Source organism: Myxococcales bacterium (assembly GCA_016706225.1).
Classification (GTDB): domain Bacteria; phylum Myxococcota_A; class Polyangia; order Polyangiales; family Polyangiaceae; genus JADJKB01.
Genome location: JADJKB010000021.1, coordinates 285,264 through 399,108, shown reverse-complemented (window position 1 = coordinate 399,108; position 113,845 = coordinate 285,264). Strand labels below are relative to the sequence as shown.

At 67.6% G+C, this 113,845-nt stretch carries 101 protein-coding genes, 1 other RNA gene and 3 pseudogenes (2 of these 105 only partly in view); 65 read left to right on the top strand and 40 right to left on the bottom strand.

All coding sequences use genetic code 11. The annotated features are described in order from the left end of the window. Positions 1 to 286, bottom strand: a transfer-messenger RNA (tmRNA) gene (gene ssrA / locus IPI67_26545) (it extends 61 nt beyond the left edge of the window). Between the two features lie 255 nt (positions 287 to 541). Here ssrA and IPI67_26540 point away from each other — a divergent pair. The 6 genes and pseudogenes from IPI67_26540 to IPI67_26515 all read left to right on the top strand — a co-directional run bounded on the left by IPI67_26540 (position 542) and on the right by IPI67_26515 (position 4,176). Continuing rightward, positions 542 to 1,051, top strand: a pseudogene (locus tag IPI67_26540) (thrombospondin type 3 repeat-containing protein). Between the two features lie 9 nt (positions 1,052 to 1,060). Beyond that, positions 1,061 to 2,044, top strand: a complete 984-nt coding sequence (locus IPI67_26535; GenBank protein MBK7583739.1) for a hypothetical protein — start codon at positions 1,061 to 1,063, stop codon at positions 2,042 to 2,044. Next, positions 2,041 to 2,400, top strand: coding sequence for a hypothetical protein (locus tag IPI67_26530; GenBank protein MBK7583738.1), 360 nt, complete (start codon positions 2,041 to 2,043; stop codon positions 2,398 to 2,400). The genes IPI67_26535 and IPI67_26530 overlap by 4 nt, the downstream gene beginning before the upstream one ends. Further along, entirely contained in the window at positions 2,397 to 3,002 is a 606-nt protein-coding gene (locus IPI67_26525; protein ID MBK7583737.1) for a hypothetical protein, read from the top strand. Before IPI67_26530 ends, IPI67_26525 begins: the two co-directional genes overlap by 4 nt. Positions 3,003 to 3,021: 19 nt before the next feature. Next, complete coding sequence (locus tag IPI67_26520; protein ID MBK7583736.1) at positions 3,022 to 3,585, top strand: TerB family tellurite resistance protein; 564 nt, start codon at positions 3,022 to 3,024, stop codon at positions 3,583 to 3,585. A 3-nt stretch (positions 3,586 to 3,588) separates the two neighbouring features. Next, a complete protein-coding gene (locus IPI67_26515; GenBank protein ID MBK7583735.1) occupies positions 3,589 to 4,176 on the top strand; it encodes a GTPase domain-containing protein in 588 nt (195 codons plus the stop codon). Positions 4,177 to 4,699: 523 nt separating this feature from the next. On the opposite strand, the gene IPI67_26510 is transcribed toward IPI67_26515, so the two are convergent. Continuing rightward, entirely contained in the window at positions 4,700 to 7,159 is a 2,460-nt protein-coding gene (locus IPI67_26510) for a VCBS repeat-containing protein (GenBank protein MBK7583734.1), read from the bottom strand. 61 nt (positions 7,160 to 7,220) lie between these two features. Beyond that, positions 7,221 to 7,973 (bottom strand): hypothetical protein, encoded by a 753-nt coding sequence (locus IPI67_26505; protein ID MBK7583733.1) that lies wholly within the window; start codon positions 7,971 to 7,973, stop codon positions 7,221 to 7,223. Between the two features lie 115 nt (positions 7,974 to 8,088). Here IPI67_26505 and IPI67_26500 point away from each other — a divergent pair, with 115 nt between their 5' ends. Next, positions 8,089 to 8,649, top strand: a complete 561-nt coding sequence (locus tag IPI67_26500; GenBank protein ID MBK7583732.1) for a hypothetical protein — start codon at positions 8,089 to 8,091, stop codon at positions 8,647 to 8,649. Here IPI67_26500 and IPI67_26495 read toward each other — a convergent pair whose 3' ends face one another. Genes IPI67_26495 through IPI67_26485 form a run of 3 tightly spaced genes read right to left on the bottom strand, consistent with a single transcriptional unit; the run spans position 8,650 to position 11,475 of the window. After that, positions 8,650 to 9,831 (bottom strand): FecR domain-containing protein, encoded by a 1,182-nt coding sequence (locus tag IPI67_26495; GenBank protein MBK7583731.1) that lies wholly within the window; start codon positions 9,829 to 9,831, stop codon positions 8,650 to 8,652. It lies immediately after the preceding gene. Continuing rightward, positions 9,828 to 10,478 (bottom strand): RNA polymerase sigma factor, encoded by a 651-nt coding sequence (locus tag IPI67_26490; GenBank protein ID MBK7583730.1) that lies wholly within the window; start codon positions 10,476 to 10,478, stop codon positions 9,828 to 9,830. Before IPI67_26490 ends, IPI67_26495 begins: the two co-directional genes overlap by 4 nt. 37 nt (positions 10,479 to 10,515) lie before the next feature. After that, the gene (locus IPI67_26485) at positions 10,516 to 11,475 is read right to left on the bottom strand and encodes a hypothetical protein (protein ID MBK7583729.1); all 960 of its coding nucleotides are present in this window, start codon (positions 11,473 to 11,475) and stop codon (positions 10,516 to 10,518) included. 66 nt (positions 11,476 to 11,541) lie between these two features. Here IPI67_26485 and IPI67_26480 point away from each other — a divergent pair, with 66 nt between their 5' ends. Beyond that, positions 11,542 to 12,648: a hypothetical protein gene (locus tag IPI67_26480; GenBank protein MBK7583728.1), complete on the top strand. Its 1,107-nt coding sequence runs from the start codon at positions 11,542 to 11,544 to the stop codon at positions 12,646 to 12,648. Between the two features lie 24 nt (positions 12,649 to 12,672). On the opposite strand, the gene IPI67_26475 is transcribed toward IPI67_26480, so the two are convergent. Further along, positions 12,673 to 13,620 (bottom strand): hypothetical protein, encoded by a 948-nt coding sequence (locus IPI67_26475; protein ID MBK7583727.1) that lies wholly within the window; start codon positions 13,618 to 13,620, stop codon positions 12,673 to 12,675. A gap of 240 nt (positions 13,621 to 13,860) precedes the next feature. Between IPI67_26475 and IPI67_26470 the strand changes: the two genes are divergently transcribed. Both IPI67_26470 and IPI67_26465 read left to right on the top strand, forming a co-directional pair. Continuing rightward, positions 13,861 to 14,757, top strand: coding sequence for an amidinotransferase (locus tag IPI67_26470; GenBank protein MBK7583726.1), 897 nt, complete (start codon positions 13,861 to 13,863; stop codon positions 14,755 to 14,757). Further along, positions 14,750 to 15,535 (top strand): hypothetical protein, encoded by a 786-nt coding sequence (locus IPI67_26465; GenBank protein MBK7583725.1) that lies wholly within the window; start codon positions 14,750 to 14,752, stop codon positions 15,533 to 15,535. Before IPI67_26470 ends, IPI67_26465 begins: the two co-directional genes overlap by 8 nt. Positions 15,536 to 15,542: 7 nt before the next feature. Here the strand turns inward: IPI67_26465 and IPI67_26460 are convergent, their stop codons facing one another. After that, positions 15,543 to 15,914, bottom strand: coding sequence for a hypothetical protein (locus IPI67_26460; protein ID MBK7583724.1), 372 nt, complete (start codon positions 15,912 to 15,914; stop codon positions 15,543 to 15,545). After that, a complete protein-coding gene (locus IPI67_26455; protein MBK7583723.1) occupies positions 15,911 to 16,537 on the bottom strand; it encodes a hypothetical protein in 627 nt (208 codons plus the stop codon). The genes IPI67_26460 and IPI67_26455 overlap by 4 nt, the downstream gene beginning before the upstream one ends. Here IPI67_26455 and IPI67_26450 point away from each other — a divergent pair. Next, a complete protein-coding gene (locus tag IPI67_26450; GenBank protein ID MBK7583722.1) occupies positions 16,536 to 17,540 on the top strand; it encodes a TIGR01777 family protein in 1,005 nt (334 codons plus the stop codon). The genes IPI67_26455 and IPI67_26450 overlap by 2 nt on opposite strands. Position 17,541: 1 nt before the next feature. Next, positions 17,542 to 18,573, top strand: a complete 1,032-nt coding sequence (locus IPI67_26445) for a potassium channel protein (GenBank protein ID MBK7583721.1) — start codon at positions 17,542 to 17,544, stop codon at positions 18,571 to 18,573. 134 nt (positions 18,574 to 18,707) lie between these two features. On the opposite strand, the gene IPI67_26440 is transcribed toward IPI67_26445, so the two are convergent. The 4 genes from IPI67_26440 to IPI67_26425 form a co-directional block, all read right to left on the bottom strand. After that, positions 18,708 to 20,576, bottom strand: a complete 1,869-nt coding sequence (locus tag IPI67_26440; GenBank protein ID MBK7583720.1) for a HEAT repeat domain-containing protein — start codon at positions 20,574 to 20,576, stop codon at positions 18,708 to 18,710. Next, positions 20,573 to 22,021 carry a hypothetical protein gene (locus IPI67_26435; GenBank protein MBK7583719.1) on the bottom strand — a complete coding sequence of 483 codons (1,449 nt, stop codon included), beginning with the start codon at positions 22,019 to 22,021 and terminating at the stop codon, positions 20,573 to 20,575. The genes IPI67_26440 and IPI67_26435 overlap by 4 nt, the downstream gene beginning before the upstream one ends. Before the next feature lie 15 nt (positions 22,022 to 22,036). Then, positions 22,037 to 23,410: an NAD(P)/FAD-dependent oxidoreductase gene (locus IPI67_26430; GenBank protein ID MBK7583718.1), complete on the bottom strand. Its 1,374-nt coding sequence runs from the start codon at positions 23,408 to 23,410 to the stop codon at positions 22,037 to 22,039. Between the two features lie 165 nt (positions 23,411 to 23,575). Further along, entirely contained in the window at positions 23,576 to 24,364 is a 789-nt protein-coding gene (locus tag IPI67_26425; protein MBK7583717.1) for a carbon-nitrogen hydrolase family protein, read from the bottom strand. 104 nt (positions 24,365 to 24,468) lie between these two features. Here IPI67_26425 and IPI67_26420 point away from each other — a divergent pair, with 104 nt between their 5' ends. Next, complete coding sequence (locus tag IPI67_26420) at positions 24,469 to 25,557, top strand: SGNH/GDSL hydrolase family protein (protein ID MBK7583716.1); 1,089 nt, start codon at positions 24,469 to 24,471, stop codon at positions 25,555 to 25,557. On the opposite strand, the gene IPI67_26415 is transcribed toward IPI67_26420, so the two are convergent. Further along, positions 25,547 to 26,029, bottom strand: a complete 483-nt coding sequence (locus IPI67_26415; GenBank protein ID MBK7583715.1) for a GNAT family N-acetyltransferase — start codon at positions 26,027 to 26,029, stop codon at positions 25,547 to 25,549. The two genes, IPI67_26420 and IPI67_26415, sit on opposite strands and share 11 nt — an antisense overlap. A gap of 393 nt (positions 26,030 to 26,422) precedes the next feature. On the opposite strand from IPI67_26415, the gene IPI67_26410 reads away from it, so the two are divergent. Both IPI67_26410 and IPI67_26405 read left to right on the top strand, forming a co-directional pair. Further along, a complete protein-coding gene (locus tag IPI67_26410) occupies positions 26,423 to 27,478 on the top strand; it encodes a 2-dehydropantoate 2-reductase (protein MBK7583714.1) in 1,056 nt (351 codons plus the stop codon). Next, complete coding sequence (locus tag IPI67_26405) at positions 27,475 to 28,056, top strand: SCO family protein (protein ID MBK7583713.1); 582 nt, start codon at positions 27,475 to 27,477, stop codon at positions 28,054 to 28,056. Before IPI67_26410 ends, IPI67_26405 begins: the two co-directional genes overlap by 4 nt. Before the next feature lie 16 nt (positions 28,057 to 28,072). Here IPI67_26405 and IPI67_26400 read toward each other — a convergent pair whose 3' ends face one another. The 3 genes from IPI67_26400 to purE form a co-directional block, all read right to left on the bottom strand. Then, positions 28,073 to 28,846: a hypothetical protein gene (locus IPI67_26400; protein ID MBK7583712.1), complete on the bottom strand. Its 774-nt coding sequence runs from the start codon at positions 28,844 to 28,846 to the stop codon at positions 28,073 to 28,075. Between the two features lie 120 nt (positions 28,847 to 28,966). Beyond that, on the bottom strand, positions 28,967 to 30,058 hold the full coding sequence (locus tag IPI67_26395; protein MBK7583711.1) for a 5-(carboxyamino)imidazole ribonucleotide synthase: 1,092 nt from the start codon (positions 30,056 to 30,058) through the stop codon (positions 28,967 to 28,969). 2 nt (positions 30,059 to 30,060) lie between these two features. Further along, a complete protein-coding gene (purE, locus tag IPI67_26390) occupies positions 30,061 to 30,531 on the bottom strand; it encodes a 5-(carboxyamino)imidazole ribonucleotide mutase (GenBank protein MBK7583710.1) in 471 nt (156 codons plus the stop codon). A 202-nt stretch (positions 30,532 to 30,733) separates the two neighbouring features. Here purE and IPI67_26385 point away from each other — a divergent pair, with 202 nt between their 5' ends. The 3 genes from IPI67_26385 to IPI67_26375 are packed head-to-tail and all read left to right on the top strand — an operon-like array spanning position 30,734 to position 33,824. Then, a complete protein-coding gene (locus IPI67_26385) occupies positions 30,734 to 31,783 on the top strand; it encodes a M20/M25/M40 family metallo-hydrolase (GenBank protein ID MBK7583709.1) in 1,050 nt (349 codons plus the stop codon). Positions 31,784 to 31,815: 32 nt separating this feature from the next. Continuing rightward, complete coding sequence (locus IPI67_26380; protein ID MBK7583708.1) at positions 31,816 to 32,319, top strand: hypothetical protein; 504 nt, start codon at positions 31,816 to 31,818, stop codon at positions 32,317 to 32,319. Next, positions 32,316 to 33,824: a GMC family oxidoreductase gene (locus tag IPI67_26375; protein ID MBK7583707.1), complete on the top strand. Its 1,509-nt coding sequence runs from the start codon at positions 32,316 to 32,318 to the stop codon at positions 33,822 to 33,824. The genes IPI67_26380 and IPI67_26375 overlap by 4 nt, the downstream gene beginning before the upstream one ends. Positions 33,825 to 34,260: 436 nt before the next feature. Here the strand turns inward: IPI67_26375 and IPI67_26370 are convergent, their stop codons facing one another. Both IPI67_26370 and IPI67_26365 read right to left on the bottom strand, forming a co-directional pair. Then, on the bottom strand, positions 34,261 to 35,478 hold the full coding sequence (locus IPI67_26370; GenBank protein ID MBK7583706.1) for an HNH endonuclease: 1,218 nt from the start codon (positions 35,476 to 35,478) through the stop codon (positions 34,261 to 34,263). Between the two features lie 505 nt (positions 35,479 to 35,983). After that, complete coding sequence (locus IPI67_26365) at positions 35,984 to 37,714, bottom strand: VCBS repeat-containing protein (protein ID MBK7583705.1); 1,731 nt, start codon at positions 37,712 to 37,714, stop codon at positions 35,984 to 35,986. Positions 37,715 to 37,820: 106 nt separating this feature from the next. On the opposite strand from IPI67_26365, the pseudogene IPI67_26360 reads away from it, so the two are divergent. Beyond that, a pseudogene (locus IPI67_26360) lies at positions 37,821 to 38,974 on the top strand (isocitrate/isopropylmalate dehydrogenase family protein). A 30-nt stretch (positions 38,975 to 39,004) separates the two neighbouring features. Here IPI67_26360 and IPI67_26355 read toward each other — a convergent pair. Both IPI67_26355 and IPI67_26350 read right to left on the bottom strand, forming a co-directional pair. Continuing rightward, a complete protein-coding gene (locus IPI67_26355; protein MBK7583704.1) occupies positions 39,005 to 39,559 on the bottom strand; it encodes a hypothetical protein in 555 nt (184 codons plus the stop codon). Positions 39,560 to 39,581: 22 nt separating this feature from the next. Further along, entirely contained in the window at positions 39,582 to 40,781 is a 1,200-nt protein-coding gene (locus IPI67_26350) for a serine hydrolase (protein MBK7583703.1), read from the bottom strand. Between the two features lie 551 nt (positions 40,782 to 41,332). Between IPI67_26350 and IPI67_26345 the strand changes: the two genes are divergently transcribed. Next, a complete protein-coding gene (locus tag IPI67_26345) occupies positions 41,333 to 41,923 on the top strand; it encodes a hypothetical protein (protein ID MBK7583702.1) in 591 nt (196 codons plus the stop codon). 194 nt (positions 41,924 to 42,117) lie between these two features. Here the strand turns inward: IPI67_26345 and IPI67_26340 are convergent, their stop codons facing one another. Together IPI67_26340 and IPI67_26335 are read right to left on the bottom strand one after the other, a co-directional pair. Continuing rightward, a complete protein-coding gene (locus IPI67_26340; GenBank protein ID MBK7583701.1) occupies positions 42,118 to 43,371 on the bottom strand; it encodes a protein kinase in 1,254 nt (417 codons plus the stop codon). Between the two features lie 83 nt (positions 43,372 to 43,454). Continuing rightward, positions 43,455 to 44,906: a phosphoenolpyruvate kinase gene (locus IPI67_26335; GenBank protein MBK7583700.1), complete on the bottom strand. Its 1,452-nt coding sequence runs from the start codon at positions 44,904 to 44,906 to the stop codon at positions 43,455 to 43,457. A gap of 209 nt (positions 44,907 to 45,115) precedes the next feature. Between IPI67_26335 and IPI67_26330 the strand changes: the two genes are divergently transcribed. The 7 genes from IPI67_26330 to IPI67_26300 all read left to right on the top strand — a co-directional run bounded on the left by IPI67_26330 (position 45,116) and on the right by IPI67_26300 (position 54,747). Then, positions 45,116 to 46,972 carry a carboxypeptidase regulatory-like domain-containing protein gene (locus tag IPI67_26330; GenBank protein MBK7583699.1) on the top strand — a complete coding sequence of 619 codons (1,857 nt, stop codon included), beginning with the start codon at positions 45,116 to 45,118 and terminating at the stop codon, positions 46,970 to 46,972. Between the two features lie 72 nt (positions 46,973 to 47,044). Further along, complete coding sequence (locus IPI67_26325) at positions 47,045 to 48,412, top strand: magnesium transporter (GenBank protein MBK7583698.1); 1,368 nt, start codon at positions 47,045 to 47,047, stop codon at positions 48,410 to 48,412. Between the two features lie 405 nt (positions 48,413 to 48,817). Further along, complete coding sequence (locus IPI67_26320; GenBank protein ID MBK7583697.1) at positions 48,818 to 50,998, top strand: hypothetical protein; 2,181 nt, start codon at positions 48,818 to 48,820, stop codon at positions 50,996 to 50,998. 1,073 nt (positions 50,999 to 52,071) lie between these two features. Then, positions 52,072 to 53,463 carry a hypothetical protein gene (locus tag IPI67_26315; protein ID MBK7583696.1) on the top strand — a complete coding sequence of 464 codons (1,392 nt, stop codon included), beginning with the start codon at positions 52,072 to 52,074 and terminating at the stop codon, positions 53,461 to 53,463. After that, on the top strand, positions 53,448 to 54,233 hold the full coding sequence (locus tag IPI67_26310; GenBank protein ID MBK7583695.1) for a hypothetical protein: 786 nt from the start codon (positions 53,448 to 53,450) through the stop codon (positions 54,231 to 54,233). Before IPI67_26315 ends, IPI67_26310 begins: the two co-directional genes overlap by 16 nt. After that, positions 54,224 to 54,448: a PD40 domain-containing protein gene (locus IPI67_26305; protein ID MBK7583694.1), complete on the top strand. Its 225-nt coding sequence runs from the start codon at positions 54,224 to 54,226 to the stop codon at positions 54,446 to 54,448. The genes IPI67_26310 and IPI67_26305 overlap by 10 nt, the downstream gene beginning before the upstream one ends. 29 nt (positions 54,449 to 54,477) lie before the next feature. Further along, positions 54,478 to 54,747 (top strand): hypothetical protein, encoded by a 270-nt coding sequence (locus IPI67_26300; GenBank protein MBK7583693.1) that lies wholly within the window; start codon positions 54,478 to 54,480, stop codon positions 54,745 to 54,747. A 445-nt stretch (positions 54,748 to 55,192) separates the two neighbouring features. On the opposite strand, the gene IPI67_26295 is transcribed toward IPI67_26300, so the two are convergent. Together IPI67_26295 and grxD are read right to left on the bottom strand one after the other, a co-directional pair. Then, complete coding sequence (locus IPI67_26295; protein MBK7583692.1) at positions 55,193 to 55,459, bottom strand: BolA family transcriptional regulator; 267 nt, start codon at positions 55,457 to 55,459, stop codon at positions 55,193 to 55,195. Between the two features lie 10 nt (positions 55,460 to 55,469). Then, positions 55,470 to 56,393: a Grx4 family monothiol glutaredoxin gene (grxD, locus tag IPI67_26290; GenBank protein ID MBK7583691.1), complete on the bottom strand. Its 924-nt coding sequence runs from the start codon at positions 56,391 to 56,393 to the stop codon at positions 55,470 to 55,472. Between the two features lie 151 nt (positions 56,394 to 56,544). Between grxD and IPI67_26285 the strand changes: the two genes are divergently transcribed. After that, positions 56,545 to 57,474, top strand: coding sequence for an exopolyphosphatase (locus IPI67_26285; protein MBK7583690.1), 930 nt, complete (start codon positions 56,545 to 56,547; stop codon positions 57,472 to 57,474). 100 nt (positions 57,475 to 57,574) lie between these two features. Beyond that, a complete protein-coding gene (locus IPI67_26280; protein ID MBK7583689.1) occupies positions 57,575 to 58,423 on the top strand; it encodes a hypothetical protein in 849 nt (282 codons plus the stop codon). A gap of 43 nt (positions 58,424 to 58,466) precedes the next feature. On the opposite strand, the gene IPI67_26275 is transcribed toward IPI67_26280, so the two are convergent. Beyond that, positions 58,467 to 58,919 (bottom strand): phosphatidylglycerophosphatase A, encoded by a 453-nt coding sequence (locus tag IPI67_26275; protein MBK7583688.1) that lies wholly within the window; start codon positions 58,917 to 58,919, stop codon positions 58,467 to 58,469. Positions 58,920 to 59,099: 180 nt separating this feature from the next. On the opposite strand from IPI67_26275, the gene IPI67_26270 reads away from it, so the two are divergent. Continuing rightward, on the top strand, positions 59,100 to 60,719 hold the full coding sequence (locus IPI67_26270) for a hypothetical protein (GenBank protein MBK7583687.1): 1,620 nt from the start codon (positions 59,100 to 59,102) through the stop codon (positions 60,717 to 60,719). Positions 60,720 to 60,738: 19 nt separating this feature from the next. Further along, positions 60,739 to 61,173 (top strand): CBS domain-containing protein, encoded by a 435-nt coding sequence (locus IPI67_26265; protein MBK7583686.1) that lies wholly within the window; start codon positions 60,739 to 60,741, stop codon positions 61,171 to 61,173. A 3-nt stretch (positions 61,174 to 61,176) separates the two neighbouring features. Here IPI67_26265 and IPI67_26260 read toward each other — a convergent pair whose 3' ends face one another. Then, positions 61,177 to 63,078, bottom strand: a complete 1,902-nt coding sequence (locus IPI67_26260; protein ID MBK7583685.1) for an ABC-F family ATP-binding cassette domain-containing protein — start codon at positions 63,076 to 63,078, stop codon at positions 61,177 to 61,179. 227 nt (positions 63,079 to 63,305) lie between these two features. Between IPI67_26260 and IPI67_26255 the strand changes: the two genes are divergently transcribed. The 6 genes from IPI67_26255 to cysK all read left to right on the top strand — a co-directional run bounded on the left by IPI67_26255 (position 63,306) and on the right by cysK (position 71,670). Beyond that, the gene (locus tag IPI67_26255; GenBank protein ID MBK7583684.1) at positions 63,306 to 63,728 is read left to right on the top strand and encodes a tetratricopeptide repeat protein; all 423 of its coding nucleotides are present in this window, start codon (positions 63,306 to 63,308) and stop codon (positions 63,726 to 63,728) included. Positions 63,729 to 63,896: 168 nt separating this feature from the next. Then, entirely contained in the window at positions 63,897 to 65,789 is a 1,893-nt protein-coding gene (locus tag IPI67_26250) for a hypothetical protein (protein ID MBK7583683.1), read from the top strand. After that, on the top strand, positions 65,786 to 66,730 hold the full coding sequence (locus tag IPI67_26245) for a HEAT repeat domain-containing protein (protein MBK7583682.1): 945 nt from the start codon (positions 65,786 to 65,788) through the stop codon (positions 66,728 to 66,730). Before IPI67_26250 ends, IPI67_26245 begins: the two co-directional genes overlap by 4 nt. 210 nt (positions 66,731 to 66,940) lie before the next feature. After that, the gene (locus IPI67_26240; protein MBK7583681.1) at positions 66,941 to 69,070 is read left to right on the top strand and encodes a hypothetical protein; all 2,130 of its coding nucleotides are present in this window, start codon (positions 66,941 to 66,943) and stop codon (positions 69,068 to 69,070) included. Then, a complete protein-coding gene (locus IPI67_26235; GenBank protein MBK7583680.1) occupies positions 69,070 to 70,635 on the top strand; it encodes a hypothetical protein in 1,566 nt (521 codons plus the stop codon). The genes IPI67_26240 and IPI67_26235 overlap by 1 nt, the downstream gene beginning before the upstream one ends. A gap of 42 nt (positions 70,636 to 70,677) precedes the next feature. Beyond that, a complete protein-coding gene (cysK, locus tag IPI67_26230) occupies positions 70,678 to 71,670 on the top strand; it encodes a cysteine synthase A (protein MBK7583679.1) in 993 nt (330 codons plus the stop codon). 26 nt (positions 71,671 to 71,696) lie between these two features. Here cysK and IPI67_26225 read toward each other — a convergent pair whose 3' ends face one another. After that, the gene (locus tag IPI67_26225; GenBank protein MBK7583678.1) at positions 71,697 to 72,647 is read right to left on the bottom strand and encodes a hypothetical protein; all 951 of its coding nucleotides are present in this window, start codon (positions 72,645 to 72,647) and stop codon (positions 71,697 to 71,699) included. A gap of 134 nt (positions 72,648 to 72,781) precedes the next feature. Beyond that, positions 72,782 to 73,390 (bottom strand): hypothetical protein, encoded by a 609-nt coding sequence (locus tag IPI67_26220; GenBank protein MBK7583677.1) that lies wholly within the window; start codon positions 73,388 to 73,390, stop codon positions 72,782 to 72,784. A 91-nt stretch (positions 73,391 to 73,481) separates the two neighbouring features. On the opposite strand from IPI67_26220, the gene IPI67_26215 reads away from it, so the two are divergent. Continuing rightward, positions 73,482 to 74,348, top strand: a complete 867-nt coding sequence (locus tag IPI67_26215) for a hypothetical protein (protein MBK7583676.1) — start codon at positions 73,482 to 73,484, stop codon at positions 74,346 to 74,348. Here IPI67_26215 and IPI67_26210 read toward each other — a convergent pair whose 3' ends face one another. Genes IPI67_26210 through IPI67_26200 form a run of 3 tightly spaced genes read right to left on the bottom strand, consistent with a single transcriptional unit; the run spans position 74,349 to position 76,791 of the window. Beyond that, positions 74,349 to 75,092 (bottom strand): amidohydrolase family protein, encoded by a 744-nt coding sequence (locus tag IPI67_26210; protein MBK7583675.1) that lies wholly within the window; start codon positions 75,090 to 75,092, stop codon positions 74,349 to 74,351. Then, positions 75,028 to 75,909 (bottom strand): amidohydrolase family protein, encoded by an 882-nt coding sequence (locus IPI67_26205; protein ID MBK7583674.1) that lies wholly within the window; start codon positions 75,907 to 75,909, stop codon positions 75,028 to 75,030. Before IPI67_26205 ends, IPI67_26210 begins: the two co-directional genes overlap by 65 nt. Before the next feature lie 45 nt (positions 75,910 to 75,954). Further along, the gene (locus IPI67_26200) at positions 75,955 to 76,791 is read right to left on the bottom strand and encodes an SGNH/GDSL hydrolase family protein (GenBank protein MBK7583673.1); all 837 of its coding nucleotides are present in this window, start codon (positions 76,789 to 76,791) and stop codon (positions 75,955 to 75,957) included. Positions 76,792 to 76,868: 77 nt separating this feature from the next. Here IPI67_26200 and IPI67_26195 point away from each other — a divergent pair, with 77 nt between their 5' ends. Next, a complete protein-coding gene (locus IPI67_26195) occupies positions 76,869 to 77,591 on the top strand; it encodes a CDP-alcohol phosphatidyltransferase family protein (protein ID MBK7583672.1) in 723 nt (240 codons plus the stop codon). Between the two features lie 24 nt (positions 77,592 to 77,615). On the opposite strand, the gene IPI67_26190 is transcribed toward IPI67_26195, so the two are convergent. Genes IPI67_26190 through IPI67_26180 form a run of 3 tightly spaced genes read right to left on the bottom strand, consistent with a single transcriptional unit; the run spans position 77,616 to position 81,641 of the window. Further along, on the bottom strand, positions 77,616 to 79,190 hold the full coding sequence (locus tag IPI67_26190) for a hypothetical protein (protein MBK7583671.1): 1,575 nt from the start codon (positions 79,188 to 79,190) through the stop codon (positions 77,616 to 77,618). Beyond that, positions 79,138 to 80,616, bottom strand: a complete 1,479-nt coding sequence (locus tag IPI67_26185) for a DUF4178 domain-containing protein (protein MBK7583670.1) — start codon at positions 80,614 to 80,616, stop codon at positions 79,138 to 79,140. The genes IPI67_26190 and IPI67_26185 overlap by 53 nt, the downstream gene beginning before the upstream one ends. A 53-nt stretch (positions 80,617 to 80,669) precedes the next feature. Beyond that, on the bottom strand, positions 80,670 to 81,641 hold the full coding sequence (locus tag IPI67_26180; GenBank protein MBK7583669.1) for a hypothetical protein: 972 nt from the start codon (positions 81,639 to 81,641) through the stop codon (positions 80,670 to 80,672). 200 nt (positions 81,642 to 81,841) lie between these two features. On the opposite strand from IPI67_26180, the gene IPI67_26175 reads away from it, so the two are divergent. The 3 genes from IPI67_26175 to IPI67_26165 all read left to right on the top strand — a co-directional run bounded on the left by IPI67_26175 (position 81,842) and on the right by IPI67_26165 (position 84,645). Then, complete coding sequence (locus IPI67_26175) at positions 81,842 to 82,705, top strand: fibro-slime domain-containing protein (GenBank protein ID MBK7583668.1); 864 nt, start codon at positions 81,842 to 81,844, stop codon at positions 82,703 to 82,705. A 207-nt stretch (positions 82,706 to 82,912) separates the two neighbouring features. Continuing rightward, complete coding sequence (locus IPI67_26170) at positions 82,913 to 83,053, top strand: hypothetical protein (GenBank protein ID MBK7583667.1); 141 nt, start codon at positions 82,913 to 82,915, stop codon at positions 83,051 to 83,053. 209 nt (positions 83,054 to 83,262) lie between these two features. Next, positions 83,263 to 84,645 carry a metallophosphoesterase family protein gene (locus tag IPI67_26165; protein MBK7583666.1) on the top strand — a complete coding sequence of 461 codons (1,383 nt, stop codon included), beginning with the start codon at positions 83,263 to 83,265 and terminating at the stop codon, positions 84,643 to 84,645. A 46-nt stretch (positions 84,646 to 84,691) separates the two neighbouring features. Here the strand turns inward: IPI67_26165 and IPI67_26160 are convergent, their stop codons facing one another. Further along, positions 84,692 to 85,306: a hypothetical protein gene (locus IPI67_26160; protein MBK7583665.1), complete on the bottom strand. Its 615-nt coding sequence runs from the start codon at positions 85,304 to 85,306 to the stop codon at positions 84,692 to 84,694. A gap of 35 nt (positions 85,307 to 85,341) precedes the next feature. On the opposite strand from IPI67_26160, the gene IPI67_26155 reads away from it, so the two are divergent. From IPI67_26155 to IPI67_26145, 3 genes and pseudogenes are all read left to right on the top strand, one after another. Next, positions 85,342 to 87,021: a glycerol-3-phosphate dehydrogenase/oxidase gene (locus IPI67_26155; GenBank protein MBK7583664.1), complete on the top strand. Its 1,680-nt coding sequence runs from the start codon at positions 85,342 to 85,344 to the stop codon at positions 87,019 to 87,021. After that, positions 87,018 to 87,116: pseudogene (locus IPI67_26150) on the top strand (FAD-dependent oxidoreductase). Before IPI67_26155 ends, IPI67_26150 begins: the two are co-directional and overlap by 4 nt. Positions 87,117 to 88,206: 1,090 nt before the next feature. Continuing rightward, positions 88,207 to 88,875, top strand: coding sequence for a hypothetical protein (locus tag IPI67_26145; protein MBK7583663.1), 669 nt, complete (start codon positions 88,207 to 88,209; stop codon positions 88,873 to 88,875). Between the two features lie 15 nt (positions 88,876 to 88,890). Here the strand turns inward: IPI67_26145 and IPI67_26140 are convergent, their stop codons facing one another. Then, positions 88,891 to 89,877: a hypothetical protein gene (locus IPI67_26140; protein ID MBK7583662.1), complete on the bottom strand. Its 987-nt coding sequence runs from the start codon at positions 89,875 to 89,877 to the stop codon at positions 88,891 to 88,893. A gap of 97 nt (positions 89,878 to 89,974) precedes the next feature. Between IPI67_26140 and IPI67_26135 the strand changes: the two genes are divergently transcribed. Then, positions 89,975 to 90,616 (top strand): sel1 repeat family protein, encoded by a 642-nt coding sequence (locus IPI67_26135; protein ID MBK7583661.1) that lies wholly within the window; start codon positions 89,975 to 89,977, stop codon positions 90,614 to 90,616. A gap of 57 nt (positions 90,617 to 90,673) precedes the next feature. On the opposite strand, the gene IPI67_26130 is transcribed toward IPI67_26135, so the two are convergent. Further along, positions 90,674 to 91,303 (bottom strand): hypothetical protein, encoded by a 630-nt coding sequence (locus tag IPI67_26130; protein ID MBK7583660.1) that lies wholly within the window; start codon positions 91,301 to 91,303, stop codon positions 90,674 to 90,676. Between the two features lie 107 nt (positions 91,304 to 91,410). Continuing rightward, a complete protein-coding gene (locus IPI67_26125; GenBank protein MBK7583659.1) occupies positions 91,411 to 92,955 on the bottom strand; it encodes a serine/threonine protein kinase in 1,545 nt (514 codons plus the stop codon). Between the two features lie 131 nt (positions 92,956 to 93,086). Here IPI67_26125 and IPI67_26120 point away from each other — a divergent pair, with 131 nt between their 5' ends. The 19 genes from IPI67_26120 (at position 93,087) to IPI67_26030 (ending at position 113,497) form a co-directional block, all read left to right on the top strand. After that, a complete protein-coding gene (locus IPI67_26120) occupies positions 93,087 to 94,115 on the top strand; it encodes a UbiA family prenyltransferase (GenBank protein MBK7583658.1) in 1,029 nt (342 codons plus the stop codon). 115 nt (positions 94,116 to 94,230) lie between these two features. After that, positions 94,231 to 94,773: a hypothetical protein gene (locus IPI67_26115; protein ID MBK7583657.1), complete on the top strand. Its 543-nt coding sequence runs from the start codon at positions 94,231 to 94,233 to the stop codon at positions 94,771 to 94,773. A 19-nt stretch (positions 94,774 to 94,792) separates the two neighbouring features. Further along, positions 94,793 to 95,776, top strand: a complete 984-nt coding sequence (gene aroF, locus IPI67_26110) for a 3-deoxy-7-phosphoheptulonate synthase (GenBank protein MBK7583656.1) — start codon at positions 94,793 to 94,795, stop codon at positions 95,774 to 95,776. Beyond that, a complete protein-coding gene (ubiE, locus tag IPI67_26105) occupies positions 95,773 to 96,486 on the top strand; it encodes a bifunctional demethylmenaquinone methyltransferase/2-methoxy-6-polyprenyl-1,4-benzoquinol methylase UbiE (protein ID MBK7583655.1) in 714 nt (237 codons plus the stop codon). The genes aroF and ubiE overlap by 4 nt, the downstream gene beginning before the upstream one ends. Continuing rightward, on the top strand, positions 96,483 to 97,814 hold the full coding sequence (locus IPI67_26100) for an isochorismate synthase (protein MBK7583654.1): 1,332 nt from the start codon (positions 96,483 to 96,485) through the stop codon (positions 97,812 to 97,814). The genes ubiE and IPI67_26100 overlap by 4 nt, the downstream gene beginning before the upstream one ends. Then, positions 97,811 to 99,550 carry a 2-succinyl-5-enolpyruvyl-6-hydroxy-3-cyclohexene-1-carboxylic-acid synthase gene (gene menD, locus IPI67_26095; GenBank protein ID MBK7583653.1) on the top strand — a complete coding sequence of 580 codons (1,740 nt, stop codon included), beginning with the start codon at positions 97,811 to 97,813 and terminating at the stop codon, positions 99,548 to 99,550. The genes IPI67_26100 and menD overlap by 4 nt, the downstream gene beginning before the upstream one ends. Then, a complete protein-coding gene (locus tag IPI67_26090) occupies positions 99,547 to 100,350 on the top strand; it encodes an alpha/beta fold hydrolase (protein ID MBK7583652.1) in 804 nt (267 codons plus the stop codon). The genes menD and IPI67_26090 overlap by 4 nt, the downstream gene beginning before the upstream one ends. After that, positions 100,347 to 101,168 (top strand): 1,4-dihydroxy-2-naphthoyl-CoA synthase, encoded by an 822-nt coding sequence (menB, locus tag IPI67_26085; GenBank protein ID MBK7583651.1) that lies wholly within the window; start codon positions 100,347 to 100,349, stop codon positions 101,166 to 101,168. Before IPI67_26090 ends, menB begins: the two co-directional genes overlap by 4 nt. A 5-nt stretch (positions 101,169 to 101,173) precedes the next feature. Further along, positions 101,174 to 102,094 carry a 1,4-dihydroxy-2-naphthoate polyprenyltransferase gene (locus tag IPI67_26080; protein MBK7583650.1) on the top strand — a complete coding sequence of 307 codons (921 nt, stop codon included), beginning with the start codon at positions 101,174 to 101,176 and terminating at the stop codon, positions 102,092 to 102,094. Further along, entirely contained in the window at positions 102,091 to 103,158 is a 1,068-nt protein-coding gene (locus tag IPI67_26075) for a hypothetical protein (protein MBK7583649.1), read from the top strand. Before IPI67_26080 ends, IPI67_26075 begins: the two co-directional genes overlap by 4 nt. After that, positions 103,140 to 104,537, top strand: a complete 1,398-nt coding sequence (locus IPI67_26070; GenBank protein ID MBK7583648.1) for an AMP-binding protein — start codon at positions 103,140 to 103,142, stop codon at positions 104,535 to 104,537. Before IPI67_26075 ends, IPI67_26070 begins: the two co-directional genes overlap by 19 nt. 295 nt (positions 104,538 to 104,832) lie before the next feature. After that, entirely contained in the window at positions 104,833 to 107,739 is a 2,907-nt protein-coding gene (locus IPI67_26065; protein ID MBK7583647.1) for an OmcA/MtrC family decaheme c-type cytochrome, read from the top strand. A 99-nt stretch (positions 107,740 to 107,838) separates the two neighbouring features. Continuing rightward, complete coding sequence (locus IPI67_26060) at positions 107,839 to 108,654, top strand: SDR family oxidoreductase (GenBank protein ID MBK7583646.1); 816 nt, start codon at positions 107,839 to 107,841, stop codon at positions 108,652 to 108,654. 38 nt (positions 108,655 to 108,692) lie between these two features. After that, entirely contained in the window at positions 108,693 to 109,253 is a 561-nt protein-coding gene (locus tag IPI67_26055) for a hypothetical protein (GenBank protein ID MBK7583645.1), read from the top strand. After that, complete coding sequence (locus tag IPI67_26050; protein MBK7583644.1) at positions 109,250 to 109,900, top strand: SRPBCC family protein; 651 nt, start codon at positions 109,250 to 109,252, stop codon at positions 109,898 to 109,900. Before IPI67_26055 ends, IPI67_26050 begins: the two co-directional genes overlap by 4 nt. A gap of 2 nt (positions 109,901 to 109,902) precedes the next feature. Then, the gene (locus IPI67_26045; GenBank protein ID MBK7583643.1) at positions 109,903 to 110,730 is read left to right on the top strand and encodes a TOMM precursor leader peptide-binding protein; all 828 of its coding nucleotides are present in this window, start codon (positions 109,903 to 109,905) and stop codon (positions 110,728 to 110,730) included. Continuing rightward, positions 110,727 to 111,971 carry a YcaO-like family protein gene (locus IPI67_26040; protein MBK7583642.1) on the top strand — a complete coding sequence of 415 codons (1,245 nt, stop codon included), beginning with the start codon at positions 110,727 to 110,729 and terminating at the stop codon, positions 111,969 to 111,971. Before IPI67_26045 ends, IPI67_26040 begins: the two co-directional genes overlap by 4 nt. Positions 111,972 to 111,973: 2 nt before the next feature. Beyond that, the gene (locus IPI67_26035; GenBank protein MBK7583641.1) at positions 111,974 to 112,690 is read left to right on the top strand and encodes a SagB/ThcOx family dehydrogenase; all 717 of its coding nucleotides are present in this window, start codon (positions 111,974 to 111,976) and stop codon (positions 112,688 to 112,690) included. A 156-nt stretch (positions 112,691 to 112,846) separates the two neighbouring features. Then, positions 112,847 to 113,497 carry a hypothetical protein gene (locus tag IPI67_26030; protein ID MBK7583640.1) on the top strand — a complete coding sequence of 217 codons (651 nt, stop codon included), beginning with the start codon at positions 112,847 to 112,849 and terminating at the stop codon, positions 113,495 to 113,497. A gap of 36 nt (positions 113,498 to 113,533) precedes the next feature. Here IPI67_26030 and IPI67_26025 read toward each other — a convergent pair whose 3' ends face one another. After that, positions 113,534 to 113,845, bottom strand: partial view of a 4Fe-4S dicluster domain-containing protein gene (locus IPI67_26025; protein MBK7583639.1) — the 3' portion only. It continues 651 nt past the right edge of the window; the window shows 312 of its 963 coding nt (coding positions 652-963); the start codon falls outside the window, past its right edge; the stop codon is at positions 113,534 to 113,536.

The window sequence follows — 113,845 nt, the reverse complement described above, 5'->3', positions numbered from 1 at the left end:
TGCGTAGTCCCAATTGACCCCGGGACCGGGTTTCGTGGGTTCGGCCACGACCTAGCCTTCACTTTTTCTCGGTCACTCTATCGAAGGCTTCCTCGAGTGACCCAGCCCTAGTGCTGACGCCCTTCCGCTAGCAGGACTATCTCACGGTTGGACGGCTTCACGGTTTTTCAGGCCGCGAGAGCGATTGCGTTGTCGTTCGCAATTAGTACGGCTCGGTTTTGAACTGGGCCGAGTGCCAGCACACGCAGATTAACCTTCAGTCCCCACGTCGAAACCGATCGCCCCCGAAAGGGTGTGGGTGCCCCGCAAACTAGCCCCCTTTCCCCAAAGGTCAAGCGCGCCACCTTCTCCAACCCCCCCTCCTCCGCCTAACATCCGAACCATGCGGCGCTCGCTCCTTCCCCTCCTCGCCCTCCTCGTAGCTTGCGGCCCCTCCGCAACTCCACCCGCCAACCCCACCCCCCCAGCGCCGACCTCCTCCTCTCCCAACACCATCGCCACCGACGACCCCACCGCACCCCCCAGCCAGCCGAGCGGCGCCTCCGCTGGCGATCTCGACGGCGACGGCCTCACCAACGATCTCGATAGATGCCCCAACGACCCGGAAGACTTCGACGGCTTCCAGGACGAGGACGGTTGCCCCGATCCGGACAACGATCGCGACGGCATCCTGGACCGCGACGACAAATGTCCGAACGTGCCCGAAGACAAAGACGGCGATCAGGACGAAGACGGCTGCCCCGAAGGCAGCGCTGGCGATCGGGACGGGGACGGCGTCGGTGACCCAGTCGACAAATGCCCCGACGATCCGGAAGACCGCGACGGCTTCCAAGATCAAGACGGCTGCCCCGATCCCGACAACGACAAGGACGGCATCCTCGACAAGAATGACATGTGCCCCAACGACGCCGAGGACAAAGACGGCTTCCAGGACGAGGACGGCTGCCCCGACCCCGACAACGATCGCGACGGCATCCCCGACGTCAACGACAGCTGCCCCAACGACCCAGAGAACTTCAACGGCCGCGCCGACCAAGACGGCTGCCCAGACTGAAATCGCATGGCCACCCGCAGCGGCCCCATCGCAACTCTGGCGAAGATCGGCTTCGCTTTGCCATTCGTCGGCGTCGGGGGCTGGGCCTTCGTCGCCGCACTCCGTGACGTCGCAGTCGGTCACAGCTCGGCCTGGGTGGGACTGCCGTTCGGCGGAGCATTCCTCTTCGCCGGCGGCATGATCATCCGCGGCGCGCTGCTCGATACCCAGTCGCCCGAGGCGCGAGCAGCAAAGAAGCGGCGCCCTCTGCCCAAGAGCGACGTGCTGCCACCCGCGGCGGAACGTGATGTCTACCGCCACGCCGCCGGCCTTTCGCGGAGCGCCCGGGAGCTCTACGCGGATGTGCTCGACACCGCACCCGTGCAGCGGCTCGAGACCCTGCCCGGTCGGGTGCTCGCCCGCACCATCTCGCTCCACTCTACCGCCAGCACCGCAGCCGAAGTGGTCTTCATGGTCGTCTGGAACGGCATCACCTGGCCGTTCTTTCTGGTCATGGTCGAGAGCCGCAACATCCTGGGCTCACTCTTCCTGCTGCTGTTCGTCAGCATCGGCTCTTACGTCACCTTCGCCTTCGTGCGGCGCCGCATCGGCCGGCGGCGCCTGCCCCGGGTCGAGATTTCCGCCGAGCCGACCTACCTGGGTGACGAGCTCTCGATTCACGTCGATCAGTCGGGCCCCGCCCGCGTCACCCGCTACCGCATCGGTGTCTCGTGCAAAGAAGTCGTCCGCTACAGCGTGGGCACCAGCACTCGCAGCGAAGAACACGTCGTGTTCGAGCGCACACTGTTCGACGAGCCGGGGCGCAGCGTCGCCCGGGGTGAACACTGGACTCACGATCTGGTGTTGACCCTGCCCGCCGACGCGCCGGCGTCTTTTGCCTCCGAGAACAACCAGCTGCTCTGGCTGGTCACCGTGCACGCCGAAATCGCCGGCTGGCCCGACTACGACGAGGGATTTTCCTTCCGTGCGCTGCCGAGGCCGGCCACATGAGCATCGAGATCGAGCTCGAGCGCGAGCTGTGTGAGCCCGGCGGTGTGCTGCGCGGACGAGTCGTTCTCACACCGCTCGCAGGTCAAGAAGAGCGCAAGGTCGAGCTGACGGTCATGTGGATGACCGACGGTAAAGGCAACACCGACCTCGAGGTCGCGCTCTTTCGCGTGCTCTCGGACGGTGCGGGCGACGCGGCAACCGGTAGCCACCGCTTCGAGGTGAACCTGCCGCTCTTGCCGGTGAGCTACACCGGGACTTTGCTCAAGTTGAGGTGGTTGGTCAGCGTGCGTCGCCAGGCGCCGCTCGGGGGTGATCAGATCGAGGAGAAGGACTTCCTCGTCGGGTGGCCGGCATGAGGTTTCACGGTGCGCCGCACAACCCGTTCGTCGCGGCGCGTTTTGCGCCGGGGCAGCTACCGTGGTTCGGCGACGAGCTCGAGTGGTTGTGCTCGCGGGCGCTCGTCCCCGGAGCGCGACATCAAATCGTCGGACCCCACGGCAGTGGCAAGAGCTCGCTCCTGGCGCTGCTCGAAGCTCGCGCGCTCTCAGCGAGCTTTCGGGTGACGCGGGTTCGCGGCTCCGAAGGGTTTGCTCCCGAGCGCTTCGCGACGCGCGGGCCGCGGGAGCTGTGGCTGGTCGACGAGTACGAGGAGCTGTCGGCCTGGGCGCGGCTCCGGCTCGCCGCGGCGCGCGCGCGCACCCGCCCGGCCTTCGTCGTCACCGCTCATCACGACATTGGCTACGCCAGCCTCCGCCTCGGCGCGGTCACTCCGGAAACCGCCGAGCTCGTGGTCCGGCAGCTCGTCTCCGGGCGCAATTGGCCGGTCCCCGAGCACCCCCGCCTCGCCGCCGCCCTCGCGCGCCATCGGGGCAATCTGCGCGAGGTTCTGTTCGAGCTTTACGACGAGGTCGAGCGGGTCCACCGGGATTGGTCCTCCGGCGTTGATGCTGCCGAGTAGCCGTGGCATTGGAGCATTGATGAGCCTTCCGACCGTGGACCTGACCGAGTTCGGCGTCGCTCGTGTGCGCGCCGCCATCCAGGCCGCCGTCGAGCACGCGTCCGTGGGGGCGCTGCCGACGACGGGCGTTCTGAAGCAGGAAGCCGACGCCGCGCAGCAGCGCGACGATGCGGTGACCGGCGCCTACTTCGTCTCGATCCTGGAGCTGGCGTATCTGGTGGCCTCCGCCGACGGCTTCGCCGAGGAAGAGCGCCATGCCCTGGCCGAGCTGCTCGAGCGCCTGACCGGCAAGTCGCTGGCGCAAGACGCCCTGGAGCTGCACTTCAAGGATCTCGACGCCGCCGTCGAGATGCTCGGTCGCCGCGAGCGGCTGCGCCGGGCGGCGGAGGACTTCGCGGAGCCGGAGCGGCAGACCGAGGCGCTCGGTTTTGCGACGGTGGTTGCGCTCGCAGATGGTGCGCTTGGCGGGCCAGAGGCCGACGCCCTGTCGGAGCTCGGGGGACACTTCGGGTTGACCAAGGAACAGACCGCGAAGGTGGTCGCAGGCGTCGTCGAGCGCGTTCGCGCGGAGCTCGGGAGCTAAAGCATGAGCTTCATCAATCACATGACCAAGGAGATCAACTGCAAGGTCGTGTATTACGGCCCGGGTCTCTGCGGCAAGACCGCGAACCTGCAGTACATCTTCGAGAAGACCAACCCGGCCAGCAAGGGCAAGATGATCTCGCTGGCGACGGAGACGGAGCGCACGCTCTTCTTCGACTTCATGCCGATCGATCTCGGCAGCGTGCGGGGTTTCAAGATCCGCTTTCACCTCTACACGGTGCCAGGTCAGGTGTTCTACGACGCCAGCCGCAAGCTGATCTTGAAGGGCGCCGACGGGGTGATCTTCGTCGCGGATTCCCAGACCGAGCGGCTCGAGGCAAACCAGGAGAGCCTCGACAATTTGCACCACAACCTGGCGGAATATGGCCTCCGCACGGACAACACCCCGTACATCGTGCAGTTCAACAAACGCGACCTGCCGAACGCCATGGACCTCGAAGAGCTGCGGGGGCTCTTGAACCCGACGAAGGTCCCAGACTTCGAGGCCTGCGCGCGGACCGGCATGGGTGTGTTCGAGACGCTGAAGGGGGTTTCCCGCGGGATCCTCGGCAAGCTCGCTGGGCAGACCTGACCGACCCGCAGCTGTCGTGTTAGCCTCCCGCCCCGGTGGTGCGACATGAATAGGAATCGAGCAATCCTTGCAGTGGCGGCGGTGACCTTCGGCGCGTGGCTCTCGCCCGCGTGCGGTGGTGACTCCGAGAGCGACAACAACAAGAAGACCGGCGGCACCGGTGGCACCGGCGGGACGGAGGCCGGCACCGGCGGTTCGTCGACGGGCGGCACTGCCGGCACGAGTGGCGGCACGGGCGGCACGACCGCGGAGGCCGGCAAGTGCGTCGCGGCGGATTGCCCCGGACTCGGTGGTATTGCGCCGGGTTGTTGTCTGCCCACCAACGAGTGTGGCTACGACGGCAGCGCCATCGGGCTCGGGTGTGTCTCGCAAGAAGACATCACCAAGCTGCTCGAGGGTGGCCTCGACGCGCAGGTTCCCCCGGACGCTGCGGATCCGAACTGTGACGGTTACACCGTCGGCGGCGTGAAGCTGCAGGGCTGTTGCCCGTCCACCGGCTTCTGCGGTGTGTTCGAGCCGTTCGTCACCAAGCAGTGTTACGACTGGGGGGCCCTGCCCGCCGGCGTGCCCAAGCCCGACAACATCGTGCCGAAGCCTTGCGGCGACGGCGCCGCGCCGAGTGACGCCGGCTCCGACGTCTCCAGCGACTGATCAGTGCGGCACCTGGCCGCACGCGACGCCCTTTGTAGATGGCGGCGTTGTTCTGCTCCCAGCACTCCTTGCTGAGTGATTTCGGGTCGACCTTCACGAACACGTCGAGGGTCTTTCCACCGAGATCTGCCTGACAGCTCACGACCATGCACTCGCCCACGCCGAGGGCGATGGGGATGGGCGCGCTGCACAGTTCTTTGCCGGTCTCGGAGCCTTCGAAGAACGCGACCTCCGTGCCGCCCACCATCGGCAGCGTGCCGCGGTTGCAGACCTTGGCCTCGACGGTGGCGAGGGTGCCGTTGCATTTCACCGCGCCGACGTCGCCGCCAGCGGTGAGATCCGGCTCGCCGAGGGCCTCGAGGCCGCCCTGCACGTTCTGGCGGAAGTTGTTGAGCTTCGGATCTTTCCAGTTGATGGCGACAGCGCTGGTCTTGGGTGACTCACCGTGGTCGCCGACGTGGGTGACGGCGTAGGCGTGCTGATTCCAGACCGGGCGAGAGGCTGCCCAGCGATCTTGTTCGTCACGCAGCACGACGATGCCGTGGTTGACCGCGAACTGGGCGCTCGGAAAGAGCGGATCCGTTGCGGGGCAGCCGAGGCTGCCGGCGTAGTCGTTCACCGCCGACACGATCTCGGTGCGGTAGTCTCCGTCCACGTCCACGATCACCGGGTTCTCGTAGGTGGTGCCGCTCGAGCGCGCCGCGCTGTAGAGCACCTTGCCCGTTGCGCCCTCGTATACGCGCAGGAAGCACTCGTCGGCGTAGACGGCCTCCGCCGAGCCGTTGGCGTCGAAGTCGAACACACTCGAACCCGTGACGTTCGAGCTGCCGTCCTGCGATGCCTGTTGCCACAGGATGCCGCTCGTCTTGCTCTGACCGCCGCAGCCCGCGGCGCTTCCGCCGGCGAGGCAATCGAAATCGAAGACGGCGTACTGGGTGCCGCCGGCGCTCGCGAACTCCCGTCGGCCGTCGCCGTCGAAGTCGGCGATCGTCGGCGGTCCGCCGGTGCCGCCACCGGGGATGGCCACGGGTCCGAAGATGATGTTCCCGTCGATGGTCTGGACTCGCACCTGACCCGCGGAGACCACCACGACCTCGGCGCGGTCCTGGTTGCTGAATGCCGCTAGCGGGAAGCTGCCGAGATCAGCCACCGCGACCTGACCCGCGGCCTTGCCGGCGGCGTTGAAGTAACTCTCGACCTTCCAGCTGTTGGTGGTCGAGTCCCACTCGTGGATGGCGTTGCCCTGGACCAGCTCCATCTTGCCGTCTTCGTCGACGTCGGCGATGACCGGCACGTAACCTTGGCTGTAGTTCGGGAACCCGAGGGCGCTCGACAAAACACAACCTTCGTTGTCGTAGACGGTCGCACCGTAGATGATCTCGGGTTTTCCGTCGTCGTTCAGGTCGTGAATGCTGGGCCCGCTCCACTTGGCGGGACCGGTGCTGTCGGGGCTGGTGGGCGGACCCTTGCCGCCGGCGCAGGTGCCCGAGCGCCACAGGCGCGAGAAGGTCTTGGCGGTGGGATCGAACTTGAACGCGAGCATGCCGCCGCCGTGGGCGGGCGCGATGATCTCTGCGCGTCCGTCACCATCGACATCGGCGACCGCCACGGACGACGGGGACATGACCTCGTCCCCGGCCTTGTCGAAGCTGTACTGCTGTGAGCAGTCCGACCCGCTGATCACCCGCAGGATGCCTGGGTTGCCGTAGCTGCCGCTCGTCGGGAACGTCGGGAAGATGATCGACGGCGCGAGCGTCTTCGGATCACTGTCGAAGTCGAAGTCGACGACCACCGGCGTGGCCATGACGTGAAAGTGGTTCGGATGGGCGTCGCCGGCGGGCGGCGCGGTCCAGCGGCACTGCACCGAGGGCACGATCTTGTCGATGCTGATGGCGAGCTTGCAGGTCTCGTCCTTGATCTTGTCCTTGGGCACGCCGTAGGGAACACACTGCCCGTTCAGGCAGTAGCTATCGAACCAGCAGTCGTCATTGCCGGTGCAGGGATCTTGTTCGATGGCGCACGCGGTGCCGAGCGCGCAGAACTGGCCGGCGCCGCAGCAGGTTGCGCCGCACTGTTTGGCTGCTGCGCAGGCCGGACCGTCGGTGTTGAGGCCGCCCGAACCGCCGGCTCCACTCGTGCCTCCGCTGCCGGTGCCGCCGACGCCCGAGTCTCCGGTGCTCGTGCACTTGCCGCTCTTGCACACCTGACCGGTGGGGCAGCCGCCGCCGCAGTCACCGCCGGCCGTGCCGCCTTCGCTGTCTCCGCCGCAAGCGAAGGCAACTCCGGCAGCCGCGGCCGCCAACACCAAGCCCGACCAGATCTGATGGCGCATGCGCCGGAGCTTAGCTCGTCTGTCCGGTGCCGTCAGGTCGAGAGAGAGAGGCTGGCGGTTGTCAGCCTCCCTTGCACTCCATGCCTTTCAGGTCGCAGGTCTGCCCTGGGTCGCAGAACTCGTTCGAGGTGCACTCGACGCAGCGGCCTTCTTGTTTGTCGCACGCCGGCTTGCCGCCACCGGCACAGTTCTGATCCGTCAGGCACTCGACGCACTGTTTGGCTTCGACGTCGCAGTACGGGCGCTCGCCGCCGCAACCCTCGTTGCTGGTGCAACCGGTCGAGATGCAGTGGCGCTCCTCGCACTTGGGGCGCGCGCTGGGGCAGTCGGCGTTGACCGCACACTCGCCGCACTCACCAGCCAGGATGTCGCAGACCGGGTTGGCGTTGCCGCAGTCGGCGCTGGTCTTGCATTCGACGCAGCGGTCGATGGTCGTGTTGCACAGCGGGTTGTCGCCGTTGCAGTCCGTGTTGGCCTGGCAGCGCACACACACACCACGTTTGTCGGAGCAGATTTGCGCGTTGCCATTGGTGCAGTCGGTGGCCGCGGTACACGTCCGCTTGCAATCGCCCGTCACGCTGTCACAGGTCGTCCCGGGATCTTTGCAGTCGCTGTTCGAGGAACAGGCGACGCAACGGCCGTCCTGACAGTACGGATCGCCGCCGTTGCAATCACTGTTGGATTTGCACTCGGCCTGGTTGCCGAGGCCACCGAGGCCCGCGTCGTCGCTGCTGCCGCAGGCGAAGGCGAACAGCAACGCCAAGGTGGCGGCACCGAGGCCGCGCACACCAAAGGAAGTATGGGGGGAAGGCATGGGGATTCTCCTGACAGCACTCCGGCTGACTTCCGTAGAGTAACCGCAGGGTGGTTCGGGCAGGCAGGGACAAAGCTGCGGGAAGAGCGCAGGGAAGTGCGCTATCTTTGCCCCAATGCGCGCCATCATGGCTGGCCTGCTCGTTTCGGCGTGCCTGGTGGCGTGCGGTGACGATCAGGAGCTCTCGCTCTTGTCGGGCGCCGGCGGGTCTGACGCCGGCGGTGCGAGCGGCACGGGCGGTGCGGGCGGCACGGGGGTGAGCGGTGGCGGCGGTTGCACGAACGCGAGCCAATGTTCCGGCGAGACCCAGTTCTGCAACCCGGCTCAGCGGCGCTGCGTGCGCTGTCTGGTCTCCGGGCACTGCGAGGCAGGAAGAGCGTGTGATCCGTCCGGGGAGTGCCGAGGTGCTTGCGCCGGCGAGCCCGATTGCCAGTCGGAGGGTCAACACTGCGATCTGGCCAGCGGCGCGTGCGTGGACTGTCGGACGAACGACGACTGCAAGAGCGGGGACGAGCCGCTGTGTGTGCTCGGGCGTTGTGGGCAGTGCCTCACCGACGCGGAGTGTGTCGGGGACAAACCCCACTGCGACATGCGCGAGTGTGTGGAGTGCCTGACCGACGGACACTGCACGGGCGGTAAGACGTGCGACCTCGCCGAGCATCAGTGCAAGGGCTGATCACTTGGGCTTGGAACTGCCGCCAGGGGTGAGCGCGACGCCGCGCGCTTCTTCTTCGGCTGCGCCACCACGGTGCTCGAGCAAATAACGCCGCGCCTCTTGCGCTGCCTCGGACTGTTTTCCGGAGCGAGCCAGTGCCCTGAAACGCTCGACGCGCGCTTCCGGTGCCAAGGGGCTGTTCGGATATCGTGACAGCAACTGATTCAGGTGGCCGAGCGCCGTGGCATCGTCGCCCTTGCGGCGCGCGGCAGCGGCAGCGCCGAACAACCGATTCTGCTCGGCCAGCGCCGAGGGGTCGTTGATGGCAGCCTTGGTCGGTGCAGTGACGGGCGACGCGGGCTTTACGGGCGCTGTCGTCTTGCCGGCCGCTTCGGCGCTGGGCGATGTGTCCGCGCTCGGCGGCGCTGCCTCCGCGGTCGGGCGCGGAGCAACGTCGTTCTTCGTCGACTTGGACTCGTCCGCGTCCGAGCGGAAGCTCTGACCCTTGGTCAGGAAGCGAGTGGCTCCCTGGCGCTCGACCGAGACCTTGCCCTCGGTCACCGTGACCTCGGTCAGTGTGCCCACTCCCTCGCTTCGCTTGGAGACCCGGACGACGAACGCGGTGCCGTGCACGACGACGCGCAGATCCGGTGTTTGCACCCGGAAGCTGCCATGTTCACCCAGATGTGGCACCTGCACGGCGATCTCGCCTGTGCTGAGCTCGAGCTGTTCGTCGCCGGCGGTGGCTGCGGACAGGGTTACCCGCGTGCTCGCGCTGATCTTCACCTCGGCGCCGCTCGCGAGGCGGAGCGCTGCGTGGGCATCGGCTACCGTGCTGACTCCATCGCCGCTCGCGAGGCTGAGCTCCGTGTTCACCTGCGCGACGCTCGACTCGGCGCCGTGGGTGACCAGGACGCCGGAGGAGCTCGCGCGCACACTGGCCACACTCTCGGTGTGGGGAGTGCCTGCTCCGCGCCAGAGTCCGCCGATGAAGAGGGCCAACAGCGCCGCGACCGCCAGCACGGACACGGCAATGCGTTGGCGCCGGGCGCGCTCCCGTGTGGCCTTCGACTCGCGGATCGAACGCGCGAGCTGACTGACGACGCGACCCCGACGAGCTTCGGTGACGTCGGGCTCCTCGACGGGGATCGGCGCACGCCCGAGCTCGGCGAGGACATCGGGGGTCGAAGGACGGTCGCTCACGGTGCACCCCCCTTCGTGGATTTCTTCCCGAGCCGCTGCATCAGGTCGTGGCGACCGCGCACGAGGCGCGACTGCGCGGCCGAGATGCTCACGCCGGTGAGCACGGCGATCTCCGCCAGGTCGTGCCCGAGCACATCGTGCAGCAGCAGGGCTTCGGCGCGGGTCGGGTGGAGCGAAGCCAACTTCTCGCGCAGGTCGTCGACGTCGCGACGCACTGACGTCTGCCGTTCGGGATCGTCTCGTGGGTGACTGGGCTCCGGCGGGTTCACCTCCGAACGATCGAACACCCCGCGTTCGCGCCGCCGCGAGCGAAGTGCGTTCAGCCCCACGTGTGTCGCAACACTCGACGCCCAGGTTCGCAGGCTGCACGCGCCGGCAAAGCGTCGCGTCGCCAGCGTCTTCACGATCTGCTCGAACGCGGACTGGACCAGATCCTCGTGATCCGCCTCACGTCGGCCGAGCACGCGGTACAGCGTCTGGTCTACGGTCTTCTGCAAGCGGTCGTAGAGCTCCCCGGCTACGGCACCGTTGCCACAGACCACGGCTTCGATGATGTCGGCGTCGCTCCGCGCGGGTTCCGGTGCGGTCTCCGGCGGCGCTGTGGGCACTGACCGGAGCCACGGCTTTTCGCGCCGAACGGGGCTCATCGTCTTGATCGTACCCGCCGCGGGGGCCGGCAGGCACTCAGAACACACGGAGACGTGCGCCGACAGTGAAGGCCCAGGTGAGCGGAGGTGCGCGGCCGACTGCGCGGTCCTCCAGCGTGATCACGGTTCCGCGGCTGACGCCCGTGACCTCAGTCTGGGCCATGATCGCCACGAAACTACCGATTCGGGCGCCGGCACCGAGCGCCAGCCGCAGGCCCGGGTACCAGCGGCCGTCGCTGTCTCGGCGTGTTCCTCCCACCGAGGCTTCGATACGTTCGAGCAGTGCTTCCGTGCGCGCTTCGAGGCGCAGGGCCGGCAGCGGTTCGTGATGAAGTCCCGCTCCCATCGAGATCCCGAACCACCGCACGTCTACCTGTTGGTCGTCGGATGGGCGGGTCAGGTAGCGCAGCGTCGAGGAAAACAGCGCGGGAGTGCGTGGCAGGTCGTAGACACCGAGCAGCCCGGCTCCGAAGCGCCAGCTGCCGTCATCGAGCGCAGGCCCCAGCACAGCGTCGATGCCGAGCCAGAGCTCGGACGAAGAATCACTCGGGGCGGGAGCGGTGAGGTCGCCGCGGTGCGGCGGACTGGATTGGCGCCCGGGCGTCGGCGCCGAGGGTGCGGACGTGGGTGCGGAGCGTGGTGCATCCGATGCCGGATCGTCCTGCTCCAGCGCGCGCTCCCGCTCGCCGACCAACGTCCCGATCACTAGCCCCACGGCACGCCAGCGCTCGGCCTCCGGATCCGCTGCTTTGAAGCTGAGCTGGCGAGAGACCCAGCGGTTCTTGCCATCTCTGCTGACCCCGATCTCGATTCGAGCCTGATCGTGCCCTTCGTTCCACGACACGATCACGACCGCGCGCGCGCCCGTCTCTTCCGTCGATCCAACCCTGCACTGTCCGTCGGTCACGGCTTCGGTGCAGCTTCGGACCAGCGCCGCCGCGTGCACGGATACCGCATCCGCGGTGCTCAGCTCGATGATGACGGGAGGGAGCGGCATGGGTGCCTGTAGAAACCGCGCGTGGGTACCAACTGTTCTGGGTGAGACTCTAACAAAGGGCAATTCATGACTTTGCGCATCGTTCGAGACGTGGCTTTTGCTTCATTGGTGGGGTTTTCCCTGGTGGCCGCCTGCGGCGGCAACGACGAAGGGTCGTCCAAGAGCGGCACGGGAGGGGCGTCAACCGGGGGTTCTGGCACCGGCGCCTCGGCGGGTGACGCCGCGACCACGGGGGGTGCGGCTGGCATTGGCGGCGCTGCGGGTACGGGTGGAGTTGCTGGCGCGGGAGGAAGCGCGACCGGTGGCACGGGGACCGGCGGCACGGGGACCGGCGGCACGGGGACCGGCGGTGCGACGGGCAACTGCGGGTTGTGTCCCGGCGGAGCACCGGTCTGTGACCCGGCGACCAATTTGTGCGTCGACTGCGTGTCGGACGCCGACTGCTCGGGGAACGGGGTCTGCAACCCAGCGACCAAGCAGTGCGTCGAGTGCAATGCCGACAAGGACTGCCCGACGGGACAGAAGTGCTCGCCCGCACACCAGTGCAACAACAGCTGCGGCGCAGGCGGCGGAAACTGCGGCGGCGGCAACCCGGTGTGTGACAACGGCGTGTGCGTGGGTTGCACGTCCGACACGAACTGCACCAACACAGGTCAGCCCTTCTGCGGTGCAACCAAGACCTGCGTCGCGTGCAAGACGAGCACCGACTGCAAACAGGCGGGCAATCCGGCCTGCACTCCGACCGGTCAGTGTGTGCAGTGCACGAGCGACGCGAACTGCACCAACGGTCAGAAGTGCAACACGGCCACCCACGACTGCGTCCAGTGTCTGTCGAGCGCCAACTGCCCGACCGGACAGTCGTGCAGTCCTGGCGGCGAGTGCAACCCGAGCTGCAAGTCCAACACGGACTGCCAGAACGGTGGACGACCGGTGTGCAATCTCACCGCGGGCATTTGTGTGGAGTGTGTCGCCAGCACGGACTGCAAGGACCCGCAGAATCCAGTCTGCATTGCGTCGACCGGTCGCTGTGAGGAGTGTCTCGCTGACACGGACTGCAAAGATGCCCAGAAACCCCACTGCCTGCCGGGCTCGTTCCAGTGTGACGAGTGCAGCTCGAATGCCCACTGCCCCACGGGTCAGGTGTGTTTCGACGGGGAGTGCCAGGGCGGCTGAGGCCGTCCCGGGGAATGGTGCGGGTTACTGCTTCTTTTTGACGTAGAAGAAGTCCCGCACCGCAACCTCGCCCACGTAGCTCCGTTTGGTGTGCACGAGCTTGGGCACGAGGGTGCCCTTGACCTCGAGCTGACCGTTGTCGTTCTTGGCGTAGAAGTTGAAACGGGTGAAGCTCCAGTTGATGTCGAGCTGCGCGGCCGTGACGGCGCCGGCAGTGCGCATGCCAAGCTCGATGTGTTTCGGCTCCACCCACTCGCCGAGCCCGAAGAAGAGCGTGCGTCCCGAGGCGTCGAGCCCCAGCGCGGTGCGCCGGATCTCGAACTTGCCCTCGGCCGACAGTCCCCATTTCTTGTGGTCGTGTCCCACCGACGGATGAGGTTGACCCTGGTGCAAGAGACACGGTGGCGTCTGTCGGTACGCGCTGAAGTCGCCGACGCTGCCCGTGAGCTCTTCCCACGGCGCGATGCGCACGCCGCCGCTCTTGGTGAGCGCGACGGTGCAGGCTCCGTCGCGGGGCGGCAAGAACTCGTGACCGTCGATCATCGCGCCGAAGCGGCCGTGCTTCGTCATGAATCCGCCGTTGAACGCGGCGACGAGGCGCGGCTGGTCCGCTGCAGGCACGATGCCCTTGCGTTTGCTGTCGGGGACGGCCTTGGTCTCGGGCTCCTTCTGACCAGGCATCCAGGTGAGCTCACTGCGCGTTAGATCGAAGGCGATCACGAAGACTTCCACGTCTTTTCGGATCGGATGGGGGTGCAGGGTGGTTCGAAGCGCGAGCGGCTCGCCATCGACGTCTCCGACCTCCGGCACGGGTTTCCATTCACCATCGCCGGGCTGCGCGCTGCGCGCGTACGGAGGAGTGACGCTCGCGAGCTGGAACGGTGTGCGCGGGGGCGGCTCAGTCGGTGTCGCCGCCGTGGGTTGGGGCCGGGGCGGAGCAGCCGCCTTCGCGGCGCTCGTTTCAGTCGGCACGGGTGGCGCCGGTGCTCGCTCGGGCGGAGTGTTCGCGCTCGGGCCCGCTCCTCCGCAGCTCGCGCACACGAGGGCCAACCAAGGGAACGAGCATCGAGCCGGGATCCTCATGCGCTCCACGGAACGGTACGGCGGGTTCCACCCGGCGGCCAAGTTGACGCGGCTGGGCGCCGCGATCTTTACGCAGGCTGACGGTCATCGGAGACTGTCCGCGCCGTGACGAACGCCGATGTCTACCTGATGTCACCCCCTGGGCGGACCTGGTCGCTGCGGGGGCGCGCGAACTTTCGCAGTCGAGAGGCCGCCGCGGTCTCGCCGCTTCGTGCGCGCAAAGAGTGGCTCGCCCTCGCCGAGGCCATCGAACGCGCCGGCGCGACGGTGGTGGCGCTGCCCCCGGCGGACGAACGACTCAGCGGGCTGCCGTACGCCGCCGAGGCCGGACACCCGCTCCCGCCGCGGGCTCCCGGGCACAAACCGCGTTTCCTCCTGCCGCGGATGTTCGCCGAGCACCGTCTCGACGAACGAAACGCCTGGCAGCCGCTGGCAACGACCCTCGGCTTCGAGGTGATCGATCCGGGCGCTGGAGTCTGGGAGGGGCAGGGCGATGTCGCGCGTTTCGACGGAACCTGGCTCTTGTTTCATGGCGGACGCACCGACCGCGCGGGCTTGAGCGCGGCGCTCGCCCACTTCGACGGTGAGGTGCTGGTGATCGAGCTCAGGCAACCCGCCTTTCACGGCAACATGGCGCTCTTGCCACTGCCTGCCGTCGACAAGCTGCTGGTCTGCCCCAACGTGATCGTGGGGGACGGCTTCGAGCGCCTGGCCGACCGCTTCGGCGGAGACCGGATCGAACCGGTGACGGAGGAGGAGATCCGCTCCTACGCCACCAATGGACTCCCCGTCGGCAAGACCTGGCTCGCGCCGAGTGTGGTGCCGGAGCGAGTGAAGGCGCGCGTGGCTCAGCTGGGCATGAAGGTCGAGACGCTCGAGATGGCGGAGCTGTGTGAAAAAGCGGGTGGAGCGTCGCGCTGCCTGGTGTGCCATGCGCCCGAAATGCATGCCGCCCTGCACATTCCCGAAGAAAACACGCTCGCCGCTCAGCGCCGATCGATCGACGAGGATCCGGTCGATGGATGAGCTGGCGCGGGACTTTTTTGGTCGCCACCCGGACGTGACCCTCGCCGCCCTCGGCGCTCGACACAACGCCGCCTCGCTCGATCTCGAACCCGCTAGTTGCCCGGTCAAATACTTCGCGGCAGAACAACACCCGAGCTTGGTCGAGCGGTACCGCGACGCCAATGCGCTGGCATTTCCCGGTGACCTCACCTTGCCCGGCTGGGTGCTCTCGGATTTGTACTTGTTGCCGAGCGCCATCGGGCTCTTGGTCTGCCCCGGCAGTTTTCTCGACGTGCCGACGCGCAAGCGGCTGAGCTTGGGCCCCGAAGACGTTGCCATCGCCGCCGCTTACTACGCGGCTCCGACCATCGAGCCCGGCACGTTCATCGGGGTGTCGCTCTTGAGCCTGGTGCCGAAGATCCTCGCGAGCGCTTGGGTGAAGGCGCTCACGCTCAAGATGGTGCGCGCGCGCCGCCTGCGCGGCGTCGCGCAGTGGGCCAGCCCTGCCGTGCGTGTGCACACGCGCATGGGGCCGCTCCGCGTCGTGTCATCGGTGCCGGGCACCCACGAGTTTCGCGCCAAGAGCTTCGTCTACGAGAGCAACCTGGAGGACTCGGACGCGTGGTCCGCCGCGATGGCGCGCAAACCCACGACTGCGGTGGCGGAGAAGATCCCTTCGTCGGATTTCGAGCGGCTGGCGGCAATGTGCGCCAGCGCCGAGGCTGGCGAGCAGATCTTCGTCGTGCCGCCGGGCCTCGACCCGAGCGGAAACGTGCTGATCCGCCGGGGTGCGCCGTGATCGTCGCTCAGCGGTAGGGCGAACCCTGCTCGTCGAGCTGCCAGCTCTTCCGAAGCGCATCGAGCAGGCCCTGCTCGCGACCTTGAATGCAGTCACTCTGAGCCACGCGCAAGATCAGTGAGTAGATGAGCTCCCGAGCGTCGGGGCTGTCGACCTTGTCGATGGCCGCGTGGATGGTCGCTTCGTCCGGGAGTTTGAGCCCCGCTTCGTCCATCAGCTGCCAGAACGATTTTTCACCGAACTCGCTGGCGAGATCTTCCAGGGCCTCTTGTTCCTCGCCTGAGAACTTCCCGTCGAGCCGCACCAGCAGGCGCAACAGCGCCGCGAGAACCAGCTGGTCGCCCTCGACGAGCTGGTGCGCCTCCCCGGCGCCGCTCACGAGCCCGGCGGCCAGAGGTTCTGAACCACGTCGGCGAGCTGCTGCACGGTCTTGGGTTTCATGCCCGTTGCGGGGTGCGGCCAGGCGAAGGTCTTGGCGGCGACCTGATTGCAGGAATACGAGATCAGCATGTCGTTCGACGGTCCACCCGAGGTGAACGAGAGACCCATCTCGGCGTACAGGCACGCGGCGTGGTTGTTGTCGAAGTTGCTCTCTTTGCCCAGGATCTTCCCGAGCTCTGCCTTGAGGTCCTCATCCATGACCTGAGTCTGGCTGAGGATACGAAAGCCGTGGAACCGCGGCGTGGTGTCCTGCACCGGCTGCGCGGCCATGGGCTGTTGCGGGTTCATCATGCCCGGGGGGAGGAGTCCGGGCGGCAGCAGCGCTTGCAGTCCTTGAGCGCCCTGCTGAACCCAGGCGCTGATCTCGGGCGGGAGCCCGGGGACCATGCCCTGCGGCTGGCCCGGTTGCGGTGCGGTCACCGGTTGTTCGAAGTTCTGCAGGCGGAAGGCGGTCAGGTTTGCGGTCTTCAGCGTGTCGAACGGAGGAGCAGGTTTGCCCGCGCACCCCAGGGTCGTCGACGCGGCGAGGGCCGCAAAAGTGAGCAGCGAAGCCTTGTTCATGGGCGATTTCGTAGACTCAATTCGTTGCGCCGTCCAGCCACGCTCCAATCCGACGCCAAAAAGAAGTACAAATCGACGCGCCTTGGCCGAAACTCGAGTTCTTGTCACGGGAGCGACCGGGTTCATCGGCCGGCGGCTCGTCGGCGCGCTCGCCGAGCGCGGGCACCGGGTAACGGCATTCGTTCGCTCCGAACGTCAGGTCCCGGAGTTTCCGAGTCCCCTGCGCGCGGTGGTCTGGAACGCAGCGGCGCCTGGCACGTGGTGCGACGTGCTCTCCGAAGTGGACGCGGTCGTCCACCTGACCGGCGAGCAAGCCGTGGGGGTGCGCTGGACGGTCGAAGCGAAGCGGCGCATCGAGTCGAGTCGAGTCGACACGACCCGCGCGCTGGTCGCGGCCATCGCCGCCGCCTCCCCGGTGCCGCGGGTCTTGGTCTCGGCGTCGGCAGTCGGATACTACGGAGCGCGCGAAGGCGCATCGAGTGTCGACGAGTCCGCAACTCCTGGGAGCGATTTCCTGGCCCGGCTGTGTGTCGCCTGGGAGGGTGAGGCGCTCGAGGCGGCGTCCTCCGGTGTGCGGGTCGTCCTTGCGCGCTTGGGCATCGTGCTGGGCAAGGGCGGAGGTGCGCTCGACGAGATGGCCAAGCCGTTCCGCCTGTTCGCGGGCGGCCCGATCGGCAGCGGTGAGCAGGTGATCTCGTGGGTTCACGTGGACGACGTGATCGGGATGTTGATGCGGTCCGTGGAAGACGACGGCATCACCGGTCCGGTCAACGTCGTCGCGCCGGGCGCGGTGACTCAGGCGGAGCTGGCTCGTGCAATCGGCAAAGCCCTCGGGCGGCCGTCGTGGCTGCGGGTGCCGGGTGCGGCGCTGCGCTTGCGATTTGGCGAGGGCGCCGAGCCGTTGCTGACGGGTCAGCGCGCGGTGCCAGGAAAGATGAAGGCTGCGGGTTACGTGTGGCAGCATGCAAGCGTGGAGAGCGCCCTTGGGGCAGCGCTGAGCTGACATGGCGAACTTCATCGACCCGTCCGTCCGGCGTGTGCTCACCGCCATGCTGCTGCTCAACCTCGTGATAGTGGTCGGCGCGGGCGGCATATGGCTGATCGGGGGCGGCGACTGGAGCTTCTGGGACGCCGTCTATTTTGCGGTCTACACCGTGTCGACGGTGGGTTTTTCGGAGCTCCCCGGCGCGTACGGCCACCAGGGAGTGCGGCTGGTCACGGGATTTCTGATCATGGGCGGCCTGGCCGCGATCGCGTTCTTCCAGTCGACCCTCACGGCGCTCTTGATCGAGGGGGTCATTGGACGCGCGTTTCGGAGACGACGCATGCAGAAGAGAATCGAAGCGCTCAAGAATCATTTCGTGGTGGCCGGCTGCGGTCGCACTGGAAAATACGTGGTCGAAGAGCTGGCCAACGGGCGGCGCGACTTCGTTGCCATCGATCGCGACGAGGCTCTGCTCGAGCGACTCAGCGACGAGGTCAAGGGCGGTCTTCTCTACATCGTGGGGGACGCCACCGAGGATCACACGTTGATCGAGGCCGGAGTGACCCGGGCGGCGGGGGTCGTGTCTGCGCTGGCGGATGATCGCGACAACCTGTTCATCACCCTCTCTGCGCGCACGCTCAACCCCGACGCGCGCATCATCTCGAAGGCCGTCGAGATCGAGAACGAGAGCAAGCTCAAGCGTGCTGGCGCCGACTCGACGGTGAGCCCGAATCGGGTGGGTGCGCATCGGCTGGTCAGCGAGCTGGTGCGACCGAAGGTCACCGCTTTGCTCGACCATCTGCGGGTCGACAAGGACATGATCTTCGACTTCGTCGAAATGCCGGCGAGCAGCAAGTGGGCTGGGCGCACGCTGCGCACGATTCCGATCCGTGACCGCACCAATCTGCTGGTGGTCGCGCTGCACGAGCCGGACGGCCAGTACGTCTACAACCCGTTGCCCGACCAGGTCGTCAAGGCCGGCAGCCACTTCATCGTGATTGGTGAACACGCGAACGTGGACAAGCTGCGGGCGCTGCTGGCGGGGGAGTGACGACTGGGCGGCGAGGAAGAAGATTTCACAGGAAGGCGGAAGGGGGAGGATTTGGGATTGGGCGGAATCGGAGAAGCAGAGATTTCACAGGAAGGCGGAAGGGGGAGGAATTGGATTGAGCGGAGCTGGTGGGCTCATAGCAGCATGCCGCGGGAGCGGAGTACGTCGGTCAGCGTGGCTTTGAGTTGTTTCGACGCGTCGGGGAAGGCGGCTCGTGCGACCTCGACGAACCGATTGCCGCGCCCCGCCTTGATCGCGCTGCTGACCGCCTCCCGCTCTTCGGGACTGCCGTGCTCCAGCACACCGAGCACGAGCTCTGCGGCCTCCATGGCGTCGATGCGGGCGATGGAACGCAGGGCCGCGAGGCGAGCGTCGCTGCGGGTGGAGCTGCGGTAGATGCGCGCGAGCGGGTCGAAGGCGTGGTCGAAGCGCAGGCGCTCGAGCGCGGCCACTGCCTCTTTGACGACCTCGGGGCTCGGGTCGACCAGCGCTCGCTCGAGCGTGACGAACGTGCGTTTGTAGTAGTAGCGCGAGAGCGCCCGGACCGCGGATAGTCGCACGGACACGTTGTCATTCCCGAACAGGGACTCGAGGGCCGCGAGCAGGCCGTACAAACCGATCGGTGCCAGGTGGTCTGCGACGAGACCGAGGGCTTTGGGCTGTTCCGCTGGTTTTGCTCCCTCTGCCGCCAGCGCCGCGAGGCGTGCGACCAGCGAAGTGCGCCGGGTGACGCGATCACTCTCCTCGGACGGATCGAGCAGCACGTCCGCACACGCCTCGGATGCACTCCCGCGCCCCTCCCACTCGAGCAGATCTACGTGCCACACGTCCGGTGGGCCGATGTGCTCGCCCAGGCGCTCGTCGCGCAAGCTCGGGTCGAGCGGCGTGTCTTTGGCGCCCAGGTAGCGTTTCGCAGCACGCGCGTAGTGCTGTCGTCGGGATGACTCGGAGTCGAGGTTCGACAGCTGTTCGTACAGCTTCCCGACCCGGGTGTATTGCCCGGCTTCGGCGCTGGAGATGAGGCTGGCCAGGAGTGCGTTCTCCACCAGGTGGGTCGGCCCCTGGCGCTCGGCCGTCTCCCTGGCGACGGTGGCCCACAGCTCTGCTTGCTCGAGCGTGCCGCGCTCGGCGACCCGGAGCAGGCCCTGACGCCGTGCGTACTCGGTCATCTCGCGCGAGAGGGTGGCCGCCCCGGCGTGCTCGCCTGCGAAGCTGGCGAGCTTGATGGAGTGTTCGTACAAACGCAGCGCGTGATATCGCAGATGATCTTCGGTCAAGATCCGGATGGCGTTCACACAGCCTTCGAGCACGTGTTCGAAGGTGTCCGTGGCAGAGCCGATCTCGATCAGCACGTGGTAACAGTCGAAGGCGCGCTCGCGCTGGCCCATGCTCTCGAAGCGATCGGCGGCCTCTTCCAGCCGGTGAACCGCGGCGATGGTGGCTTCGCGTGCACCCCGCGCATCGCCGGCCGTGCGACACATTCGTGCCAGATTGAAGCGGCAGAGTCCGGCGGCGTAGCGATCGGACCGCTCGCTATCGATCAGCTCGCCCAGGCGTGCCCACAACGCGCGCGCGGCGCTGACGTCGTTGGCTTTTTCGTACGAGACGGCGGCGCGCACCAGGAGCCCCGCCCGTTCGAGCTCCCGCGCGGCCTGCACACAGAGCTTCGCCGGATCCCCGGCGCCGCTGTCCGCCCATTTCATCCAGGTTCGGGCGCGGTCCACCGGCAGAACGCGTTCGAGCAGTTGTGACTGCCGCCCGCGGTCGTTGGTGTACCAGGCCACGCTGAGCGCCGAGCGGTGTTCGCCGCTGCGCTCCAGCGCGTCCGTCAACAGTTGAGCCAGGGCGGTGTAACTCTGCTCTCGGGCGTGGCTGACCAAGAGCGCCCCGAGCGCCGTCTCGAGCGCGCTGCTGTAGTCCCCGCGCTCGGATTGCTGGCGCGCCTTCGAATAGGCGTCCTCCAGCGAGGCCGGCGCGGTGAGGCCGGCAAACAGGCGGATCACGACGCGACCTCTTGCACGGGTGTGGGCGTGCCGAGGATACGACGCGCCTCTTTGGCACGCCCGGCACGGCTGGCGAGTGCGGCGTGGCTCACGACCCAGTGAGCGTCGAGCAGGTCGAGGTAGTCGAGATCGAGCTCACCGCCCGACGGCAGCATGAACAACGCCGAGACCTTGGCGCGGCGCTTGATGCTCGCCATCACCTCTCGCGGCACGTAGAGCGCACCGTGGGTGAAGATGTGCACGACGGGCTCGCGGGGGTCGCGCGTCGAGGCGAGCGCGAGGACACGCTCGACCTCCGCGAAGACGCGCGCGGGGTTGCGCCCGTGTTCGCCGCGAAATGACAGCAGGTAACCAATCGGCAGCTGGCCGGCGCGCGCCGGGTGGGATTCGTACAGGCGCGAGTCGAAGAAGCGGAACACGATGTCCTCGCCCGCCAGGAGCAGCTTTTTCGCCGATGCGATGGCCATGCCGCGGGCGAACGTCGCCCGCTCGCCGCGCATGCTGGCCGAAGCGTCGACCAAGAAATGGTGGACCCGTCGCGCTTCGTCCTGGGCCTGCTCCCGCGCGTAATACAGCACCTCGTCGTCGGCCATGCGCCGCATGAGCTCCTGTTCGTCCCAGGCGAGCTCCGTCAACACCAGGCCGTCGATGCTGCCCTTGCGCGCGAGGCCCGAGTACCCGAACGCCGCGTGGGTGCTGGCCCCGGGGCGCGCTTTGGATTCGAGCACACTCGGCAAGATCTCGAGCGAGAAGTCGACCACGTCGTTGGCCTCGGGCGCGCCGAGCACACCCAAGAGATCGACCTGTGCCAGGGCGCCAGCCCCAGCGTCACCCCCCAGCATGCCGAAGAGCTGGAGTGTGTCGAGGTCGATGGCATCGACCAAGGTGAGCACGTACAGGCGTGACTCGGTGAGACGGGTCAGGGCGTCCACCTCGAAGCCGCGACGGATCGCTGCAAACAGCGTCTTCAGCTGGGCATCGATGCCGTCGACCAAGGCGGCGTCGAGCGGTACTCCCGTGGGGTATGGCGGAGCAATCTGTATCCGCCGAGCGATGCTCCCGAGCAGCTTGGCCAAGAGCACGGCGATCACGTCGTCGGTGAGACGCAGTGAACCCGAGCGGCGGGCGGTCTCACTCTCGGCGACCTCTTCGATCATGTGTCGATAACCGGCGAACAGCGCGGGCGCTGCGCCGGTCACGGCCACGAGCTCGTTGGTCTCGACTCGCTGCACCAGCTCGAGCTGCTCGTTGGGGCACGCGAGGAGCAAACCGAGGTCATGCGCCACAGCCAGCGGCATACGCACGCCCAGGCGCTCGAGATCGCGATGCCACTTGAGGGCGCGCAGCGCCAAGGTGGAGGTGTGCGGTCGGATCACACTGAGGGCCAGCGAGCCGAGCGGTCCCACCACGGCGGGGTCTTGCGTGAGCTCCGGCGGGACCGTCATCGATCTCGGAACTTATCAGCTCTCGGCGGCCGGGGCGTGCTCGACGGCAGGGCTTGCTTCTGGCTCTGGGGTGGGTGGGTGCCCGGCGATCACCGGCAGCAAATCCCACGAGCGTTCGCCGGTGATCAAGCGCGCCCCGCGCCGGTAGGTGACGTAGTTCCACAGCCAGTTGGCCAGCACGCTGACCCGGTTGCGAAAGCCGATCAGGAACCAGATGTGGATGAAGAGCCAGGCGCACCAGGCCACGAACCCGCTCAGCTTGAGTGAACCGCTCATGGCCTGCGCGACCGCGCGGGAGCGGCCGATGGTCGCCATCACGCCCTTGTCCACGTAGTGAAACGGCTTCGGGTTCTGCGCTGCCTCGGCGATCAGCCGGCCGACGTAGCGGCCTTGTTGCAGCGCTACCGGCGCGAGGCCCGGCAGCGGCTCGGTGTCTCCCGCCTGCACCATGTGGGCGATGTCACCGATGGCGAATGCGTGCGTCTGGCCGGGGATGCGGCAGTCGGGTCCGACGATGACTCGTCCCGTTCGATCGAGCTCGCTGCCCAACGTGCGCGCGACGCCGCGGGCCTTGATGCCGGCGGTCCAGAGCACCGTGGCGGCGTCGATGCGTTCTCCTCCGTTCACGCTCACGCCTCGCGGGTCGACACGCTCGACGGTCGTCGAAAGCCGCACCTCCACTCCGAGCTCGACCAGCTGCCGGAGTGCCTTCTTGCTGAGCTTGGGGTGAAACCCGCCAGCGAGCAGGCGGTCGCCCCGTTCGACGATCACGATCCGCGCGATGCTCGGATCGATGGTGCGAAAGTCGTCGGCGAGCACGGTGCGCGCGAGATCACTCAGGGCGCCGGCCACCTCGACCCCGGTCGGGCCGCCCCCGATGATCACGAAGGTGAGCAAACGCTGGCGCGCGACACTGTCCTTTTCTCGCTCCGCCGCCTCGAAGGCGAGCAGGACACGCCGGCGGATCGCGAGCGCCTCGTCGAGATCTTTCAGCCCCAGCGCGTGCGCCTTCCATTCGGCTTCTTTGTCGAAGTAGTTGGTGCGGGCACCGGCGGCGACGACCAGATAGTCGAATGGCAGGTGGCTGCCGTCGTCGAGCACGCAGTGTTTTGCTGCCAGATCGATGCCGGTCACTTCCGCCAAGAGCACCCGGGCGTTGTCCTGGTGACGCAGCACGGTGCGGATGGGGTAGGCGATGTCCGCCGGTGACAGTCCGGCGGTTGCGACCTGATACAGCAGCGGCTGAAACAGATGGTGGTTCGAACGATCGACCAGCGTGAGGCGGGTGTGAGCTCCGCTGAGAGCGCGGGCGGTGGCCAGACCTCCGAAGCCGCCGCCGATGATCACGACGTGGGGGACGTCGTCAGTCTTCGTGCTCGGGCTCGCCATGCGCGGTCTTGGTCTCGTACCCCAGGCAGTGGAGCACGGGAAGCGGGGGGTACTTGGGGAAAGCCGGCTCGGAGCGGGAGCGCTCACACAAACAAAACGTGCTGCCGCGGGCACTCTGCACCGCTCGGCAGTGCCGGCACGTCGAACACAGGCCGGGTTCCGCCATCAGGTCGTCTCGTCGGCTGCCGACGGTTTCCAGAAGAAACCCCGCTCTCGGCGATCGGAGCGGAACGCCTCGAGACGCGCGAAGTCCAGCTCGAACGCCCGAGCGCCGCTCTCCCCGATGGGCGTGAAGAACTCCGACGGGTCCAGCGCCGTCGGATCGGCGAGCCCCCCGACGCCGCTCGCTCCGAGCATCGGTAGCTCGGAGGGATGTCCCCAGTCGCTGACGCCGACGAAGGTCCCCATCTCGTAGGCCCGAGCGATGGCCAGGTGTCGCCACAGGGCGCGCGAGTAGTCGGGCTCGGGTTTGCGGCTCACCGACAGCGCCGGGACGAGCACCACGTCTGGTAGGTGCTCGGCCTGATGGAACAGGTCGGAGAACCAGAAGTCAGCGCAGATCAGCACCATGAATCGCCGCCCGCCGATCGACAGCTCGCCCGGGCGCTGCCCCCCGCGCACCCACTGGCGCTCGGTGGCGTAGGGCCTGACCTTCTCGTAGCTGCCGAGGATTTCGCCCGTGGCGGACACGGCGGTGCCGGTGTTGACGCGCTCTTCACCGCGCTCTTCATGGTGTGAACCACCTACAACCGCACACCCGAGCTTCGACGCGAGCTCGGTGAGGGCGCTCAGGTAATCGTCCCGAGATCCCGTGCTCGTGACGCGTTCCGGCAAGAGCAAGAGATCCGAGGATAGCGGGGCGATCTGGGAGCGCGCGAGGCTCTCCTGCACTCTGCCGAGGTTGTCGGCGGTGTCACTGTGTCGGAGCTGAGGCTGCACCAGGATGAGCCGCATTGCTTGGCTCCATACCCTCTAGGCACGTTCGCGGGAAGCCGCGGCGGTGGCGCGACTTCGCGCGTTGGTCTAACCTCTCCGCATCACCGCGGGAGGGAGCCAACATGCTTCCATCGGTAAAGTCTATGCTTGGTAATTTCAGTTGGGGCGCCGCGTGCGCCGGTCTCGTGCTGGTCGTCGGCTGCGGAGGTTCGAGCTCTGATGACGCGAGCAGCACCGGAGGTTCTTCGTCGGGTGGTGCTGCTGGTGCGTCGGGCGCCGGAGGTTCGGGTGCAGTCAGCGGCGGTGGCGGTTCGGGCAACACGGGCAACACGGGTGGCGCAAGCGGCGGAGCGGCCGGCTCGAGCGGCGGTGGCGGCACCGGCGCGGCCGGCTGCTACTCCGACGTCTACGACGGGCTCGTCTACGTGGACTACGACCAGTTCGGCGCGAAGCTGAACAGCAGCTGCTCGGGCACCAACATCCAGGACATTCAGGATCCGGAGAAGCTCGTCTTCCTCGGGGACTCGATCACCGTCGGGACTTTCCCGACGCCAGCCAACAAGGTGTACCGACAGCTGGTCACCGACCTGGCCAAAGCGAAGTGGCCCAACATCGAGGTGGCGAGCTGCGCGGTGAACGGCGCACAGACCAAGGACTTCTTCGCGGGTGACAACCAGATCCCCAAGTGTTTCCCGGCGGCGGAGCCGAAGAAGACCTTGGTGGTCATCACCATGGGCGGCAACGACCTGGTGTCGATGGCAAAGGACAAGTTGTCGGCGGCCGAAGCGGGCGTGAAAGCGGACGTGACGCTCGCGAACATGAAGAAGGCGGTGGACTGGCTGAAGGATCCGACCAACTTCCCCAACGGCTCCTGGGTGGTGTTCTCGAACGTCTACGAGTTCACGGGCCTGACCGGCAATCTCGGCAGCTGTCCAACCGGCAATTTGATCGGGCTATCTGGCGAGTGGGTCGCCGGCACGGCGATGCTGGTCAAGGTTCGCGAGGGTTACATGAAGATCGCCGTCGACGCGAAGGCCGACATGATCTTCCTGGGTGAAGCCTTCTGTGGGCACGGCTTCAACTTCGCCGACACGAAGCAGCAGTGTTACATCCCGAACTCCAGCAACTGGTTCGATCTCACCTGCATTCACCCGACGCCGGAAGGGCATCAGCAGGTCGCCAACCTGTTCTGGAACACGATCACGGAGTGAGCTCTCTCCGGAAGTAGAACTCGACGGTGTAGCTCTTGTCGTGGAGCTCACGCGTCGTCGGGCCCCGCTTCCATCCGCGGCGCTCGTAGAAGGCATGCGCCGTCACGAAGCGAGTGTCACTCCAGAGGTCGATGAAACGGGCGCCTCGCTCGCGCGCGCGGGCCTCGACCCGCTCCACGAGCATTCCGCCAAGCCCAGATTTTCGTTCGCTCGCCTGCACGTAGAGCTTCTTCAGCTCGATCCCGGCTGGATCAGCAGCTGGTGAGTAGCCGATGCAGCCAACGACGAGCCCGTCGCGCTCGGCGACCCAGAACTCTCCGTCGTGGTCGCGGAAGTAGCTCGCAATTTGGAGGAGCTCGGGCAGCTCGCCGTCCGCGTCCATCACACAGCCCGGGTACTCCGCGAACACGTCCCCGATCAGCCGGATGAGCGCGTCGGCGTCGTCGTCACGGGCGTCGCGGAGGTGCAGCACCAGAGCCTCGTTCGCGAGTCGGCGGGGCGCGAGAGGGGGAGCGCCAAGCGGCCGGAGCTAAGAAAAGAGAGGAAGGAAGCGCCCGTAAGGGATAAGGGAGCGCACTCAGTCGAGTGCGAAAGTCAGTACAAGCGACTCAGGCCAGCGCCGGCATCGGCAGGCGGAGGCGAGCAAGGAGCTTGAGGAGGCGTCGCATTGGTCTTCTTCCCACAGGCCCGTTCAGGTGAGCCAATGTGTGCGGCCCTCGTACAAGAGGGCGCCGAGCTTTGCAAGTTTCCAGGTGGAAAAAAGCATGGTTTCTGAGGTTCCCGGGGGCTGGCGCGGCGCGTAAGTGCTCGAAACCTCGTCGATGTCTGAGGCCGCGCCGGCGAAATTGGGCTAGTCCCTGGAGGCATGGCTGAAGGGAATGGGCCTCGCGTCCTGGTGGTCGGCTGCGGCGCCATCGGCGGGGTGATCGCCGGGAACCTGCTCGCGCTCGGGCACGACGTCTCGGTCGTCACGACGAATCCGGAGATCGCGGGCGCGCTGCGCGAGCATGGAGTTCGCGTGACCGGCGAAGAGGCACCCGACGCGTCACGGCCCACCGCCATCCACGAGCGACTGCAGCCGGACGTCACGCCGTTCGATCTGATCCTGCTCGCGACGCAGCCGCCAGCGGTCGAGGCCGCGGCCGAGCACGCGGCGAGTTTTCTTGCAGAAGATGGCCGACTGGTCTGCTTTCAGAACGGCCTCTGCGAAGAGCGCGTCGCGCGCTTCGTTGGGCCCGAGCGGGTGATCGGTGCGGTGGTGGCGTGGGGCGCATCCATGGTCGAGCCGGGGGTGTACGATCGGACGAGCGCCGGCGGCTTCAGCATCGGTCGGCTCGACGGTGGAACCGATGCGCGCCTCGAGGAGCTCGGGCGGGTGCTCGAGGCCGTGGGTCCGGTGAGCATCAGCCAGAACCTGCGCGGCGCTCGCTGGAGCAAGCTCGCCATCAACTGCGCCATCTCCACGCTCGGCACGATCGGCGGGGAACGCCTCGGAGTGTTGATGCGGCATCGGCACGTGCGCCGGTTGGCCCTGGAGGTGATGACCGAGGTCGTGGCCGTGGCCCGCACCGAGAGTGTGAAACTGGAGAAGGTGAGCGGCACGCTCGATCTGGACTGGATCGCGCTGACCGAATCAGAACGGACTGCGGCGGGCAGCCCAGGTCTGCTCGCCAAGCACACGCTGCTGCTGGCGGTCGGGGCGCGTTATCGGCGGCTGCGCTCCAGCATGCTCGCGGCCATCGAGCGGGGCCGGCCACCCGCGGTGGATTTCCTGAACGGGGAGGTCATCGCTCGCAGCGAAAGACACGGCATCGAGACGCCGGTGAACACCGCGGCCCGGGACTGGGTCTGGAGCATCGCGCGCGGTGAACGGAAAGCCTCCCAAGCGACGCTGCGTGCGCTATACGACGGGACACGGTGAAGGTGCGCACGCTGCTTCTAGTGCTCGGGCTCTGCCTGGCTGTGACCAGTTGCAAGGGTACTGACGAGCCCAGGGTGCTCTACCCGGCGGGAGAGTTCTCTCTGACGGACCAGAGCGGAGCGCGCTTTGGCAGCGGCGAGCTCAAAGGCACACCCTGGATCCTCGCCTTCTTCTTCACTCGCTGTCCGACCGTCTGCCCGAAGATCACCAAACGCATGAAGGCGCTGCAGACCGAGGCCAAGGCGAAGCAGTTGAAGCTGCGCTTCGTCAGCATCAGCGTCGATCCCGAGAACGACACCCCGGCGGTGCTGGCCGAGTACGCGAAAAAGAACGACCTCGATACGACGTCGTGGTCGCTGCTCACGGGTGACTACGAGACCGTGAAGAAGACCAGCATCGAGGGCTTCAAACAAGCGCTCGACGGCAAGGCCGACGCCAACGCGCCGGACTTCGGCATCCTGCACGGGTCACACCTGGTGCTCGTGGACAAGAGCGGGCAGATCCGTGGTTATTACCGCTCGAGCAGTGACGAGGACATGGCCCTACTGCTCGAGCAGGCTGCGAAGCTCGCGCGCTGAGCGCGTGCGATCGGTCTCAGTAGTAACCGAGGATGCTGACGGAGAGACCGTAAGAGGTCGTCTTTGCGTCGACCTCGCTGCTGGGTCCGGTCGGCGGCTCGGTCTTGGCTTTGCCGCTGAGTCCCAGATCCAGGTACGGCCCGGCGAGGATCGCAAAGTGCTCGATCGGGGAAATCCCCACCATGGCCTCGATCGTGAGATCCAGTCCGTTCACCGTGTTCGTGGTGCTGCCACCGCCGCCCGTGCCGGGGGTCTCGGTCTTGGAAGTGAAGTAGGTGATGCCGCCGCGGGGCCAGAACGAGAACGTCTCGTCGAAGGCCATCGCGTAGCCGACGCGCGGTGCGATGCCGAACGTCGTGGTGGTATCGCCATCGGCGGTTCCCGCGTCCGTCTCGGTCTCGCCCGTGCGCGAGAAATAGATCAATGAGCCGCCGACGCTGATGCCCTCGGTGACGAAGAAGTCGAGGGCCAAGCGCGGGATCATCAGTGTCGGGGCTGCACCACCGCCGCCGGGGTTACCGAAGAGTGAGATCGACGTGCTCTTGAAGATGATGTCTCCGCCGCTGTCCGGCGTGACCGTGGTGCGGTCGAAGGAGAGACCCATCACGCGATCGACGCCGAACGTCAGCTGACCCTCTTCGCCGATGTTGTCGACGCTGCTGGAGCGCGATGGCGGCGCCGTGGGCTGGTAGCTGCCGGACCAGCCGCCTCCGTAGGGTTGCTGCGCCGCAGCAATGCCGCTGGCCAAGAAGATCCCCAAGCCCAACAGAGAAGTGATCGCCGTCTTCATGATTCTTCCTCCAAGAAGCTCCGAACGCGCGTCCGCTTATAGCCGCGGCTACCCGATCTGTCCCGGGAAAAACCGCTCGCCTCCGGGGCCACGGGCCGGTTTTTCTCGGATCCGCCGGCTTCAGCCCGAGTCGATCAGCGCCCGGGCGCGGGTGATTGCAGCTTCGAGGGTGGCGTCGGACTCGGCGCGCAAGGTCAAGTGGCCGACCTTGCGACCGTCCCGCGGTGTCTTGCCGTAGTCGTGCAGGTGAAGGTCCGGGATGGCGAGCAGCTGCGCGGCCGGGGGCACCCGCCCGATCAAGTTGAGCATCGCCGAGGGGCCGAGGGCCGACGCATCTCCCAGCGGCAGATCACACACCGCCCGCAGGTGGTTCTCGAACTGACTCGTGCGTGCGCCTTCAATCGTCCAGTGTCCGGAGTTGTGGACCCGCGGTGCGATCTCGTTGGCGTAGAGAGTGCCGTCGACGTCGAACAGCTCGAGCGCGAGCACTCCGACGTAGTCGAGTCGCTCGAGGAGGCGAAGCGCGTAGCCCTCTGCCATGACCTGCAGCCCGCGGTCGAGCCCCGGTGCCGGCGCCCGGGATAGGCGCAGGATCCCGGCTTCGTGCTCGTTCTCGACCAGCGGGTAAAATCGGGTCTCGCCGGAGCGGCTGCGCACCGCTATCGCGCTGAGCTCCCGGGTGAACGGCACCAGCGACTCGAGGATCAACGGCGTGCCGGAGAGCGCTGCCATCGCCTCCGCCACGTCGTCCGGGCCGCGGAGCACGCGCTGACCCTTGCCGTCATAGCCGAGGCGCCGTGTCTTCAGCACTGCTGGCAGGCCGATGGTCGCGAGCGCGCTCTCGAGGCCCGCCGCGTCATCCACCGCCATGAACTTCGCCGTCGGGATGCCGAGCTCCTGGAAGGTCGTCTTCTCGCGCAGACGATCCTGGGCCACCCCGAGCGCCAGCGCCGACGGGTGCACACGCACCTTCGTCGACAACGACTCGACGGTCTCGACCGGCACGTTCTCGAACTCGAACGTGACGACGTCACACTCGGCGAGTCGCGCGAGCGCTTCAGGATCGTTCCAGGGCGCAGCGAGCTGGGGTGCGAGCGCGCCCGCCGGTGAAGCGGGAGTCGGGTCCAGGAAGCAGAACTCGAGGCCCAGCGGGTACCCCGCCAGCGCCAGCATTCTCCCGAGCTGTCCGGCCCCGAGCACGCCCACGCGCACGGTCAGCTCCCCTTGCGCGGATCGGGGCTGTCCAAGACCTTCTTCGTCTGTGCGTCGCGGAAGCGGCGGTAAGCGTCTCGGATTGCACTGTGCTGTGCGCCGAGGATGGCTGCGGCCAGGAGCGCCGCGTTCACCGCTCCAGCGCGCCCGATCGCCAGCGTGGCCACCGGGATCCCGGCTGGCATCTGCACGATCGACAGGAGTGAGTCGATGCCCTTCAAGGTCTTGCTCTCGACCGGCACGCCGAGCACCGGCAAGGTCGTCTTGCTGGCCGTCATGCCTGGAAGGTGCGCCGCGCCACCGGCGCCGGCGATCAACACCTCGAGCCCACGCGCCTCCGCCCCGGACGCGTACTCGAACAAGAGATCCGGCGTGCGATGGGCGCTCACGACGCGCACCTCGTGCGGCACACCCAGGTCTTCGAGGGTCTCGACGGCGTGGCGCATCGTCTCCCAGTCACTCCGGGAGCCCATGATCACACCGACGAGGGGAGCGACTTTCTTGGTCAAAGGGGAGGGCGAATCTAGCCTCGACCTCCGGCGCTTGTCCCGCAGGAAATCAGCTGGGTTGCCCGCGAGGCAGAGCGTGGTGCGCGGACGCTCAGTGCGGGCGGCTGCTTCTTCGTACGCCGCGGTGTGGCGAGACGCGCGGCTCCTGCGCGAGTAGAAGCTCCCCATGCGCGAGGTTCTGCTGCTGGCTTTGGGCGTTTTCGCCGGCTGTGCGCCGCATCACGCGGCGCAGACCTCTCCCAAGACGCCCGCGCCCGGGGTGATCGCGAAGCCGAGCGGTGTCGTCCCGCTGACGGGTCGGGAGCAGGCCACCGCGGAAGAGCTTCGCCGCGACGTCACCGAGCTTGCGACCAAGCTCGGCGAGCGCAACACGGAGAAGAAGTGGGAGCTGGCTGGGGCTGCCGACTGGTTGGTCGAGTCGCTCGAAGCGGCGGGTTACGCCGTTGCGCGTGACGGTCACGAGATCGACGGCGTCGCGGTGCAAAACCTCGCGGTCGAGGTGCGAGGAGGACAAGCTGCCAACGAGATCGTGCTCGTTGGTGCGCACTACGACACGGCCCAAGGAAGCCCAGGCGCGAACGACAACGCCTCGGGGGTGGCGGCCGTGCTCGCGCTCGCGCGCCGCTACAAAGGCGCGACCCCCGATCGCACTCTGCGCTTCGTGTTCTTCGCCAACGAAGAGCCCCCGTATTTTCAGACCGCGAACATGGGCAGTGTGCTCTACGCCAAGGGCATCACCACGCGGGGTGAGAAGATCGCGGCGATGCTGAGCATCGAGAGCATCGGGGTGTACAGCGACGTCGCGGGTAGCCAGCGTTTCCCGGCGGGGCTCTCGGGGCGCTACCCGAAGACGGGGAACTTCGTGGCCGTCGTGGGTAACCCGGCCTCGAAGACCTTGGTGGAGCTGGTCGCGGACGGGCTCAACGCTCGCGCAACCCTGCCCGCCGTGGGGGCCGCGCTGCCGGACAGCCTGCCGGAAGCTGGCTGGTCGGATCACTGGGCCTTCTGGCAGATCGGTGTGCCAGCGGTGATGATCACCGACACCGCTGGCTTTCGTGACGACCACTATCACAAGCCGACCGACACACCCGAGCGCCTCGACTACGCACGCGCGGCGCGCTTGGTCGTGGGGCTCGAGAGTGTGATCGCCGAGCTCACGGGTGACACGCAGGCGCTGCTGCCCGACAAGAAGAGCAAGCCTCCGCCTTTGCCTTGATCACATCCTGCGCCGATGCGACGCTCTGCCGCGTGCGGGCCGATCGACGCAACTTCCTCGGCTGGTTTTCTGCTGCCGGCGTCGCCATCGGCGGTGGAATCGCCTTGGTGCGAGGCGGCAACTACTCGATCCCGAGCGACGTCGGCCCGAGGCTCGTCACGCTTCGCCCGTGGCAGTGGGCGGTGTTTCAGGCGTTGGGCGCCCGCGTGCTCGCGCCCGAGAGCGCGGACGTGGGGCTGTTCGCCGACGTGTATCTGGCCGGGCTAGCCCAGCGGGATCGCGACGACCTCTTGGGTCTGCTGGGTTACGTCGAGCACATCGCGCCGCTCCTTGCCGGCTGCGGCCCGCGCTTCACCCAGCTCGTGGCGTCCGATCAAGACCGCGTGCTCGAGCGCCTGGAACAACACCCGGTGGGGCTCTTGCGTGGGGGCTTTCAGGCATTGAAGGCCATATCCATGCTGGCCCATTACCGGAAGGACTCAGCGTTTGCGGCCCTCGGTTACAGCGGTCCCGCAGTGAAGTGGAGCCCACGGTGATCGAGTCGGGTCGCCGGCTCACCGGTGCGTCGCGCTGGCAAGCGGACGTCGTGATCGTCGGCACCGGTGCTGGCGGGGGCATGGCGGCGAGTGAGCTCGCGCGGCGTGGTGCGAAGGTGATTGCCCTCGAGGAAGGGCCGGCGCTCTCGGCGCGCGACATGACTCAGCGCGAGGACGAGATGATGCCGCTGCTGTACCAGGAGCGAGGCGGACGCTCGACGGCAGATCTGGCCATCCGTGTGATCGGTGGCCGGGGTGTCGGCGGGAGCACCGTGCACAACATCAACTTGTGCAAGCGGCTGCCGCCGGAGATATTGGAGCTGTGGGGGCGGGAGCATGCGGTCAGCGGTTTGTCCGAGGCGGAGCTCCGGCCCGTGTTCGAGAGCGTCGAGCGGGACCTCTCGGTGAGTGAGATCGAACCCGAGCGGCGCAACAACAACAATCGGGTGCTCGAGCGTGGTGTGGCGGCGCTCGGCTGGAAGGGCGGCCCGCTGAAACACAACCGACAGGGCTGCCAGGGCTCCGGTTTCTGCGAGATCGGCTGCCCCTACGACGCCAAGCAGAACGCCGCGAAGATCCTGCTGCCCGATGCGATGGATCACGGCGCGCGGGTGGTCTCGGACGTGCGGGTGACGCGCATTCTCCACGACGGGCGGCGCGCGCGAGGGGTCGTCGGCGTGGCGCTTGGCGTGGACGGACGCCAGAGCGTGGAGGTGCGCGTGGACGCGAATGTGGTCGTGCTCGCCGGCAGCGCCATCGGCAGCCCGGCGCTCGGTGTGGCCAGCAGCCTGCCGGATCCCCATGCGCGTCTGGGGCGAGGGCTGCGCATGCATCCCGGGGTTGCGGTTGCGGGGCTGTTCGACGAACGCATCGAGGGTTGGCGCGGCATCCCCCAGAGCTACGAGTGCACGGAGCTTCTGGAGCTTTCGCCCGGCAGTGACAAGCGGGTTTGGATCACCACCGCGTTTGCGCATCCCATCGGGGCCGCCATCATGTTGCCGGGTTTCGGGGAGCGGCACCGGGCGTGGATGCTGCGTTATCCCAACATCGCGGTCCTGACTGCGATGCTGCACGATGATAGTGAGGGGCGCGTCTCACTGGGAAGGGATGGGCGTCCGCGCATCGACTACGTGCTCTCGCAGTCTGACTCGGAGCAACTGGCCCGAGGTGTCCGAGCTTGCGCGCGGCTGTTGTTCGCGGCGGGTGCAACCAAGGTGCTCGTGCCGAGTGTGCCGCCCATCGAGCTGTCGCGCCCCGACGAGGTCGAGTCCATCCCGGGCTCCGTCGCCCGGCCTCACGGCATGCTGATGGCGGCCGTGCATCCGATGGGCACGATGTGCCTCGGCGACGACCCACGGCGGGCGGTGGTCAAGAGCACGGGAGAGCATCACCAGGTGGCGGGCTTGTTCGTGCTCGACGGCTCACTGTTTCCGACCAGCATCGGCGGGCCGCCGCAGATCGGGATCTACACGTTGGCGCGGTATTTGAGCCGGCATGTGGGGTGAGCGGCACCCCTGATCGATTCTCGCCGGGCCGGGCGTGAACGTCCTCCATCAGCTCGGGGTGGCGGCCCGAGCCGAGGCGGCGGAAGCGCTTGCCGGCCGCACAGGGCGCACGCGCCAGCGAGTCACGGCGGGGGCGGTGGGCGGAAGGCGATCGGGCAGGGCGGGGGTTGTCAAAGAGCAGGTCGGCGCGGGGCCCTGGGCAACAACTACGCAGGCGCTGGCGGGAGGCGGTGCCTGCGCAAGCTTCGAAGCTGGTCCGCAGTCCTCGCCTCGCCGACGCGTTTCTGCAGCATGCCGATGAGCCTCTGCCGGGCGCGTCCCCTTCGAGTCATGATGCGCTCCTCTCTCTCGCTCGCGTTCGTGCCCACGACGCTGCCGCTGCCGAGACCACGAGCACCTGCCGGCACACCCTTTGTGGGGGTGTGCCCGGACCGTCTCAGGGTGTGAGCACGGCGATCGCGGCGCGAAGCAGGGGTTCGACCCGAGGCTCGATCCCGCGCAGTCGCACGTGCTCGACAGCGTGCCGTGCCTGGGCCCGCTTGAACCCCGCGAGCACCAGCGCCGAGCGCACCTTCTCGAACACTTCGAGCTCGGGCGCGACGGCAGGTGCCGGCGCTGGCGCGAGTGCCGGATCCGCAGGCGTGCTGTTCTCCTTGCGGCGAGCGCGAGCCCCCGCGATCTCGTTCTGGATGTGCTCGTCGCCGAACACCTGTCGCGCTCGGTATGAGTTGTGAGCCGAGCAGAGCAGGCAGCAGTTGTCCACGGTGGTCGGCCCGCCCTTCGCGAAGGGAACGATGTGCTCGATGGTCAGGAAACGGGTCTCTGAACATCGACGCCCCTCAGCATCGCGGAAGGTGCACCGGTCACCATCCCGCTCCCGCACCTCCCGCTGGACATCGACGGGCACGTGTCGTGAGCCCGGCTTCGTCTCGCGACGCTTGCGCGGCTTGCCCGCGCCCGAGCGACGTTGGATCGCGGCCGCGATCAGCAGGTCTAGGCCGAGCTCGAGGAGCGTCGCCAGGTCGCCGCTGGGGACTTCGTGGCTGAGCAGGTTCCGGGCTTGCTCGAGCTTGTCGCGGAACGCGGTCCGAGCGGTGAGCTCCAGTCGCACGCTCTCCGGCGACAGGGGCTGGAGACGAGCACGAGGCATCGAGGGCCGAGGCGGTGGCGCAGAGTTACCTGCCCCGGACACTGTTGATAACTCCGTCTGCGCGGGCTCGGGCGCCATCGTGGTCAAGGTGGTCGGCACGTCCGGCTGCGGAGACCAGCGGGCGATGAGCTCTTCGAGCTGACGCTTCGACTTCCCTCGAGCCTCGGCGAGGAGCTGCTCGACGTTATCCTCCGTGAGGTGCCTGGAGAGGAGGAACAGCCCGGTCAGGTGCACCTCACCGGACGCGAGCTCGTCGAGGATCTGAGGAAAGCGCTGTGCCAGGCGGGCAACGCGCACGCGCTTGTTGGCGCCGTCCTCGGAGTACCCCAGGCGCTCCACGCAGTACGCGAAGAGCGACGAGCAGGCATCCTCAAGATAGAGCTTACGGCGGTCGAGCTCCGCCAGGTGAAAGACGACGTCCGTCGATGCAGCGCGCTCGGTGCTGACGGCAGCCGAGAGGCGTTCGCGGAGCTCGAGATCGGAGACCGAAGAGAGGAGAGGCATGCTTTCTGGCATACCACGCGATTTTTCGCCCTCACCGCTGCCACCAGGCGCGACGCTCACGACGTGGAACGCTTCGAATGTCACCGCGATGCGCGAAGCGCGCACAGCGCGCATCCTCGTGGCAGCGCGTGATGGTATCCGCGTGACTCGTCGCAAGCGCGCGCTGCGTGCCCGGAAACCGTCAAGAAAAATGTGAATCGAATCGTCGCGCAGCCGGCTCTTTTCACGCACGCGCTTCAGCGGAGCGCAGAGCTCGGAACCACGCTTCTCGCACACCTCGAACAAAGAGGGGTGCACGGATTGCCCTCGGTGGTCTTGGCAGCGGCAGCGTCCTCGAGCTTGCTAGCTCGCAGGGCAGCGAACCGCTTCGGTGCCCGAGGGGGAGCGCACGGTGCGCGCTGGGTGTGAATCGCTGGCGGTTCCACGCATGCGACGGCAGTGCGCGACGCACACGTGGAGGAACGCCCTGCGTTCCGAGCTCGTAGCCAGCCGCGCCACCCCCGATTCAGGGCACGTAGCCCTGCCGCGTCAGGCCTCCACGCCCCGTACCCCAGAGCACGCAATTCGTGCTCGAGCCGGGCAGGTCCCAGATCTGCACGCCGCCCTTGCCCGCGCCCAAGCTGTCCTTCAGCGAGATCACCAGCTCGAGCTGGCCGTCTCCGTCGAGATCGGCGACGGCCGGTGCGCTCATGGAGCCGCGCCCGTACAGCTCCACCTTCTGTAGCTCGTTGCCGCCAGCGTCGAGCACGATCAGATGGGCGGGCGTCTCGGGTTTGCTTGGCGCGCCGGAGCTGTAGGTCGAGAACAAGATCTCCGGTGAGCCGTCACCATTCAGATCGACGATCAACGCCTCGCCGGCGCCGGTGTAGGGGCTGGCGGAGACGCCGAAGGTGTAGGTCCACAGCACGCTGCCGTTCGACGCAAAGGCGTAGAGTTTGCCGTCGTAGGCGGGGACCACGATTTCATCGCCGGGTTTGCCGTCGAGATCCGCGACGCTCGGGCTCGGCTGCGTCGGCACGATGTTTTGCCCCAGGTTCTTCGCCGCGATGGGCAAGCCGGAGTCCTTGGGGGGATCCCATCCCGCAGGCCGGGTCATGTCGTGATTGAGGACCCAGACGGTGATGCCTTTGTTGGTCGTGTCGCTCGAATGCTCGTGATCTCCGGCGAGCACGATCTCGTGGTCGCCGTCGCCGTCGATGTCGGCGATGACCGGCGGTGAATAGGTGAACTCGGAGCGATCGCCGGTGCCCCAGCCTTGCTGGGAGAGTTTCAGATCGTGGTACGCCTCGACGGAGGTGACGACCTTGTCCGCGAAGCTCGCGTGGGTCGGAAACGGCGTACCGTCGCCCTTGAAGATCCCGAAGACGATGGCGTCGTAGCTGGACACGACATCGTCCACCCCATCGCCGTCGAGATCGCCTGCGGCGATGTTCTGATTGTAGCCGCCGAAGTCCCAGCACTCTTCGGCGGGAGCAGGCGGATTGCAGCTCGGGCTGACCTGCGGAAAGCCCGGGTGCATCTTGCCGTCGAGCTCGTAGACCGCGGTGGCGGGACCCTTGTTGGTCTTGTTCACCAGCACCTCGAGCTTGCCGTCTCCGTCGACGTCGGCGGCCGCGATGGCCCGAACCTCGTCGCTGGCCCCGAAGTGTACCGGCCAACCGGGCAAGAGCTCGCCCTTGTGGTCGTACACCGCGACGTTGACACCGGAGCTCGAGTCCGCGTCACTGCCGACCGCGATCTCGACGTCGCCATCAGCATCGAAATCAGCGACGACCGCTGACGCCCACATGCGGCTCTGGCCGTGCTCGGGAGAATTCGATGCGGAGCTCGCCCAGGCGGTCTGCCAGAGCTTCGTGCCATCGCCGTGCCACACGTAGAGCACCGAGTGGCGCGCCGCGACGATATCGAGCTTCTTGTCGCCATCGACGTCGACGAGCGCGGGCGACGCCAACCAGTTTTCGTCCCAGCTCCCGGGCAACGTGGCCCGGAGTGTGGGCGTTGCAACGGCGCCCTTCGACCCGCTCGCGGAAGGACTGCACGACGGGGGGGGAGGCGTGACCGGCCCGCCGCCGGAGTTGCCGCTGCCGCCGCTGCCGCTGGAGTTGCCGCTGCCGCCGCTGCCGCCGGAGTTGCCGCCGCCGCCATTGCCGCCGGTGCCCGCGGCGCTGGAATCGTCGCCGCCGCAGCCCAGCATGATGAGCCCGAGGGTGACCACCCAACGTCGCTTCGTGATCATGAGCCAAGCGGACCTTCGTACAGCAGGTCTGTCAAGCGAGGCGGTGCCTGCGCCCGCCATGCACGACCGCTTGACCTCCAAGAGCCCCGCGGGCATTGCCACTGACATGGCGAAACAGAGCTACGAGGTCGTGCTGCTCCCGGGCGACGGCATTGGGCGCGAGATCGCGGTGCAGGCGCGGCGCGTGCTCGAGCGGGTGGAGAGCCGAGTCGGTGTGCGGTTTGCCATCGAAGAGATCCCCTGCGGTGGCCAGTATTTCCTCGAGCACGGTCGCGACTGGCCCGAAGGGTCCGAGGAGCGATGCAGCAGCGCCGACGTCGTCTTGCTCGGCGCGGTCGGCTGGCCGTCACCGAGCGGCAAGGGCCCCGTGATGATGCCGAACGGACACATGGCGGGTTACTCGGCGGTGCTCGGCAACCGCTCGCGCCTCGATCTCTACGCGAACATTCGCCCCGTGCGGCTGTACGAAGGGGTTCAGCATCGCATCTCGGGGCGCCATCAACAGGTCTGGAAGCCGAGCGACGTCAACATGGTGTTCGTGCGCGAGAACAGCGAGGGCCTCTACTCCGGCATGGGCGGCACTCTCAGCCCCGGTGGACGCGCGACCGTCGCGACGGACGTTCGGGTCATCACCCGGGTTGCTTCGGAGCGAGTGATCCGTTTGGCGTTCGAGCTGTCCAAGAAACGCAACGGCGCACCGAAGGACGGCAAGCGCCGGGTCACGGTGCTAGTGAAGAACAACGTGCTCGCGGGCTGTCGGTTGTTCGCCGAGGTCTTCTCCGAGATTGGCCGCGACTACCCCGGATCGAGCAGGACGTGGCGATCGTTGACGCGTTCATGCAGTGGCTGATCGGCCAGTCCGAGTACTACGACGTGGTCGTGACGACCAACATGTTCGGCGACATCATCACCGACCTGGCCTCCGTGCTCCAAGGCGGCATGGGCCTCGCGGTGGGCTGTAACGTCGGCGACCGCCACGCCATGTTCGAGCCCATCCACGGCTCGGCGCCGAAACACGCGGGGCAGGACAAAGTCAACCCGATGGCGATGATCTTGGCCAGCGGCGAGGCCCTGCGCTGGCTGGGTGACAAACAACAGGACACGGCCCTGGTGCGGGGCGGCGACGCCATCGAAGCTGCGGTGCGCGCGGTCCTCGCGGCCGGCGCCCCGCTCACCTACGATCTGGTCGGAACGGAGCGCGCAGCGAAGATGTCGGAGACCACCGCCGCCATTCTCACCGAGCTCGACGCGCGGCTGTGAGCGCTGCGGCGGCTCCTCGAGAGCCCAGGCTCATTCACTGCAGCCCGCGGTCGCGTTGACCTCGCACCAACCCTTGCGGCAGACAGCCCCGAAGCGGCAGCCGGAGGGCAGCGGCGTACAACGCGGCATGCTGCAATCCATGTCGATGACCGCACACATTCGATTGAGCCGAGCCGCCGATTTGCGGTTCGCGGCGGCGCTGATGGCGCTGACCGGGCTCGAGGGGCAACCGCCGCAGCAGTCGTAGACGGTCTCGATCGCGCACTCGGCGTCGCGCTGACAGCGGGCCGCCCGCTTCGACGAGATTTCTGGAGGCTTGGGGCTCCCCGGCGTGGGCAGCGGGGGAGAGCCGTCGGCCTCTGCTGCCGCGTCGAGGGGTGTTGGGTCGTCCGGCGCCGAGGCGTCCGCGCCCTCTTTTTCGCCCAGCCCGGCGTCTCGTGCGACGGGCGCGGCGGATGCTTGGCCTTGGGTTTCCACTGCGCGCGGTGGTGGCTCCGACGTGTGCCCACAGGCGAAGCCCACCAGTGCCACCCACGGCCAGCGCGAGCGTCCACGCGAGGTCCGTGTCCCGCTCGGCTTGGTCATCACGCGCAGGCTAGCGCGCGGCTCACTTCACCGCGACGTTCTTGCCTTCGCACGGCCATTTGAGCTCCCGACACAGCCCCCGGACCACGAACCCCGAGATCCCGCCGTTCGCCGACACACCGTTGTCCATCGCCACGATCGCGCGTCCGTCGTCGAAGAACACCATCTGGGACAGGAAACCCTCGTTGACGCCCGAGTGCTCGTACAAATGGCCCGCGCTCTCGTCGACTCCGTTGGCCGGGCGGTGAAAGAGCCCGACTCCCATCACCTGGGGATAGTTGCCGTTGTTGAAGTCCACCCACAGCGCCTTCGACTGAACCACCTTCAGCACGTCGGGCCGCTCCTTGGTGACGTATTTCGTCATGCACGCGAGCTCGGCTGGCGTCGTCCAGAGACCGGCCGCGGTCCGCTCGGCGTACACCTTCCGGCAGATCTTGTTGGTGTCGAGATAGGGGGAGCGCCCGCAGGCCGCGTCGTGGTCGACGGCCGCCGTCATCGGTTGTGTGAAGCTCGAGCGTTTTGCGCCTGCGGCCAGGAACAGGTTGTCGCGCACGAAGTCGCCGAGCGGCTGCTTGGTGACGCGCTCGAGCCACAGTTGCCAGAGCATGTATCCGCCGCCCGAATACGAAAAGATCCCCTTCTTGCTGGCGTCGAAGCTCACTGCCGCGGAGGAAGCCGGGCTCTTGCCGAGCACGATCTGTTCCGTCGTCGGAAGCGGATCCCCTTCCAGATAGCCGGCGGCAAAACCATGCGGTGCGGTGCCACCGCTGTGGGACAGGAGCTGGGTTGGCGTGAGCGCGTAGGGAGGAATGGCGAGGTCGACCAACGTCGGAGTGATGTCGACGTCCTTGGTGGTCGCGGCGACGCCGCTCAGCAGGTAAGCCAGCGCCGATACGGCCTTGCCCATGGACGCGGCCTGAAACAGCGTCGATGCGCTGAGCGCCGGGGCCTTCGAGTCGTAGGTTTGGTTGTTCGCGTTGCCGAATACCGCCGTGTAGATGACTCCGTCGACATCTCGGATGGCTATGCTGACCCCCGGCACCTTGCTGTTGGCCATCGAGACGGCCAGGGGCTGGCCGCCGCCAAGGTTGGCGGCCACGGCCGCGATCGCGGTGTGTCCAGAGCCGTCGACGAAGTCGCAGGTCGGCCGCGTACAGTCGTTGTGACAAGCGTCGTTGTCGACCTTGTTTGCGTCGTCGCACTGTTCGGTGCCGGCGACCACGCCGTCCCCGCAGGTTGCCCCGCTCGAGCCGAGCCGCCAGAACCCGACGCACCACCGGAGCCCCCCGCGCCGGACGCGCCACCCGTTCCCGCCGCGCCGCCTGCACCCGCAGCGCCGCCGGTTCCCGCAGCGCCTCCCATGCCCGCCGTTCCGCCTGCGCCGCCGCCGCTGTTCGCACTCCCAACGCCGCCCGCGCCCGCCGTGCCACCTGTCGCGCCGCCGTTCCCTCCCGTCCCCTGTCCCGAGTCACTGTCCCCCGAACAACCAAGCGTCAGGAACGGCACCGACAAAACCAAGGACAAAAGCCCAGCGCGGCGCGCGCAATTGGATTTGAGCACCCTCCCCCTAGAGCAGTTTCCGTGCCTTGGTTTTGGACGCCTCGGATCAGCCGGCAATGTGCTCGTTTCGTCGATGACGCCGCCTGCGCCGAAGCGCACCGGGCATGGGATTGGCTCGCAGTCGCTGGCGAGGTTCTGAAAAACTTGCGGAGCGCGACGTTGCTCCGGGCCGCGCGCCGGCCGGTGTCGATCGATGGATGGTAAATCTGAGGCGTGCCGACCGAGCGCGAGGTCAAAGCGGCGCTGTCACGCTCCCTGGACAAGACTGCGCAGCGAGCGTTTCTGCTGCTTGCGCTGCTCTTCGCCGTCAGTGCGCTGAGCCGCCTGCTCTGGTTCGCGCGCACGGCGGGCGAGATCGGTACCGAAGGCGCGCTCGCCGGCGGAGGTGGCGGTTCGGTCTTGATGGTCGTACTCCAGGCGGCATTTGCCACCGTCGTAGCTCGTTTCACGCTGCGACCTGCGCTGAACGTGGTCTACCGGCGCCTGCTGGACGGCGGGTGTTTGGTCAGCGGGCGAATCTCCGCGGAGCCCGAGGCGCTCAGTCGGCGGCTGGGCGGCGCGTTCAGGGGGTTGGGCGTCATCGAGCGAGTGATCGCTGCCTTCGTTCCGACCCAGATCTCGACGTTCGAGTTCGAGCTGGACGGACGCAAGCACACACGAGCCACGGCGCTCACCTTTCACGATGAGGCTCCGTATCGGGGCGCTAGCGGTGACGTGATGATCTTGGTCGACGCGACGGCTCCGACCCGCCACCGCTGGCTCTACCGCATCGCGCTCAGGGAGCGTCGTCCTTCCGCCAGCTAGAGCGCCGAACAGGTTGAACGTCGTTTGTTTTCCGGGACTTGCAAGGTGTTCGGCGCTCGCGCGCGGAGCGCGCACGGCCGAAGGCCGGGGGTTTGGGGCGCAGCCCCAACGTAAAGGTCCTAGAACACGAGCAGCGCAAGCTGATCGGTGTTCTAGAGCGCGTTCCCTCCGTGCCCGCGCCCGCTGGCCCTGCGCTACCCCGCCCCCATCCCCACTGCGCACGCCCCACACCACGTGAGGGTCCACATCATGATCAAGAAGAGCAGCACGCCGAGCACGATCCACACCCACGAGTAGCTGCGGGTCGCTGGGTGCGGGGCTGGGGGCGGCGCCATCTGGGCGTAGGGTGACGGTAGGGTCGGCGCCGGCGTCGCGAGCGGCGCGCCGAAGTGCGCGGGTCCGGGGGCGTAGGGTCCGGCCGGCGTTGCCACGTACGCGTGGGGAGTCGCGTAGCTCGGGTGGCTCGGCAGGTTGGCATGGGGCGAGCGCGGGGTCTCTCCGAGGGGCACGAAGCTCTCGGGCGGCAGGTAGGGCAGACACTGCTCGATGGCGAGCTTGAAGTCCTGCGCCGACTGGTAGCGATACGCCGGATCCTTCTGCAGCGCGTGCAGCAGCACCGTCTCGAGGGGCGGCGGGGTGTCGGGACGGAGCAAGCTGGGGGCCGGCGGCATTTCCTCGACGTGCGCCTTCAGGAGCTCATACAGGGTCTGGGCCGGAAACGGGCGCTGCCCGGTTGCACCCTCGAACAAGATCACACCCGCCGCGTACAGATCGGCACGGTGGTCGACGTGCATGCCCTGAGCCTGCTCGGGCGACATGTATTGAGGAGTGCCGAGCAGTGAACCGGTGCGCGTCGCGTCGCTGATGCCGCCCTGCTCGGGGCGCAGCTTGGCGATGCCAAAGTCCAAGATCTTCACCCGACCGGTCGGCGAGATGAAGACGTTGTCGGGTTTCAGATCGCGGTGAACGATGCCCTTGGCGTGTGCCGCCCCGAGGCCATCGAGCAGCTCGATGAGGGTACGACAAAGCGTGCCGAGCGGCAGGCCGCGAGACCGCTCCATGTACGACGAGAGCGGCGCGCCATCGAGGAGCTCCATCACGATGTACGGCCGCTTGTCCGCCATCGTGCTCAGATCCGAGACCGTCACGATGTTGTCGTGATGGATCAGGTTCACCGCCTTGGCTTCGGCGAAAAAGCGCTCCACGAGCGCCGGGTGCTGGCTGCACTCTTGGGACAGGAACTTGATCGCGGCACGGCTGCCGATGGTCGGGTGCACGCCCTTGTAGACCGCGCCCATGCCACCTTTTCCGATCTGCTTGCAGATGCGGAAGCTGCCGACCATCTGCCCGAGCAACGGATCGTCGCCACCGTCGGCGAGCGTTCCGCCGTCTTCGGTGCAAAACCCCGCCTGCTGGAACGAGCGGCCGCACTCCTGACACACGAACATGAGCCGGACCGAGCATTACAGAGCGGAGACAGCTCGTCCACCCACGCTCGGGCAGCGAGCGCGCACGCGCGGCCAGAGCGCGCTCAGGCGTGCTTCCGGCGGCCGTTCAGGATCTTGGCGAACGAGCGCGAGGCGAGCTCTTCCGCCGAGAGCCCACTCAGCGTCCGCGCCTCGTCTTCCGTGATGGCGCCGCAGTTTTTTGCGCGCAAGAAATAGTTCAAGAGCCCTTGGCCCGTTGCGGCATCGTCGAACAGATCTCCAACCAGCGTGGCCTGGGCTGCGCGGTCGATGAAGTTCCGCAGGCGCTCACTGGCTGCATCGAGGCTGCCCAGGAAGAACGCGTAGACTGCCGCGTAGCGCGTCACGAGCTGCGCCGGGTGCAGGTCCCAGCCTTGATAGAAGCCGCCAACCAGCGAGTGAGTGGCCTGGTCGAAGTGGAGCTTCCACGATCGGTGCACACTCTCGAGGTTCTCCGCGACCTGCCGGGCGCTGAGCGGCGGGCCGTCTTTTGCCTGTGTGTGGGGCGAGATGGGCATGACGGTGGTCGCGCCATCACTCATCCAGATCCCCGTGCCGGCGAGGGAGACCTGCATCACGTGTTTGGCAAAATCGCAGGCCAAGTGCGTCATGCTCTGGTGCGCGGCCGTGATGCTGCAGCTGGCGGTGTAGTCGTAGGTGCCGAAGTGCGCCGAGACGACTCGACCCTGACCGGCGTCGATGAGGCTCGGTAGGCTTGCGCGTCCGTCGCCGCCGATGATGGCCTGCGTCTGTTCGATCATCAGCTCCATCTTCAGCGAGCCGGGCGCGAGCGCGGTCTTCTTCTCCAGGGCGGCGAACAGGCCGCCGAGCGCCACGACCTGCTCCGGCATCATCACCTTGGGCAGCGTGACCACGAAGTTGTCGGGAAGCTTGCCGCCCGTCAGCTCCGCAAGGCGCGTCACGTACAGATCGAGCGTCCGGATGCTGCGGGTTCGGAGCTCCGTCGAGAGCGGTTTCACTCGGATGCCGATGAAGGGCGGCAGTACTTTTTCCGCCATGCCCTTGGCGGTCTCTTCCGCTGTCTGAACGGCGTGGCCGTCTTCTTCCGCGTCCGGGCGATTGCCGTAGCCGTCCTCGAAGTCGATCCGGAAATCTTCGACGGGCTCACGCGCGAGCTTTTCCTTCACCCGATCGTAGACCACCACCGCGTGGGCGGCGTGACGATGAGTGCGCCGGCCGAGCTCGGGGTTCTCGCGCAGCGTACGCGCCAAGCTCTCCGCCTCGGCGACGCCGCCCGGCATCGAGTCCGCGCCGGGGAAACCCAGGGCACGCGCGAGTGTGAAGGGGTCGGGCGCGTAAGCTGTGAGAGAGCGCAGGCCCAGGTCCCCGAGCTTCTTGGCAGTGCCCGACTTGAACAGGTGGGCCCCGCCGTAGACGGTGTGCACCGGCTGTCGGGCGCCGGATTCGCCCGGGAAGTGCTGGACGAAGCGCTGCTCCGCGTCGCTGAGGGGGGAGACGAGGGCTGCGATGTCCGTGGCGCCGAGGGAGGTCTTCATGGCCGCCATGGCTTAAGGCGGTTTTCGCTCCGATGGAACTGCTCCCGTGCGGAAAGTCCGACCGAGCGCGCTGGGGTCGCCCGGCCGCGTGAAGGTGCGGTCGTTGGCACCCCGGTGCGCCACGCGAGCGCCAAAAGAGCGCTGCGAAACCCGGATTTGCATGACACTCGTCAGTGCGGAGGACTCACCCGATCGCTCAGAATCCGGACGTGCCTGGAAAAAAATGCGCGCGCGCCGCGGGCGTAGCGCTGCCGGTCGCTCTGGTCCTGTTGTTCGGCGTGCACTCCGCCTCCGCGCAAGTCTCCGGTGTCGTGCGTGACGCCGCGAACCAACCGCTGGCCGACGCGATCGTCACGCTGCAGGCGAGCACCACGGAGACCAAGACCGACGCGACCGGCGCCTACTCGCTCCCAAGCGTGACCGGGACCGAGCTGAACATCGTCGCGGCCAAACGCGGCTTCTTCTACGGCTACGTGACCGTGACCGCTCCGAAGACTGCGGCGGACATCGTGCTCCAGGCCATCCCCACCAGCACCGATCCCGCGTATCAACCCAAGGCGCCCGAGAGCTGCGGAACGTGTCACGATCAGCAGTTCACGGCCTGGAAAGACTCGCCGATGGGCAAGGCCGGCTCGAACACCTGGGTGTACGACGTGTACGACGGCAGTGCGACTCCCGGCGGCATGGGCGGATTCGTCTACACACGCGACAGCGTGCTCGCCAAGAAGAACCCGGCAAGTGAGTGTGCGTCCTGCCACGAGCCCGAGACCTGGTGGAGCAAACCCTACTCGCCGCTCGACCCGTACGGCGCCAAGACCCCGGCGGTGACCCACGGCGTCTCGTGTGAGGTCTGCCACAAGATCGCCGACATCGACGCGACCAAGCCGAACTTTCCAGGTCTCTGGCCCGGGGTCGTCACCCTCGCAAAACCTGGCGGCACTGCCCCCGAGCAGATCCTGTTCGGGGTCTTGGGCGACGTGACATTCGAAGCGGCGAACACGATGAAGGCTGCCTATCAACCGCAGCTGAAGGCGCAGGTGTGCGCTGCCTGTCACCAGGACAAAAACGATCCCGATGAGGACGGAGACTTCGAGGAGCCCAACGGTGTCGTCAGTGAGCCGACGTATCAGGAGTGGCTCGACTCACCTTACGCCGATCCGAGCCACGCAAAACACGCGACCTGCGTCGACTGCCACATGCAGCCGACCAACGCGAACCAGGCCTGCTCCATCCAGTTCCCGCAGCTGAAACGCCCGCCGGGAGACGTGCGCTCCCACGCCTTCCCGGGCACGACGCCGGAGTTCCTGGAGAACGCGGTGACGATGACGATGCAGGCGTCGAAGTCGGACACGAGCATCGATGTCGACGTCACGATCGACAACGACAAGACCGGCCACCACGTGCCGACCGGAGTGACGATCCGCAACATGATCTTGCTCGTCGAGGCCTGGCGCGCCGATGACGGCAAGAAGCTCGAGTACACCGGCAGCGAGGTGATCCACGACCTCGGCGGCGTGGGCGATCCCGCGCAGGGCTACTTCGCCGGACTGCCGGGCAAGCTGTACGCGAAGGTCAACGGTGATGCGGCGGGCAAGGGACCGACCTTCTTCACCGACGCCACCAGCATCCTCTCGGACAACCGCATCCCGCCCCTGGGCAAGGACACGACCCACCTGAGCTTCGCCGTGCCACAGGATGGTGGTGAGCTGCACGTGCGTGCGCGCTTGATCTATCGACGTTCCTGGCGCGCGCTGGTCGATGCCAAACAGTGGACGCAGGATGGCCACGGCAAGCCGCTTGCAGACGTCGCGGCGCCGTATTTCGGCCACCTCATGGAGGAGGCCGAGGAGACGTTCGGGCTACCGGCGCCTTGCGACGCGGGCGCCTGTACCGACGCGGGCTCGACCGGCGGCTCGGGCGGGGGAAACACAGGCGGTTCGGACGACGACGGCGGGTGTGGCTGCAGGGTCGGCGGTTCGTCGGCCCCCGCGCTCTGGTTCCTCGGCGTGGGGGTCGGTCTGCTGCCGCTGCTCAGGCGCCGGGCCCGGCGGCGACCGCGGTCCTGAATTCGACCCGGGGAGCGAGTGCTCCCGCCACGCACTTTCCCGCCGGCGCGGCGGCGTGCGATTGGTGCGTCGATGGAAGATCAGACGCCGGACGAGCGCAGCCTCGAGGAGCGCATCGACAGCGGTGACGTTGCAGCGATCCAGTCCCTCCTCGAGGGGCTGCCCCCCGAAGACGTCAGCTACGAGCTTGGGCGCATCGGGGCGGATGACCTGGCGCGTTTGATGGAGCTGCTCTCGTCATCGGATCCGGAGCTCGCCGCCACGCTGATGGAGCGCCTGCTCGACACCCAGGCGGCGACCCTGATCAGCGTGATGCCGCCGGCGGCGGCGGCGGCCATCGTCGAGGCGATGGACTCGGATGATCGCGCGGACATCCTGTCCGGGATCGACGACGACCGGCACACGCAGGAGATCCTCGCGCTGCTCGACCCAAGTGAGGCCGCGGATCTTCGCCGCTTGGTGCAGTACCCCCCGGACACCGCGGGTGGGCTCATGATCACCGAGTACCTGGCGCACCCGTCGACTCGCACCGTCGCTGAGGTGCTCGACGATCTGCGCACCAACGCCGAGCGGTATGCCGAGTTCGACGTGCAGTATCTGTACGTCACGCAGGGAAGCGGGGAGCTGGTGGGGGTGCTGCGCCTGCGCGACCTCGTTCTCACCCCCGGTGACCGGGACATTGCGTCGATCATGATCGAAGACCCGGCTCGGGTTCAGGTGACGGACAGACCCCAACAGCTGGACGCGTTCTTCGACGACCACGCGTTCTTCGCCGCGCCGGTGGTGGACGCCGCCGGTGGCCTGGTGGGGGTGGTGCGCCGCGCGGCGGTCGAGGCCGCGCGAGCCGAGAAGGCAGACCGTACCCTGCTCGCCTTCGGCGGTATCATCGGCGGCGAAGAGCTGAGAGCGATGCCGTTTGGCCCGCGTGTGCTGAGAAGGCTCGCGTTCTTGTGCCCGAACATCGCCCTGAATCTGATCGCCGCGAGTGTGGTGGCCATCTACGAGCCGACCATCGCGGCGGTGACCGCGCTGGCCATCTTCCTACCAATGCTCAGCGACATGAGCGGCTGCGCCGGCAATCAGTCGGTCGCCGTGAGCATCCGTGAGCTCTCGCTCGGTGTGCTCAAACCCACGGACGTGCTGCGGACCCTGGGCAAGGAGCTGGGCGTGGGCGTCGTCAACGGGCTCGTGCTCGGCGCGTTGCTCGGGGCCATCGCCTGGGTCATGCGCGGCGGGCAATGGCCGCTGATCGGTGTGGTGATCGGCGGAGCGATGGCGATCAACAGCGTGGTTGCCGTGTCAATCGGCGGGACCGTCCCGCTCGTGCTGCGGCGCTTCGGCATCGACCCGGCGCTGGCAGCGAGCCCGATCCTGACGACTTTCACCGACCTGTGCGGGTTCTTCCTCACGTTGCGGCTGGCCACGGCGATCTTGCTCTGAGAAGCAAGTTCAGAAATTTCACAGGAAGTCGGAAGGGCAGAGGGATTGGATTTGAGCGTGGCTTGGCAAAATCGGCGGCGATTTCGCGGGCTGGGTTTTCGAACACTACGGGGTTGCGGCTCGTGCTCGGATTGGCAGCCCGAGGTGCGCAACCCTGCGCGTCGCTCTCACATCTTTCTCGGTGACCGGCGAGTGCTCGTCGCACACCGCCACCATCGCTGATAGGCTTGCGCGTGCGGGGTGCGTCGGTCATCTCCGCGGGGAGCGGCGTCATGAGGCGGTTACACGTGGCTCGAGTCAAGCCGTCGAGAGCGGTTTTACAGGGAAATTTCGGGGGGGGGCAGCACTTCCGGACGCGCGTTCACACGCTGGCTCATCGCGGCAACGCTCATTTTCGCCAGCGTCATGACCAGCGCTCGCGCTGACGCCGGCAAGACCACCGGCGGAAGCCGGGTCTGGGAGCTACCGCGCTCACCGTTCGTTCCGCATCGAGCGACGCCGTCGGCCCTCGAGTGCGAGATCGACGAAGACGATGACGGGCTCGACGACGAGATCGAGGGACTGCTTGCCGAGCGCTTCGTGCCAGTCCTTCGGTTTGCGTCGGGCGAGCCGGCACGCCTGTCCGGTGCGCAGTTCCCCGGAGGGCAGGAGCCCTTCGTCGCGTTCAACGCCTCGCCCCGCCGGGAGAGCGGCACGCTCGTCGTCGAGATCACCTACGCGACGCTCTATGCACGCGATGGGGGCTACTACGATCACTTCCCGTTCGGCCAGGGGACGAACGCGCATCCGGGTGACAGCACGAGCCTGACCGTTGTGGTCGAGCTCACCGAGAAGCCCGACGGGCGCTGGGTGGCCGAGCTCGTCTTCGTGAGCGCAGGCGGGATACAAGTGTGGTGGCGCGACTTCGCCGGATCCGACGACCCGGTGCCGAAATGCGTCTTGGATGAAGACTCCGACTACATCGTGTACCGCAAGTACGTGTGCGCGCCGGCCTTCCAAGTCGAGACCCTCGCGCTCGATCCGGACGGCCATCCGATCGTGCTTTCGTCGTGGGGCAAGCATCACTACTACCTCAACGTCATCCCGTATTTCGTCGAGCGCTACTGGGAAGACTGCAGCGGGAGCCTGGTGTTTGGCTGCTGGACTCCGATCAAGATGTGGGACCAAGTCGACGGGACAGGCGCTTCGGTCCCTCCCGTGCTCAAGATGCACTACCCGCTCACCACTTCGCCGCTCGTGTTCAGCAACGTGGGAGACCTTCGCGGCCCCGGCAACGCCGTAGGCGAAGACTGGGTCAGCGCCTGCGCGTCTGCGAAGTTGGTCCACGACCTCGCGTGCAACTGCGCTCCCGCCGCTGGGACGACCTGCCCGCCGAAGCCTCCTGCCGATGCTTGCCTGGCTCTCGCCGAGCGGGTGGGGCTCTGTGCGTTTCCTCCTTCCGGCATCGACACGGCACCGTACGGTCCCCCAGGGAACTGCCGAGACCGCAAGAACCCCGCGGGCGCGCCTCACTCCTCGAAATTCATCGGAAACATCAGCTCGATCTATTTTGGATCGTCTTTTCTGAGCGGTAACCTCTTCTGCGGCGGCTTGTTCGAGAACGGCTGCGAGTCCACCCCACTTCCCCAGATCGTCGGTCGCAAAGGCGCCAAGAACCTCGACACTGACGACGACGGCTCCTTCAACTTCGAGGACCTCTGCCCGACGCAGCCCTCGGCGACGTTCGATCACTCCGATCCGGACGGGGACGGCGTCGGCAAGGCGTGTGACCCGAACCCCAACTACCGGGACACGTGGATCGGGAAGGGCTACGCGACCCACAACCTGCGCGCCTACGCGCCAGCGCCGGGGCTGCTCGAAGATCCGAAGCGCCGCGGGTGGCTCGACACGGACCAGGACACGGTCACGAACGGAGCCGACTTCTGCCCAGCCACCCCGGGCGGCTCCGCCGACCAGCTCCCAAACTGGAACCTCTGGGCCGAAAAATCAGTGTTCGTGAGCGACACCGGCAACGCGAGCTACGGCGCCTACGACGACGACGGGAAGGACCTCTCGCCTTACCGGCCGCGCCCGAACGACACCGGATTCATCGAGCGCGGCTCGCTCTGCGATCCATACGAGAACGCCAAGATCTGGCAAGAGCCGGCCTACGCCGGTCTGGTGACGGGCGACGTCTGCCAGCAATTCACGCAGTTCGGGGAGTCGAAGATCCGGGTCGACGCGGTCCCCCTCCGCGGCGTGAGCTCGAACGATCTCGCCTTCAGCGGTAAGACCTACGCGCAGCGCCTGGAGGAGGCAAAGAAGCACGGCGCGGCCGTGCGCGTGGACCCGCGCCGCTGCGCGTGCAGCGCGTTCGACAAGAGCCCGGCGGTCAGGGAGGTGGTGTGCTTCAATGAGCAGACGGGCGAGTGCCCGCGGGCGTCGCCGCTACCGCAGCAACTGAACACCAATCGGAGCTGGTTCCCTCAGGAGTATCCCAATTGCGCGCGGAAGACCGACATCGTCAGCGGGGTCGCAGTGGACCACTGCATTCCGTTTACGACCACCGCGCCCGTCGCCGCCTCCGCCTTCTGCCCGCCCGGCTAGACCTGCCCCAAGGTCCCCGGGGACCTGACCCCCAAAGTCTACCACCTGGGCTGGGAGTGGATCACCGAGCGCACGAATTACCCCGGGCACTTCCGTCCCGAGTGGTTCGAGCTCGGGCAGGGCGCGTTCGGCGGCAGCTACGCGAAGTCGACGGTGGGGTTCACCTTCGCGACGCGCACCTTCCTGGACGGCGTCATCCCTGGCACGAGCTTCCCCCAGGACAGCGACGTCTTCGCGCCGAAGGCAAAGACCTTCAACCGCCCCGTGGGCCAGCACGCCGACGTGGATCCTTGGATCCGCTCCAACGATCCGACGAAATCCGAGAGCAAACTCTCGGCTCAGGACAAGCTCCGCCGCACGGGCAGCCTCCGCACGCACTTCAGCGAATCGTTCGCGCAGCCGTCCGAACCCCACCTCGGCCTCAACAAGAACATCCCGAGCGAGTGCAACCACATCTACGGGACACCTCAGGACCAGTCGGTCTGGCTCATCCCGTACAGCAAGTGCATCCCCATCGAGAAGTGCTTCGACCCGCTCGGCGCGGCGTTGCGCGCGGTGGTGAAGAGCACCGTCGACCCGGCCGCGGTGAAGGTCGTCGAGCTCGCCTCGGGGCTGACCCAGGCCGTGCAGGTCGTGCAGCCGGACGGTGGGCTCGCTTCCCTCGACTGCCTCATCAGCAACTGCGGACCGCCCGAGGTCAGTGCGGGCTGGCAGATCACCGCGCTCCCTGCCGGCCCTGACGATGCGGGTTTCCCGCGGCTCGTGGCCGCTGCCAGCGCTCGCCTGCGCTCCGACGGCTTCTCCGACGCGCTCGGCGATCGGATTTGGATCCTGGCCCCAGTCGGTGTCGATGAGAGCGTCGTCGTCTACTCGGTGGTTGGATCGGCGAGCGCGCCCGCGGGCACTTCCCGCGCGGACTTCTTCCTTGGCTCCGAGGACGGCGGCACGTCGTGGCGTTCGGGGAGGAGCGGGCGGGAGCGCCTGCGTGGCTTCGCTCCTTCGATGTCGACGCGGCATCGTGGACGGAGATCGCACTCCCCGCCGCTCTTCCGGCGCGCGCCAATGCGGCCTACGTGCTGCGCGAGCACGGCCTCTATCGCGCAGGCGGCGAATCGAGCGCCGCGCTCGCGAGCGACGTCATCGCCATCGACTGGCGCAGCGGGCACTTCGAGACCGTCGTCCCCTCCGGGCAGCTCCCGGCACGCGCTCGCCCTGTTCTGAGCTGGGACGTTCAGGGCGAGGGCCTGATCTACGGCGGCGGTGTCGGCGCGGACGGCGCTGCCCACGCCGATCTGTGGTCGCTGCGAGCGGGGCATGGCGTGGCCGAGCGCCTCGTGGCAGATAAAACGCCGGTGGCGCAGGCGCTCGATCCGAGCGGGCTCGTTCTCGCCAGCGGCTTCACCGGCGAGGCGATCTGGTGGAGCGCACCGGGCTACGTCGCGGGTACGGGCGTCGTGCACTCCGTGCGACGCTCGGAGTTCGGGGGCTGGGTCGAGGCCGACATGGCGACCAAAGAGGCGCGCGCTCGCACTTGCGCCGACGGCTCGATCGCCCGTCGCTGCGCGAGCGGCGGCGACTGGTGGCGAACGCCTGGTGCCGCCTGCGCCGCTGGCACCTGCGAGCTCGGTCGCACCGAGCAGGCCGCCGCTTCGCTCGTGCTCCCCGGTGCCGCGGCGCGCGACATCGCGCTCGAGCACTCGACGCTCTGGATCGCTCGCGGCCAGAAGCTCGAGCGCTGGTCGCTCCTCGAGCAGGGTGGCGCCGCGCTCGTGGCCAGCGTCGACCTGAGCGCACCGATCACCGCGATTGCGGTGCGCGACAACGTCGTCCTCGCGGCCACCGCAAAGCAAGTGGCCAGAGTCGCCATGGTGGACGGAGCCCTTCAGGTGCTCCAGAGCGGGATTGCGATCTGCCGGACCGAGAGCATCGCCAGCGTCGGGCTCCGCGGCTGGCTCGTCGCCACCTCGGACGGCGCTGCGCTACTCCAGCCCAACGACACTGGCGCGCTCGGGGTTGCGAGCGAGATCGAGCTCGCGATGGTCAAGGGAAAGTGGAGCGCGACTGCGCCGAAGAAGAGCGGAAAGCAGTGCACGCTTCCGCCGGCCGCGGGGGGCGCGGGTGAAGACCTCCCGTCGCGCGTGACCTTCGACGGGAAGCACGTCGAGCTCGCGCACGGCAACGACGTCTTCCGGCTGACCTGGGATGCGTCCGGACAACTCTCGCTCTTGGACGTCACCAGCGTGACCGGCAAGGTCCTGGACCTTCGCGCCACTTCGGATCGCGTGTACGTGGTCGGGAAGCACCCGCACCAGAAGACGGATCTCGGGGTCCTCCTCCTCGGCGCCGCGATGACGCTCGATGGACAACACGACGTCGCCGACTGGGTCGAGAGCGAGCAGAGCGGCCCCTACCGCGCGCGCGTCACGCCTAGCGGCGGCGTGGAGGTGGCGTGGCTGGCACAGTAGCCATCGCGCGCTTGCTTGGCGTCGCGCTTGGGGGCGCGGCCGTTCTGACATTGGCGCGCAGCTTCGGCAGCTGCTCGAGTCCGGCAGAGAGCACGTCGCCAAAGCCGGACGCAGCACCCGACGTCGATGCCGCGAGCGAGACGGGAAAGCCGGATGTGGAGCTCGACTCGCCTCCCGATCACCCGACGCCACCCTGGGATCCGGTGTGGCACGACACGAAACCGGCGTCGTTCGAGGTCGTGCCGCCCGGGCCTCGGCGTGCAAAGGGCTGTGGTGCGGGCTGCAAGGTGATTGCGGAAACGGAGCCCGAGGGCACTGGCCAGCGCCGCCCGCGTGCCGATGACGAGTGGGCGGTCTTTCAGGTCGTTCCGGGCGGGCGAGTGCATGCGGTGCACTTGAAGACGGAGACGGAGTACGTGGTCGACGATGGGAAGGGGTGGCCGGAGGGGGTCGCGGCAGGGGGCGGTCCGTCGGTCTCGAAGGACATGATCTTCTATACGGTGAGGACGTGGTGGGGGAGCCTGCGGATCGTCCGGTCGCTCACCACGGGCGAAGCCAAGATCGTCTCATCGAGCGACGGTTCTGCCGGAACCATCACGACGTCCTTCGCGCATCCATTCGCCTACTGGGAGATTGGCCCACCGGACGCCATCTACCGGTTCGACTTGCGTGATGGATCGCTCAAGTGGCTTCCCGGTGGCGGTGTATCATCATCGAGGGCGCGAGCAACGGCCTGGCGACGTGTGCCGGCGAAGGCTTCGTGGATCTGATCGACTTCGACAAGGGCACGACCATCAAGCTCGGCAGCAGCAAGTTCGAGGATATCGCCGGGAGCATTTCGCCGGATGGCAAGACCGCAGCCTGGATCGATACGCGCGATCCGGGCCAAAATGGAGCGGTTACGACGTATCTCGACCCCAGCGGTGGAGAGGTTTACATAAGAGACCTCGTGTCGGGGAACGACACGCGTCACGTGGGACTCTAACGAACCCCATCATTAAGTCGTTTCCTCGCTTGGTTGACGGCAGACTGGCTTGGCAGTCCTGGGCAGGCATCCCGACTCAGTTACCTGCGGATCACTTCATCTGGGAGCTCCCCGCGCCGGTATGGTTCAGCACCAACGGCACGAAGCCCGCCGCCTTGACGGACCCGTTGCGCCCGGTGGCGTTTCCACAACCCATCTCGTCTGGTGTCGTCGGAACCCTGTCACTGGCCAACGACGCTGGCTTCCTGGACACGTACCTCGTCCACATCGCGTGGCCGGCCGCAGCCGACGGAGGCTAGGTCGTGTCGGGCGGGACACGCAGGCGTGTAGATGCCATGTTGGCGAGCGTGTCGGCCCCGCGCTTGCCCGTACTGTACCAAAACTGGTCCGCGAAGAATCAAGCCGCATCCCGGTAGTAGTAGCGGAGCGTTCCACCGAGCCGCTCCCGACATCGAATCGTCCGCCCGCCGTTCGAGTTTGCGGGCGGCGCTTCGATCATCGAATTGGCATCGCCAACAGTCGTCTCGTTGAGCTGAAGGCGAAATCGAAGAGGCAGAAATTGCACAGGAAGTCGGAAGGGCAGAGGGATTGGATTTGAACGGAGCATGCCCCGGTCGTTCTGCCGTTCGCTGAGTCCCGCTAAATCTCGGTCCTTCCGTCTTCTTCCTGTGAATCCTCTGCGAAGCGAGAGGCCACCGGTCTCGCGCGGGGGGGCGGGCGGACCGCGCGGGGGAGCGCGACGGCTCACTTCGTCGGGGGCGTGCGGGTCTTCAGTGTGTCGATGGCATGCACTGGCGCCATGTCGCCCTTCATCAGGTGTGTGATGGCGGCGTAGACCATGCGCTGGGATTCGAGCAGCCCCTTGCCGGCAAAGGCGGGGGAGACCACCTCGAGCGTGTAGTGGCCGCCGCCTCCGCTGACCTCGGCCTTCGAGTCCGGGATATCCCGCTCGATGGCCTCGCGCAGCGCGTCGGTGACGGAGCCCTGAAAATCAGTGGGATGGGACGACATGGTTCGGCCTTCAGTAGCGCGGCAGTTTGGGATCGACGGTCTGGGACCAGGCGTCGACGCCTCCCGCCAGGTTGAGCACATTCGAGAATCCGGCAGCGAGCAACTGCTCCGCGACCGCCCGGCTGCGGATGCCGTGGTGACAGTAGAAAGCGACGGCTGCGCTCTTGTCGAGCTGCATCAGGAAAGCCTGCCCCTCGTCGTCGAGCGCTCGGTCCCCTGGAATGCTCGCGAGGGCGCGTTCACGCTCCGGCCTCACGTCGAACAGCAGCACCTTCTTCTCCGCCAGCAGGGCTGCGAGCGCTTGCGGTTCGATCTGCTTCACCCCCGCTGGCGCGTTGGGGTTCTCCAGCTTGAACCCCCCGCCGGTTGTTTGTTCGATGAAGTCGATCTGGAGTCCGTCGGCTCGTCGCGCAGTCGCGCGGTCGAGGTGGAGTGTGAGCCCCCGTGAGACCACCTCGATGTCGCCGGGCTCGCGCGGTCCGAAAAAGAGGTCGTTGCGAAAGTCGGCGCTGATCTTCAGCCTCAGGACGTCGTCGCCGGCGTCGCCGAGAACGCCGCGAAACGCACGCTCGGCGCCCTCACTCAGCGTGATGCTCGGCTGGGGCGGCGCGCTGTCGTCGACGCCGAGCAGCTTCGGCAGCTCACCCGCCGCGTGTAGCTCGCGCACGATGTCGCACCCGCCCACCAGCTCACCCGCCACGAACAGCTGAGGAATGGTCGGCCATTGGGAATACTCCTTGATGCCCTCTCGGAGCTCCGGCGACTCGAGCACGTTCACGGTCTCGTAGCTGGGCACGAGGTCGTCGAGCATCTGCACGACCTGGGCTGAGAACCCACACTGGGGAGCGCCGCGCGTTCCCTTCATGAATAACAGGACGTGGTGGGTGCTCACCAAGTCGGAGATCTGCTGGCGTGTGGTTTCGCTGAGGGCCATGGGGTCTGGCTGCGTAGCACGCTTTCGACGGGGAGCCCCCAGGGCCGGTGCTGGCCCAGCTCGCCGGGGAGAACGCGCAACTTGGCGGCGGTCCCTGGGCGGCCGCGCTTCCCCATTTTCGCCGGGGTCCCGGCGTGCCAGAAGCTCTCTCATGAGCACCGAGAAGTACCGTCTGGTCACCCGCAGCGATTTCGACGGCCTGGTCTGCGCCGTCTTGCTGAAGGAGCTCGACATGATCGACGACATCCTGTTCGTCCACCCGAAGGACATGCAGGACGGCAAGGTCGAGGTCAGCGCTCGGGACATCTCGACCAACCTGCCGTACGTCGAGGGAGTGCACCTCGTCTTCGACCACCACCACAGCGAGATCCTGCGGGTGGGCAAGCGCGACAATCACATCTGCGACCCGAAGGCGGCGTCGGCGGCGCGTGTGGTCTACGACTACTTCGGGGGCAAGGCGAAGCTGCCGAATGTCGGCGACGACATCATGGCGGCGGTCGACCAGGGCGACTCGGCTCAGTACAGCGAAGCGGAGATCTTGCACCCGGAGGGCTGGGCGCTCTTGAACTTCCTGATGGATGCCCGGACGGGACTCGGCCGCTTTCGAGACTTTCGCATCTCGAACTACCAGCTGATGATGGCGCTGATCGACGCCTGCCGGACCCAGACCATCGAGCAGATCCTCGAGCTGCCCGACGTCAAGGAGCGCATCGACCTCTACCGGGAGCACGAGGAGAAGTTCAAGGCGCAGCTCCAGCGTTGCTCGACCGTGCATGACAACCTGGTCGTGCTCGATCTGCGGGATGAAGATCCCATCTACGCCGGTAACCGCTTCATGATCTATGCGCTCTACCCCAAGACCAACATCTCGATTCACGTGCTCTGGGGTAAACAGAAGCAGAACACGGTATTCGCGGTCGGAAAGTCGATCCTCGATCGCGGCTCGCGTACCGACATTGGCGAGCTGATGCTGACGTTCGGCGGCGGCGGGCACGTTGCCGCGGGCACCTGCCAGGTCGAGAACGACAAGGCGGCGGCCGTGCTGGACGAGCTCATCGAGCTGATCAACCAGGACGGTTGAGTCTCCTGGCGCGCGCCGCGCGTCGCGCCGCCGCCGCTCGCACCGCCGCTCCTGAGCTCGCGTTGATGCGTGCCCCCGCCGAGCGCGTCATGCTTCAGGTATGCAGCCCGTACTTCGCCGCCTCGCAGGGGTCACCCTCGGCGCCGCGCTCGGGTGCACCCCCGCCGAGCTTCCGCCCCTCGCGCTCGCGGCACGGGCTCCGCCGCGCACGACCCCCTCGCCTCCCCAGCCTACGCCGGTCGCGCCCACCCCCGTCGCATCGGCAGCCCCGCCCAACGCACCCTCCGATCCGCCACCTCAGCCCGCGCCCGCACCAAGCTACGAGCCCGGCGTCTTCGTGAGCGTGCAGGTCGCCGGTGACGCGGAGCTTGCCGTGGCGCACGGCCACCCGAGCGCGCGCCGCGCCATCGTGTATCTGCACGGCGCCTGCGGGGATCCCCGCGCTCCGCGCGCATGGTCGAGCGTGGCAGCCGAGCTCGGCACGTTGATCGCGCTCCAAGGCGATCGCTCTTGCGGCAAGAACGGGCGCCACTACTGGGGGCCCGACACCCGTCGCCTGGAAGCGCGCGTGCGCGCCGCGCTGGCGAGGGCAGGCGAGATCCGCGGGGACGCCTTCGATGCCAGCGACGTGGTGCTGATGGGATACTCACAAGGTGCGACGCGGGCACAAGAGCTTCACGCTGCCCAACGCGAGCGTTATCCCCGAGTCATCCTGGCGGGGATCCCGGTGGCGCCGTCGGCGCGGCACCTCGCCGGCGCGCACGCCGTCGCCATCCTCGGCGGACAGCTCGAGCTCACGACCCACATGCGCACCGGCTTATGGGCGCTCGAAGCCCACCACATTCCGGTTCGCTTCGATCTATTTCCGAGCGCAGCCCACGGCGAATTCGGGCCCGAGGCCGAGCGCGTGATGCGCGAAGCGTTCGCGTGGTTGCTCGCGCAGCCCTGACTTGCGTCGAGCACGCGCTCTCTCGCCCGACCTCTCTGTCACGTCAGCGCGCGACCCAGCGCGCCACGACGCCCGCCAGAGCTCCGGCCAGGATGTCGTCGGCCATGATGCCCACTCCCTTCGGCTCGAGGTGCTGGATCGCGTCGATGGGCCCTGGCTTCCAGATGTCGAACAAACGAAACAAAGCAACGGCGAGCAGCTCGGCTTTGACGCCCGCTCCCCGCGCGATGAGCAGCCCGAGGAGCACGCCGGCCACCTCGTCGACCACGACACTCTGAGGATCTTCCTCGCCGAGGCGCTCGGCCTCGCGGTTGGCGGCCCAGGTGCCCAGCGCGGTGATCAAGACCACGGTCGTTGCGTAAGGGATGGGCCCGAGCAGGCGCAACGCGAGGTGCAGAGGCAGCGCGCCCAGCGTCCCCACGGTGCCCGGTGCGACCGGCGAGCGCCCGCAGCCGAACCAGGTGGCAACCACACGGGCAATCAGAGCCGAATCCATGCGTGCCGCCGACGATACGCTCAGAGGTCGCCACGCAGAAGCCGAATCCTCGTTGGATCGACCACTTCGGCCGGGGCGCGAGCTTCCCGGTTGTCGCGGAGGCGCCGCTCACCCTACGCTCCGGCGACTCGAACAGGGGCCGCCCCCGCGCCGACGCGCCGGAGCGCGCAAGCACACCGCATGAACCGAACGACCTTCCGCTTCATCGCACCGCTCATCCCACTCGCGGCCTTGGGCGCCGTTGCCTGCAACAAAGACAAGAACGCCGGCGGCAGCGCCGAGACGCCGAGCACGGCGACGCCTGCTGCTTCGGGCGCACCCGCCGCGGCGGCGAGTCAGGATTTGCGCCCCGAAGATCCCGGAGCGCTGTGCAGCGCTGGCGAACGCAAGGTGTGGGCGAAGTGGGCGAACCGTCGCACGGGCATCACGCCGGTTCAGATGGGCGACAAACTCGCGCTCGGCGTGGCGGTGGGCAACAAACCCCGGGTGCTCGTGCTCGACAAACAGGGCAAGGGCGAGCTCATCAACGTCGCGATTGCCGACGGCTCGGATCTCGCCAAGGACATCCCAAAGAACGAAGGCAAACGCGACTTGCAGCGGGTGACCCCCTTCAAGGGCGCCGACGGCAAGGTCAGCGCGTACGCCGACTATCGCGACAAGTACGAGAACAAACGTCGGCGTATTGCCTGTGAGCTGGTGCAGAACAAGCAGGTCGTGCTCGCTTACGACGCCAAGCCGCTGATCGACTCGGACGCGAAGAAGAGCGACAAGAAAGAGCCGGCGAAGGAGGCAGCCAAGCCGGCAGAGTCTGCCGCTCCGGTCGCCGTCGCGCCGCCGTCGACCTCGACGGACCCAACGCGGCTCTCGGCTGGCAAGGCTCTGCGCGCATTGAGTCGGCTGAAACAACCCGGCTTGCGTGGCGATCCGACGGCGGCCGGCGGCGTTGCGAAGGCCGAGCCGGACAAACCCGCAGGCGCTCCTGCGCCGGAGGCCGGCAAGGCCGAGGCGGACAAAGGCGAAAAGAAGCCGGCTCTGCGCGAGATCCGCGATTGCCGCACCTTCGTCGACAAAGACGGCGACGTGTGGGGACTCGGCAGCGAGCTGCACGGCGAGCCCGAGAGCGACGATACGGTGAAGTGGAGCATGCGCCTCTTCGTTCAACCGAACGCCAGCGGCGGGTATTACATGCTCGACAAGGTGCCGCTGCCCAAGGAGCCGAAAGACCTCCACACCTGGGAGGCCCCGACCGCGGCCGAGCGCTCGGACGGCTCGATCTTGCTGGCGGCGCGCTATCGCGGCACGCTGGTCAGCTTCATCCTGAGCAGCGAGCACAAACCCACGGGCAAGGTGAAGAGTTACCGCGGTGGATGGCCGGGCATGGTCGAGCTCGCTCCGGATGGCTCGAACCTGCTGCTCCTGACCTCGTTCAAGGTGAGCGGCGACACCTACGAGCTGCGCATCGGCAAGATCGGGGACGGCCTGCCGACCAACCTCGACAAAGCCGTCTTCGACGGCATGGATGCGTCCTTGTCCGAGCCGAGCTTTGCGCTTGCAGGCAGCCAGCGCTGGCTGTCGGTGCACTCAGGCAAGCGTCGTGACGCACGTCTGATGGTGCTCCCGGTCGATGCCAACATGAAGGCAGTCGGCAAACCGTTCGAGGTGACGACCGGGTCGGGTGGAGTGGTCGAGTCCAGCCTGTTTGCCATCGATGGCGGCAAGCTCATGGCGGTCTACATCCAGGGCACCAAAGACGGCGACGAGCTCGTGAGCCAGGAGCTCACGTGCAACGTCAAGAGCTGAGGCCCGCTTGCCAAGCCCCATGTCGCAGCGACGCATCCCGGCGCTGAAGGACGTCATGACGCCCTTCCCGCATTTCATCGAGGTCGGCGAGGACACGCGCGCCGCGCGTGAGCTGATGCAAAAACATGGCATCCGGCACCTCCCCATCAAGAAGGACAGTGAGCTCGTGGGGGTCGTCACCGAGCGAGATCTGAAGATCGCCGCCGTCGTTTCCACGGCCGCCGGCGTCGAACAGGAGATCGCACTCCGCGAGCTGTGTGACACCGAGCCCTACGTCGTCGAGCTGCACGTGAGGATGGACGAGGTCGTGCGGGAGATGGCGCGCCGTCGCGTGGACTCCGCCATGGTAGTGCGGGACGGCCGCCTGGCGGGCATCGTGACCGCCACCGACGTGTGTCGTGCGTACGCTGAGCTGCTCTTGGCGCTCGATCCCCCGGCGGACGAACCGGCCTGATTTTCAACCGCCGGCGCGGGTCTCGAGCTCTTCCCAGCGTCCGAGCAGGTTGCCCTCGTCGCGCTTCGCCGCCTCCAGCTCTGCCAAGGTGTCTTTCACCTGCGCGGTCTCGGTGCGGAAGAACGCCGGGTCCGACACCTTGGCCTCGAGCTCTTTGACGAGAACCCCGGCCGCCTCGATGCGCTCGGGGAGCTTCTCCAGCTCGAGCCGTTCGGCGTAGCTCAGTCCCTTTTGTTTTGCGGGAGGCACGCTCGGGCTCGTTGCGGCCTTGGGTTTGTCGGGTGTGACCGCCGCCGCTGGCTCGGCGAGCTTGGTCTGGGCTCGCAGCCGGCGGTAGGTCTCGTAGTTGCCGGGGTGACGGACGACGCGGCCATCGCCTTCGAACACAAGGAGCGACGTCGCCACACGATCGAGAAACCAGCGGTCGTGGGTCACCACCAGCGCCGCGCCGTCGAAGGCCAGCAGCATTTCTTCCAGGGCGCTCAGGGTCGCCACGTCCAGGTCGTTGGTCGGCTCGTCCAGCAGGACCAGGTTGGTGGCAGTGCGCAGCACCTTGGCCAGCGCCACCCGCGCGCGCTCGCCGCCCGAGAGGGCGCCGACCTTTTTCCGCTGCTCGTGGGAGTCGAACAAGAACCGCTCCAGATAGCCGCGCGTGTCGAGCACCTGCCCGTCAATCTCGAAGCGCCCTTGATCGCCGATGTTGTCGAAGATGCTCTTGTCCAGTTCGAGCCCCGAGCGATCCTGATCGAAGTACGAAATCCGGGTGTTCTGGCCGACCGTGAGGCGTCCTGCGCTCGGTTCGAGCTCACCTGCGATGGCGCGCAGCAGCGTGGTCTTGCCGCTGCCGTTGACGCCGATGATGCCGACGCGCTCACCCTGCGGCAGATACAGCGTGAGATCGGAGATCAGCTTTCGACCGGCGACCTGCAGGTCCAGGTGCTCGAGCTCCAGCACGGTCTTGCCCGAGCGCGCCGCTTCGATGGTCAACAGAACGGTCTCGTCCGCGACCGGCGCCTTCACCGCCTTGGCGGCCTCGGCCCGGTCGATGCGCGCCTTTTGTTTGGTCGAGCGCGCCTTGGGCTGTCGGGCCAACCATTCGAGCTCCTTGCGCAGGAAATTCTGGCGGTTCTGGTGGGTGCGCTCCTCGTGAGCCATGCGGGTGGCTTTGGCCTCGAGGTAGGCCTCGTAGCCGCCGTCGTAGCTCGAGAGTGTGCCGCGATCGAGCTCGAGGGTCCGCGTGCACACACGATCGAGGAGGTAACGGTCATGAGTCACCAGCAGCACCGCACCCGGATACTCGTCGAGCAAGTACCGCTCGAGCCAGTCGATGGTCTCGACGTCCAGATGGTTGGTCGGTTCGTCGAGGATGGCGAGCGATGGGCGCGCGATCAGGATTTGCGCCAGAGCGACGCGGCGTTTTTCCCCGCCGCTCATGCTGCCGATGCTGCCGTCTTTGCGTACGATGCCGACGTGCCCGAGCATCGCCTCCACCTCGTGGTCGCGCTGCCAGCCTCCGCCGTGCTCGATCTCGTGTGCGAGCTCGGCGTGCTCCTCCAGGAGCTCCGGGCGCGGGTCGCTGGCGATCAGCTCGCCAAGCGCGTCGTAGCGGGTCTTGGCGCGCGCCCAGGCGGCCAGGCCTTCGGTCACGAGCTGACGCGCCGTGGCCTCGGCATCGAAAGTGGGAGTCTGAGCGAGATACCGAACCTCCGCGCCGCGACGCAGGGAGATCTCGCCCGAATCCACGGGCTCGAGCCCCGCGAGGACCCGGGCGAGGGTGCTCTTGCCGGTGCCGTTTCGACCCACGAGGCCCACTCGCTCCCCAGACGTGATGGTCAGGGTCGCTTCTTGAAACAAGGCGCGCTCCCCGAAGGACTTCGCGAGGCGTTGGGCGTTCAGAACGGGCACGGCGCGGCAGCGTAGCAGCGAATGCGCTCGTTCATGCGCTGGCCCCACACGCTCGCACTCTTCGGCGCTTCGAGCCCCGGTTCGGGGCGCTGGGCGAGGTCGCTCGGCGTTCTGGACGCTCGGCCATCGACGCTGGGCTCGCGGGGCGCTATTACCGAGGCGTCGTGGCGGAACGTGATCTCGAGGAGCGGGCCCTGCTGCTCTGGTTGGAAGGGCAGGAGCACCACATGCGCGGTGACTTCGCCCGAGCCGTCGAGCTCTACACGGAATCGCTGGCGCTCTGCCCGACCGCCGAGGCGTACACGTTCCGCGGCTGGGCCTATGCATTCCAAGATCGCCTCGACGAGGCCATCGAGGAGTGCAAACGCGCGATCGCCGTCGACCCGACGTTTGGCAATCCGTACAACGACATCGGGTCGTACCTGTCGCGCCTCGGTCAGCTCGACGAAGCCATCGAGTGGCTGGAGAAAGCCAAACAGGCGCCGCGCTACGAGCCCCGACATTTCCCGTACATGAATCTGGGCCGCATCTACGCGCAGAAGGGCATGCTGAGGCAGGCCATCACCGAGATCGAGGCCGCGCTCGAGTTGCAGCCGGGTGAACCCACTTGCGAAGCGTTGCTCAGTCAGTTTCGCGGTGCGTTAAACTGAGCGCGGCTGCGCCCCGCGGTGCGGCGTGCGGCGGCGGCGTCCGCGGGCTCTCGCCGTCGGAGGCCCTTCGCCCGCGTTCGCTGCTAGAAAATCGACTTCCGGTTGCCCACCTTCCAATCCCGAGGCAGGCTCCACGCGGTTAGTGCATTGGGGGGTCAGGAGACGTCGATGTTTCGATACCGTTGGCTCACTTCCGTAACACTGACGCTGGGGGCTGTCGCATGCGGCAGTGACAGCGGTGGCGGCGGCTCCGCAGCGCCACCTGTGGTCATCGACCTGGTCGCGGATTCGAATCGTGACGGCGTGGTCGACGCCTTGACGGATCAAGAGGGCGAGGACCAGTGGGATGCCAAGGTCGGCGCCTCGTTCATCGCCAACCTCGATGACGACGACCTGGACGGCAAGCGCGACTGTGATGATGACATCATCAACGGCGAGGCCGACAAACTCGACCTGGCGACGTTCAAGGTCAGCGGCTGGCCAGACGCACCGCCGGACGCCGAGGGTGTCGTTCGCATCGAGCCGGAAGCGGCCGAGAGCGTGCGCATCTTCAAGCAGAACCTGGACGGCTCGACCCCGCTGGTCATGGGCAGCATGGGAGCCTGCAGCACTGCCGGCGACTGCAGCTACGTGCTCGAGGCCAAGCTGACGAACGCCGAGGTGCTCGCGGGGGCGACCTTCCTGATCGAGGGCCGCCGCTTCAAGGGCATGGACATGCGGACGCTGAACCCCGCGAGCGACGAGAAGCGTAATGCGTGGACCGGGCTCGTCGACCTCAGCTACGAGGTGGACAAGGCCGGAACTGGCGAGCGGTACGCCTCGAAGGACGTGCCGGACGGCTACGATCACGTCAAGCTACGGGTGGCACCCTGGGTGCTCTTCGGTAGCCTCGGTCCGCACGACACGATGTATTCGTCCGAGGCCTCGCCGGAGTTCGTGCAAGGAAACACCGACGCAGCTCAGGCCTCGGGTGTGAAATACACACCGTACCCGTACAGCTGGAACCAGGACGGCGGCTGGTCGGACATCTGGACGGAGGACTTCTTCCAGACCGGCTGGACCGGATTCCCCGGACCCAACGGGACCGTGCAGGGCATGCGCATCTTCAACTCGCGGCCTTGGGGTCGGCCGCCGCAGAACGCCAGCAAGGACGTGGTCGAGGACTACCACCCGATCCGGTGGATCATGGGTAATCCGGAGCGAGGCCGTCCCGCGGCAGCGTTCGGACCCGACCTCGGTGCGGCCGAGCTCTACAGCTTCGCGCAGCGCTGGACCGGAAACACTCAGGACTCACACGGCAACCACGACCTGGTGCCGCCCTTCGACGGTTACCCGATGGGCCGGATCATCCACGGCAACAAGATCCTGACGAGCACGGCTCTGTTCTACAACACCCAGGGTGTGCAGGGGCCGGCCATCGTGCTCGACACCACCTGGCTCGCGGTGGAGCACGTCGACGAGTTCTTCCACTGGGTGCCGGCCAACACACCGCGGGGCTGGAAGCTCCTGGTGGCGTCGCCCGTGCTCATGACCAAGATGCTCGAGGATCTGGCGGCCAAGGGCCAGGGCTCCGGCACGCTGCACCAGGGCAAGGGTGGCAGCTTCGAGACCAGCGTCTCGGGCGCCCTCGCCAACACTCAGCTGATGAAGTGGAGTCAGGTCGCCGAGGCCAAGATCCAGGGCCACATCGACATCATGAAGGCCGAGACGGGCATCACCGACGCCGACATCATCGAGATCCCGACCTGGTTCGAGGACCTCGGTAACGAAGAGAAGGTGGCGTGGAACCCCGGCATGGTGAACATGCGCATGCTGGGCAACGTCGCTGACATCGCCAAACCCTACGGACCCGACGTCGGAGGTGGCGACCCGTTCGAGGCGGACATCGTGGCTCGGCTCGGTTCGCCGGCGAGCCAGCTTGGCGCCGACGGTCAGGGGCTGAAGATTCACTTCACGGACGACTGGTTTTATCACGAGGCACTGGGGGAGGTGCACTGCGGTACGAACGAGAGCGCGCCGGCGCCGTTCGCCAAGAACTTCTGGTGGGAGAGTGGAAAATGAGCGCCTTTCGTAACGTGTTGGTCTCGCTGATGGTTGGAGGCGCGCTGCTCGTGGCGCCGAACGCATTGGCCGATGGGATCTCCATCGCTCCGTCCGTGCTGCCGAACGACGCGCGTTCCAAGCTCGAGAACGACATCGCCGCGGCGAAGGTCGCTCAACCCAAGGCGTTCGAGGCAGTGAAGAACGTCAAGGGCCACCGCCCGGAGAGTTATCGCAAGAACCGCAATCCCTTCCCGACGGTCTCGCGTGAGCTCCGCGGTCTCGGTGCGCCGGCGCTCCTGCCCATGCTCGAGGCGCTGGCGTTCAAGGCGCCCGCGCGCGGCAGCCTGACGGCCGCCGAGTGGGATGCCCTCGCGTCCGGCATGCTGGAGGCGGTCGGCATTCTGCGGGATCCGCGCGGCGGTGTGGTTGCTGCGGCCATCTTCGAGTCATCGGTTCCGAGCGCTCAGGTGCGCATGGCTGCGGCGCGCGCCCTCGGTCGGGTCGGCGGGGACGCCGAGCTCAAGCTGCTCACGAGCCACGCCAAGACTGGCGATCCGCTGCTGCTCTCGGCGGTCCACGGCCTGGGTGAGATGATGCGCATCGAGAGCGCGAAACACCTCGCGGCCCTGCTCGAGAGCACGAAGGACGCGAACGTGGCGGAAGCTGCCATCAGCGCTCTCGGCACGGTGGGCTCGAGCTGGGCCTGGAAGTCACTGGGTCCGAAGGCCGCGGCCACCGGGCTCGAGGTCCGCAAGCTGTGTGCCGACGCCGTGGTGCCGCGCTTCGCGCGCGACAAGGGCAGCCTGCGCACCGCGGCGAGGGAGGCGATCTTGATCGTCGACCATCCCGAGACCGTCAGCCTGCTCGCGAGCGCGCGCAGCATCAGCGGCGCCGACGTGAAGGCCGTCGACAGCATGATCCAGAAGGTCGAGCGCCAGCAGAGCCGGCAGAAGCGCTGAGCATCAGCTGAACGGGGTGGGTTCGAGCGAGCCCGCCCGCGCAGGCTCCAATTTCGGAAGGGCGAGCTGGGCAGCTTGGTCGCTCGGGCCATGCCCGTGTGAGTGCGGCTTTTTTGACAGATTGTGCCGCGTCGCTTAATGCCCTCGAGGTTGGGTAAGACTCTCGAGCTGGACCGATTGCTCCCAGGGTGCGGAGCGGGGGACGCGTAGGTGGTCCCGTTCCTCGGGGCGTTCCCGCTGATCGCGCTGGCGCTGGCGTTCACCTACGCAAGCATCGTTGCCATCGCTTCGGCGCTCTCGTTCGGGCTGTCGAACGCTTTCGGTGGTGGCAACGTCACGGGCGCGCTGGGTACGGTGCTCCTGTCCGTTCTCGGGATCCTCGGTGTCGAGCTGCTGCTCCGAGCTCGCGATGCTCGTCGGGATCCGCGCTGGGCCGGCGACCTTCGAACCCTGTCGCTGAGCCGCACGGTCTCGCCGGATCGGATCGGCATGGAGGCGCAGACCCTCTCGCGGGTGGTCGCGCTGGGAGTGTCAGTGCCCGAGACCCTCGTTTTGACCTCGGAGCTCACCGAGGCCTGGCTCAAGGAGAGCCGCGCCGCGCGGCGTGACGCTGACCCGCAGAGCTCGCTCCCCGCCGGTGCGCTCGGCTCGATCCAGGCGTTCTTGCACAGCTCCGCCGGTGGGCGGCTCCAGGTGCGGCCGTCGTTCCGCGGGGTCGATCCCGCTGCGACGTATCCCGGCGTGTTCATCACCGAGTCCGACGTCGATCCGAGTGACACTCGCAAGCTCCTCTCAGCGATACAGCGGGTCGCCGAGTCCGGTGACGGCCCGGCGGCCCTGGACTACCGGCGACGCATGCGTCAGGTCGCGACCTTGGCGCGGTCGGTGGTGCTGCAACGTCAGATCGATGCTGACGTCTCGGGTGTCGTGCAGTCGCGCGGCATCGATGGGCGAGCGGACTCGGTCTTGATCGATTTCGCTAAACGTCGCGCGCCGACCATGACCGTCAGCTTCGATCTGATCGACGGGACCGTGCTGGCCATCGCCCCTCACACTGCCCTCGACAGCACCCCCAGCTGGATGAATCGACTCGCCGCGCTGGCCGTGGCTCTCGATCGCGAGCTCGGGGGTACGGTGCTGGTCCACTTCGCGGTCGAGCGCGGGCAACTCTGGGTGCAGTCTGTGCGGCGTGTGCAGACCGAGACACCCAAGACCTGGGTGAGCAGCGGCGGCCCGCTCGAGGCGCTGTTCCCCCGCTTGCCGCGCTTCGTGTGCGAGACCTTCGGTGATGCGAGCGTGCTCACCGAGGGCGCCAACGAGGCTCTCGGTGGTCTCACGACCGTCGCGCCGGACGAGGTGCGTTTCGAAGAGGGTGTGCGTTACCTGGACATGGAGGTGCTGCGCCGAGCGCTCGGCAGGCTCGCCGTCGAGGTCCTGTTTTCCGAGCCCATCTGGCGCCTGTTCGCCCTCGCTCGGCCCGTGCCACGCCGCCCTTTCGCCAAACCACCCGAGGTGGGGCAGGAGGTTGGGACGAGTTTTCGCCGGCTCGAGGCGTGGCGCGCGCGCGTGCTCTTGCCGCTGTCGAAGGAGCACGTCGCGCTGGGGCTGCGTCGTTGGTTGATCGAGTCGGTGGTGGGAATGTTGTCGGACGGTGCAACGGGGGAGCCGGTGCCCGGTGTCCACAAACGGCTCAAACCGCTGCTCGGCCGCCGCGCCGCGAGTTGCTCCGGCGAGTCGGAACGCGCGCGCCGACACCTGGAAGAGAGCGAGAAGAGCGTGCGCGACTTCGTTGCGCAGGTCGTGGCTCGCGGTGCGACGGACTGGAGTGGTGTCTTCGTTGGTGACCGACATCTCTATGCCGGGCGCGACGAGATGAAACTCTGGATCAGCTCACCGGCCGAGCGCGAGGCCTTTGCTGCCGCCTGGGACGAGGAGAAGCTCGGGTTCGAGGCGCGCCACTTGATGGAGACCCCGGAGCGCATCGTCGAGCCGGCGCCGCCCGATTCGATGCTGTCCATGGCGGACTCGGCGCTGGCCGTGGTCGGCCTCACCCCCGGAGTCGCTCGTGGGCAGGCAGCCGCGCCGGCAGACGCTCGTCAACAGATCCCGCCCGGGTCCATCGTGGTCTTGCCCGACGGACGGCCGGAGTTCGCCTGGCACGTGCTGTCCGCGAGCGGTGTAATCCTCACCGGCGGTGGCGCACTCTCCCCCATGGCGCAGCTGGCACGTGAGCTTGGCATACCCAGCGTCATCACCGTGCAGCGCTTGCCGGTCACGAGCCTCCCCCTCGGGCAGTCGGTGCAACTCGACGGCACGCAGGGCTCGGTGGAGGTGCGCTGATGTCGGGCTGGCTCGTTGCCATAGCGGTCGTCGTCGCGTCCCTGGGGACGGTGGTGGCGCTGGCTCTCGTTCGCAAGATCGCCGACCGCTTTGGCAGCGACGACCCCTCGTTGGTACGCGCGGTGCTCTGGTTCCTGGCCGCGGTTGCGGGTGTGATCGGTATTTCGTTTCTGGGCAACGTCTGGCTGGCGGGGGCCGTTGTCGTCGTTCTCAGTGTGTGGTCCTTGGTGGGCGCTGCTCTGGACGCCCGCGGAGCGCCAGCGCGGCAGCGCGCCGCCATGCTGCAGCTCTACGCCGTCCTGTTCGGCGCCTCCTATGCGCACGCGAGCTCCCGCGGCATGCTCACCGGACTCGGCGCGTCGACGTCGTTGAGCTTTGCGCTCCACGACCAGCTCGGGCAGTTCGCGCTGCCCCTGGCGGAGAAGTTGACCGTGTTCTCGACGCGAGCCGATCCAACGTTTGCGATCGCGCTCGTCGCCCAGGGTCTGGGGCGGCACTTCGTGTTGGTGCTGGCGCTCTCGACCTTTGCTTTTGCTTCCTACGCCGCGGCTTACTTTTCGACGCGTCCACTGGCTCTCCCGGGCGTCGAGCTGCTGCCCTTTCCCCGAGTCGCGACGCTGGTGTTCGTTGGGGTCGTCGGTGTGCACGCATTTCTACCGCCGACGCGAATGCCGGGCCTCGTGCTGGGGCTCGTGACCATCAGCCTCACGCCCTTGTTCGTCGCTGACGGAGGCGCCCTCATTCACCGTTGGTTGTCGCGCTTCCGTACGCGAGGGCTGATCCTGGTGTTCTGCCTGGGTGCCAGTCTGCTCTTGCCGGCGCTGCTGGTGCTGTTTGCGGTGTTCGGCGTGCTAGCGCAGCTGCTGGGCCTGCGCGAGCTGTTACCCTTCGCCGCGCTCGATGAAATGCCGCTGAAGCGTCCGCGGCTCTCGTCACTGCTCGTGAGCCTGACTGTTGCGGCGCTGATCATGGGCGCGACGACGCTCTTGGCCCAGCGGTCGCTCTCGCGAGCTTCGCCTCGGCTTGGAGTTGGTACCCATGTGTGTGGGGCGACGGAGGCCGTCGTCGACTGGAAAGCGCGGAGTGTGTCCTTCGAGGTGGCGGGCGCTCGCTTCAGCATGGATCTGGACGAGACGCCGCTCTCGAGAGCACCCCGGCGTGCGACGGATCCCGCGCAGGTGTGCGAAGTGAGCGGCAAACGTCTGTGCACGTCGGACGAGTGGTACCTGGCGTGTGCCTGCACCTATCCGCTGGAGGTCGAGACGGGCACAAAACGCTCGACCCTCTACGCTCTCGTTGCGCGGGCCGAGCGAGAACGCTTGGCGCCGGCCCTCGGACGCGAGGAGCCAAGTGTGGCCGCGGACAAACGCAGCGAGCTTCGTTCGCTGATCACCGGCAGGAGCGAAATTGTTGCAGGCGGCAACAGCTCGTCAATCCTCCTGGCCGGCCCCAACGACCTGACGCGCGACCCCTGGACGGTCGATTGCCGGTACCGCGCGCGGGTTACGCCCCAAGCGCTCGAGCAACCCATGACGGATGTCGCTGCCGTGCGCTGCTGCCGCTGAGCGGAGCTGCCGGCGCGGGCTGCGTCTGGTACCGTTCGCTGCATGGCGCGTCATCCTGGGGTCTTTGCCGACAACTCGCAGAGCATTGGTCGCACGCCGCTGGTGCGCGTTGGTCGCATCACCGCCGGCGCAAAGGCGATCGTGCTCGCCAAGATCGAGGGACGAAATCCCGCCTACTCGGTCAAGTGTCGCATCGGCGCGGCGATGGTGTGGGACGCGGAGAAGAAAGGCCTCCTCGTTCCGGGTAAGGCCATCATCGAGGCAACCAGCGGCAACACCGGAATTGCGCTGGCGTTCGCAGCGGCCTCGCGCGGCATCGAGTGTGTGCTCACCATGCCGGAGACGATGAGCATGGAGCGGCGGAAGGTGCTGGTGGCGCTGGGCGCCAAGCTCGTTCTCACGCCGGGTGCTCAGGGCATGAAAGGCGCGATCAGTCACGCCGAGGAGCTCTTGCAGTCGGAGCCGGAGCGTTACGTTGCCGTTCGGCAGTTCGAGAACCCGGCCAACCCGGCGATCCACGAGACCACGACCGGGCCGGAGATCTGGCAGGACACCGATGGGGATGTCGACGTGCTCGTCGCCGGCGTCGGCACCGGTGGCACGTTGACGGGCGTGAGTCGCTACTTCGAGAAGGTGAAAGGCAAGGCGCTCCACTCGGTGGCGGTAGAGCCTGCGGCCTCTCCCGTCATCACCCAGACCCTCGCAGGCGTTGCTCCCGCGCCGGGGCCGCACAAGATCCAGGGCATTGGCGCAGGTTTCGTACCCAAGAACCACGATCTCTCCCTGGTCGATCAGGTCGAGCAGGTCACGAACGAGGAGGCCATCGAGATGGCGCGGCGCCTGGCCAAGGAAGAGGGGATCTTGGCGGGGATCTCGTGCGGGGCCGCCATGACGGCGGCGCTGCGGGTGGCCAACGACCCGCGCTTCGCCGACAAGACCATCGTCGTCGTGCTGCCGGATTCCGGCGAGCGCTACCTGACGGGTGCGCTCTACGAGGGACTGTTCGACGAGGTCATGACGGCCAAGCCGGCCTGAGCCGCGCGCGGTATCCGCTGCGAACTTCAGTGCAAGAGCGCGGTCAGCATCAGCTGATAGCTGGTCGCGGCGTCGTCATAACTCGCGCCGTATCGGTCGTGGCTCGCGAGCACGGCCACGAAACGCCCCTCGACGCCGAGTGACCACTGTTTGCCGATCCAGAAGTCGTAGCCGCCGAAGAGGGAAGCTCCCGAGCCATCGGCCGAGCCTCCGTTCTCGTTCTGCAGGCCGATGTTTGCCGGACCGATCAGGAGCCCGACGTGTGCGCCGCCTTTTGGATCGGGGAACCAGTCGAGGAACAGGCCCACCGCGACGATGCCGAGCGACTGGTTCTGGATCGAACCACTGACACTCACGTTGGCGGTCGTGACCTCCACATCCGGCTCCGTCACGTCCTGGCCGACGAAGCCACCCCCGAGCACGAAGCCGCTGCCCAAGGTGCCGCCGATGAGCAGCTCGTACGCAGGCCCCAGGCCTGTATACGTGGCCTTGACGTCGTTGCTGTCGCCGGTGCTCTCCGCGACGACGCGGCCGTAGCCGAGTCCGAGGCCCATGCGCAGGTAGAAGCCGTCGTGCCGGTACTCGGTCTGGTCGGGTTTCTTGGGCGCGGGTGGCGGCGGAGCCGCGGGGGCGTAGCCGGGCGCGTATCCGTACGCGCCGGGCGGGGGGTAGTAGTAGCCAGGAGGCGGCGTGGGATAGGTGTAGCCGGCGGGCGGCGGGTAATAGTAGCCAGGCGGCGGCGCGCCCGACGGCCTTGGCGCGCCGGGGGGCGGTGGAGGCGCGGGGCCAGGGGCTGTTGCGGTGGGCGGTGGCGCGGGGGCAGGGGCCGGTGGAGGAGGTGGAGCAGGTGGTGTCGGGGCCTCCACTCCGCTAGCGCCGCCGGGTGGGGCCTCCGAAGGCGGCGGAGCCGCGCTCTGCGCGGAGGCCCGCGCGCTGAGCAGCCCGATGACCGCGCACCCCAAACACCGCCAGCGCATGCCGAGACGGTATCACGATGACCGCGGGATGCGAACCGCAACCACCTGCGATTCGGAGCGTGTCCCCGGACGCTGCGGTCAGTCGCGGTTGTTTGGCGGCAGCCGTGCACCGCCGACGTTGGCCATTTTCCGAGTCACTCCGGGCTGAGTGAGCAGCTCACCGGGCGGGCGACCATGGCAGCGCCTTCTTGTTGCCAGGCCTGGCCCGGCGACCAGCGCACCTTCACGTTGTCGACCTTGCCAATGAACTTCAGCTCGCAGTCGGAGACGAAGCGCGAAAGTTTCTTCTGATCGACGCCGGCCGAAGGCTCGCGGTGGAGGCGTAGCGCCATGTTGGGCTCGGACCAGAGACCCGCGATGAGCACGAGTTTGTTGTCGGGCCAGGTCCGGAAGGGCTGGACCAGGTTCGTGTTGTTGTCGTCGAGGGGCGCGCCCGGATCCTTGGGGTTGGCCTCGGTGTCACTCTTGTGCGAACAGCGCGCGCCGTCGAACACGTCCGGGTGAGAGCAACCCAGCTGATCGAAGTCCGCCGTGATGAGTGTCACCTTGGCCTTGCCAACGTTGCCGACCTGCCAGTTCGACGTGTCGGTCACGTCCTTCTCGGGCGGGGCGATCCAGTTCGCGATCGGCGAGAACGGCAGCACGATCATCGCGCCGAGCATTGCGGCCGCGATCAAGAAATGACCGCTCGCTACCGGGATGGGCTCTTCTCGCCGCCGTCGTCGGACCGTCGTCGTGGCCATGGGGGGCGTTTTCTAGCGTCAATTTCGGGCACCGTCCATCGGTCTTGGCCGTCGGCGTTTCGGACGGCGGATCCGCGCTATTCTGGCGGGCGTGAGCGCGCGGGCAGTCCCCAAAGAAACGCCTTCGGGGCGAGGATTTTGGCCTGCCCTGCGCGCCGGCTGGGATCGCCGGAGCCTCGTGGCGCTGGGCCTCCTCTTGAGCGTCGGCGGCGCCGTCGGTTATCGCTGGAGTGACCTCATCGACCCGAGCGGGGGCATGGACTGGTTGCTCACCGGCACCTGGGTGTGGATGGCGCTGATGCTCACGTGGAGTGTCTCCCTGCGGCGCGATCTCGTATTTCTCGCGGTCGGCTTCGTGGGTGGCGGTGTGATCGAGTGGTGGGGAACCAACACGCAGATCTGGACCTACTTCACCAGTGAGCGCCCGCCCCTGTGGATCTTGCCGGCGTGGCCTATCGCGACGCTCGCCATCGACCGGATGGCACGCATGCTCGACCGCGCGGTCGATGGGGCTCGCGGCGGCCGTGGCGTTTCGGCCTCGTGGTTCTGGATCGCGTACTGGGTGACACTACCGAGCTTCGTGGTGAGCATGATCGCCTTCTCGCGACACACCATCGACATCAGGGCGACCCAGGTCGTGATCGCTTTGATGCTGGGAGTGACCCTGGCGTGCCGGGATCCGCGCCGAGACTTCCTGCTGTTCTTGGCGGGCTCCTTGCTCGGGATCTTCCTCGAGTACTGGGGCACGAGTCGGCAGTGCTGGACCTACTACACGGGGCAGGTGCCGCCGCCGGTCGCGAGTGTGGCTCACGGTTTTGCTGCGGTCGCCTTCGCTCGCGGGGCCGACGCGCTCAATCGGGCCCTCGACGCGTTCTTCGAGCGCGCGCGCGCTCGTCATGCGGCCGCCGCCGTGGGCGCCGCCGCCGCCGCCGCGGGTGACGACGCGAGTTTTGGCTGATCAGCGCCGAAAGACCTCGAAGCCGTCCACCCAGGTGGCGGCGGGCTCGACGCGCCAGAGATCGGCGGGTGCCAGACTGAAGGGGTCCCGATCGACCACGCTCAGATCGGCACGCGCTCCGGGTGCAAGGCGCGGCTCGTCCTGGCCAACGGCGCGGGCCGGCCCACTCACGAAGGCGTCGAGGGCCTCGCTCAGATTGAGCCGTTGCTCGGGAAACCAGCCTCCTTCCGGGCCGCCCGGTCGAGCTTCCCGCGTGACCGCGGCGTGCAAGCCGAACCAGGGATTCTCGTGCTCGATGGGTGCATCCGAACCGAACGCCAGGAGGGCTCCACTCGTTTTCAGACGGCGCCAGGCGTAGGCCCCGGCGAGCCGCTCACGGCCGACGCGCGCCTCGACCCAACCCATGTCGCTGGTGGCGTGGGACGGCTGCATGCTCGCGACCACGCCGAGCTCGGCGAAGCGCGGAATGTCCTCCGCGGTCAGGAGCTGCGCGTGTTCGACGCGGTGGCGCCGGCTGTGATCCGAACCCTGCGCCCGTTGGATGGCATCGAGCGCGCGGCGGTTGGCGAGATCACCAATGGCGTGGATGGCGAGCTGCAGACCGGCGCGGTGAACCACGTCCGCTGCATGGTCCAGCTCCTCGGGCGTCATCAGCGCAAGTCCCGAGGTGTCCGCGCGATCACAGTAGGGGCACAGGAGCAGTGCGCCGTGGGAGCCGAGGGCGCCGTCCGCGAACAGCTTCACGCCCACCTCCTGGTAGCGTGCCCGCCGTACCGGTGAGCTCATGCGCTCCGAGAGCTCGTCCAGATTTGCATACAGGTGCCCGAATACGCGGATCGGCAGCTCCCCCGCGCGCTCGAGCTCTGCGAAGAGATCGGCCATCTCGGGGGTCACCCCCATGTCGTGCACACTCGTGAGCCCGACCGCCGCGCACGCGAGCAGGCCGCGGACCAGATCGCCTCGCAGCTCCGCGCGCAGCCTCGGGGATCCTCGCGGTCACGAGCCCCATCGCGCTGTCGAGCAAGATCCCGGTGGGTGCGCCGCGCTCGTTGCGCACGATGGAGCCGCCGGGCGGGTCCACGGTGTTTGCCCCGATGCCTGCCAGCTCGCGCGCCCGTCGGCTGACCCACAGCGCGTGTCCGTCGATGCGGGTGAGGGCAACTGCGCGACCCGGGGCGGCCTGTTCCAGGTGCTCTTCCGTCGGGTAATGCCCGCCGGGCCACAGGTTCTGGTCCCAGCCCCGACCCAGGAGCCAGGCATCGGCGCCCCGGGCTCGATGCTGCTGTTGAATTGCCGCCAGCGCCGCAGCGAGCGTTGGAAGGCGACCTAGATCGAGCTCGCGCGTTCGTCGGCCGATGCCCGCGACGTGTAGGTGCGCGTCCGAGAGCCCGGGCAGCACGACCGCGCCGGCGAGATCGACACGCTCGCCGGCGAGGCCGCGCGCGTCGTCCGCGATGTGGGTCACACGCCCGGCCTCGACGCGCAGGACGCTTGCGCGCGGCCGGCTCGGATCGAGCGTCACGACCCCTCCGTTGACGAGCACTCGAGCGCGGGTCGACATGCGAGCGTCAGCGCAGCATACACCGAGCACGCCGTCAGCGCGTGCTCAGCGACATTCGGAAAACACTGCCTCGAACAGCGCAGCGCCCAGCTTTTCGTGTCCGGCGGGGCCGAAGTGCAGGCCGTCGTGCATGGGCTTGGCAAACTCCGGGCATAAACGCTCGGCGTCGCCGCAAGAGAGCAGGCTGAACGCATCGATCACGTGGTCGACCTTTTTCGTGGCGAGCTGGGCGCTGATCCAAGCGTTCAACACCTTGGTCGAGCCGGCGCGCTTCGGGTTGTAATACTTGGTGAAGCCACCCCAGGGCGCGACGGTCAGCGCGACGATCTGCCATTTTCGCTCGTGCGCCGCCGCATAGATCGCCGAGAGATCGGCGCTGATCTTCTCCGGCGTGCGACCCGCCGTGAGATCACTGTAAAGATCGTTCACCCCACCGAAGACGATCAGGTGGGTGTAGTCGTGCCCGTTCGGGAGCACGTCGGCCTCGAAGCGGCGGCGGATCTGGTTGACCATGTCGCCGCCCTTGCCGAAGTTTTCGAAGCGGCTGTCCGGGCAGCGTTTCTGCAAGTACGCCAGGTACTTGCCGCCGGAGGAGCGGGCATCGGTCAGGGAATCGCCGAGGGCGGCGACCGCATAACGTTTGCGCTCTGGCGCTGCCTCTCCCGCTGATGCTGCGGGCGCGCTGCTCGCCTCGGTGGACGCCGCGGCCGGCGCGGCCGACGCTTCGGGTTGGGCCTCGGGCGCGGTGGAGCGCCCGGCTTCGGGGGAGGCGGCCGGGCCTGGTGTGGTCCCAGAGCAGCGCACGAAGACCGCAGCCAGCAGCACGATGGCCGCGGTTGCGAGCGCCGGGGCTGAGGGTCTCTCGATGGCGGGGGTGGGCATGCGGGGCTTCAGGCGTAGCACGCCCGATGGCCGCGCAATCTTCGCCCGGGCTGCCGAATTTCGCTATGACCTTGGGCGTGGGTGTCGTCGAGGTCTACCAGAAAACGCGCAAGCGTCCGGACCTGTTCTGGAACACCTACGTCGCGCGGCCGCCGGCGGCGGTCATTGTGTGGTCGCTGGAGAAGACTCGCGTCACGCCGGATCAGATCACACTCGGGGCCTTCGTGGTGGCCGCCGTGAGCGCGCTCGGCATCGTGTTCTTGCCGGGTTACGCAGGGCTGCTCGCCGCAGTCGTCGTGTTCGAGCTGTCCTACGTGCTCGACTGCGTCGACGGCATGCTGGCGCGTTACCGCGGAACGGCGTCAGCGACGGGGCACCTGCTCGACTTCTTGATGGACGAAATCAAGGCATTCATGGTGCTCGGTGCGGTCGCCGTGCGGTTGTATCTCGAGCGCCACGATACGACGTTCCTGCTGCTGGGCGTGGCCGGGTTGATCGCTCTCTCGACGGGCATTGCCATCACGACGTTTCAGCGCCGACCGGAGATCTCCGGCAAGCCGGCGGATGCAAAAGAGGGCAAGGCCGAGGGCAAACGCTCCCTCGTCGTCTCACTCCTGGCCATCCCGATGGGAGTCGCGAAATTCCTGGTGCACTACCCGTCGTACATCCTGTACGTCGCCATCGCTGGACGTATCGACTTCTACTTCTATGCGTATCTGGTCGTGAACGTGCTCTACGCGCTGAAGAGTCTGGCCTGGCTCGCTCTGCGTTTCGGTCGGTTCCGCTCGCGCGAAGCCTGAGTGCGCGAGGGTGCGCGGCTTCGTTCAGTGCGCGCGTTCGTGACCGAACTCCTCGACCACGGTCTGGTCGTGGAGCGTTGCGGGTCGACCCGCGTGGGGCGGGGTGAAGTCCTTCGGCTGGTAGGCGAGCTCGGCCACGGTCGTTCCCGACAACCAGCGCGCGGCGGGCTCGAAGTTGAGCCCGGCGGGGGGCTCGACGAATCCGAGCACAAAACCCCACTCGCCGAGCGAGGGCACGGCGGCGTGATACGGCCGCGGGTGCAAGTGCTCGGCGCGGAGGGTCGCGACGATCGAATCGAAGGTCACGGGCGACGAAAACGGGCTGGTTGCCTGCACGACGAAGAGGCCGCCGGGAGCCAGGCGCTCCTTCAGGCGACGGTAAAAAAAGCGGGTGAAGTTCTTGCCCTCGACCGGCGTCTCGGGGTCGGGAAGGTCGACGATGGCGAGATCAAAACGCTCGTTGCCCTCACTCAACCAGACGATGGGCTCGCGCTCGACGATGTGAATGCGGGCGTCGTCGAGCGAGTCGCGTGCCCGCGCCCTCAGCCAGCTCAGGCGGCGCGCCAGGTCGGGCAGCGAGCGGTCCACGACGACCACGGTCACGGACTCGACATCCGAGTGGCGGAGCACCTCGCGCTCGGCCAGTCCCGTCCCACCGCCGAAGATCAGGACCTTTGCGCGGCGCTTCGCCAAGCCCAGTGTGGGTTGCACCAAGGCCTCGAAGTAGCGTCTCTCGTCCAGAGTGGAAGCGGTGAGGCGACCGTCGACGAAGAGCTCGAACCCTTCCTGGCCCGAAGTGACCGCGTAGGCTGCGCGCTCGGTCTCGCGGAAGAACACGACCGGGTTCGCGTAGCGATGCAGTTCGGCGGTCGGCAACAGTCGCTCGCACGCCAAGAATCCGACCAGCCAGAGCAGACACACAGAGAGCGTGCTGACGCGGGCCAGGCGCGCCGAAGGCGAGGAGCGTCGCTCGAGAAAAAAACGCAGTGATGGGGTCCAGGCTCCGAGCGCGGCCAGCACCATGGCCAGCGCCAGCGCCGCGCGGAGCGGGCCAACCATCGACGCCGCGCCGGCGGCAACACCACACATCAGCGCCACGCCGAGCAGTCGGAAGGGGTTCGCCAAGCGCCAGGGAGCGTCGAGCTGCACCAGCGTGCGTCCGAGTGCGCGGATCGCGAGGGCCAGGCAGGCGCCGAGTGTCGCGCCGGTGGCGAGTGCGTTGCCGTGTGCGAGCGCCGCGAGCGGCTCCCCACGACCGAAGGCGATGAAGGCGAGGGGCGCGGAGAGCGCGACGCTGAAAGAAGCGAGGCTGAACGCCCACGGCAAGCTCGCGAACGGATCCCCCGCGCGGCTGCGACCCGCGAGCATGCCAAAGGCCATCGCGCCCAGCCCGGTCACGCCGATCAGGAGTCGATCGTGTGCCGCGCTAACCGGCACGTAGAGTGCCGGCTGCACCGCGAACACTTCGTGCGCCGCGCCGGCCAGGGCTGCAAGTCCCAGCACCGCGAAGTAGAACGGCGGCGCGGCGACGTCCGTCGCCGGTCGTTCACTTGCCGCCGGAGTAGACGCCGGACCCGCCTCGGTAGCCACTGCTGCCACTGCTACTTCCGCTTCCATCGCCCAGACACGAACCGCAGGCGCCCAGCATGCAGATCAACAGGATCAAGACGACCACGATCAGAATGACGGTCGTCGATGCACAACCACCGCTCGAGCCGCCGCCGCCAGATGCTGTCGAGAAACCCTGGCCTCCTGCGCCGTCCACCGGCAAACCGAAGGCGTTGGCGATCACCGCCCAGGGCATTGCCGCCGAGTAACTCCAGTTGGCCTCGCCGCCGCCCGCTTCGCGCGAGAGCACGTCGCTGCCGCTCACGAAGTCGGTGACCTGGGTCTCTTCGCCGAGCTCGCACTTCCAGTAGACCTCACCGAGCACGTAGTCGACCCGGGCGACGTTCTGGTTGCGGCGAGAGAAGCTACGGCCGCCCCAGCCGACCTGGCTCGGCATACCGTTCAAGTCGAGCTCCGCCAGGTTCACCGCTGTGACCCAGCTCCACCCGCTCTCCGGATCCTTGACCAACCAGCGGAAACCGACGGGCTGCGACCAGAGCAGGAACTCTTCCCAGGTGTAACGGTCGCCCTCGAAATCACTCGAGCGCCGCATGTACGCGATACAAACGTACTCGGCGCCGTCCAGCGTGCCGCGCGAACCGATGGGGATCGGCGGTAGCTGCATCGCGCGCTCTTGCTGCGCGACGACCTGCTGCAGTGCGATGTCGCTGACCGCGCCGCAGTACGGGCAACCGACGCGTTCGGCTCGCTCGCCGGACAGCTTGGGGATGTCGCCCCCACACTGAGGGCATTTGATCTGCGCGGACTTGACCTTCTGCGCGCTGCGCTGACCCAGCTGGGTGACGACCATCTGGGGTTCGTCGAACACCCAGCCGGTGAACACCTCGTACGAGCCGCGGTTGTCGTGGTAGTCGAGGGTCGCGAAGGCGTTGTTCACGCCGTAACAGTCGGCGTAGTGCCGAACGAAGCCCCGGGGGATGGCCGCGGGCAGCTCACCCTCGGCGCTGACGACGGTCCCGGTCTTGATCTCGGCGATGCGGAAGTTGCCGGCCGCGCCGAGCGGGACGTCCATCTCGACGAACAGCGCGGTGTACGGGGGGATGGCCAGACCGGGGGTCTGGTTGGTCACGTACCACCTGCCCTGGGCGTACGCGAGCCAGCCCCAGGACTGCCCGTAGTCGAAGGTGACGTAGTACTCGTCCCAGGGACCCTTGCCGTGGTCGAGCTGCACGCGACCGAGCACCTCGAAGGGGCGCCCCGAGAGGGTGCCCTGATCTCCGACGGCGATCAGCGACGGTGTGTTGGCGATGTCGGCGACCTTGCCGAGATTCTCCAGGCCGCGGTCGGAGCGCACGATGGTCGCGCGGCAGAACTCACAGACCTTGGCGATGGACGAGCCGACGCCGAACTCGATCGAAGCCCCACAACTCGGGCAGCTCCCCTGCGCAACGGCCATCTAAATGCTCGGCGGACTCTAACAGGGAAGTTTGCGAGGTGTCACCCCGCTAGTCACTCGGTCTCGGCCCGAGCGTCGCGGAGCGCCTCGTCGACCAGGGAAGCGAGCTCGTGGCTGGCCCGGTCTTTCTTTTTCGGCTTCTTCGCCGGCTTCGCGCTCGCGAGCAGCGTCTCCAGGTCACCGAGGGTCAGGTCCTCCTCGCGCTTCTTCTTGCCGAGGAACCCGAAGAGCGGGCGCTCGGTCGTCAGCTGGAGCTCTCCTTCCAGCAGGCGCGCCGGCTCCTCACGGAGCCAACGAGCGAGGGAGCTGTTCTTCTCGAGCAGGGCCCGGGCTTCGTCGAAGGCCTCTTTCTGGGTTGGCGGCAGCTCTTTGGCGAGCGCGCGGGCGGAGTGCTCGCCTCGCATCACGAACAGTGTGCAGGCGACGCCGAGCTCCGCCGGACCGAGTGCCGTGAGCTTGGCGACGCTCGGACCCCCGCAGCTCTTTTGATAGATGTGGGAGCCCTCCAGCATCAGCTCGCCGAAACCGAGGGCCACGCTGGCCAGATCCACACTCAGCTCGACGGGCTCCTCGATTGGCGCCTCATCGCTCTGGGTTTCGACCAGGAACACGTAGCCCAGGGCGCGCGCGACCGTGCACGTCAACGCAACCGGATGCCGCAGCTCCGCTTCCTGAAGCTGCAGGCGCCACGTCTCTCCGTCATCGACCAGGCGTGTGGGTGACTCGGTGTTGGTCTGCGGTGCAGCGCAGGCGCCGCTGCCGCAGCCGCCTCCGCCGTGTTCGTGCTCTTTGCCCTCGGCGTCGACCAGCACGGGAAGGATGGGGATGTCGCTCATGCCGGCGTGCTCTTGCATGCGACGCGTCAGGCGTTTGAGCGACTTCAGATCACCTTTGAATGCGTCGGGGAAGAACTTCTCGGTGGGCAGCACCAGCGGGCGCTCACCGAGCTCGGGCCCCAGTCGCTCGATCAGGCGCGCATAGCGCTGGATGATGGCCCGGACAACGGGCTCGGGTAGCGGCTCCATGCTGCTATCGTGACAGAGCCTCGCGCGTGCGCACACTCGGAAAGAGCCGGAGCGCGCCGGGCGGGACTCGAGCGCGGCATTCTGGGGGAGTTGGACCGCGGGGCGTTCGAGAAGTGACCGCTCCAGGCGCCCCCGCCGCCTTCGGGCCCAGAGTTGTCGCCCCCCCCCCGGCTGGCTCCAATCGTGCATTACTCGTGCGCATGAGCCATGCGAGCCCGCGATCGTGGTCGTGGAACGACGTCGCTGTGCGGGTACGGCCCGCCTGCCGTGTCCTCAGCGTCACACTCGGGCTCCTGCTGGCGGCCTGCGGCTCCAAGAGCGGTCTGCCCACCGCGAACCCGGACGCATGCGCTGACGCGGGCAGCGCACGCGCGTGTTTCTCGGTGTGCGGACAGGGCGTCGAGACCTGCGTGGCCGGGTCCTGGCAAGGCTGCTCCGCGCCGCGCCCCAAACAGCCGAAGCTCGCTGGCGTCGTGCGCGACTTCCACGCTTCGCATCCCGACATGGAGAGTGCGATCGGTGATGACCCGGGCATGGTCCTCGCCCTGCTCGGTGACGACGACAAACCCGTCTACGCTGGCACCCCGACGACGAGCACGACCCACGGCAAGGCCGCGTTCGACGAGTGGTATCGAGACGTGCCCGGCGTGAACCTGTCGTCGAGCTTCACGCTGCCGCTCTCCAAGTCCGGGCCGAACGAGCTCGCCTACAGTGACGGAACCTTCTTCCCCATCGATGGCCAGCTCTTCGGCAACGAAGGCAATCCACACAATTTTCATTTCACGTTCGAGGTGAGGAGCCAGTTTCGCTACCAGGGCGGAGAGGTGTTCACCTTCACCGGGGACGATGATCTCTGGGTGTTCATCAACCGTCGCCTCGCGATCGACCTGGGCGGAGTCCATGGCTCTCAGAGCAAGACCGTCGTGCTGGATCAGAGCGCAGCCGAGCTGGGGCTCGACGCGGGCAACGTCTATCCATTCCACCTGTTTTTTGCCGAGCGCCACACCTCGGCCTCGAGCTTCCGGCTGGAGACCACGATCGACGAGTTCGATCTGTGTGAGTGAACGCGAGCGGGCCATCGGCGTCGCCCGCGCGCAGGTCTCGCGACCTCAGCCCACGACGGATTGCCCGCCCGCTCGCGACAGCCGCCAGCTGTAGAGGCCGAGCGCCAACAGCCCGAAACAACCCCACTGCGCCGGAGTCAGACCGGCGACTTGGATCGCCGGACTCCACCCAATCGTCGTGGTGGCTCTTTGCCTGCGGCGCGCAATTTGACCAATGTGTCGCTCGGCGTTGCGGTGGTTGGCGCGGCGCTGGTCGTGGTCAATCTGGTGGTACTGGCGCCCGGGCGCGGCGCACCGAACGCAGCGCGGGGCAAGAAGAAACCAGCCGGGCTCAGCTTCGTGTTTTGAGTTTCGCATCCTGCTCGCCTCCACCTGCGACGCACGCGGCGACGTCACTTGTCAGGGTGTGCCCGGCGACGCGAAGCACAGCGCCTCGCCCGCACGCTTCCACGATGAACGCAGAGCGGATTGACGCCCGGCGTTTTCAGGGGTGATAAGGGATGATGCTCCTTTGCGCTTCCCGTCTGCGCGCTTGGGTCCGCCCGTTACGGTCCTGCATGCTCCTCGGCACGGTGGCCCTATCCACCGCGTGCAGCGAGGACGGGAGCAAGAAGCCGAGCGCCAGCACTCCCGTGAGTTTTCCTTACACGCCAGAGGGCTGCGCCTACACGGTTTCTCCACCCGAGTTGGCGGACGTGGCCATGAGCTCGAACGCCACGGGTGGCGAACCGGCACCCAAACACGTGCACCTGAGCTGGGCCGGTCCGGCGGACTCGACCTTTGCGGTGAACTGGGCGACGGACCTCGATACCAAGCTCACGCAGGTGCTCTACGGGCCTGACAAGGCGGAGGTCGAGGCGGCGGAGGGGGCCGGCGGAAAAGTGAAACGGCAGCTGGGCCACACGATGCAGCTCGGGAGCCCGCTGTTCTTGGATCAGAAGCTGCGGGTCCATGAAACGCACGTCTGCGGGCTCGCCGCGAACACCACGGTCTATTACAAGGTCGGCGGTCCCGGTGCGTGGAGTCGTGTGTTCGACGTCGCGACGGCGCCGGCGCGCGGTGCGACCGACAAGTTCAAGTTCACCGTCAGCGGGGACTCGCGAAGCGGCGCCGACATTTTTGCCAAGATCCAGGAGCAAGCCGCGGCCCAGGGCATCGACTTTCAGATCTTCACGGGGGACTTCATCGACAACACCACGAACCAGTCCCACTGGGAGGCGCTGTTCGAGGGCAAGACGGGCGCGTACTCCACCGAGGACATGCTGGCGACCCGCCCGTTGATGCCGGTCAACGGCAACCACGACAACCTGTCGGTGTACTACCTCGGGCAGTTTGCGCTGCCCCAAGAGCTCAGCCCCGGCGAAGGCGCTCAGGGTGAGGCCTGGTACTCGTTCGACTACGGGAACGCCCACTTCCTGATGCTCGACAGCGAAGCGGCGAAGCTGGACGCGCAGGCGGACTTCATGCGCGAAGACGTGAAGAAGGTCGACCGCGCGAAGACCCCGTGGCTGTTCGCCGTGTTTCACACGACGCCGTACACCTGTGGTTCGAAACACCAGGGTGACAGCTTGGCGCCGCGAGCGACCTGGCAACCGGTGTTCGACGAGCTGAAGGTCGACGTGGTGCTCGCCGGGCATGTGCACAACTACCAGCGCTCGGTGCCCATCCGCGGTTTTGCGCCCGGGACCACCGACGGGGTAGAGGCAGCGAGTGGGCCCAAGAAGATCCCGGTGAACGAGAGCGGCACGGTCTACGTCGTGAGCGGCGGAGCCTCCGGGGATCTGTACGGCGTCGACCCGCCGACGAGTTGCCCGTCGTTTGCGTATTTGACCGAGAAGGTGAACCACTCCCTGACCCTCGAGGTCGAAGATCGGACGCTGCGCTACAAAGCCCTCCGCCTCGACGGGACGGAGCTCGACTCCTTCGAGTACACCAAGTAACGCTCGCGTCCGAGTGCGCGGAGTCGTCGCGCCGCGTCGGAGCGGGTCAGTCGACCACGCGCGGCGCGCGCACGAACGAACGCGACAGGCCTCCGCGTCGGATCCGTTCGAGCTCTGCCAGGCGAGTCACGACTCCGCGCGCGACGATCTCGAGTACTCGCTCGATGACCTGGCGACGTTTGCGCGGATCCCCCGAGAAGGTGAGGTGACTCTTCGCGGCGCGTCCGCGGGGCAACTTGCCAACCGCGGTGCAGCGCACACGGAGCACGTCGCCTTCGTCGCTGACCGACAGCTCGGAGATCCCGAAACGGAACTGGATCAGGTTGTTGCGCCCCGCGCCCCACTTGGCCTTGCGCGCCTCGCGCAGCAGGCGCTTCTTGAGAAACCGTTTGTAGCTCTTGGCTCCGGCCACATCCGGGGGCAGGTCGATCCGGTCGACCTTGATCTTTGGCTGGCCGTTCGGGGTGATCAGCGCGAGGCGCGGGTCCCGTTTGTGTTTGGACTTCCCCTTCGCGTCGGCCGCTGCCGCCACGGACAGGACCGCGGCGACCAGTGACAGGGCGAGCGCCGCGCGGGAAATCGCCGGCCAAGCTTGCTCATGACCCTCGGAAGCTACGCTGGCAGTCCGGACCGGCCCAATTTTCGGGGGTTCAGCGCGCATTCGGGGCGCGAACCTGCTAATTCGTGGCTCGCGACATGCCCGTTGCGCCCTCCTCGGACCGCCCCGACGTCGACGTCGTTGTCATCGGCGGCGGCGTCAATGGCAGCGGAGTCGCGCGTGATGCCGCCCTGCGCGGCCTGAAGGTCGCGCTGTTCGAGCGCAACGACATCGCCTTCGGTGCCAGCGGCAACTCCAGCGGCATGATCCACGGTGGCCCGCGCTACCTCACCTACGACCCCGACGTGACGCACACCTCGTGTCTCGACTCGGGCCACATTCAGCGCATCGCGCCGCACCTGCTGTTTCGCATTCCGTTCCTCGTCCCCATCGAGCGCGGAGGTTACCCGGCGAGCGTCGCGCTGACGGGGTACGACGCATTCTTCGACCTGTACGACGAGTACCAGGAGCTCAAGCGCGGCAAACCACACGTGAGACTCAGTCGCGACGAGCTGCGCCAGCTCGAACCTGGTCTGGTCGCGGACGCCGTGGGCGGGATCTCTTTCGACGAGTGGGGCATCGACGGTGCGCGGCTCTGCATCGGCAGCATCGTCGATGCCATGGAAAACGGCGCTGAAGTGTTCGTGCACACGACGGTGACGGAGGTGATGCGGCGCGAGGATGGTGCCGTCACTGGCGTTCGGTACAGGGACCGGATGACCGGCGAGACCGGGATCCGCACCGCCAAGGTGGTGGTCAACGCCACGGGCGCCTGGGCGCCGCTCACGAGCACACTGGCCGGGCTTCAGCCCAAGGCCGCGCGGATCCGCCCGGGCAAGGGGATCCACGTCTTTCTCGACCGGAGGCTGACCAACTACGCCGTGGTCGCCACCGCCATCGACGGGCGCCAGGTCTTCCTGCTGCCCTGGCAGAACATGAGCGTGCTGGGCACCACGGATGACGACTACTACGGCGATCTCGACGATGTGGTCGCGACAGGCGACGAGGTCCGCTACCTGACTCAGGCCGTGGCGCGGGTCTTCCCGGCTGTGCGCAGCGCACGCGCCATCGGAACCTGGGGCGGCGTTCGCCCGACGCTGTACGGCTGGGGGATGAACGAGGACAAACTCAGCCGCGAGCACGAGGTCGTCGACCACGCCGAGCACGGCGCCGACGGCCTCTACTCGATGATCGGTGGCAAGCTGGCGAGTTATCGCATCTTCGCCGAAGAGATGACCGACGTGCTCGCGGCGCGCCTCGGTAACACGGGCGCCAAGCGGACCCATGTCTCGCCGCTACCCGGTGGCGACGAGGTGATCGATCCACTTTCTCTCACCGACGAAGGGTTGATCGAACCCGTCGCCGCCGTGCGCCTCGAATTCCGCCACGGCAGTCGCGCGCTGCGGGTCATGGAGCGCATCGCGAGGGAGCCCCGCGAGGCGCGCGTCGTGTGTGCCTGCGAGCCGGTGCTCGAGGCGGAGGTGCGCTACGTCGTCGAGCACGAGCTCGCGTGCACCGTCGAGGACGTGTCGCGTCGGACTCGGCTCGGTCTCGGCTCCTGCGGTGGCATGCGCTGCGCCGCCCAGTGCGGAGCGATCGTAGCAGCGATCAAGGGCAAATCCCCCGAAGCCGGCCGCCATGACGCGCTTCGTTTTCTCGACGGAGCTCTCCGCCGTCGTATCGCGGCGCTCGGCCCGGAGCAGGCACGGCAAGAGACCTTGTCTTTGGCTCACCTGCGCTCGGAGCTCGGGACCCAGCCCCGAGAGGACGACTCGTGAAGGTCGCGGTCGTCGGCGCGGGGGTAGCGGGTACGGCAGCGGCCTGGGCAGCTCGACGCGCGGGTGCCGACGTCGTCGTGGTGCACGACCGCCCGGGGGCCAGCGCGCTCTGGAGCGGCGCACTGGACTACGATGTCTGGGAGCTCGAGCGAAGCCACTCCCCGGGTCGAGAGGAGCGCGAGCTGTGCCAGGCTCTCGGTTTGTGCCTCGATGACAACCTCTGTCAGGTGGCGACGTTGGCCGGCGTGTTGCGCTCCGCGCGCGGCCGAGATGCTGCGGTGCTCGATCTCGCGCCGCTCGCTGGCGGCCTCGTCGCCGTGGCGGACGTGGCCCGGGATGACTGGGACGCGAGCTTGATCTGCCGCGGTCTCGCCGACTCGGTGTGGGCGAAGCGAACCCTCACCCGGTTCGAACCGCGGGCCATCCTCGCTGACGTCGAGGAGCACGTTCGCCATCTGCCCGCTTACGATTTCGCGTCGCGCTTCGACGGCGAAGCGGAGCGGAAGAAGCTCGCCGCAGAGCTTTCGTGCAATCGGGGCGACGCGTCGGCTTGGTTGCTCGGACCCTGGCTCGGCACTTCATCTGGAGTCGCGGAGGCTCTCGGGGCGGAGGTCGGCGCACCGGTGGGTGAGGCCCTGTCCGCTCCGGGCGGCGTCGCTGGCGCGCGCCTCGATGCGGCGCGCACCGCGCTCCTCGAAGGGCTCGGCATCGAGCTTTGCCCGGGGCGAGTGCTCCGCGTCGAGCCAGGGGTCTCGGGGTTCACGCTCGAGCTCGAAGACTCGCAGTCGATCGTCGCCGATCGGGTCGTCCTGGCCATTGGTGGAGTGCTCGGCGCCGGCATCTTGCTCGATCCACCCAGGCCCGATCATCCGGGCGGCGCGTGTTTCCACGCCTCGCTGGAGGCGCCGGTGGTGATCGAGGTCGATGGGCAACCCGTCGATTCGGTCTCCAGCCTTCACGGCGTGGATTTCGCGGCGCATGGCGTGCAGGTCCTGGAGAGCGTGGGCATCGGGGTCGAGGGTGCGCGTGCGCGAGGCGCCGCTGGGATATTCGTCGCGGGCGATGCCGTTGCGGATCGCCCGCGCACCTTCTTGCGCGCGCTGACGTCGGGGATCGCAGCCGGCGCGGCGGCAGCTCAGCCGACGGGAGACTCGCCGTCGTGAAACCAAGAGCCGAGGACTGAGCGTGGAGCGGGCGATCGCGGAGCTCAGCCCGGTGCTTCGGCGCCGGATCTCCGACAGATGGGCCCGCGATGCCCGGGCGGAGCACGAGGGCATCGCGCTGTTCTCGCACTTCTCGCTGCAGCTCATGGCCCTTGGCGCGCCGCCGGACCTGCTCCGCGGCGCCCACGGCGCAGCACTCGACGAGATCGAGCACGCGCGTCGCTGTCTTCATTTCGCGAGCCTCTACCGTGGAGAGACCGTGACCGCCGAGCGCTTGCCGAGTGACTTCGATGCGCTCGGGGGTTCGGAGCCCCTCGAATTCATGCGGGTGGCCGTTCGCGCGGGCTGTGTGGGCGACGCCCTCGCAGCCTTCGTGGCCAGAGCGGCCGCGGAAGCCACCGGTATCGTTGAGCTGCAAGGGTTCCTGAACGAGATCGCCGAAGCGGAAGCCCGGCACTCGGAGCTCGCCTATCGGGTCGTTCGCTGGGCCCTGGCCGGACATCCGGAGTGGAGCAGCGCGGTGCGCGCCGCATTTGCCGACGTGCTCGGCGAGGCACACCGAGAGCCCGACGCAGATCCGGACGCGGCAAGAATGGCGGAGCACGGTCGACTCGACGCGTGCACAAGGTGGAAACTGCGCCGCCGCGCCATCGTCGAGCGGGTCACGCCGGCAATGGACGCGCTCTTCTGAGCCTCGAGCCGGCGCTCAGTAGCAGATTTCCCAGGTCAGGTTCTGGAACACCCAGCCGATGCTCGGGCCCCAGCAACAGGGCGCCGTGGGATCCGCCTGCCCCTGGGCATTGTAGCACTCCAGGAACCCGCCGTCGGAGCTGAACACCACGTTCCACTGCTCCGACCCGTTTGCGATCAACTTCGCGAGCGGGCTGATGGGTCCCGTGTGAGTGCTTGGTCCGACGTCTGCTACGAGTGTGCCTTTTGCCTGGTCGTAGGTGATCGTGGCCGACTGCACCGTGCCCGCGCTGATGCCGTGGGCGCCATTGAAAATCTTGGCCTCGACGTCGGAGCCGCCACAGCCGCTGCCGGTGAACTGTTTTGCTTTGTAGTAGGTCTGCGCGTCGGCCTTGTTGCTGGCGCCGTGACCCGAGGCCGGACCCTGCAAGGTGACCTCGAACAGATCGCCACCCTTGCACCAGTGGTTGCCCCGCTTGAGCGCGACCAGCGACTCGAAGATCGGAAAGCCCAGCTTCTTCGTCGTGGCGGGGTTGTAACAGGTGCCGCTCCACGCAGTCGGCACGTAATCGAACTGCAGGGTCACGCGTCGATACTCGACGCCGGGTTTGAGCGGCAGGGGGATGCGCTTGAACTGCTCTGCTTGCGAGACCGTCAGCTTGAAGGTCTCAGTGCCGCTCGCGCAGATCAGGGGGCCGCCGGCATCCGATGGTGAGCCGGCGCTGCCGCCGAAGCTGGAGCCGGCCATGCCGCCCGTCGCGCCACCATCGTCGCCCCCCGTGCCGCCTGCGGAGGTTCCCCCGGTTGGGGCTCCGCCGCTCGGGGCTCCGCCGCTCGGGGAGCCGCCGCTCGGGGAGCCGCCGCTCGGGGTGCCTGCACTTCCGCCAGCGCCCGCCCCTGCGCCGCCGCCGCCAGCGACGCCTCCGCCGTCATCACTTCCGCACCCGGCGCTCGCGTGCGCACCGACGATGACGACCACAGCTCCGAGCGAGAGCCAGCGCATGCACGGGAGAGTAGGGGACAAGCCTCGGTCGGGGAAGCCGCTTGGAAGTTCGCTGCCAATCGCTTGCGTTGCGGGCCGTCCGCCGTTACGCCGGGGCATGCGGCTCTGGTGGTTTCCCTGGCTCGGCTGGCTCACGGTCGCTGGCTGCGGGGCGAGTGCGGGCACGGGTGCGGCGCCGGCGAAACCGGCGGCTCCTGCTGGTCCGACCTGTGCCACGTCCGCGGCGTGCTTCACGGCCGCCGAGGACTTGCGTCACGGTGCGAATGGACAGACCAAGGATCCAACCCGCGCGGCCGCCGCGTACCAGAAGAGCTGTGAGCTCGCGCATGCTGGCGCCTGCGACGCGCTGGCGATGATGTACTACGGCGGGGAAGGCGTGCCGAAGGACGCGCTGAAGGGCGACACGCTGGAAGATCGCGCGTGCACGCTTCGCTTCGCACCGGCCTGCTTCGGCCTCGCCTACGTGCTCTCGACCAACGTCAATCAGCTCTTGTCCGGCCAGGGTGAGGTCAGCGATGAAGAGCGGGGCAAGCTCGTCGAAGACCTTCGGGGGAAGGCCCGCGGGTACTTGAAACGAGCCTGCGAGCTCGGCAGCCCCTGCGCCTGCGCGGCGCTCGAGACTGGCGACTGCAATCAGCCGGAGATGTGCGCGGCGAAGAGTCCAGCGGGGGCTTGTCTGACCCGCTGCTCCGAGGAGCCGGGCTGCGACAACGGCGCGTTCGGTGTCATCGGACAGTGACGCTCCGGTTGGCACTCGTGCCGGCGGGTCCGGCCAAGAGTTCTTGCCGGCGCTCGGTCAGTTCGCCGTGATCGTGCCGGTCATCGACGGGTGGATCGCGCAAAAGAACGGATAGCTTCCGGCCGCGGTGAGCTTGACGCACTTCGATGTGCTTCCGCCGATGCTGCCGGTGTCCCAGTTGCCGTCGGCACACCCCGGAACCCCCGAGGTCGCCGTGTGTCCGGAGGCGTCCTTGTTGTCGAACTTCACGACGTCGCCCACGCTGACCGACAGGGTGGCCGGAGCAAAGGCGAAACCGGCGATGTCGATGGTCTTGGCGATGGTCGCGCCCGCGCAGTCCACGACCTGAGCGCCCGGAGTGGTCGTTGGCGTGCAACCGCCTCCGTCCGACGAGGTGCCGCCGGTCGCGGCCATGCCCGCCATGCCGCCGGTGCTGCCTCCCGCGCCGCCGCCGGCAGTCGTGCCTCCGCTGCCTGCGCCGCCACCGGAGCTCGAGCCCGCATTACCACCGGAGCTCGAGCCCGCGCTGCCGCCCGAGCCGGTTCCGCCGCTGCCGCCGGTCGCGCCGCTGCCGCCACTGCCAGCTTTCCCACCGGAGCCACCGCTGCTGTCGTCGCTCCCGCAGGCGACGAGCGCGGGCACCAAGATCAAGCAGGACGAGAGCGCTGCAAAGCGTAGGGTATGCATGGTCGAGGCCTCCGGGCGCGTAGGTCGGCGCCGAGACGATTCTTTAGCGGCAGCGCGGACATTTCGCCAGCCTTCCAGGACATTTTTTCCGCGAAGTGCGGCCCCCGTCAGCGGTTGCGACACGCGGCGACCTGCGGAGCACACGATTTCGTGAAACACGCCCGACAGTCCTCCGGGCTCGTCCAGAGCCCCGCGCACTCTGTCTGGCAGGTGGTGAAGGAGCACGAGTTGTTGATCACGAGCTTGTCCGCATCGGTCGGACGAACTTGGTACATCGCTCGACACACACAGTCCTTGTTCGCTGCCTTGTCTTCGACCGGGCACTTGAACTCCTCGTCGAACACCTCCCGGCAGGTCGAGGTGCCGCTGGGCTTCTTGCCGCAGTAGCCTTCGATGAAACACACTCCAACCTTGGCGCAATCGGCGTCGCGCACGCACTCTCGCGTTTGCGCCGAAGCTTCGCAGAAGTCCACGCAGTCGGCGAGGTTGAACACCGCGCCGCACTGATTGATCCGGTGGCAGGCGACGGGGCAGGGGAGCCCCTGCGCGACGCCCTGGGTAGCGACCGCTGTCCGGGTGCGGTCCTCGAGGTACTTCGGAAACCAAAACAGAAACCCGCCCAAAATCGGCACCACGAATACAAGGACGATGACCCCGGCCAGGATGAAGAGAAGCTTGCGGCTGGAGCCAGGTCTCTCGTCCGTCGGGCTCGTGACTCCCGGCGTGCCGGGCCCCGCGGTGAGCGTCGGCGCGACCGGGTGGTGAGCGCCCGACTCGCTCGGGACCACACCTTCCCGATACCGGAGTGTGACGCTCGGCATGGCGCGGAGTGCGCCCGCCATCGTTGCCGCAGACTCGAAGCGCTGGACGGGATCGACCGCGAGGGCCGCCCCGAGAAACGCGGCGAGCGTTGCGGGGACCTCGAGCAGTCGCTCCTCCAGCGGCCGTGGGGGTGACGACAAAACCTGCAGCAGCATCTCCCCGGCGGATTCACTCAGGTACGGCAGTTGCCCGGTCACCATCTGGTAGAACATGACGCCGACCGCCCACAGATCGGTCCGATGGTCGACGCGTTTTGCGTTCTTCAGTTGCTCCGGGGACATGTAGTGGAGCGTGCCCATGCTCGTGCCGGTCGCGGTGTGGGACTGGCTGTCGAGATCCCCCAACGACTTGGCGATCCCGAAATCGAGCAGCTTGGTGCGACCATCGGCGGCGTTGATGAAGACGTTCTCGGGCTTGAGGTCCCGATGGATGAAGCCCGCGGCGTGAGCGCTGCCGAGCGCATCGAGCACGTCCAGGCAGATGTTGCGGATCTTCTCGAAGGGCATCGGCCCACGGCGCATGATGCTCGCGAGCGGTTCCCCTTCCAGGAGCTCCATGGCGAAGTAGTGCTCGCCGCGCTCGGTGGTGCCCGCGTCGAGCACACGAACGATCCCCGGGTGTCCGATGGCGGCCGGCGCGCGCGCTTCAGCCAGGAAGCGCGCCGCCAGATCGGCCCGCATCGACAGGTGCGGGTGCAGCATCTTGAGCGCGACTCGCTCGTTGGTGAAGCGATGGCGCGCGCGCAGCACGACGCCCATCCCGCCTTGGCCAACGAGATCCTCGATCTCGTAGCGGTCCCCCACGATGGCTCCGGCTCGAAGCCAAGTCATGCACGCCAGAGTACGCGAAAAGCCAGCCGCGAGCCCACGCCGCGTCGGCCTGACCGCGCGCTCCTGCCGCAAACGGTGGTAGCGTCACGCAGCTGAATTTCATGGGGTCCAGCGTTGCCAGCTCCGGCCGAATGTCCGGCGAACCGCGACCTCGCGGGGTCGCGGGCACGCTGGCGGCCGGTGTGCGTTTTGCGGGCGCTTGTCTGCGCGGGCGAGGCAGCCTGGGGGTTGGCCGCGCGGACTTCTTCGTTGCGCTGCTGCGTGGCGTGAGGGCCCACTTCTTCGCGTTTCCCTGCGGAGCCGCCCTCGCGGGTGCAGCAAGTGTCAGTGCAGGCGCGAGCAGCTGGCGAGTGTGGCTGACGGCGCTCGCGGTCGGCGTCGGTTGGGGCGTCGGCCAGCTGCTCAACGATCTGGTCGACGTCGACGCAGACCGAATCGACGCCCCGGACCGCCCGGCGGTCATGGGTTTGCTGCCCGAAGGGCCAACGGCGCTCGTTGCGTCGCTGCTCGGGCTCTTGGTCGCGATTGCCCTCTCGGTGGTGCATCCGCTGGGCTGGGTCTTTGCCCTCTCGAGCGCGAGCTTGATGTTGCTCTACGCGCCGGCCAAAGGTCTGCCGGTGCTCGGGAACGTGACCCACGGAGCGCTGATGGCGCTGCTCGCTCTGATGGGGGCCGCGGCCGCAGCGCCTGCGCTCCCGCTCGTGTCCGTGCTCGGCGTGTCCTGGCCGGTGATCGGTCTGGTCTTTGCGCTGGCGGTGCTCTATCTGCAGGGCAACTACGAGAAGGACCGGGACGGCGACGCCCAGGCCGGGTATCACACCCTGGCCGTGGTGACGGGAGTGCGGGGGAGCTCCGGCGTGCGAACGGTGCTCGGTGCGAGTTTGTATTCCGCGGCTGCGGTGCTCGGTCTCATCGGGCGCGGGCCTGCGCTCTGGCTCTGGTTCGCGTCCGCGCTCGCGCTCGCGGTGTCGGTGGCGCCTTCGTTGTGGCGGGGCAATCGTCGCGGGGCGCTGCTCGGGTATCGGTTCGCCGTGCACTCCACGCTGCTCGGCTTCGCCGCACTGATGCTGCCCGGCTTCGGCGCCGGGGGAACCGTGGGCGCGCTGGTCGCCGCCGGGCTGCTGGTCGAAGCCGCGTTTGCCCGTTCGCCCAACCCCTGACCCAGGCGGCGAGCGCTGATTTTCCGATCTTCGCACTGATTCTTCGGCCGGTCGCTTGACCGGCGGGCGGCGGCGGCTTACGAACTTTCAGTAACTTCTGAAAGTTCAGGGAACGATGAGCGACCCGCTCCAGCGATCCGCGCTCCTGGCCGCCGACGCCATCGGCGACGTGATTGAACATTGGGGCTTCCGCAAGGCGCTGGGCCGGGTGTGGACCGTGCTCTACCTGGAAGACATTCCGCTTGCCGCCGCCGAGGTTGCCGAACGCCTGAGCATGAGCGCGGGGGCGGTCTCGACGACGCTTGGCGAGCTGCAGCGGTGGGGCGTGGTCAAGCGGGTGTGGCAACCTGGCCAGCGCAAGGAGTTCTACGAGGCCGAGACGGACTTCTGGAAGATGATCTCGCGCGTCGTCAACGAGCGAGAGCGCGCGCTGGCAGAGGGGGTGCGGGCGCGGCTCGAGGAGGCGACGGAGGCGGCCTACGACGCCCCGCGGTCGGCGCGCCGAAGCCACGTGACCGACCGCCTCAAGCGCCTCGTATCGTTCGCGCTGGTGGCGCAGACCGTCATCGACTCGTTCGTGCAGTCGCAGCGCGCGGACTTTCAGAAGTTCGGAAACCTGCTGAGCCTGGCCCGCGAGAAGGTCGCGCGGCGGCGCTGACGTACCGGAGCAAGAGCCCATGATCGTCACCTTGACGGACCACGCGGACGTCGATCACGTTCGGCGCGCGCTGACGGGCCTCGGGCTGTGGATCGAGAGCCTGGAGCGGTCCGAGCGCGGGCCGGTCCACTTGATCGTGGCCAGGGCCTCCAGCGTGGTCCCGGAGGCCGCTCTGCTCGCCCTCGACGGCGTGAAGAGCGTGAGTCTGCCGCGCTCGCGACACCCCCGCGTCGATGCTCAGGGCAGCCGGGTGCAGGTGGGCGAGGTCGTCTTCGGCGGCGAGCTGCCGGTGCTCATCGCGGGGCCCTGCGCGGTGGAGAGCGAGGCGCAAATCGCACGCATTGCCGCCAAGCTCGCGGGCCACGGCGTTCGTATCCTGAGAGGCGGCGCGTTCAAGCCGAGGACCAGTCCGTACGATTTTCAAGGCCGCGGCAAGGTCGCCCTCGGCTGGCTGCGCCGCGCGGCGGACGCGGTGGGCATGGGCGTCGTCTCGGAGGTGATGAGCGAGCGCGATCTCGACGACGTCGCCTCGGTCGTCGATCTGCTCCAGGTTGGCTCGCGCAACATGCAGAACTACGCGTTGCTCCAGGCGGTCGGTGGCGCGGGCAAACCGGTGCTCTTGAAGCGTGCCATGTCCGCCACCATCGAAGAATGGCTGCACGCCGGCGAGTACCTGCTGGTGCACGGCGCAAGTGGCGTGGTGTTCTGCGAGCGAGGCCTGCGCGGTTTTGATCCATCGACCCGCAACCTGCTCGATCTGGGTGCCGTGGCGCTCTTGGCCCGCGTTCACCGCCTGCCGGTCGTCGTGGACCCGTCTCACGCCGCCGGGCGCCGTGACCTGATCCTCCCCCTCGCACGAGCGGCCCTCGCCGCGGGTGCTCACGGCGTCATGATCGAGGTGCACGACGAACCGGCGGCTGCCGAGAGTGATGGCGCCCAGGCACTCGAGCCCGAGGCGCTCGCCGCCTTGGCAGCGGCGCTGACCCGCCCGGGGTCGGAATGAGCGTTGAACCTTCCGCCGGAGTGCGCCCCGGCAGCGGTGAGATGTTCGACGCGATCGCAGACCGCTACGACCTCTTGAATCGCATCATCTCCCTCGGCATCGACCAGAGCTGGCGCGACAAAGCCGTGCGCGCGTTGGGTCTGTCGGGCCCCGCCCGTGTGCTCGACGTTGCGACGGGTACGGCAGATCTCGCCCTGCGCATCGCGCGCGCGTTGCCCGAGGCCGAGGTGGTGGGTGTCGATCCATCGGCGCGCATGCTGGAGCTCGGGCGCATCAAGCTCGAGCGGGCGGGGCAGAGTGAGCGGGTGACGCTCGCTGCCGGGACGGTCGAGGCGCTGCCCTTCGCTGACGCGAGCTTCGACGGTGTCAGCATCGCCTTCGGCATTCGCAACGCGACGGACCGCGCCCGTGGCCTCTCCGAGATGCGGCGTGTCACCCGATCCGGTGGCCACGTGGTGGTGCTCGAGCTCGGCGAACCCGAGAGTGGACCCCTGTCGGGGCTCGCCCGCTGGCACATCCACCAGGTCGTGCCCTGGTTGGGCGGCGTGCTCTCGGGCAAGGGTGAGTATCAGTACCTGCAGCGGTCCATCGCGGCGTTTCCGCCGCGCGCCGAGTTCAGCGAGCTGATGACCGCGGCGGGGCTCGAGATGCGCGAAGTAGAAAGGCTCACGTTCGGTGTCGCCACGCTGTTCGTTGGGAGGGTGCCGTGAGCTTCGAGCGCGAGCTCCGCGCGGCGACCGCTCGCGGGCTGCCTGACGCTGCGCTGGTGGCGGTCAGCGGAGAGATCGACGTGGAGCCCGACTGGGTGTCGATCCCACGTGGCGCCGTGTGGTCGTTCTGGGACACGACGAGTCGGGTGGACCTACCTGCGGAGCAGTGGCTGGGCGTCGGTGCGGCGGCGGTCGTGAGCACGAGCGGCGCCACGCGCTTCGAAGAGGCTCGTCGACAGCTCGCTGCCCTCATGGCGAGCATCGACGGCGCGCGCGCGGGGTTCGTGCGGGCATTCGGTGGCGCGGCCTTCGAGCCCGGCAACCTCGGTCCCTTCGCGGCGCTCGGCGAGCTCTGTTTCGTGGTGCCGCGCTGGACGTTCTCCCGAGCTCACGCCGGGACCCGGGTCACGCTGGTTGCCGAGCCGGCCGAGCTGTCCACGCCGAGCCGGCTCCTGGAAGAGCTGCGCCCCCTGCTCACGCGCCGCTCGCGCCGCCTTCCCGGGCTCAATCGCGTCGCCGACGACGGCAAACAACGCTTCGTCGAGGCGGCTCGCGAGGCAGTGAGGAGCGTCGAGGCGCATAGCCTCGACAAAGTCGTGGTTGCGCGGCGTGCGGTGCTCGACGGTGCCATCGAGCCGCTCTCGCTGCTGGATGCGCTGGCCGAAGAGGTCTCTGTCACGCGGTTTGCATTGTCCGTTTCGGGCACGACCTTCGTTGGCGCATCACCGGAGCTGTTGATCGCGTGGGACGGTCAGCGAGCTCGCAGCGAGGCAGTTGCGGGGACACTGAGGCGCGGGAGGGATCCGCTCGAGCTGCGAGAGAGCGGTAAGGACCAGCGGGAGCACGCATACGTGGTGCACGCCATCGGCGCTGCGCTCGAGAGCGCCGGTGTCGAGCTGACTGCGGGCGCCGAGCCCGTGATCCGCAGCCTGCGGCACGTGCATCATCTGGTGACCCCCATCGAAGGTCGGCTCGGGACACATACCCACGTGCTCGAGCTGGTGGCGGCGCTGCATCCGACGCCAGCGGTCCTGGGTGTGCCGGCGCAAGCCGCGCGGGAATTCTTGCGCCGCGTCGAGCGCATCGAGCGCGGCTGGTTTGCCGCGCCCGTGGGGTACGTCGATGCGCTCGGGCAGGGTAAGTTCGTGGTTGCGCTGCGCTCGGCGCTGATCGACCGGGGACGCGCCTGGGTCTTCGCCGGTTCGGGCATCGTACGAGGCTCGGTCGTCGAGGCGGAGCTGGCGGAGACCGATGCCAAGCTCACCGCGATCCTCGCCGCGCTCCGCACTTCGGAGCTGAGTGCTCCCACGCTGGCGGGCGCCCCGTGACCGCCGACCTGACGACACTGTGGGCCTGCGTCTTCGTGCGGGCGCTGTACGACGCCGGAGTCCGAGCCGTCGTTGCCAGCCCCGGCTCGCGCTCGACTCCACTGGTGTTGGCTGCGGCCTCGGTGCCCGGGCTCGAGCTCGAGATGATCGTCGATGAACGAAGCGCGGCGTTTTTTGCGCTCGGTCGAGCCCGCGTGAGCGGTCGCCCCAGCGTGCTCTTGTGCACGTCGGGCAGCGCCGGTGCCCACTACTACCCGGCAATTCTGGAGGCCGAGCGGGCCCTCTTGCCGCTCATTGCCGTCACCGCCGACCGTCCCTGGGAGCTCGGGCAACTCCACGCGAATCAGGCCCTGGACCAGACCAAGTTGTTCGGCTCGCACGCAGAGAGCCTCGAGCTCGGTGAGCCAGACGAGCAGCGCTTGCGCTACGTGCCAAGCATCGCCGCCCTCGCGGTCGAGCGGGCGACGCTGCCGGTGCCGGGTCCGGTCCATGTCAACGCTCGTTTTCGAAAACCCCTCGAGCCCGCGCGCCCTGTGAGTGACGTCCTCGGCGAGAGTGTGCGGTTGGGGCTCGAGGCACCGCGCATCGTCCGGGCCGCGCCGAGCGGCGTGAGTGTGCCCGCCGAGATCGCGGACGTCGTGGCTCGTGCCCGTCGCGGACTCGTGGTCGTCGGGCCGCGGCTCGGAGCGATTGGGCACGACCTCCGCCTGCGCCGAGCGTTGCAGCGCTTCGTGACGGCGCGAAACTTCGCACTCGCGGCGGAGGTGACCAGCGGTGTCGCTCACAGCTCGGAGTGCGGCGGGCTGGTCTTGCCGGCGTTCGACGGCTGGATCGAAGCCGCGTGTGATGCCGGTGACGCCCCCGACCTGATCATCGAGCTCGGCAGCCCGCCGACTTCGAGCGCATGGCAGCGGCTCACGGCCCGGCTGCCCGCACTGCCTCGCATCGTCGTGACGGAGCGAGCACTGCCGGATCCCGCGGCCAGCGCGAGTCACGTCGTCGTCGGGAACGGTGCCCAGCTGCTCGAGGCCCTCGCCGCCGACGGGCCGAGCGACGCTGCCTGGCTCGCGCGCCTGACCGAGCTGGCACGCCGCACGGAATCGTTGCTCTCGGAGGCTCTCGCCGGCACTGTCCTCAGTGAGCCGTTCGTTGCAAGGCGCGTCGTCGACAGTGTTCCAGGCGGTGGAGCGTTGTTCGTGGGCAACAGCCTGCCGGTGCGCGACGTCGATCGTTTCGCAGCTAGCTCGGGTCGTGCGCTCATGGTCCTGCATCAGCGCGGGCTGTCGGGGATCGATGGGCTGATCGCCGGAGCTGCCGGAGCGCGACGTGAGCTGCCGGCCAGCGTCCCCCTCACGTTATTGCTCGGAGACGTCAGCGCGCTGCACGACGTCGGTTCGTTCGCGCTCTTGGCGCGCGTCGATGGCCCGTTGACGCTGGTCGTCGTGGACAATGGCGGCGGGAGGATCTTCTCCGAGCTGCCCGTTGCGAACGTCATCCACCCAGCCGAGCTCGAGCGTCTCTTCCTGACGCCGCCGCCCGACTTTCTGGAGTACACAGCGCGGGCCTTCGGCATCGCTTACGAGCGCATCCAGACCCGCAGCGAGCTCGAGGCTCGACTCGCGGTAGCTCCGAACGGCGCACGCTTGCTGCACGTGATCGTGCAAGCCGAGGCTGGCCGCGCGCGCCGCCGGGCCGTCGTTGACGGCGTGGCCCGCAGCCTGGGAGCACCAGCGTGAACCTCGGCACCTCGACGCGCTCGTCCCGGCACGCCGCGCGCGCTCCGCTCTTGCTTCTGCACGGCTTCATGGGCGCGCCGATGTCTTGGTCTGCGGTTGCGATGGCGCTCACCCATCCGGGTCCGGTGCTCACACCGGTCCTGCCCGGACACGGCCGCCCGCCGCGGCCCGTTCCGGCCACGTTCTGGGACGCGGTCGATCAGCTGGCCGCCGACCTGGCCGAGCCTGCCTTCGTGGTGGGTTATTCGCTGGGTGGGCGGCTGGGACTGGGTCTCGCCTGCCGCCACCCTCGCCGTGTACGCGGTCTGATCGCCGTCGGCGCTCACCCTGGCCTGCGCGCGGAGTCCGAGCGTGACGCGCGCGTCCGCTGGGAAGACGCGCAGGCGCTCGCGCTCGAGGCTAGGGGACTGTCGCGATTCATCGACGCCTGGGAGCAGCTGCCGCTGTTTGCGTCGCAGTCCGCGTTGCCGCTCCCGGTCCGCGCGGCGCAGCGGCGCATTCGCGAGGCACACGACGCAAACGCGCTAGCTCGTGTGCTCACCGTTCTCGGGACGGGACGCATGCCGCCTCTCGCGCTGGAGGCGACTCGCGTGCCCGTGACCTTGGTGACCGGTGAGCACGACGTGAAGCTCGCCAGCGCGGCGCGCGAGCTCACCGCCATTGCACCGCAGATTTCGCACCAGACGGTGCCCGCCGTCGGCCACAACCCGCTGCTCGAAGCTCCGCTGCTTCTCGGCCGGCTCATCGACGAACGGCTCACGGTCTGGAGCAAAGCTCGAACACAGGAGACTCACGCATGACACTGCCGAACTGGAAAGCTGCTCCGGGGTACGAAGACGTCGTCTACGAGACCGCCGAAGGCATCGCAAAGATCAGCATCAATCGCCCGGAGGTTCACAACGCATTTCGTCCCCAGACCATCAAGGAACTGATGCGCGCCTTCGAGGCCGCCCGGGAAGATCCCGAGGTGGGCGTCGTGATCCTGACCGGGGCCGGCGACCGGGCGTTTTGCTCGGGCGGTGATCAGCGTGTGCGCGGAAGTGCAGGTTACGTTGGCGCCGATGGGGTGCCGCGCCTGAACGTGCTCGACCTGCAGCGGCAGATCCGCACACTGCCCAAACCCGTCGTTGCCATGGTGGCGGGGTACGCCATTGGCGGCGGGCATGTCCTGCACATCGTCTGTGATCTGACGATTGCTGCCGACAACGCCCGCTTCGGCCAGACGGGCCCGAAGGTCGGGAGCTTCGACGGCGGGTACGGCGCCTCGTACCTCGCGCGGATCGTGGGTCAGAAGAAGGCCCGAGAGATCTGGTTCCTGTGTCGCCAGTACGACGCAAAAGCGGCGCTCGACATGGGACTCGTGAACACCGTCGTGCCGCTCGCCGAGCTGGAGCACGAGACGGTGAAGTGGTGTCGTGAAATGCTCGAGTTGAGCCCACTCGCGCTGCGCTGCCTCAAGGCTTCGTTGAACGCCGACTGTGATGGTCAGGCAGGCCTGCAAGAGCTGGCGGGCAACGCCACGCTGCTCTTTTACATGACGGCGGAGGGACAGGAGGGCAAGAACGCCTTCCTCGAGCACCGCAAACCCGAGTTCGGGAAGTTCGGGCGTCTGCCCTGAGTCCCATGGCCCACGATCACACGTTGCGAGTCTCGGCGCTGCCCGAGCGCGGCAGCTTCGGCGCGTGGTTGCTGGCTGCGCGCCCACAGACGCTTCCGGTCGCGGTGGCGCCGGTGTTCGTGGGCACGGCCCTGGCCGTTGCCAGCGGGACGGCGCGCGCGGCGGCGGCAATCGCTGCGCTCCTGGGTGCGCTGTTCATCCAGATCGGAACCAACTTCGCCAACGACGTCTTCGACCACGAGAAGGGGGCGGACACCGCCGAGCGGCTCGGTCCAACGCGCGCGGCGGAGAGCGGGCTCCTGTCCGCGCGCGCGCTCAAGCTGGCGATGGCTGCCGCGTTCTTCTGCGCCATCCTGGCTGGGCTCTATCTCACGCGGATCGGCGGCGCGGTCGTCGTTGTCATCGGAATCACTTCGATCGCGAGCGGCATTGCCTACACCGGCGGGCCCTATCCGCTCGGGTATCACGGACTCGGCGACCTGTTCGTGCTGATTTTCTTCGGCTTCGTTGCCGTGTGCGGCACGACCTGGGTCGTGGCGGGCAGTGTGCCGGCAGCCGCGTGGCTCGCATCGATCTTGGTGGGTGGGCTGGCGACTGCGGTGCTCGTCGTGAACAATGCGCGCGACCACCTGACGGACGTGCGGGCAGGAAAACGCACACTGGTCGTGCGCTTCGGTCGCCGCTTCGCCAACTTCGAATATTCCGCCCTCGTGACCGCGGCGTACCTTGCGCCGGTCGCCCTGTGGGCGCTCGGTCTGGCGCGGCCGACGGTGCTCGTCACGTGGTTGACCGTCCCCTGGGCCTTCTGGCTGTGCCGCACGGTGTCGCGAAGCGAGGGGGGCGCGCTCAATCCGCTGCTGCCAGCGACCGCGCGGCTCCTGCTGGCCCAGAGCGCCTTGTTCGTGCTGGGAACCGCCGTCGGATGAGCCGCGGATCTGCGTGGCACGTCGTGGTTTGGGGGGGTGACGTCGAGGGCGTCGCAAACGCGCGTCGAAGCTACGGCCGACGTGAAGGGATGCTGGTGGTGCTACGGGACGCGAACTCGGGACTCAGCTTCGGTGAAGCCACGCCGCTCGCCGGCTTCGGCAACGACGACCTCGCCGCTGCGCGCTGCGCCCTCGAATCCGCCGCTCTGCCAGTGCCGGTAGACGATCTGACCGAGGTCGAGGCCCTGCTCTCGCACATCACCTCGGCGAGTGCTCGGTTTGCCGTCGAGACCGCGCTCCTCGGCCGGATCGCGCGCCGTCGCCAGGTGTCGTTGTCGGAGCTGCTCGGCGCGAGCACGACCTCGGTGCCCCGCAGCGTGCTCGTCGGCGCGCTCGCCGATGATGGTTTCGTCGAAGCGGCAAGAGCAGCCGCCCGGCGTGGCGCCCGTTCGGTGAAGCTCAAGGCTGAGGGGCGTGACCTATCGGAAGAGTCTCGGCGTCTGTCGGAGCTCCGTCGGGCGCTTGGCTCGGAAGTCGGAGTGCGCCTCGATCTGAACGGCAACCTCGATCGCAACGGCGCGCGCGCCGCGCTCGCGGCCTATGCACACGCGAAGGTCGAGCTGTGTGAGGAGCCCTGCGCGGGCGAGGAGCTCCTGCAACTCGAGCGCACCGCCGTGCCCTGGCTCGCAGATGAGTCCGCCGTCGGTGACGCGGAGTTCGCCCGGTTCGTCGCGCAGCCTGGCTGCGCCGGTGTGGTGCTGAAACCCACTGCTTTGGGTGGGCTCGGCAGCTGCCTGGCTCGCGCGAGGACCCTGACCGATGCCGGAAAAATCGGGTTGGTATCGCACGCATTCGAGGGCCCCGTCGCGCTGTGGGCCTGCGCACAGCTCGCGCTGGCCGTTGGGGGTACGCGGGCGCACGGGCTCGATCGACACGCAGCCCTTCGAGCGTTCCCGGACGCCAAACTTCCGCAGCTGCCCCACACCGGTTCGCCACTGTCCGTCGTTGCGGCACCTGGAGCTCTGGCACTCGAGCTGGAGGGGCCATGGACGCACTCAGCCTGAGCGGCTCGTCGGACTTTGCGCTGGTCATCGAAGGGCGTACCTGGAGTGCGGCGGAGCTCCGAGCAAGCGTGCGTCGTGTTCAGGGGGTGCTCGAACGCAGCGGCGTCGAACCGGGCGCGGTGGTCGCGTTCGTTGCTCGCGTGGACGAGCCGAGCCTGGTGCTGACGCTCGCCCTCCTGGACGCCGGGGTCGCCTGTCTGCCGCTGCACCCCCGGGGAGCGCCGCTCGAACATGCCGAGTTGATCCGACGCGCGGGTGCACTGAAGCTGGAGCCATTGGAGCTCGAGCCAGGGACTGAAGCCGAGCCTCAGTGGCTGCGGTGGGTCCGAGCACGAGGGCACAATCCGGAGGCCATTGCCGCGCTGCTCGCGACCTCGGGCACTTCCGGTGAGCCGAAGCTGGTCCGGCTCAGCCGCCGCGCGTTCGTCGCCAGCGCACGGGCGAGCGCTGAGCATCTGGGATTCGAGCCGAACGACCGCTGGCTCCTGTGTCTGCCCTTCGCGCACGTCGGCGGGCTCTCGATCTTGACCCGCTGCCTGGTCTCCGGGCGCAGCGTGGTCGCTCATTCGGGCTTCGAGCCCGAGCTGATCTTGGAGCGGATCGAGAGCCAGGCCGTGACGCTCTTGTCGGTGGTGCCCGCGATGTTGGGGCCGCTCTTGTCGGCGGACTCCCGCGGCGTACTGGCGCGGCTGCGGGTGTTGCTGGTCGGAGGCTCCGCGTGCTCGGAGGAGCTCCGGCGGGAGGCCCGCGCGCGTGGCATCCGGCTCTCGACCACCTACGGCCTCACCGAAGCGTGCTCGCAGGTCACGACCCAGCGCGCAGCGCTGACTCACGACCCGACGACTCTGGACTCCGGCAGCCCGCTCCCTGGCGTGGAGGTTCGCATCGTCGGGGGAGTGATCGAGCTCCGCGGACCGGTGCTCATGAGCGGCTACCTCGGTGAGCCCGAGCTGCCTCGCGGCAGCTTTTTAACCACCCGCGATCTGGGAGAGCTCGACGCTGCCGGGCGGTTGATCGTCAGCGGTCGCGTTGACGACGTCGTGATCACCGGCGGAGAGAAGGTGCATCCAGCACAGGTCGAGGCGGTGCTCTCCGCCGTGCCGGGCGTGAGCGCGGCGCTGGTCTTTGGTGCGTCCGAGCCGCGGTTCGGCCAGAGCGTCGCGGCGCTCTTGGTGCTCGACCGAGGTTCTGATGCAGCGGTGGTGCTCGCGCGCGCGCGGGAGTCCGTGGCTGCCGCCCTGGCAACGCATGCGCGGCCTCGCTCGGTTGCGTGTGTCGAGGCGCTGCCACTCAACGCGCTGGGCAAGCCCGATCGTCGCCGCGCTCGCTTGGAGCACGGCAACTCGCTCGAGCCATGGCCTGCTCGCCCGCCGGGCTGAGCGAATGCGTCCCGCTGGCCGCCGCGTGACCGGTCCTTCCGTGAGGCGGCCTGGCCCAGCGCCCGAACCTTGGTGGTGGGGCGCGCGGTCGGGGGCGTGTGCAATTCGTGCGCGTTTCGCGCCAAGCGCGGGGCGATCGCCCGCCGCCCACGCGAGGCCTGCACGCTGGCGAGGTAGCCGCGCAGTTCGTTCGCGAAAAGATACCCCGATCGCTGGCTTTCGCTGAGCCCGGAACTTGCTTTGGGGAGGCCAGTTCACCCGGTTCAGGTGCGGGGGGTTACGGAGGATGACTACCATGTTGAGATTCCCGATTTGGGCCGCAGTCGCTTCAGGGCTTCTTGCGGCGGCTGCATGCAGCGGCGATGACGGTGCTGCGGGGCCCAAGGGCAAGGGCGAACCCTGCTCGGTCAAGAGCAATAACGACGGCACGTCGACCATCACGTGTCCGGACGGCACTTCGGTCACCGTGACCGGCGGCGGAAACGCCGAAGGTGGACCGCCCGGCCCGCCCGGCGAAGCGGGGCCGCCCGGTCCTGGGGGTGACGCGGGGGTTTCCTGCACCATCGTCGACAACAACGATGGCACCAAGACGATCACGTGCGACGACGGCACCAAGGTCACGGTTTCGGCCTCCCTCAAGGACTACAAGGTCCTGACCCCGGCCGAGCTGGCCGCCCTCGATCCCACCATGGTGATCACGGACGTGAAGTTCCCGGCCGATGGAAAACCGGTGATCACCGTCAAGATCACGGACCGCCTGGGCTTCGCGGTCAAAGGATTGGATTCGCTCACCACTGGCGCCGGCATCACGTGGCGCGCGTCCGTGCTCAAGCTCACGCCCAACGTGAACAACGCCGGCATCGACACCTGGGTGAGTTACAACGCTGCGAACAACAAGAGCTCTGCGAGCACCGAGAGCGCGGCCAACACGGCGACGCCCACGGCTACCCAGGGGACCCTGACCGACAACGGCGACGGTACCTATGCGTACACCTTCGCGAAGAACATCACTGACGAGGCCAACGCCGGCACCAAGTACGAAGCGGACAAGACTCACCGGGCCGTGATTCTCGCTTACAAGAGCGGTAACCCGTTCCGACCGATGGACGCCTGGAAGGACCTGGTTCCCCAGACCGGCGCCGACATGTCCGGCAAGAACGACAAGGTCAACGGCGACTCGTGCTTGAACTGCCACTCGGACTTCAAGGCACCAGCGAACGCCACGGCGGCCTTCCACGGCGGAACCCGCTACGAGGTGCACACCTGTGTGGCCTGCCACAACGACCAGCGTCGCTTCACCAGCAGTGGCGCCGCGGTGACCGAACCGACGATGACCGCCGGCTCGACGCCGGGCACCTTCAAGTGGACCGGGAACGCCAGCGTCATCAACGGCGAGGCCGTGCTCAACTTCCCGGTGTTCATCCACAAGATCCACATGGGTGAAGAACTCTCGCTCAAGCCTGATCGGGCCGGCGGTGGCGGCGGCTACGCAGCCGTTCAGTTCGACGAGGTGACCTTCCCGCAGGACATCCGGAACTGCCAGAAGTGCCACAACACCGTCGACAAGGCGGACAACTGGAAGACCGGCCTCAGCCGGCGCGCTTGCGGCTCTTGCCACGACAACGTCTCCTTCGAGGCGACCCCACCCCTTGGCCGTGTCGCCCACACCGGCGGCGCGTTCTCGGACGACACCGGTTGCGTGGGCTGTCACGGCCCGACGACAGCGAACTCGCCGGAGAAGAAGCACGAGCCGGTCGCCGCGCCGAACACCATCACCACCGGCACGCTCCCGACCTCGCCCGATGGCCAGTACAACATGAGCGGCTGGCAGGCGGGCGTGTCCTGCACGGTCGCCGCGCCGTGCACGTGCACCGCGGCGAATCCGTGTCTACCGAGCGCGAACAGCGCTGCGGCCTGGCTTGCTGCGACCGGCTACGTGCCCGCGGGTGCGGGCAAGATCACGTACGACGTGAAGGAGGTCAAGGTCGACGCAACGACCAAGAACCCGATGATCGTCTTCAAGCTGAAGAAGGACGGCACGGACGTAGACTTCGGTACCTACGACGCCACCACCAAGCCGGAGCTCATCACTGGCTTCGTGGGCTCGCCGAGCGCGTACTTTGCGTATGCTCTCCCGCAAGACGGCATCGCCAAGCCCGCGGACTTCAACGCCAGCACCAGCGCCTACATCAAGGGCGTCTGGAACGGCTCGAACGCCAACGCCACGCTGGTGAAAGACACCACGGACCCGACGTACTACGTGCTCACCATCACGAACGTTGTCCTGCCTTCGACCGCCGGCCTGTTGACGGGCGGCATCGGGTACACGTACAGCATGTCCAGCACGCAGCCGCTCACCCAGATCGACATCGCGAAGTACCCGTACAACGCGACGACGAAGATCGGCGGGCTCAGCGTGCCGGCGCCGAACGTCTGGAAGACGGCAACGGGCCACTCCGCTCGCCGCGCCATCGTCGAGACCGCCCGGTGCAACAAGTGCCACGACGGCCTTGGTGTCAGCCCGACGTTCCACTCGGGTCAACGCAACGACGCTCCGACGTGCTCGTTCTGTCACAACACCAACCGCGTCAACAGCGGCTGGGCGGTGAACGCGAAGGACGCCATCCACTCAATCCACGGAGGTGGCAAGCGCACGGTGCCGTTCACCTGGCACTTCGAGATCAAGGCCTGGGAGGTCACTTACCCCGGTGTCCTCAACACCTGCACCCAGTGCCACCTCGAAGGCACCTACGACCTGAGCGCCAGCGCTAGCCAGAATGCGCTGCCGAACATGCTGTACAGCACCGCCGCGACCGGCACTTACAAGTCGGCCCCGACGGCGCCCGCGACCATCGGACCGTTCCTGTCGCCGTACATCACGCCGGACACCGTCAACTACGGCGTGGGCTTCGCCACGTCCAACCAGACGTCGGGGACTCGCAACGGTGTGGCCTGCACCGTCGCTGCGCCGTGTGTGTGTTCGATCAACGCACCTTGTGATGCGGAGGGTACGACCCTGGTCAACTCCCCCATCACCGCGGCCTGCGGCGCCTGCCATGACACGGCCATCGCCAAGAAACACTTCGCGGACAACGGTGGCTCGTTCTACCAACCGCGGAGCGCGGCCCTCAACACCCAGGAGGCGTGCCTGATGTGCCACGGTCCCAGCAAGATCGCGGCGATTGCACAGGTCCACAAGTAATCGGTAACAATCGACATTGGTAGTCCCGCGAGGCACCGAGCAATCGGTGCCTCGCGCGTTTTGTCTTCCCGTGCCGTCGAGGCTAGCGGCAGGACCAGCATGGTGGAGCGGAGTTTCAAGGACAGCGTGATGGTCGTCACCGGCGCGGCCGGGGGGATCGGTCGGGCCATCGTGGAGCGTTTTGCCCGCGATGGAGCGCGCATTGCGGCGCTGGATCGCGACCGTGAGGGGCTGGCCCAGCTCGAAGCCGCCTTCGAGGGCCGCGGCATCGAGCTTCTGGCGCTGCCTGCGGACATCACCAGTCCCGGGGAGTGTCAGGACGCCGCTCGGCAGATCCTCGCGCGGTTCGGCCGCGTCGACGTGCTGGTGAACAACGCCGGGGTCGTGCACCGTTCGAGCTTTCGTGACACCGAGCTCGAGGTCTTCCGACGCGTGATGGAGGTGAACTTCTTCGGCTCGCTGACGGTGACCAAGGCCCTGCTCGACCCCCTGCTCGAGAGCCGAGGTTTGATCATCGTCGTGTCGAGCATCGCCGGGTTGTCGCCGCTCTACGGGCGGAGCGGTTATTCGGCCAGCAAACACGCGCTCCACGGACTGTTCGAGTCCTTGCGCTCCGAGCTGTCCGACACGGGAGTCGAGGTGCTCATGGTCTGCCCTTCGTTCACGCGCACGGCGTTCGAGCAGCGCGCGTTCGGCGCCCACGGAGAGGCGGTGCTGCGCGGTCGCTCACGGGTTGGGACCGAGGCCTCGCCAGACGACGTTGCCGACGCGATCTACGAGGCGGCCCGTCGCCGACAGCGGCTGTTGGTGCTGTCGCCCGTGGGCAAGCTGGCGGTGTGGCTCTCGCGCCTCACGCCGGCCCTGCACCAGCGCTTGATGGTGAAGCAGCTCAGCGACGAGCTCAACAAGAGCTAGCTTGACGGCCCCCGGGAACCGCCCTGAAACTCGCGAAGATGCCGGAGCCGGGAGCAAGCGGAGCCGCGCGGGTGCGCATCGAGCGGCTGCCGCCCGAGCGCCTCGAACGCTTCGTCGTCGTCGGCGGAATGTGCTGTTCGTCGTGTTGCTGCTGCTGTTGCTGCCTGCACACCTTGGGCGGTCTGGTGGGCGCCGCCATGGGGTCGGTCTGGGCGGTCGCGCCGAAGGCCGTAGAAGCGGGGTCCGCCGCGGGCGGGCAGCGGGCCGCGGCGGGCGAGGCGCGAAGCGGCGCGGCCATCACCGTGGCGGTCCACTGGACGGTCGTGGTTGCGCTCTCGGTGACCGCCTTCGTGCTCTGCTCGCTCGCCGACATGCGCGACGGGATCTGGATCGGCCTCGCTGCGGTCGTGCTGGGCATGCCAGTGTTCCAGGTCGCAGCGTTCTTCGTCGGGCTCGTGCTGGCTCCGCTCTTCCCGGTGCCGGACAAACTGGCGTCGGTGAAGGCGCTGGGGAAGATCGTGCTGGTGTCTTTCCTCGGATCCGTGGTGGGTGCGCTCTTGCTTGGCGCGGTCCTCGTCATGGTGCTATCAGCGTCATGACCGCCAGCGCATCAACAGGCGGGCCTGCGACGGGCAAGCGTTTGGCATGGTTTGCGTCGGCCGCGATGACGTTCGGGGTGCTGCTGATCTGCCTGGCCTTCGTGCGCCGCGGAACCGCTGCCAGTGGCTCTGCCAAGAATCCAAGCAGCGTGGCGGACGGAACCCTGTGCCAGCTGTTCGTCGACCCGGCTGGCAACCGACCCGTTCGTTGTGCGGCGGTGCTCGATGCCAAACCGGAAGCGGTGTGGCGGATCGTCACGGACTACGCGCGCTTCGGTGAGATCTTCGACTCGAAGCTCTGGCATGTCGCGGTGACCACGCACAGCGAGGACCCAGATGGCCGGCAGCATCTCGTTGGACGCGTCATTGCACCTTTCGCGGAGTACCCCTTCGACGTTCGCATCAAACACGAGGTGACGCCGGAACGCTCGGTTGCCTCGTGGGACGAGAACGACGGCGCGGGTAACACCACCCGTGGCAGCTGGACCGTCGCACCGCTCGACGGGGGGCGCACCCTGCTCGTGTATCAGCAGGAAGTACACGCGAAGCGGTCCCCCACGTTCATCATCAACAATCTGCTGTTGGCGCAGCTCGGCAGCGCAGTGCTTCGAGTCAGTCAGCGCGTCACACCCGCCGGCAAACCCTGACCATGCGCGAGCTCGGCGAGCTTCGCCTGCGCTTCAGCCTGCCCTTCGTCGTGTTGTCGGAGGCGGGCAGGGTCCGTTTGGTCGCAGGTGAAGACGTGCGTTATCTGCTCGAGGCTCCAGCGCTCGATGAATGGCTGCCCACGCTGCTCTCCGCCATGGATGGCCGCCGGACCACGGCGGAGCTCGTCGCGACGCTCTCGGCTGCCCAGCGCGACGAGGCCACGCAAGTACTCACCCGGCTATTGGCCGAGCGTGTGCTCACGCCGGCGGATGCCGAGACTGCCCACGAGCCTCAGCGGCGATCGCTCGCGATCGAGGGCGCGGGCGCGGTTCGGGAGGAGCTCGAAGGTGAGGCGAAGGCCGGCGAAGATCCGGGGGCGCCCGCGCTTCGAGTGCTGTGTCAGTCCGGGCTCGACTACGCCGCGTTGCTTGCGTTCAACGCCGACTGCCTGCGGGGTGGCGCACCGTTCCTGTGGGTGAGCACGGGCGCAGTTGCGCGCGGTTTCGTCAGCCCGTTGCTGTTGCCGGACGCGGGGCCTTGCCTGGCCTGCCTTTTGGCGGGGTTTCGCCGCCTGTCTCCGACACCGGAGATCTACGACGCGCTGGTCCGCCACGGATCTCGCGGGGAGCCCCTTCCCGCCGCTGACTTTCCGGCGCCCGGTGTCTCGATCTTGACCCAGCTCGTGTTGTGGAAGGCCGGCCTCGCGTGCGAGGCCATGCCGAGCGCAGCGCTGTACTCATTGCACGTGCTCGAGTGCGCCACACTCGAGGTGTCGTCGCATCGCCTCGCAGCCGATCCGGAGTGCGCGGCCTGCGGGGATCTTCGATGACGGCCGAGCGCGCCTGGTACGAGAGCCGCTACTCGGGCCTGTTCACGGCCTTTGGTCCACTCGACCCCCGACCGCACGATCCGGATGTGGTCATGTGGGCGGGTTCCCTCGGCCCGTCTGGCGCGCGTCACGAGGTCATCCACATCGGTGGCGCTGGCCTGACCGACGAGGCCGCTCGACTCGCGTGCGTCGGCGAGGCCATCGAGCGCTTTCACACCGCGCCGCTCCCGCGCGATCACGGTGTCGAGGCCAGCTTCGATGACTGGCCTCTCGCCGAGTCGGCGGTGGATCCCGAACACTGGGTGTTGTTTCTGCCAGAGCAGTACCCAATGGCTGGTTTTCCGTTCCTGCCGTTCTCGGGGCGCACACGCTGTCACTGGCAGGCATTTCGTGAAGCTGCGACCGGCCGTGCGCTGTGGGTTCCAGAAGACCTCGCCTACCTGCATCCACGCCCGGGTGGGCATCACGCCATCGCCGCGATGACCTCGACGGGCCTTTCGGCTGGCACAAATCCGGACCAGGTGCTCTTGCGCGGTGTACAAGAGGTCATCGAGCGCGACGCGGTGATGGGCGCGTGGTGGGAGCGGTATCCGCTCGAAGAGCACGCCCTGCGCGACGTGCTTGGCAGCTTCGAGCCCGGGATCGCCGAGCGCTTTTCGCGGCCCAACCTCGACTACCGCTTCTACCGCGTGCGCTCGCCGTTCAGTGACAACGTGACGATCGTGACGGTGTCCGGTGAAGACCACGAGGGCTTCGTGTTCAGCGCGGGGGCCGCCTGCCGCGAGCGGCTGAGGGACAGCTTCCTCAAAGCCATGACCGAGGCCGTACAAGGCAGGCACTACGCGCGCTGGGTCACCGGTACTGACTCGGAGAAGACGCCGGATCGCTTGCCAGAGAGCTTCGCCGAACACGCGCTCTATTACACCCGGCACCCCGAGACTCTCTCCCGGACCGCGCTCGCGCGTGCGCGGCCCGCACCGCCGGCATCCGAGGTAGCGTTCGAACACGAAGGCATGCCGCAGCTCCTCGATCGGCTCGGCGCCGACCACCCGGTGTTGTTCCGCCACGCCACGCCGGCCTTGGCCCTGGGGGCGGCGGGCGGATTCATCGTGCTCAAGGTGCTGGTCGTCGGCCTGCAACCACTGCACGGGGATCACCGGCTTGCCCATCTGGGTGGATCGCTGTGGGCTCCGCGTTCACTCTCCGACTGGGCTAGCGTGCCCCCTCATCCCTTCGCGTGACCATGACTCGACCCCTTGGCGTGCTCTCCTCGATCGAGCTCGATGCCACGAGCTTCCCCGAATTTCGCGACCGGATCTTGTCGGTCGAAGCTGATGGTGTGACCCACGAGCCCCGGAGTTACCCCGGCTATCCGCGGGTGCCCCTTCCGCGCTGCCGCCCGCGCTTGGGTGTGCGCTTGGATCGTGTGCTGGCGCGGCGCCGTTCGCGGCGCGAGCTCAGCGAAGAGCTACCGAGTGCAAAGACGCTCGCGCGAGTGCTCGAGCACGCACATGGTGTGAACACGGAGCGGGGTGGCGGGCCCACTCCGACCGCCGGTTCGCTCAACGCGCTCGAGCTCTTTCTGATCACTTTCGGCGACGGCTGGCTCGAGCCGGGTCACTATCACTACGACCGCGCACGGCACGAGCTGGCGCGGTTGCGTCCTGGGGCGACCCGTCAGGAGTGGGCGGCCCGTGTGCCGTCGGCCGGGCAGTTCACGGGTGGCGCCCTGCTCTGGGTGTTAGTCGGCGACGCCGCGCGGGCGGAGGACAAATACGGCACGCGGGCAGCGCGTTTCCTGCTGCTTGAAGCCGGCCACCTGATGCAAAACCTGTGTCTCCTGTCCGAAAGTGTCGGGCTCTCGACGCTGCCTCTCGGTGGGTTCTTCGAACGCGAGATCGGGCGCGCTTTGCCGGTCTCACCCGGCGACGTCGTGCTCTATGTCGGGGCGCTCGGGTAGTGCGAGCAGGCCGACTGCGCTCGCGGCGAATGAGCCTCCGTCGCCACATTCGGCTTGGTGTCGACAGGCACGGGCGTTGCAGCCGCGACAGCGGTGACTTCACTCCAACAGGCCAATCCTCCCGCGCGCTTCCTCGCATTCGTTGGCATTTGCGCAATGGCTGCGCAGTTGGGATGTGGGAAGAAGCCCGACCCTGCCGAAAATGCGGAACCGCGGGCCGCACCGACTTCCGCTGACGCCATTCCGACCGGTCCCGTAGCGGGAAGGATCGCCGGCAAGCCGTTCGCCTTGAAGGGCGCGCGTTACACGACGGACGTCCGGCCCGGACACGAGCATACCGACATCGTGCTCGCGGACACTGAGACTCGCGATCCATGTGGAGATCTCGGTCCCGGCCACGCGACCAGCGTGTGGCTGCGCTGGTCGGGCAGCGGCTTTCCGCCCGAAGGCGTCGCGCGCATCGGACCGAAGCAGCCGGGCGCATGGGAGGCGCACTACGAGGGCTATGACAGCGGCAAGTGGACGGGCAACGGAAATGCCTCGGTTCTGCTGTCCCTGCGCAGCACTCGCGCGGATCGCAAGCTAGAGGGCGACGTGTCGGCGTGTTTCGGCGACGGTTCAGACAGCTGTGTGGCCGGGAATTTCGTCGCGCGTTTTTGCCCCGTTCGCATGGACGCGCCCGTCCGCGGCGCATCGGCGCTCGAGCCGATGCCGGATGGAGGATGGGCACCGCCCGAGCCCGAGCAAAAGACTGCCCCTGCCCCGTCGGCGTCCGCCCTGCCGGGAGAAAATCTCCCACCGGGGTGATGTTCCCCAGCTCTCGTCTCCGCCCGCGAGCTCGGGTCAGCCGTAGAAGTAGTAGAAGCGGGGCAGGGTTCCGAGCTCTTCCTTCAGCACGAACACTCGCTTGCGCTCGAGGATGACCCGGATCTCGCCGGCGGGGTCCCGCATGTTGCCGAACTTTCGGGCCCCCGTAGGGCAGGCCTCCATGCAGGCGGGGTAACGACCAACTCGGGTGCGGTGGAGGCAGAACGTGCACTTTTCCACGGTGCCAACGGGGCGCAGCCGGTTCGAGAGGTAACCCTGGTCGGGGTTGATCCGGCTGGGACGGATGGTCGGTTCGGCGAAGTTGAAGCGGCGCCCGAAATATGGGCA

Excerpts from the sequence above, each read along its gene's own strand:
- IPI67_26520 (MBK7583736.1), top strand. The coding sequence starts at position 3,022 with ATGAGCCTTCCGACCGTGGACCTGACCGAGTTCGGCGTCGCTCGTGTG.
- IPI67_26165 (MBK7583666.1), top strand. The coding sequence starts at position 83,263 with ATGCTCCTCGGCACGGTGGCCCTATCCACCGCGTGCAGCGAGGACGGG.
- IPI67_26320 (MBK7583697.1), top strand. The coding sequence starts at position 48,818 with ATGACCAGCGCTCGCGCTGACGCCGGCAAGACCACCGGCGGAAGCCGG.
- IPI67_26400 (MBK7583712.1), bottom strand. The coding sequence starts at position 28,846 with ATGAAGACGGCGATCACTTCTCTGTTGGGCTTGGGGATCTTCTTGGCC.
- IPI67_26185 (MBK7583670.1), bottom strand. The coding sequence starts at position 80,616 with ATGGCCGTTGCGCAGGGGAGCTGCCCGAGTTGTGGGGCTTCGATCGAG.
- IPI67_26175 (MBK7583668.1), top strand. The coding sequence starts at position 81,842 with ATGAGCCATGCGAGCCCGCGATCGTGGTCGTGGAACGACGTCGCTGTG.
- cysK (MBK7583679.1), top strand. The coding sequence starts at position 70,678 with ATGGCGCGTCATCCTGGGGTCTTTGCCGACAACTCGCAGAGCATTGGT.
- IPI67_26335 (MBK7583700.1), bottom strand. The coding sequence starts at position 44,906 with ATGAAGACCTCCCTCGGCGCCACGGACATCGCAGCCCTCGTCTCCCCC.
- IPI67_26265 (MBK7583686.1), top strand. The coding sequence starts at position 60,739 with ATGTCGCAGCGACGCATCCCGGCGCTGAAGGACGTCATGACGCCCTTC.
- IPI67_26060 (MBK7583646.1), top strand. The coding sequence starts at position 107,839 with ATGGTGGAGCGGAGTTTCAAGGACAGCGTGATGGTCGTCACCGGCGCG.
- IPI67_26200 (MBK7583673.1), bottom strand. The coding sequence starts at position 76,791 with ATGCCCACCCCCGCCATCGAGAGACCCTCAGCCCCGGCGCTCGCAACC.
- IPI67_26490 (MBK7583730.1), bottom strand. The coding sequence starts at position 10,478 with ATGAGCCCCGTTCGGCGCGAAAAGCCGTGGCTCCGGTCAGTGCCCACA.
- IPI67_26125 (MBK7583659.1), bottom strand. The coding sequence starts at position 92,955 with ATGACTTGGCTTCGAGCCGGAGCCATCGTGGGGGACCGCTACGAGATC.
- IPI67_26255 (MBK7583684.1), top strand. The coding sequence starts at position 63,306 with ATGCGCGGTGACTTCGCCCGAGCCGTCGAGCTCTACACGGAATCGCTG.
- IPI67_26340 (MBK7583701.1), bottom strand. The coding sequence starts at position 43,371 with ATGTTCGTGTGTCAGGAGTGCGGCCGCTCGTTCCAGCAGGCGGGGTTT.
- IPI67_26220 (MBK7583677.1), bottom strand. The coding sequence starts at position 73,390 with ATGGCCACGACGACGGTCCGACGACGGCGGCGAGAAGAGCCCATCCCG.
- IPI67_26115 (MBK7583657.1), top strand. The coding sequence starts at position 94,231 with ATGAGCGACCCGCTCCAGCGATCCGCGCTCCTGGCCGCCGACGCCATC.
- IPI67_26160 (MBK7583665.1), bottom strand. The coding sequence starts at position 85,306 with ATGCGCGCTGAACCCCCGAAAATTGGGCCGGTCCGGACTGCCAGCGTA.
- IPI67_26435 (MBK7583719.1), bottom strand. The coding sequence starts at position 22,021 with ATGACGGTCCCGCCGGAGCTCACGCAAGACCCCGCCGTGGTGGGACCG.
- IPI67_26525 (MBK7583737.1), top strand. The coding sequence starts at position 2,397 with ATGAGGTTTCACGGTGCGCCGCACAACCCGTTCGTCGCGGCGCGTTTT.
- menB (MBK7583651.1), top strand. The coding sequence starts at position 100,347 with ATGACACTGCCGAACTGGAAAGCTGCTCCGGGGTACGAAGACGTCGTC.
- IPI67_26535 (MBK7583739.1), top strand. The coding sequence starts at position 1,061 with ATGGCCACCCGCAGCGGCCCCATCGCAACTCTGGCGAAGATCGGCTTC.
- IPI67_26480 (MBK7583728.1), top strand. The coding sequence starts at position 11,542 with ATGACTTTGCGCATCGTTCGAGACGTGGCTTTTGCTTCATTGGTGGGG.
- IPI67_26270 (MBK7583687.1), top strand. The coding sequence starts at position 59,100 with ATGAACCGAACGACCTTCCGCTTCATCGCACCGCTCATCCCACTCGCG.
- IPI67_26325 (MBK7583698.1), top strand. The coding sequence starts at position 47,045 with ATGGAAGATCAGACGCCGGACGAGCGCAGCCTCGAGGAGCGCATCGAC.
- IPI67_26225 (MBK7583678.1), bottom strand. The coding sequence starts at position 72,647 with ATGCGCTGGCGGTGTTTGGGGTGCGCGGTCATCGGGCTGCTCAGCGCG.
- IPI67_26050 (MBK7583644.1), top strand. The coding sequence starts at position 109,250 with ATGACCGCCAGCGCATCAACAGGCGGGCCTGCGACGGGCAAGCGTTTG.
- IPI67_26465 (MBK7583725.1), top strand. The coding sequence starts at position 14,750 with ATGGATGAGCTGGCGCGGGACTTTTTTGGTCGCCACCCGGACGTGACC.
- IPI67_26425 (MBK7583717.1), bottom strand. The coding sequence starts at position 24,364 with ATGCGGCTCATCCTGGTGCAGCCTCAGCTCCGACACAGTGACACCGCC.
- IPI67_26455 (MBK7583723.1), bottom strand. The coding sequence starts at position 16,537 with ATGAACAAGGCTTCGCTGCTCACTTTTGCGGCCCTCGCCGCGTCGACG.
- IPI67_26385 (MBK7583709.1), top strand. The coding sequence starts at position 30,734 with ATGCGCGAGGTTCTGCTGCTGGCTTTGGGCGTTTTCGCCGGCTGTGCG.
- IPI67_26120 (MBK7583658.1), top strand. The coding sequence starts at position 93,087 with ATGTCCGGCGAACCGCGACCTCGCGGGGTCGCGGGCACGCTGGCGGCC.
- IPI67_26065 (MBK7583647.1), top strand. The coding sequence starts at position 104,833 with ATGTTGAGATTCCCGATTTGGGCCGCAGTCGCTTCAGGGCTTCTTGCG.
- IPI67_26070 (MBK7583648.1), top strand. The coding sequence starts at position 103,140 with ATGGACGCACTCAGCCTGAGCGGCTCGTCGGACTTTGCGCTGGTCATC.
- IPI67_26445 (MBK7583721.1), top strand. The coding sequence starts at position 17,542 with ATGGCGAACTTCATCGACCCGTCCGTCCGGCGTGTGCTCACCGCCATG.
- IPI67_26410 (MBK7583714.1), top strand. The coding sequence starts at position 26,423 with ATGGCTGAAGGGAATGGGCCTCGCGTCCTGGTGGTCGGCTGCGGCGCC.
- IPI67_26080 (MBK7583650.1), top strand. The coding sequence starts at position 101,174 with ATGGCCCACGATCACACGTTGCGAGTCTCGGCGCTGCCCGAGCGCGGC.
- IPI67_26245 (MBK7583682.1), top strand. The coding sequence starts at position 65,786 with ATGAGCGCCTTTCGTAACGTGTTGGTCTCGCTGATGGTTGGAGGCGCG.
- IPI67_26285 (MBK7583690.1), top strand. The coding sequence starts at position 56,545 with ATGAGCACCGAGAAGTACCGTCTGGTCACCCGCAGCGATTTCGACGGC.
- IPI67_26235 (MBK7583680.1), top strand. The coding sequence starts at position 69,070 with ATGTCGGGCTGGCTCGTTGCCATAGCGGTCGTCGTCGCGTCCCTGGGG.
- IPI67_26450 (MBK7583722.1), top strand. The coding sequence starts at position 16,536 with ATGGGCGATTTCGTAGACTCAATTCGTTGCGCCGTCCAGCCACGCTCC.
- IPI67_26045 (MBK7583643.1), top strand. The coding sequence starts at position 109,903 with ATGCGCGAGCTCGGCGAGCTTCGCCTGCGCTTCAGCCTGCCCTTCGTC.
- IPI67_26275 (MBK7583688.1), bottom strand. The coding sequence starts at position 58,919 with ATGGATTCGGCTCTGATTGCCCGTGTGGTTGCCACCTGGTTCGGCTGC.
- IPI67_26030 (MBK7583640.1), top strand. The coding sequence starts at position 112,847 with ATGGCTGCGCAGTTGGGATGTGGGAAGAAGCCCGACCCTGCCGAAAAT.
- IPI67_26370 (MBK7583706.1), bottom strand. The coding sequence starts at position 35,478 with ATGCCTCTCCTCTCTTCGGTCTCCGATCTCGAGCTCCGCGAACGCCTC.
- IPI67_26280 (MBK7583689.1), top strand. The coding sequence starts at position 57,575 with ATGCAGCCCGTACTTCGCCGCCTCGCAGGGGTCACCCTCGGCGCCGCG.
- IPI67_26530 (MBK7583738.1), top strand. The coding sequence starts at position 2,041 with ATGAGCATCGAGATCGAGCTCGAGCGCGAGCTGTGTGAGCCCGGCGGT.
- IPI67_26365 (MBK7583705.1), bottom strand. The coding sequence starts at position 37,714 with ATGATCACGAAGCGACGTTGGGTGGTCACCCTCGGGCTCATCATGCTG.
- IPI67_26130 (MBK7583660.1), bottom strand. The coding sequence starts at position 91,303 with ATGCATACCCTACGCTTTGCAGCGCTCTCGTCCTGCTTGATCTTGGTG.
- IPI67_26040 (MBK7583642.1), top strand. The coding sequence starts at position 110,727 with ATGACGGCCGAGCGCGCCTGGTACGAGAGCCGCTACTCGGGCCTGTTC.
- IPI67_26420 (MBK7583716.1), top strand. The coding sequence starts at position 24,469 with ATGCTTCCATCGGTAAAGTCTATGCTTGGTAATTTCAGTTGGGGCGCC.
- IPI67_26140 (MBK7583662.1), bottom strand. The coding sequence starts at position 89,877 with ATGCGCTGGCTCTCGCTCGGAGCTGTGGTCGTCATCGTCGGTGCGCAC.
- IPI67_26470 (MBK7583726.1), top strand. The coding sequence starts at position 13,861 with ATGTCACCCCCTGGGCGGACCTGGTCGCTGCGGGGGCGCGCGAACTTT.
- IPI67_26155 (MBK7583664.1), top strand. The coding sequence starts at position 85,342 with ATGCCCGTTGCGCCCTCCTCGGACCGCCCCGACGTCGACGTCGTTGTC.
- IPI67_26485 (MBK7583729.1), bottom strand. The coding sequence starts at position 11,475 with ATGCCGCTCCCTCCCGTCATCATCGAGCTGAGCACCGCGGATGCGGTA.
- IPI67_26035 (MBK7583641.1), top strand. The coding sequence starts at position 111,974 with ATGACTCGACCCCTTGGCGTGCTCTCCTCGATCGAGCTCGATGCCACG.
- IPI67_26075 (MBK7583649.1), top strand. The coding sequence starts at position 102,091 with ATGAGCCGCGGATCTGCGTGGCACGTCGTGGTTTGGGGGGGTGACGTC.
- IPI67_26180 (MBK7583669.1), bottom strand. The coding sequence starts at position 81,641 with ATGGAGCCGCTACCCGAGCCCGTTGTCCGGGCCATCATCCAGCGCTAT.
- IPI67_26500 (MBK7583732.1), top strand. The coding sequence starts at position 8,089 with ATGCGCGCCATCATGGCTGGCCTGCTCGTTTCGGCGTGCCTGGTGGCG.
- IPI67_26295 (MBK7583692.1), bottom strand. The coding sequence starts at position 55,459 with ATGTCGTCCCATCCCACTGATTTTCAGGGCTCCGTCACCGACGCGCTG.
- IPI67_26510 (MBK7583734.1), bottom strand. The coding sequence starts at position 7,159 with ATGCGCCATCAGATCTGGTCGGGCTTGGTGTTGGCGGCCGCGGCTGCC.
- IPI67_26430 (MBK7583718.1), bottom strand. The coding sequence starts at position 23,410 with ATGGCGAGCCCGAGCACGAAGACTGACGACGTCCCCCACGTCGTGATC.
- IPI67_26505 (MBK7583733.1), bottom strand. The coding sequence starts at position 7,973 with ATGCCTTCCCCCCATACTTCCTTTGGTGTGCGCGGCCTCGGTGCCGCC.
- purE (MBK7583710.1), bottom strand. The coding sequence starts at position 30,531 with ATGGGCTCCCGGAGTGACTGGGAGACGATGCGCCACGCCGTCGAGACC.
- aroF (MBK7583656.1), top strand. The coding sequence starts at position 94,793 with ATGATCGTCACCTTGACGGACCACGCGGACGTCGATCACGTTCGGCGC.
- IPI67_26355 (MBK7583704.1), bottom strand. The coding sequence starts at position 39,559 with ATGACCAAGCCGAGCGGGACACGGACCTCGCGTGGACGCTCGCGCTGG.
- IPI67_26250 (MBK7583683.1), top strand. The coding sequence starts at position 63,897 with ATGTTTCGATACCGTTGGCTCACTTCCGTAACACTGACGCTGGGGGCT.
- IPI67_26205 (MBK7583674.1), bottom strand. The coding sequence starts at position 75,909 with ATGTCGACCCGCGCTCGAGTGCTCGTCAACGGAGGGGTCGTGACGCTC.
- grxD (MBK7583691.1), bottom strand. The coding sequence starts at position 56,393 with ATGGCCCTCAGCGAAACCACACGCCAGCAGATCTCCGACTTGGTGAGC.
- IPI67_26055 (MBK7583645.1), top strand. The coding sequence starts at position 108,693 with ATGCCGGAGCCGGGAGCAAGCGGAGCCGCGCGGGTGCGCATCGAGCGG.
- ubiE (MBK7583655.1), top strand. The coding sequence starts at position 95,773 with ATGAGCGTTGAACCTTCCGCCGGAGTGCGCCCCGGCAGCGGTGAGATG.
- IPI67_26515 (MBK7583735.1), top strand. The coding sequence starts at position 3,589 with ATGAGCTTCATCAATCACATGACCAAGGAGATCAACTGCAAGGTCGTG.
- IPI67_26135 (MBK7583661.1), top strand. The coding sequence starts at position 89,975 with ATGCGGCTCTGGTGGTTTCCCTGGCTCGGCTGGCTCACGGTCGCTGGC.